The organism is Paenibacillus sp. XY044 (genome assembly GCF_002257645.1).
Lineage (GTDB): Bacteria > Bacillota > Bacilli > Paenibacillales > Paenibacillaceae > Paenibacillus_AQ.
Map to the genome: position 1 here is coordinate 1 of NZ_NQMO01000006.1, position 115,343 is coordinate 115,343.

Here is a 115,343-nt window from a genome sequence, read left to right on the forward strand (position 1 = left end):
TCTCTTTAGATATAAGAAAGTATAAGCTTCGGAGATGCCGGCTCCCTTATATCGCAAGAAAAGTTACCTATAAACGCGGTCTGTCTTCAATGAATTTACGTCGACGTACACTTTTCTTATAGTAGATTATGGCTTAGATGCCCCTTGCATCTTATGGTATACTATTCTGGATAGATTGAACTTAAAGTTTAGCGTATGCATTCCCTGATTCATGGGGTTCCGAACGTGGCTGCAGTTCGTTCTATCTAGCAATCAAGGAGGTGCCTTGCTTAGGAATGAACGATTATCATCTGCGGGCGGAGGACCTACACCAAAAAGTAATACCCATTCAAATGGATGCCAATTTCTTTTTTGAGCGAGCGGTTCGGTCGTTGGACCAGCACCGATACGATAAGGCATTAAAATATTTTCGCAAAGCTGTTGAATATGAGCCGGAAAATCCGGTGAATCATTGCAATATGGCGGGTATATTATCAGAGATGGGCGATTATGAAGGATCGAACGCCGTTCTTGAGCACATTTTGGAGCATGTGGATGCGACCATGACAGAGTGCTACTTCTATATGGCCAACAATTACGCCAATATGGAGAACTTTGAGGAAGCGGAACGCGCGCTGGTCACGTATTTGGAGGAGGACTCGGCCGGGCAATTTTTGGACGAAGCGGAAGAAATGATGGAGCTGCTTCAGTATGAGCTGAAGCGGCCGGCCAAGCTGAGCCGGATCAAGAGCCGCGGGGGCATCGTGGAGCACGAACGCGCGCGGTCCCTGATGGAAGAAGGGAAATTTGCCCAGGCGGCCGAGCTGCTGGAAGGCATCTTGAAGGAAGACCCTGACTTCCTGGCGGCGCGCAATAATTTATCCCTTGCTTATTATTACATGGGATTGTTCCGCAAAGCTCAGGATACTATCGGCGAAGTGCTGTCCCTGGAGCCGGGAAATTTGCATGGACTGTGCAACCTGGCGGTTTTTTACCAGCATGAAGGGGATACTGAAGCATTAGATGGCATGATGAGGATGCTGGAGGTTACGGTTCCTTTTCACCAGGAGCATGTATTCAAGCTTGCGACGACGATGGGGATTCTGGGCCGGCATGAAGCGGCCTACGGTCATTTCCGCCGCCTGCTGAAGGATGACGAGATCAACGGGGACCCGAGCCTGTACCATTACACGGCGGTCGCCGCTTATAACAGCGGCAGAAGCAAGGAAGCGGCCCGTTACTGGAGCACGGCAATGAAGATGGACCCGGAATCGGGAATTCCCCGGTTTTATCTGGACCAGCTGAAGGAAGACTTCGGCGGTAGCGTCAAGCTCAGTTATCAATATCATCTGCCCTTTGAAGAGCAGCTGAAGCGGTGGGAGAAGGACGGAGAGGGCATGTGCGAGGAAATCAAGCACAACCCGCTTATTCGCTCTTCCTTCTCCTGGGCGCTCCGGTACGGCGATTCCGGTACGAAGCTGCAGGTCATCCGGGCGTTGGCCTGGATCGCCGATGATGAAGTCAAGGAGACGCTGATGACTTTCCTGGAAGATCCCGACGTTCTAGCCGAGCTCAAAGCTGAGGCGCTGCGGGTGCTTCGGGATCTTGGGGTTGAGAGCTCCGAACTTCCCGGAGCCGTGGCTGAAGTAGCGGCTTACCGGGAAGTGGCTGCGGCTCTGCCCCAGTGGAACGGGATGCTGCAGTCCGTCGTGGACAAGGCATTGAAAAGCATGGAGACGGTGGCCGACCGTGCACAGCAAAACCATGTTCAGCAATTATGGCATCAGTTTATTAATAAGCTGTATCCGGAGACGCCTCTCATCAGGCAGGCGGAGGGCTGGTCGGCGGCGCTGGAATACTTGACGGCCAAGAAGCACGGACGTGCCCTGACTTACCAGGAGGTGGCCCAGCGCTACGGAGTTTCCGTCTCCACGGTGAGCCGCAACGTCAAGCGGATCGACAGCGTATGTTCGCTGGACGAAGAAAGCGATGATATTTTCCGGCCGTTTACGGAGAATATCTGATAGACCCATTCATATCCGTTCGAAAAGGAGGCAATTTCTATGTACAAATCCATCGTTATCGGAACAGGACCTGCCGGCCTGACGGCCGCGATTTATCTGGCACGCGCCAACATGAAGCCGCTGATCATCGAAGGCATGCAGCCAGGCGGACAGCTGACCACCACGACCGAGGTGGAGAACTTCCCGGGCTTCCCGGAAGGCATTATGGGTCCTGAGCTCATGGACAACATGCGCAAGCAGGCGGAACGCTTCGGTGCGGAGTTTAAAACCGGCTGGGTCAACAAAGTCGATTTCTCCAAGCGCCCGTTCAAGCTGTCCGTGGAAGGCATGGGGGAAATTGAGGCGGAATCCGTGATCATTTCCACAGGCGCCTCGGCCAAATACCTGGGCATTCCGGGCGAGCAGGAAAACGTCGGACGCGGAGTCAGCACATGCGCGACCTGCGACGGATTTTTCTTCCGCGGCAAAAAGATCGTCGTGATCGGCGGCGGGGACTCTGCGATGGAGGAAGCCAGCTTCCTGAGCCGTTTCGGCTCCAGCGTCACGCTGGTTCACCGGAGAGAAGAACTGAGAGCGTCCAAAATCATGCAGGACCGCGCCCGTGATAACGAAAAGATCCTATGGTCGCTTAACCGCACGCCGCTTGAAATTGTGGCTGGTGAGCACGGCGTGAAGGGTCTGAAGGTCCACAACAACGAAACGAACGAAGAAGAGCTGATCGAAGCGGACGGCGTCTTCGTAGCGATCGGCCATACGCCGAACACCAAGTTCCTGGACGGCCAGATTACGACCGACGAAATCGGCTACATCCAGGTGAAGCCGGGAACGACCGAAACGAACATTCCGGGCGTATTCGCCTGCGGCGACGTGCAGGACGTGCGTTACCGCCAAGCGATTTCCGCTGCCGGCACCGGATGCATGGCCGCCATGGACTGCGAGAAGTTCCTGGAAGGCAGCATGGTGCATGACTGGAGCGAAACGCTGTAAATCGGATAAATACGATCATAGACAAGGAGCCGGGGACGGCTCCTTTTTGCATAATATGCGGACGATTCGGAGGGAGCGGGCCGTAACCTGATCTTGCCGAGGGAAGGTACCCGCTTCATGCGTGCTAGTTTCTATGGATGATATGCAGGTAGTCGCTGTGCCGGCCCTCACGTTTATTCGACCAGGATGGAAACCGCACTGTATGCGAGAAGCAGGCCCATCGCGACGTTAAACGGGGTCTGGTACGCCGACAGCCATCGTTGAAATATGGAACCGAACATGCTCCAGCAGAAAGTGCTCAGAACGCTCAAGAGCGCCAGAAACAAGGAAAAGCTGATCAGGGCAAGATGGGAGGCATGATACGGGAGAATAAAGGTCGATACGGCCGTTATGGCGTACAAAATACCTTTGGGATTGATAAACTGCAGCAGCGCCGCTGTCAAAAAGCGGTTGTTTTTGTCCTCTCTGCTGCTCACGGCTTTCTTACGGTGGAACATCATTTTGATGGCCAGATACAGCATATAGGCTGCTCCCACAATCGTCATCCACCACCGGATGCCGGGAATGAGATGTTTAAGCAGCAGGTTGCAATAACTGCACAGCAGCGCAACGACAAAAAAGCCGGCGCCAACGCCCAAACAGAACCGGATCGTTCTGCGGAAGCCGAACTGGTGAGCAAACAGCATCGCCATGAAATTGTTGGGGCCTGGGGTAAAGGTGCTGACTACGATATAGACCAGAAACGAAAATACGGGCATCTTGGGTCTCCTTTGCTTGTATGTTATAATGTCCAAAAAATACGCTATAACGTATTTATGCACCATATTGTACATTATGATCGTTATATTGTACATAATCGATTGGAAGAGGTGTGCCATGGAAGAGATAAATCTGATCATCGCGAGGAATTTGAAGAACATCCGCGACAACAAAAAGCTCAGCCTGGAAAAGGTGGCCGAACTCACCGGGGTCAGCAAGACGATGATCGGCCAAATCGAAAGAGGCGAATCGAGCCCGACGATCACAACCATTTGGAAAATCGCCAACGGTCTGAAAATTTCGTTCACGTCCCTGATCAACCAGCCCCAGCCCGACACTAAAGTGATCCAGAAAAGCGAGGTTCAGCAGCTGTCCGAAGACAACGGCAAATACCGGGTCTATCCTTATTTCCCGTTTGATGAGAAACGGCGCTTTGAGATGTACGCGGTTGAGATCGATAAAGGGGGCTTTCTTGCTTCGGAATCGCATGGTGAAGGAACGGAGGAGTACATTACGGTGTACGAGGGGGAACTGACGATTCGTGTGAATAACAGCGAGCATACGATAGGGGGCGGCGATTCCATCCGGTTCAAGGCCGACCGGCCCCATACTTACCACAATTCCGGAAGCTCGCTGACGAGATTAAGCATGGTTATCTATTATCCGGCCTAAAGCTAAAGGAGCAACGCGGGACAAAGCACTCATATCCGAAAAAGGGGGACTGCGTTTACACCGACGGCAAAAAGACCGGCTGCAATGAGCCGGTCCCGAATGTGTTGTGAACGGTGGGTCTTAGGCACTTCTTAAAGCCAGCCGTTCTGTTCGGCGATTCCGATCGCTTCGATCCGGTTTTTGGCCGACAGTTTGTTGAGCGTTTCGGAAATATAGTTCCGAACGGTGCCGTGCGAGAGATGCAGGGTCGCGGCGATTTCATTCGCCGTCTTGCCTTCCGCAATCAGCCGCAGAATTTCCCGCTCCCGCGGGGTGAGCGGGTTTTCCTGCCGGAACGAGCCGAAGACGAGCTCTGGTGAGACCTCACGGTGGCCGGCCATGACCCGCCGGATGGCTTCCGCCAGCTTCTCGCTCGGCTCATCCTTCAGCAAGTATCCGCAGGCTCCTGCTTTGACAGCCCGCTCAAAATAACCGGGCCGCGCGAACGTCGTTAATATCATGATTTTACAAGTCGCCATCTGCACCTTCAGCCTTTCGGCGACCTCAAGCCCGGTAAGGACGGGCATTTCTATGTCCAGCAGACAGACGTCCGGCTTTAATGACAAGATCTGGTCCAAGGCCTCCTGGCCGTCACCGGCTTGGCCCACCACTTCCATATCTTCCTCCATATCGAGCAGCGAAGCGAGGGCGCCCCGCAGCAGACGCTGGTCTTCAGCGATCAGAATACGGATCATGCCGTAACACTCTCCTTCCCCTTGATGATAATCGGCACCGTAATGCTTAGCTCGGTCCCACCGGAAGAGGATAGTTCCAGCGTCCCGTCGATCAGCGCGAGCCGCTCGGACATGCCCTTCAGCCCGTTGCCATGGCTGGTGGACATCCCGCCTTCCTCCAGTCCGACCCCGTTGTCCCGGATCACCATCCGAACGTCGGAGGTCTCCTGCCGAATGGTAATTTTACATGCTGTGGCACGGCTGTGCTTGATGATGTTGGTGGTCGCTTCCTTCAGACACATGCTGAGGATATTTTGCGTCAGATCGGGAATTCCCGCCAGGCGCGTATCCCCTTCGCAGTCCAAGGCAATATCGGCGCTGTTTAAGACCGAGCGTACTTCTTCGATCTCTTCTGCCACGGTCAAGGTTCTCATATCGGAAACCAGCTCGCGCACCTGCCTTAAGGCTGCCCGGGAGGTCTCCTCCATTTCGCGCGCTTCCAGCCGCGCCTTCTCCGGGTCCTTGTCCGTCAGCCGCTGGACCAGCTGGCTTTTTAACGTGAGCAAGGACAGCGTATGACCCAGCGTATCATGAAGATCACGGGCAATACGCAGCCGCTCCTCTTTTTTAACCAAAATTTCGATCTGCTCCTTGGCTTCGTTCAGCTGCAGCTCCAGCTGCTTTCGCAGATTCATGGAACGCATGCCGAAGGGGGTCATCAACATAATCATAATAAAAGGAACGAGGGTTAAGTAATCCGACACGTCCAGATTTCGCACGTTCCCCAGGATCGGGAGCAAGATGGTCGCCGCGAAGGCAGCCAAGGCGATCCTGAATTTCCGGTTATCCTGATAATTGCCGATAAAGTTGGCGGTAAAAAAGCCCATAAACGTATAAAAAGGGAGGTAGAACAAGGACAGCGTCACAATAATCAGCATCTGAACGGCAAGCCAGAAGACCGTGGACCGTTCGGAGAAAAAGAGCTGGCGGTATGCCGCGATAAAGATCGCGATCATCACGTAACCGAGCACCATTTTGATTCCGCGCTCAAAAGCCATGTTAAACAGCGGGATGACGATATACACGAGCCAGATGTAAGGTGAAAAGCCGAGCGCCCTCGGAAAGATTTCTTTCTTTCGACGTGTCAATGATATTACACCGCTTCCTGTTTCTTTCGTATATAGGTGGATAATACCATAAACAAGATAAGATATCCCAGCAAAATCAATACCGGCTGCCAGCTGGGGGAATGACCCGCGGCAATATCCCAGGCACCGCTTCCGAAATTATAGGAAGGCAGCCACTTGCCGATGTTCTGAAGGAAGGCCGGGAAGCTGTCGATCGGAAACCACATGCCGCCAATGATCGCCAGAATCATATACACCATGTTGCTGACACCGCTGGCCGTGTCCACCCTTTTCATCGTCCCGACCAGGGTACCAAGAGCCAGGAAGGGGATGGAGGCGAGCCATATCCACAATCCGCTGCCCGCCCATTGGCCGGCAGACAAATGGACGCCGTTAATGAGAAAGCCTGCAATAAAAATAACAATGATGGAGAACATGTGCATGACCATCTGGCCAAACATTTTTCCAAAGAAATAAATGCTGGAAGGCAGCGGGGTAATTCGCATAAAGACCGACCAGCCGTGCGTGCGCTCCTGGACCATACGAATGCCCAGCGTCATAATCGCCGAGCCCATCACGCTGAAGGAAGTCATCGACATCAGGTAACGCGCCTGCCACTCGGAGGCGCCTTCAATGCCCGAATTGACGAGACGGGTAAAAATGAAATAGAACACGATCGGCATCAGCAAGGACCAAAAGACGTAATATGGATTGCGGATAATCCGCAGCATTTCGGCCCGGCACTGCATGAATAACATCTGCATTAGGAAACAGCCCCCTGTGTATCGTCATTTTGGATCATGATTTCAAAAGCGTCGTCGAGTCGGCCCTGCTGGGTTCGGATATCGTGGACCGGAAGATTGTATCTGAAAATCGCGGCCAGCACCGTATCGGTATTGTCCGCCGTGACGGTCCAGCGTCCGTCCTGATAGGAGCAGTCGTGGACGCCGGGAACCGGGAGCAGACGCTCGCGGATGTGCCGCTCGGTGTCGGCATGCATCAGCGCGTTCGCGTGGCCCTCGAGTGACCTTGTGTCGGTGGTAAAGGTCACGGAGCGGCTCGTCAGCTTGGCGGTAATCGCTTGCGGCGTGCCGTCGGCGGCAATTTTACCGTGATTGAACAGGATCACGCGATCGGCGGCGTCCTCGGCCTCCTGCAGGTAATGCGTGGAGAAGAGGATGGTCTTGCCTCGGTCCGAGAGCGCTCTGACCTGCTCCCAAAAGGAGCGGCGTGCCGGCGTATCCAGGCCGACCGTCGGCTCGTCGAAGAACAGCAGATCGGGATTGCCCGCCATCGCCAGCGCGAAGCCGAGCCTCCGTTTCTGGCCGCCGGACAGCTTCTCTGCCCGCTTGCCCAGGTCCTCCTCGGTGAACCCGGCCAGGGCAACCAGCTCCTCCAGCCTCATCGGCCGGGGGTAATAGCTCCGGATCAGGGCCAGCACCTCGCGGACCTTCAGGCCGTCGATTACGCTGACATCCTGGAGCATCGCCCCGATTCTCTGCTTGACCTGCGGCTGCTTCGGGGCTTGCCCGAACAGACGGACAGAGCCGCTCGTGGGCTCGAGAAGCCCCAGCATCATCGAGATCGTTGTCGTTTTTCCGGCGCCGTTAGGCCCCAGGACGGCCACAATTGATCCCTTACTAATATTGAAAGAAACGTCATCGACTGCGGTCTTGCTTCCAAAACGTTTCGTGACATGCTGCAGTTCGGCAATATGTTCCATTTCGGCATTTCCTCCTATTCATCCGGTGAATCCGTATTTGATGATCTACCGTAATCATAGACGAAGGGGCATTTCTTCGTTAGTGGACTCTGTCATGGAAACGAGGTGACAAATGTCATGCTTTTTTGAAGAGATCAGAAAGTATAAGTTTCGGAGCTTCTGCTTCCTGATCTCGCAAGAAAGACTTCCTTTAAACGCGGTCTGTCTTCTTTGAAGGTACGTCGATAGACGTTTTTCTTACAGGGTTTTCATAGGAGGGATAGGTCCGTCAAGCCTTCTGACAAAAGCGATGGACCCACTTTCAGGTGAGGCCCGCTTCTCTTGACCAGAGAGAGGGCTTCAATTATAGTTGGTACAGTAGGAGCAAACTATTATTGAGGAAAAAAGGTGGCTTGTAACATGTCTGAGCAAATCTACGTCGGTGTCGACTTGGGCGGAACGACCATTAAAGTGGGCATCTGCAATCAAGCGGGACAGCTGATTCAAACGTATGAAGGTCCCACGGAAACTGATAAAGGCGTCGATACGGTTATCAACAATATTGAGAAATATGTGCGCCATATCGTTGAGCAGTCCCCATACAGCTGGGATCAGCTGGCGGGTGTCGGGGCCGGGGTTGCCGGATTTACGAACGTCCGTGAAGGGATCATCATCCTCGCGCCGAACGTAGGTTTCCGGGATGTACCGATTCGTTCCATTCTGGAGCAGAAAATTGGCAAGCCGATCAAAATAGATAATGACGCGAACGTTGCTGCCCTCGGAGAGGCTTGGAGCGGTGCCGGACGCGGCATCGACAACTGCGTATGCTATACGCTCGGAACCGGCGTAGGCGGCGGTATCATTATTAACGGCCGAATCTATCAAGGCTTCTCCGGACTGGCCGGCGAGCTGGGACATATCTCCGTCGTCCCTGATCTGGAAGCCATCCAATGCGGATGCGGCAAAATGGGCTGTGTGGAGACCGTGTCTTCCGCAACAGGCATTATCCGTATGGCCCAAGATGCGGTGGAGCGCGGGGACCGCACTTCTCTGTCGATGGTTGAGAACATCGCGGCGAAGGAAGTCTTCGATGCGGCCAAAGCCGGCGACGAAGTGGCGCTGCGGATCGTGAACCGCGCCGCTTTCTACCTGGGCAAGTCCATGGCTGCGGTGGCGGCGATTCTGAATCCGGAAGTGTTCATTATCGGCGGCGGCGTATCCAAGGCCGGGGATATCTTGTTTAACGAAGTTCGTGAAGTGTATGCGAAGCTGACGCCGGAACCGCTGCAGCGAGGGGTGTCGATCCTTCCTGCCGAGCTCGGCAACGATGCGGGCATCGTCGGCGCGGCCGGTTTGCTGCTCCGTTCGTAAACAGATCCGGTGGGTCGCCCACAGGTTAAGATGATGGGTGACCTGGGTATACCTTAGTAATAACAGGCCCATATTCCACTAAGGGAGGGGAAAGCTGATGCTGGAAGAGAATAACACTGCGTCGGCCATGGCCACCCTGATCATTATTACAGGCATGTCGGGGGCGGGTAAATCCTTGGCCGTACGAAGCTTGGAGGATTTGGGATTTTTCTGCGTGGATAATTTACCGCCGGTGCTCATTCCCAAATTTGCGGAACTGATTGAACAATCGAAGGGGAAAATCGCCAAGGTGGCGCTGGTCATTGACCTGCGCGGCCGGGAATTCTTTACGGCCTTATCCGAATCATTGAATTATATTAAGGATCATTTCACGATTCATTGCGAAATTCTGTTTCTGGAGGCCACCGATTCGGTCCTCGTGCAGCGTTACAAGGAGACCCGCCGGCGGCATCCGCTTGCGCCGGAGGGCATGCCGCTGGACGGCATCCGGCTGGAGCGCAAAATGCTGGAGGAGCTCAAGAGCTCGGCTACGGTGGTGCTCGACACGAGCAGTATGAAGCCGGGACAATTGAAGGACAAAATTATCTCCAGATTTTCCCACTTGGAAAGCAATACCCTTTCGGTCAACGTAACCTCATTCGGATTTAAGTACGGTATTCCGATCGATGCCGATCTGATTTTTGACGTCCGCTTTCTTCCGAATCCCCACTATGTGGATAGCCTGCGTCCACACACCGGTCAGGACAGCGATGTGTATGACTATGTCATGAAGTGGCCCGAAACCCAGGCGTTTCTGACGAAACTGCTGGATATGCTGCATTTCTTGATTCCCCAATACCGTAAGGAAGGCAAGAGCCAGGTGATCATCGGCATCGGCTGTACCGGCGGAAAGCACCGCTCGGTGGCGATCGCCGAGTACCTGGGCAAAATGCTGGGAGCCAGCGAGACCGAGACGGTCTCCGTCAGCCATCGGGATTCCGAACGTGATCGGCATTAAAGAGAGTGGAAGTGATGACAGTGGCAGAACAAAGAAGTGAACGTCCGCGGATCGTCGTGATGGGCGGGGGCACCGGACTGTCGGTCATGCTCCGGGGACTGAAGGAAATGCCGCTAGACATCACGGCTGTCGTCACCGTAGCAGACGATGGAGGGAGTTCAGGCATCCTTCGCAGCGAGCTGCAGATGCCCCCGCCAGGGGACATCCGGAACGTCCTGACGGCATTGGCCGACGTGGAGCCGCTGCTGTCGGAAATGCTGAGATACCGGTTCTCCAGCGGTTCTGGCCTTGCCGGGCACAGCTTGGGGAACCTGATTTTGGCAGCCATGACCGACATCAGCGGCGATTTTGTGACGGCTGTGCGTGAGCTCAGCCGCGTTTTTGCCGTGCGGGGGCGGGTGCTTCCTGCGGCGGGCGAAGCCGTTATCCTGAAGGCGGAGATGGAGGACGGCACCGTCGTGACCGGCGAGTCGAAAATTCCGGAAGCCGGCGGGCGGATCAAGCGGGTGTTTCTGGAGCCGGCCCATGTCGAGCCGCTTCCGGAAGCGACCGAGGCCATCCGGGAGGCGGATGCCATCCTGATCGGCCCGGGAAGTCTATATACTAGCATTCTGCCGAACCTGCTCGTTCCGAAGCTGGCTGAAGCGGTCATGTCCTCGGATGCGATCAAGATTTTCGTGTGCAACGTCATGACGCAGCCCGGTGAGACGGACGGTTACAGCGTAAGCGACCATCTTCAGGCGGTATACGACCATGTCGGTAAGCATCTGTTCGATTATGTCATCGTGAACAGCGGCGAAATTCCGCCCCAGGTGCAGGACAAATACGCCGAGAAGGGCGCGAAACCAGTAGAGCTCGATTACGACGAGGTCACGAGTCTTGGCTATAAGGTCATTGCCGATACGCTGGTCCTGTTCCGGACTTATTTGCGCCATGACTCCGACAAGCTGAGCAGACATATTTACCAGTTGGTTCAAAATTGGATTAAACGAAAGAGGTGAGTCCCGTGTCGTTTGCGGCGCTGACTAAAAAAGAACTGACCATGATCGAAGCAGAGCCCTGCTGCGAAAAGGCTGAATTGTCGGCACTGATCCGGATGAACGGGGCTGTCCAGCTTTCCAATAAGAAGGTTATTCTGGATATATCGACAGAGAATGCTGCCATCGCCAGACGTATATACACATTGATCAAAAAGCATTTTCAAGCGCATACCGAGCTCCTTGTGCGTAAAAAGATGCGTTTGAAGAAAAATAATGTGTACATCGTACGTATTCCAGCACAGGTTCAGGAAATACTGAAGGAGCTGAAGATTGTCTCCGAGGGCTTCCTGTTCACCTCGCATATTCATCCGGATTTGGTCCGCAAACCATGCTGCAAAGGGGCGTATTTACGTGGTGCCTTTATGGCAGGAGGCTCCGTGAACAATCCGGAAGGATCGTCTTACCATCTTGAAATCGCCTCGATGTATGAGGAGCACTGCCAGGCCCTGGTAGATCTCGCCAATGAATTTCATTTGAACGCCCGTTGTATAGAGCGGAAGAAGGGGTTCATACTGTATATTAAGGAAGGCGAGAAGATCATTGAATTTTTGAGCCTGATTGGGGCCCATCAGGCCTTGTTCAAATTCGAGGACGTGCGGATTATGCGGGATATGCGGAATTCCGTTAACCGGATCGTGAACTGTGAAACCGCGAATTTGAACAAGACAATCGGCGCCGCCGTCCGGCAAATCGACAACATCAAGCTGCTCCAGAAGGAAGTGGGTCTTGATAACCTGCCAGACAAACTCCGGGAAGTGGCCGAAGTGAGACTGGCCCATCCCGATATGAACCTGAAGGAAGTCGGTGAACTGCTAAAGGGCACCGTCAGCAAATCCGGCGTGAACCACCGGTTGCGCAAGATCGACGAAATGGCTGAGAAGATTCGTGGGGTCTGAGCCTTTTTTCTTCTAGTTTCCTTCATGGTATAATGGTATAATGTTATAAAATGTGATGTGTGTGTGCTATACAGATTGATCTAATAGGGGGTAAGTTTCCATGACAAAGCACCCGGTAGTTGTCCGTTTGAAAACGGGTCTCCATGCCAGACCGGCAGCATTGTTCGTCCAAGAAGCGAATAAGTACTCGTCTGAAATTTTCGTGGAAAAAGATGATAAAAAGGTGAATGCCAAGAGTATCATGGGAATTATGAGCCTTGCCATTAGCTCGGGTACGGAAGTAAACATCAGTGCTGAAGGTGCGGACGCAGAGCAGGCTGTAACCGCTTTAGTCAACTTGGTGGGCAAAGAAGAGCTTGAAAACCAATAATAAACAATTATAGAATGGGCCCTGCGGCTGCGAGTGATGCGGCGCGGAGGCCATTTTCTGCACAAAGCAGTCCGTTTTCTCCTTCGGGAGAGCGGGCTGTTTTTTGCTGTATGGAGAAGTTTGGGACGATTTGGCTCTTATAAAAATAAATCCGGCATCCGATATCATAGCTATAGCCGTTCATATAGGTAACGGCAGCGGGGAAGCCCGGATTTCATTATAAAGAGGGGTCAACGTATGGGGAAATGGAACAGTACCAAAACCAACACCAACACAGATGATGCTGAAGGGTCGGGGAAAGGGCGCCGGCTGACGATTGCGGAGCGGGACGGGATGGGCAGAAACCGGATTCTGCTGATTGCGATTCTGATCTCGACGCTGATGGCCGTATCCACGGTCAAGCTGGGAAGCCTCGACGATTTCACGAGTCTAACCAACCTGAGTTTCTTGATTGACTTGACGGTTCTGCTGACCATGGCGTACAGCCAATTCCGGCGTAAGTTTATTCACCAGGCGGCGGTTATTGCGATAACGGGTGTAGCTCTGACGATTCTGATCCAGGCACTGGATTCCGCCAGTCCGAGCAGTTTGTTTTCCATATATTATTTGCTCGTTTTAGCGCTGATCACTTTGCGTCTCGTGTTAACTTCAATCACGATGCTGTACGGATTGGGGCTGATGCTCTATCTGTGCCTGCAAAAGGCCGATGCGGTTCAACTCGGAACCGGTTCCAAGGACGGACCGTCGGCGGTGATCATCATGTATGTACTTGTCTGCGTTATGGTGTTCCTGCTGCTGCGGGTGACCCGGTCCTTGATGAACAATATGAGAGCGGCCAGTGACCAGACCGAGCAGCTGCTGGCCGAGCAGAAGGAGCAAAAGGAGCATGTGCTTGGCAGCGTGGCCGCGGTTACCGGCAACATCGACGATCTTACACAGGCGGTTGAGGACAACACGGCCTCTTTCCAGCAGATGAACGTCGCGTTTCAGGAAATATCGGGCGGGGCATCATCCCAGGTGGATTCGACCTATGCCATTAACGAATCCATCAAGCAGATGAATGAGATGATCAAACAGATGTCGGGTTCGACGGAAACGCTGCTGAAGCAGACGGGTACGGCAAACCGGCTGTCGGAATCCGGCAAGGACAAGGTGGAGCAGCTGAACGAAGCGATTATTGAATTCAAAGATGAAATCGGGGCCATGGCGCAGGATATCCAAAGCCTGACGGGCAAGGTTCACGAAACGACGCAGTTCAGCCAGACCATTCAGGAGATTGCGAACCAGACCAACCTGCTGTCGCTGAATGCCAGCATTGAGGCGGCACGGGCAGGCGAGCAGGGCCAGGGCTTTGCCGTAGTCGCCCGGGAAATCCGCAAACTGGCGGAGGTCGCCTCGGATTCGGCGGAGAAAATTTCGGTCCAGCTTCACAGTTTCTCCGAATTGATGAACGATACCTTGATGCGGATGGATCAGGTTGCGCAGCGGATGCAAAAGAGCAGTGAGATGACGCATGAAACGTACGGGGCCTTTGAATCCATTAAAGAGTCGGTGGCCGGACTGCTGCAGATTTCCAACGGGTACCGCGGATTACTTCAAGAAGTGGAGACGTTCTCGGGTTCTATTGACGAGTCCACCTCGCATCTCGCGTCGGTGAACGAGCAAACTTCGGCAACGCTGCAGGAGCTGTCGGCCACATTGCAGTCCCTCCTCGGTAACAATGAGCAAAGCTTGGCGGGCATCAAGGAAGCACAGAGCCACTTGAAAGCCATCGTCAGCTGATTCGTTCCTGCGGGCAAGAGATTATTTTACTAATATGTGCAACATTTAACAGTCCCCTACGTCTAGTAGACAAATACAGTTGGAAGGTAAGGGAGGCCGCGGAATGGCTGGACCATCGGGCTAAAGCGGTGTGCTTGCACTTTCGGCTATATGGATACACTGGAAGTAAAAAAAGGGAGGCTGAAGGTAATGAAAACATGGCTGAAACCGGTAGGTTCCGTGCTGATCGCGGGAGCGCTGCTGGCCGGAGGCGCGGGCGTCACTGGACTGGGTGGTTCGACCACCGTCTATGCGGATCAGGATGTGCAGCGCAATGTCATTAATGTTGTGGGCAAGGGTGAGATTTCGGTCAAACCGGATATCGCATACCTGTCGATCGGAGTGGATTCGCAGGCGGCGACGGCACAAAGCGCGCAGAAGGCAACGGCAGACAAAATCCAGAAGATCACCGCACTGCTGAAAGCGACATGGAAAATCGAAGACAAGGACATCAAGAGCACAACTTTCTATGTGCAGCCTAACTACACTTACAACGAAAAAGATGGACAAAAGGTGACGGGCTACACCGCCCATCATACGCTGCAGGTTTCGTACCGCGACCTGTCCAAGGTTGGGCAGCTGCTTGACGCCGCTTCGAATGCGGGCGCCAACAACATTGAGAGCGTCCAGTTCTCCGTCGAGAACCGCGACCAATTTGAGGCACAAGTGATTGAGAAGGCGATGGCTAACGCCGACCTGAAAGCGGGCGCGATTGCCAAGGCCGCCAAGCGCCAGCTGGGAGCAGTTCTGGTCGTAAGCCAGGGCGATACGCAGAACCCGATCGTCTATGCCGAATCCTCCATGGCCAAGATGGATACGGCCAGCAGCGCCGGCAACGCCACGTCGGTGGAGCCTGGTGAAGTGAAGGTATCGACGCAGCTGAGCGTGCAGTACGAAATGAAATAAACACGGACCGATGTAGTCCGGGCCAAGCCGCCGTTTCGGGGAGAGATGTCCCTTGAAGCGGCGGTTTTTTGCGCAGATGTGGGTGCCTATCCCCCCTTTTCCAGCGGGAAACCACAGAAAAGTATTGTACCATGGGTCAAAAAACGTTATAGTGAATATGCGAAATTTTGTACATGCAGCATAGATTGAACTAAAGTTTTGCATTGAACTTCTTGTTATAATGGCCTTACAGAGCCCTATAACATTCATTTCTTTAGTTCATTCTATATAGCACGAACAATTAACTCCCGTTAAAAAAACGGGGTAGACAAAGAATAATATGTTACCGAAAAAGCCATACCCATGGATATGGCTTTTTTCTTAGTAATGGATAAGGGGTTGATGCATATGATTGAACTTGTTCAAATTGAGAAGCATTTTGAAGGACAAGTTGTCGTGCATCCGCTGTCACTGAACATTGAAGAAGGGGAATTCCTGACTCTGCTCGGGCCTAGCGGCTGCGGTAAGACGACCATACTACGTATGATTGCGGGATTCGAACAGCCGACTCACGGCGAGATTATTCTGGAAGGGCAGAACGTCACGAAGCTCGCGCCCAATCAGCGGGACCTGAACCTGGTGTTTCAGCACTACGCGCTGTTCCCGCATATGACCGTCGGAGATAATATCGCCTTCGGCCTCAAAATGAAAAAACTGCCTCAGGCAGAACAAAAAGCACGGGTTGCTGAAGCCGTCCAGATGACGCAGCTTACCGCGCTTACTTCGCGTTATCCGCACCAGCTGTCCGGCGGACAGCAGCAGCGGGTGGCAATCGCGAGGGCCATCGCGAACAAGCCCAAGGTGCTCCTGCTCGACGAGCCGCTGGGCGCGCTGGATCTGCAGCTGCGCAAAAGCCTGCAGTCCGAGCTGAAGCATTTGCAGCGTTCGCTGGGCATCACCTTTGTCTATGTCACGCATGACCAGGAAGAAGCGATGATGCTGTCCGACCGGATCGTGATCATGAACAACGGCAAGGTCGAACAGATTGGCACGCCGAAGGATATCTATGCCGCGCCGAAAACGCTTTTCGCCGCGACCTTCGTCGGAGAGAACAACATTTTCAGTTCCGGTTCCGAGTTGTTTGCCGTGCGGCCGGAGAAGCTGCACCCGAAACGGGAAACCGAAGGAGTCCGCAAGACCGGAGTAATTCAGGACGTATTGTATCTTGGCAACGTCCATAAGCTTACCGTCCAGCTCGATGGAGAACCGATGATGGTGACGATCGCACTGGACTTCGAAGATGAGACGGCCTGGAAGGTTGGGCAGCGGATCGGGGTGGACTGGAATCCGCGGGATGAGGTGGTTATCGGGGCATGAAACGATCAAAGCTGCTGATTACGCCGGTTCTGCTGTGGCTGGCGCTGTTTCTGCTCGTCCCGATGTTGATCGTGGTGGTCATGTCTTTGATGAGTCGCGACACACTGGGCAATGTTGTCTTTCATTTTTCGCTGAACGGGTATAAAACCTTTTTCGATTCCCTGTATCTCGGTATTTATTGGGATACGCTGGTGCTGTCGGTGGTGACGACCCTCGTATGCCTGTTGGTCAGCTACCCGCTCGCTTATTTTATTGCTAATGCGTCTCCGAAGGTTCAAACCTGGGGACTTGTGCTGATTACGATTCCGTTCTGGATCAACTTCCTGATCCGGACGTACGCCTGGGTGCTGCTGCTGCGCACGCAGGGTGTGGTGAACACGCTGCTGATCCATTTTGGATGGATTCAGGAGCCGCTGCAGATGCTGTATACCAAAGGCGCAGTGCTGCTGGGGATGGTCTACAACTTCATTCCCTTCATGGTGCTGCCGATTTACGTCGCGCTGGAGCAGATGGACAAGCGGCTGCTGGATGCGGCCAGCGACCTGGGGGCTACCCGCTGGAAGGCGTTCCGTCATATTACGCTGCCGCAGAGCAAGTCCGGCGTCATGACCGGATGCGTCCTGGTCTACGTATCCACGACAGGAATGTTCGTCGTCACGGACATTCTCGGCGGAGCCAAGTCGACGATGATCAGCAACATTATCCAGCAGCAGTACCTGGGGGCGCGCAACTGGCCATTCGGCTCGGCGCTGTCCGTGATTTTCGTGATCACGTCCCTCATTCTGATCCTGCTGTTTAACCGGGCGATGCAGTCCCGGGCGGACCGTGCGAAGGAGGGGAGAGCATGAAGAAGAAAAGTCACCCCCTGCTGGGGATTCATTCCTTGCTGATGATGATTTTTATTTATGTGCCGATCCTGCTGATCATTATCTATTCATTTAACAACACGAGGCTCAGCGGGGACTGGGAAGGATTTACGTTCGACTGGTACGTCTCGCTGATGACCGACGACCACGTGCTTGAAGCGCTCATGAACAGCTTGACCGTCGGGATCATTTCCACGATCGTGGCGACGCTGCTCGGAACGGTCGGCGCCTTGTCCCTGCGGGGGCTTGGGCGGCGATGGAAGGGCAGCATGAACGGACTCATGTACCTGCCCGTAATTATTCCCGACATCATCATGGGGCTGTCGCTGCTGGTGCTGTTCAACCAGATGCATGTTCCGCTGGGTAAAGCGACGGTCATCATCGCTCACATCACGTTCAGCATGTCGTACGTCTATGTCGTCGTGACAGCCCGCCTGGCGGGAATGGGCAAGCAGCTGGAGGAGGCGGCCGCCGACCTTGGCGCCACCCCTTGGCAGACGTTCCGCCATGTAACGTGGCCGCAAATTTTCCCGGGCGTCATCTCGGGAGCGCTAATCGCGTTTACGATGTCGCTGGACGACTTTATGGTCAGCTTCTTCGTAGCGGGGCCAAGCTCAACCACACTGCCGATCTACATCTACGGCCAGGTGAAACGGGGAATCTCTCCCGAAATTAACGCACTCTGTACGCTGCTGATCGTGGTGAGCGTCGTGCTGATTTTGTTGGCGCAGTTTTTCCTCAACCGGGGCAAAGGCCAGAAGAAGCATAAAATGCTGCCGATTTAACGCAGCTTGGACGGTAATCACCGCAGGTGATTGCAGGGTTTATCCGGGTATATGGAATAAGAGGTTGTTTTTTTAAATGACATGATATTGAGCTACATGATATGGACTACATGCTATTTGGAGAAAGAGAGGAGATATGTCACTGTGAAAAGAAAGGGTATCGCCGGTCTCGTACTGGCTGGGGCACTCGCCCTCGTGTCGGTTGCATCCCTGGGAGGATGCTCATCATCCAAGGAGACGCTTCATATATACAGCTGGGCTGACAATTTTGATGAGCAGGTGCTCAAGGACTTCGAGAGTAAATACAACGTCAAGGTTACGTATGATAACTATGCGAATAACGAGGATTTGCTGGCCAAGATCAAGGCGGGCGGCGGCGGATATGATCTGATCCAGCCTTCGGATTACATGGTCCGGACGATGATCGAGAACAATCTGCTGGAACCGCTGGACAAGAACAACATTCCGAACTTCGAGAACATTCAGGAATCGCTGAAGAATCCCGAGTTTGATCCAGGCAACAAATACTCGATCGTATACACTTCCGGCGTAACAGGCATCGCGTATAACAAAAAATACGTGAAGGACGAGATCGACAGCTGGGAGGACCTGTGGAACCCGAAATACAAAGGCAAGGTCCTTCTGCTGGACGACAACCGCGAAGTCATTGGCATGGCCTTGAAGAAACAGGGGCATTCGAACAGCTCCCAGGATGAAGGCGAGATTAAATCGGCTGTGGACGACCTGAAGAAGCTTCTGCCGAGCGTTCTTGCTTTTGATACGGATACCATTAAGCAGAAAATGATTCAAGAGGAAGGCTGGATCGGCACGGTATGGTCCGGTGACGCTGCTTTTATCGCGAAGGACAATCCGGATGTAGCTTTCGTGGTGCCGAAAGAGGGGGCAACGATCTTCTCGGACAACTACGCGATCCCGAAAGGGGCCGAGCATAAAGAGCTTGCCGAGAAGTTTATCGACTACATGCTCGATCCGCAGGTCAGCGCGAAGAATTACGAGTCGATCGGATACAGCGACCCGAACGCCAAAGCGATGGAGTTCCACAGCGAGGAATACCGGAACAACCATATGATCAACCTTTCCGAAGAAGAGCTGGGCCGGACGGAATGGCTCGGCGACGTAAAAGATACGCTGCAGCTCTATGACCGCTATTGGACGGAGCTGAAGAGCGGACGGTAGTCATATTGGCCAGTAAATAAATACAGCAGTCCATGAAAATCGCTCTGTTTCAAGACCTGAGTTTGTTGAGGTCTGGGACAGGGCGTTTTTTTTGCTGGGTGGCTTATCCGGCTTGCAAGCAGGCAGATCATGCGTGTGACATGATTCATTCTGACCTTGTACACAGGGAGGACACAAAGGTTACCAGAGTTATACTTTTGGCTGGCGTAAACGACAATACTGTAACCCCGGTTGTAAACAAATCGGCAGAGGTCTTTTTTATAATAAGGGAGTGGTGAATTTGGGTAATAGATGATATGACTAGCATAAGCAGCAATGTCTGGAGAGGAGATTTGATAAGGATGAACAAGCGAATGAAATGGGGAGCCGCGGTGCTGGCCGCAGGCGTATTGATCGGAAATGCCGGTGTGATCGGAGGTTCGCAGGTGTCAGCCGCCGCCAAGCCGGTCGTGAAGCCAGCTGCGCAGCCGGGAGTGACGCTGAAATATAACGGTAAGGTGCTGTCGCTGCAGGGGAAATTGGTGGATGGAGTTACCATGATTCCAGTATCCATTCTGCGCGATGCCGCCGGCCTGCCGCTGTCATATAATCCGGGCACCAAGACGTACACCGTTGGATCCGGGGTAACGAAGCTGAACCTGGAGGTTTCCGATTACGGAGTCAATGCCTACATCAACGGAAGCTATTTAGGGGACAATTCGAACAACTACGAGGGAAAATTGATCGACAGCAAGCTGTACGTTCCTTTCAAGCTGCTGAACGACTATATGGGCTTCCAGGGCGTGTATAACGCGTCCTCCAAGACATTGAGCCTGTCCCAGCGCCAGATGAACCAGGTAACGATTTCGACTGAGCTCATCAAGGCGAGCGACGCCAACGCGACGGTCCTTATCCGTTATCCGCAGCTGAGCGGGCTGGACAACGCGGACGCCCAGGAAGCGATCAACAAAGTATTTAAAGACAAAGCAGATGCATTCGCTGCAGAAGCCAAGGCTAAAGCGAAAAAGCGCGACGCGAAGGTGGAGCACCCGTATGAGTTCGACGGAACATTCCTGGTCACTTACAACCGCCAAGGCGTCCTGAGCATCGTGACGGATTCTTACGAATACACGGGCGGAGCACACGGCATGACGGCTCGTGTAGGTTATACGTTCTCGCTTAAGGACGGTAAGCAGCTGACGCTGGACAGCCTGCTGCACAATTCAGCCGACGCCAAGACCAAGCTGGACAAACTGCTGAAGCAAAAAGCGACCAAAGACGGCTTCACGGACGGTTTTAACGGGTTGAAAAAGGATGCAGACTTCTATGTGAAGGAAAGCGGCCTGACGATCTTCTTCCAGCAGTATGAAATCGGACCGTATGCCGCGGGTTTCCCGACGTACACGTTTAACTTCAGCGACCTGCTGCCGAAGGGAACGGATCCGTTCGAAGCGGCGAAATAAAGCCGTTGAAGCAGGCATGTTGATGTAAGTGAAATCAAATTACTTTTAAGTTATAGGCAGCCCTAATTCGGTGTTCAACCGGAGTAAGGCTGCCTTTTTTAAGTAGGACGTTTACCCATTGCGCATATAACGTGATTACGGCAAATCCCATAAAAAATCCCCTCCGAGCAAACGGCAATGTGCTTTCTTCGCACATATCTGCTCAAAGGGGACCTATCATGGAGCGGAGCTTCTATGGCATGACCGGATTTATACGTCAAACACGAAATCGTCGTCGGATAGAGGCTCTATGTTGATTGCACGCACGTACCCGTTACCTTTTTTCGAGAAGAAATCATGCTGCTTGGTGTGGGTGCTGATGCCGTTGAAGACGATCGGGTTGATCGGCTCTTCCGGGAAGTGCGGCTCGAAGCCAAGGTTCATCAGCGCTTTGTTGGCGTTATAGCGGACATAGGTTTTGACTTCCTCCTGCAATCCGATTGGGCTGTACAGATCATCCGTATATTTCACTTCGTTCTGATACAGCGTCTCAAGCAGCTCATACAGCTCGCGGCGCAGCTCTTCCTGCTCCTCGAAGGAGAACTCCTGGAACAGCTCCTGGGCCAGCGTGCCGACGTACAGGCCGTGAATGCTCTCGTCGCGGATGATCAGGTCGATGATTTCGCCGCTGCTGGTCATTTTGCCTTGACCGGCCAGGTAAAGCGGATAGAAGAAGCCGCTGTAGAACAAGTAGCTTTCCAGAAAGACGGAAGCTGCCATCGCCTTGTATAGATCGCGCTTCGTTTGGATGTTCGCGTACCAAGATTCGATGCTCTTCGCTTTGAACTGCAGCTGCTCGTTTTCTTCCACCCAGCGGAAAATCGCGTCGATCTCCTCCGTCGATGCGAGCGTGGTGAAAATGCTGCTGTACGATTTGGCGTGGATCTGCTCCATCATCGACATGAAGCCGAGTACGGCTTTGCGCTGCAAGCCTTCCACATGCTCCAAAATCTTCGGCATGCCGACGCCGCCCTGCAGCGTATCCAGCAGCGTCAGTCCGCCAAGGACATGCTTGTAGGCGGTGCGCTCTTCATCGGTCATTTTGATCCAGTCCATTTTATCGTCGGACAGGGGGATCTCGTCGTCGGTCCAAAACTGCATGATATTCTGCTGCCAGAACATGAGCGTAAAATCATCGTCGGGCCGGTTCCAGTTTACTGCTTTCATCAGACCATTGCTCCTTTTATAGAAGAAGGCGAGAGGGGTTGTTCAAGCCCCGCCATCGCCTTGCGTAATATTCGAATTTAGACGGCGCAGCTTGTGCACTCTTCGATGGACAACTTCTTCGTCCGGGTGTAGTACAGCGATTTCAGCCCCTTCTGGGCAGCGTAAATATAGAAACGGGACAATTCCCGGGTCGATACGGTGCTGTTGACGTGCAGCACGGTCGAGATGCCCTGGTCCACGTGCTGCTGGATTTCCGCGATCATGTCAATCAGGCGGAACTGGTCGATATTGTAGGCCGATTTATAGTACCACTGCGTCTCGGCGCTGAGGAACGGCATCGGGTAATACGTCGTCGAGTTGGCGTAGGTGCGCGTTTCGATATGCTCGACGATCGGCATGACGCTGGACGTCGCGTTCTGGATGTACGAGATGCTCTGCGTCGGCGCGATGGCCAGACGGTAGGCATGGTACAAGCCGTGCTTCTGCACGAGCGCTTTGAGCTGCGCCCAGTCCTCAGGGGACGGGATCTCGATGCCTTCAAACAACTGTTTCACGCGTTCCGATTGCGGACGGAAGTCCTTTTCGAGATAACGGTGGAAATAAGTGCCCTTCGCATACTCGGACTTGCCAAAATCCCGGAAGGTTTCGCCGCGTTCGCGTGCGATTTCCATGCTCTGCTCCAGCGAGTAGTAGTTCATCATCATGAAAAAGGTGCTCGCAAACTCGCGCGCTTCGGCGCTTTCATATGCGATTTTGTTCTTGGCCAGGTAACCGTTCAGATTCATGGCTCCGAGGCCTACGGAGTGAAGCTCCTTGTTGGCGCGGCTTACGCCCGGCGCATTCTCCACGCGGGAAAGGTCGCTGACGACGGTTAGCGCCTCGATGCCGACGCGGACCGATTCCTTGATTTTGCCCTGCTCCATCACATTCACGATATTCAGCGAGGCCAGGTTGCAGCTGATGTCCCGGCGGATGACGTCGTCGATGCCGTAGTCGTTAATTTCCGAGGTCTCCTGCAGCTGGAAAATTTCCGTGCACAGATTGGACATTTTGATCTGGCCGATGTCCTTCAGCGCATGCACCTTGTTTGCGTTCGATTTGTTCACGATGTACGGATAACCGGACTCGAGCTGGATCGAGGCGATTTTCGTCAGCATGTCGCGGGCGCTCATGACGGTTTTCTTCGTCACCTGGTCATTGGCGAGCAGCTCGTCGTACATTTCGTCCATGTCCAGGTCGTCCAGATGCTTGCCGTAGGCTTTGTACACCGAGTAAGGGCCAAAGGCCACAAGCGGCTTGTTCTGGGCGGCGAGCTCGTAGAATTTGTTCGGCACGATCAACCCGATCGACAGCGTCTTGATGCGCAGCTTCTCGTCGGCGTTGATTTTCTTCGAATCGAGGAACTCGATGACGTCCCAGCCGAAAATGTTGTAGTATCCGGCGCCAGAGCCTTTGCGCTGGCCCATTTGGTCGGCATAGGAGAATGCGTCCTCCATCAGCTTCAGCACCGGCATGATGCCTTTGGCCGCTCCGGCCACGCCTTTGATCGGTTCGCCGCGCCCACGCAGCTTGGACAAATTGACGGCGACGCCGCCGCCGATTTTGGACAGCTGCATGCAGGTGCCGAGCACGTAGTTGATCGAGTTCAGCGAATCGTCCATTTCCAGCAGGAAGCAGGAGACCAGCTCGCCGCGGCGGCTTTTGCCGGCATTGAGGAAGGTCGGGGTCGCAGGCTGCAGGCGCTGCTCGATCATGGCTTCGGCGATGCGGAGCGCTCTATCGATGTTCCCTTCGCCCAGATACAGCGCCACGATGGCAACGCGGTCCGGGTACTGCTCCAGGTACTGCTTCTTGTCATTGGTTCTCATCGCATAGTCCTTGTAGAACTTCGAGATCGCCATGTAGGACTGGAATTGGAAGTCGCTGCTTGCCGTGAGGTTAAACACGGACTCGACTTCGTCGTAGGTATAATGTTCAAACACGTTCTCGTAGTAATCGTTGCTGATGAGGTAATCCAGCTTCTCGCGCAGAGAGCCGAAATTCATCGTATCGCGCTCCACTTCCTCCATAAAGGCGGCAACCGCTTCTTGGTCCTTTGCCAGCAGGAAGTAACCGTCCGCCCCGCGCTGCATAATTTCGTTGTTCAGTTCAATATGCTTCAATGCTCCGCACCCTCTCCTTGAAAATTTCCGTATCCCGCATCGTTCCCGAAAGCTCGAACTTGGTGATGACCGGCACATGGTACATCTCCGAAATCGTATCCGCGCTTTTGGCAAAACGAGGCCCCCAGTTCCGGTTGCCGCTGGCCGATACGCCGCGAAGCATGCGATTGTTCTTCGACAGGAAGTTTGACACTTTCTCGGGCACCTGTCCGAAACCTGTTGTATACGTAACGAGCACGTAAGGCTCATTAACCTGTTCTTGTTCTTCGATCGGCATGGCTCTCATGTTCAGCTTGTTGATAAAGCGTCTGACGTTGCCGGTCTTGGAATCATAGACGATAAGCATGATCCATCACTCCTGAATATGTTCTCTGCCGCGGTCACGGGCGCAAAATAACACCGGATTTACCGGTGTTTTGAGGAAAATGCTGCAATATATACTATGCCGTTAAAATCAATATGTAGATGATATGTAGTGGGTATTAGAATAATACATCAATATATTGATGTGGTCAAGCCTATCAAGAATCATGATCTGTGAGAACGCTCGCACCCCGCGCAGCGCCTCGGAAAACAAAAAAACAGGGAGCCTCCCGGCGATCCGTAAGCGGATCGATTCGGGAAATTCCCTGTTTTTCTTTGGTACAAAAGCTATGTGTATTTACACGCCTTGGATCGAAGTGCTTTCCAGAACTTTATCGATCAGTCCATATTCCTGCGCTTCAGCTGCGCTCATGAAGTAGTCACGGTCGGTGTCTTTCTCGATGCGCTCCAGCGGCTGTCCGGTACGTTCGGACAGGATGCGGTTCAAGGTATCGCGCATTTTCAAAATGCGGCGGGCGCGGATTTCGATATCCGTTGCCTGGCCTTGCGCACCGCCGAGCGGCTGGTGGATCATGATCTCGCTGTTCGGCAGGCCGAAGCGTTTGCCCTTGGCGCCGGCGTTCAGCAGGAACGCGCCCATGGAAGCGGCCAGACCTACGCAGATCGTGGACACGTCCGGTTTGATGAACTGCATTGTATCGAAAATCGCCATGCCGGCCGTGATGGATCCGCCGGGGCTGTTAATGTACAAATGGATGTCTTTCTCCGGATCTTCGGCTGCGAGGAACAGCAGCTGGGCGATGATAGAATTGGCGACCACGTCATTGACTTCGGTGCCCAGAAAAATGATGCGGTCTTTCAGCAAACGGGAATAGATGTCGTAAGCCCGTTCACCGCGGTTGCTTTGTTCGACGACCATAGGAATATAACTCACGTGGAAAACCTCCCTTAATTGGCTCAAAATAGGTCATTCTATACATACTGTTACCGTATTAACCACATGATAAACAATTTCAAACAAAAAGTCAAAGAAAGTCAAACTCAGTGCAAAAAAAATAGCCATCTGATTGGCTGTGGTGTCTTTGGTTAAAGACATAACGTAGAACGCTTGCCGTTCTCCGTTCTTCTATTGAATAAAATGGCGCGCCCGCGAGGAATTGAACCTCGATCTCAGGCTTCGGAGGCCTACGTCATATCCATTGGACCACGGGCGCAAAATTCAATAGCAAAAGTTATTATATGATAGCTTGCCTCAAAATGCAAGTACTAAGCTATTTATTTTTTTTAAACCAGGTAAATGCTGTATAAGCGGAAAGGAGGAGGTGAATTATAGTCAGTGGACTACTTGCAACCAGCGCCATTATTGAGTAGAATAGTGGTGGGACTTAAAACGTTGACCCGGGACATTTTAGGGCCAGGGGAGAGAGGGAAGCGAAGTTGCAGGAGTGGAAAGAAATGCGGGATATATTAGAGATACAAAAGCAGCTTCTGCCTGATCTCGTGGACGTTCTCAAGACCAGATACACCATTCTTCACCAGATCATGCTGACGGAGCTGATCGGCCGGAGAACGCTCGCCGCATCCCTGCATATGACGGAACGGGTGCTGCGGGCCGAGACGGATCTTCTCAAATCCCAGGGCCTGATTGAGATCGAGAGCTCTGGGATGAGGGTCAGCGAGGCGGGAAGCAAGCTGCTCGAACAGATGGAGCCGATGGTGAAAGTGCTGTTCGGCCTCAATGATCTGGGCGAGAAGATCCGCCAGACGTACGGCCTACGCAAAGTCGTGGTCGTACCCGGGGATTGCGAATCGTCGCCGCTCACGAAGCGTGACTTGGGACGGGCGGGAGCCAAAGCGCTGCTTGGCGTCATGAACCAAGGGGACACCGTGGCGGTGACCGGGGGCTCGACGCTCGCCGAAGTGGCGGAGCAGCTGACGCCGCAAGCGGCCGTACCGATGAAGAACAGCTGGTTCGTGCCGGCAAGGGGCGGACTTGGCGAAAGCGTGGAGTTTCAGGCGAACACGATCGCATCCACTATGGCGAAGCGCGTCGGTGCGCAGTACCGGCTGCTGCATGTGCCGGACCTCTTGAGCGATGAAGCTTATCAATCGCTGGTGCAGGACCGCAATATCCAGGAGATCGTGCAGGCTATCAGGCACTGCCGCATCATTATGCACGGCATTGGGGACGCGATGGAGATGACCCGCCGCAGAAGGCTGGATCCCGCCGCCGTGGAGGAGATCCGGTCGGAAGGAGCCGTAGCTGAATCCTTTGGCTACTATTTCAATGAACAAGGCGTTGTCGTTCATAAAATGATGACCTTGGGGCTGCGGCTGGAAGATATTATGCGGACCGAGACCGTCATCGGAATTGCGGGTGGCCGAAGCAAGGCCCAAGCGATCCATGCGGTGCTTAAGTTCGGCCATGAGGACATTCTGGTGGTTGACGAGGCAGCCGCTATCGAGATCTGCCGGGAAATTGACGGCGAGTAAACAACATTCCTTTTGATGTCATGACAGGTATCTACCTGTTTTGAATAAATAAAATACGAACTTTTGGGAGGACTATTCTAATGAGTGTAAAAGTAGGCATTAACGGTTTTGGACGTATCGGACGACTCGCTTTCCGCCGTATTCAAAATGTGGAAGGCATCGAAGTTGTAGCCATCAACGACCTTACTGATGCTAAAATGTTGGCCCATTTGCTCAAATATGATACAACGCAAGGCACTTTCAACGGAGACATCGAAGTTCACGACGGCTTCTTCAAAGTGAACGGCAAAGAAGTTAAGGTTCTGGCGAACCGCAACCCTGAAGAGCTTCCTTGGGGCGACCTTGGCGTAGACATCGTTCTCGAGTGCACAGGCTTCTTCACAACGAAAGAAGCTGCCGAGAAACACCTGAAAGGTGGAGCTAAGAAAGTCGTGATCTCCGCTCCGGCTACAGGCGACATGAAGACGATCGTGTACAACGTGAACCATGAAACACTGGACGGAACAGAGACAGTGATCTCCGGCGCATCTTGCACAACGAACTGCCTGGCTCCTATGGCCAAAACGCTGAACGACAAGTTCGGTATCGCTCAAGGCTTGATGACAACGATCCACGCTTACACTGGCGACCAAAACACCCTGGACGCTCCGCATCCAAAAGGTGACTTCCGTCGTGCACGTGCAGCTGCAGAAAACATCATTCCAAACTCCACTGGCGCTGCAAAAGCGATTGGTCTGGTTCTTCCAGAACTGCAAGGCAAACTGGACGGTGCTGCTCAACGCGTACCTGTACCAACAGGTTCCCTGACTGAGCTCGTTACAGTGCTGAACACCAAAGTAACGGCTGACGAAGTTAACGCAGCGATGAAAGAAGCTTCCGATCCAGAAACTTACGGCTATACTGAAGACGAAATCGTATCTTCCGACATCAAAGGCATCACGTTCGGTTCGCTCTTCGACGCTACTCAAACTAAAGTGTTGACTGTTGGCGACCAACAGCTGGTTAAAACCGTTGCTTGGTACGACAACGAAATGTCTTACACTTCCCAATTGGTTCGCACATTGGCATACTTCGCTAAGATCGCTAAGTAATAACGGCTATCCCATAGCGAAAAACATCCCGAGCGGAAACAGGTATCTTGTGTTTCCGCTCTTTGTGAATTTAGTGAATTTCGCGGAAGAATCGCCCGAATTTCCAACATGCTGAACCACGGGGCCGAAGGTGTCCTGTAAAAATATATGGGTGCGGAGGGAAACAATACGATGAACAAGAAGTCTGTACGTGATGTAGAAGTTAACGGCAAACGCGTATTCGTGCGCGTTGATTTTAACGTGCCATTGGAAGACGGAAAAATTACCGACGATACGCGGATTCGCGAAACGCTTCCAACGATCAACTACCTGATCGAGCATGGCGCAAAAGTGATTCTGGCCAGCCACATGGGACGCCCGAAAGGCGAAGTGGTGGAATCCATGCGTCTGACGCCTGCGGCAGAGCGTCTGTCCCAGCTGCTCGGCAAACCGGTTGTTAAAGCCGACGAAGCGGTTGGCGACGCCGTCAAAGCGCAAGTGGAAAAGCTGAACAACGGCGACGTGCTGCTGCTTGAGAATGTTCGCTTCTACCCTGGCGAAGAGAAAAACGATCCGGAACTCGCAAAGCAGTTCGCTGAACTCGCTGATCTGTTTGTAAACGACGCGTTTGGCGCCGCTCACCGTGCGCACGCTTCGACCGAAGGTATCGCTCACTACCTGCCGGCTGTATCCGGCCTGCTGATGGAGAAAGAACTTTCCGTACTTGGCAAGGCACTGTCCAACCCAGAGCATCCCTTCACAGCGATCATCGGCGGTTCCAAAGTGAAGGATAAAATCGATGTCATCGACAACCTGCTCAATATCGCGGATAACGTCCTGATCGGCGGCGGCCTGTCCTATACGTTCATGAAGGCACAGGGCTATGAAATCGGTCTGTCTTTGTGCGATAATGAAAAGCTGGATGTCGCGCTCGGATTTATCCAAAAAGCGAAGGATCTCGGCAAAACCTTCCTGCTTCCGGTCGACATCGTCATCGCGGACGATTTCAGCGCCAATGCGAACGTGGACATCGTAGAAGTGGGCAACATCCCTGAGAAATGGGAAGGCGTGGACATCGGACCGAAAACCCGTGCCAAATACGCGGAGATCATCAAGAACTCCAAGCTCGTAGTATGGAACGGACCGATGGGCGTATTCGAAATCGATCCTTTCTCCAACGGTACGCGTGAAGTGGCTGAAGCCTGCGCCCAAACCGAAGGCTACACCATTATCGGCGGCGGCGACTCGGCGGCAGCGGCAGAGAAATTCCATCTGGCTGACAAAATGGATCATATCTCCACCGGCGGCGGCGCTTCCCTCGAATTCATGGAAGGCAAGGCGCTCCCTGGCGTCGTGGCACTGAACGACAAGTAAGCAAGAAGCGCCCTGAAGAGCGCGAAACGTACGGACCCGTAAGGACAAAAAAGGAGTGAAAAGTGTGAGAACACCTATCATCGCCGGCAACTGGAAAATGTTCAAAACCGTTCCGGAAGCCAAAACGTTTATCGAAGAAGTCAAAGGCAAAGCTGAAGTTGAAGGCGTAGAGAGCGTCATCTGCGCTCCGTTCACGAACCTTCCCGCTTTGGTGGAAGCTGTGAAAGGCACATCGATCAAAATCGGTGCGCAAAACCTGCATTTTGAAGACAACGGTGCGTTCACCGGGGAAATCAGCGGCGTGATGCTGAAAGACCTCGGCGTCGACTACGTCATTATCGGGCACTCCGAGCGCCGGCAATATTTTGCCGAAACCGACGAGACCGTGAACAAAAAGGTTCAGGCGGCATTCCGTCATGACCTGACTCCAATCGTGTGCGTCGGCGAAAAGCTGGAAGAGCGTGAAGCCGGCCAAACGAAGGATGTCTGCAAAGTGCAGACGGAAGCAGCGTTCCAAGGCTTGTCCGCAGAACAAGCGGCTCAAGTGGTTATCGCTTACGAGCCAATCTGGGCCATCGGAACAGGCAAGTCCTCGACTGCGCAAGACGCCAACGAAGTGATCTCTTATATCCGCAGCCTGGTTGAAGGCTTGTACGGCAAAGAGGTAGCGGCTCAAGTTCGTATTCAGTACGGCGGCAGCGTGAAGCCAGAGAACGTAAAAGAATATATGGGCCAAAGCGACATCGACGGCGCGCTCGTTGGCGGTGCCAGTCTGCAGCCGGCTTCGTTCATCCAGCTCGTTGAGGGGGCGAAGTAAGATGACCGCACCTAGACCCGTAGCACTGATCATCATGGACGGATTCGGGCTGCGCAGCACGGACGAAGGCAATGCGGTGGCGCAGGCCAAGAAACCGAACTACGACCGTTTGATGGCGAAGTATCCGAACACGACGCTGACCGCATCCGGCGAAGCGGTAGGTCTGCCGGAAGGGCAAATGGGCAACTCCGAAGTCGGCCATTTGAACATCGGCGCAGGCCGCATCGTGTACCAGGATTTGACCCGGATTTCGAAATCGATCCGCGAAGGGGAATTCTTCAACAACCCTACACTGGTTGAAGCAGTGCAAGCTGCAAAGAACAACAACAAAAAGCTCCATCTGTACGGCCTCTTGTCCGACGGCGGGGTACATAGCCATATCAACCATATGTTTGCTATGCTGGACCTTGCGAAAAAAGAAGGGCTGGATGAGGTTTACATCCATGCATTCCTGGACGGACGCGACGTATCTCCGGATTCCGGCAAGAAGTTCATCCAGGATCTGCAAGCCAAGATCAAGGAAGTCGGCATCGGCAAAATCGCCACGGTACAGGGCCGCTACTATGCGATGGACCGCGATAAGCGCTGGGAGCGTGTAGAGAAGTCCTATCGTGCGATTGTGTACGGGGATGGACCGAAATACACCGATCCGCTGGTTGCCGTAACGGAATCCTACAACAAATCGGTGTTCGACGAATTTGTGGAGCCGACGGTCATCGTTGACGAGCAGGGCAACCCGGTATCGCTGGTGGAAAGCGGAGACTCCGTTGTCTTCCTGAATTTCCGCCCGGACCGCGCCATCCAGCTGTCTCAAGTGTTCACGAACAAGGACTTCCGCGGATTCGACCGCGGGCCGAAGTTCCCAGAAAACCTCCATTTCGTCTGTCTGACGCTGTTCAGCGAAACGGTCGAGGGCTACGTAGCCTACGAGCCGAAGAACCTGGACAACACACTGGGCGAAGTGCTGGTGCAGAATAACAAGAAGCAGCTGCGCATTGCTGAAACGGAGAAGTATCCGCACGTCACCTTCTTCTTCAGCGGCGGACGCGACGTCGAGCTGCCTGGAGAAACGCGCATTCTGATCAACTCGCCGAAGGTCGCCACGTATGACCTGAAGCCGGAAATGAGCGCTTACGAAGTGGCGGACGCCTGCGTGAAGGAAATCGAAGCGGAGAATCATGATGCGATCATTCTGAACTTTGCCAACCCGGATATGGTCGGACATTCCGGTATGCTGGAACCGACGATCAAAGCGGTTGAAGTCACCGACGAGTGCATGGGCAAAGTAGTGGACGCCGTTATTGCCAAAGGCGGGGTAGCGATTATTATCGCCGACCACGGAAACGCCGATATGGTTTTTGATGAGCAGGGACGTCCATTTACCGCTCATACGACGAACCCGGTACCGTTTATTTTGACCAGTGAGAACGTGACGTTGCGCGAAGGCGGCATTCTGGCCGACGTGGCGCCGACGATTCTGGATCTGATGCAGCTGCCGAAGCCTGCGGAAATGACCGGCGAATCGATGATCGCAAGCCGCAAATAAGCGGAAAATTCGATTCCGGTTATCTGATGCGCTATAATGGCTGTAGAAGCTGACAAGCAATATAGAATGAACTCAAGAAGTTCGTGTTGTAGGGCTTGGATAAGGCCGTTACAACAGGGTTTTCCATTCGAGACTTGAGTTCAATCTATATAATGTGGTCTGAATAACCAATTACGAATGTGGAAAAGGAGATTAGCACACAATGACTATTATTTCTGATGTGTACGCACGCGAAGTCCTCGACTCCCGCGGTAACCCTACAGTTGAAGTTGAAGTATATCTGGAGTCCGGCGGCCATGGCCGCGCCATCGTTCCATCCGGAGCATCCACAGGCGCTCACGAAGCCGTAGAGCTTCGCGACGGCGACAAAGACCGTTACCTCGGCAAAGGCGTTCTGAACGCGGTGAAGAACGTGAACGAAATTATCGCTCCTGAAGTCATCGGCATGGACGCGCTCGACCAGCTCGGCATCGACAAGCTGATGATCAAACTGGACGGAACACCAAACAAAGGCAAGCTGGGCGCTAACGCCATCCTGGCCGTTTCCATGGCAGTAGCCCGCGCGGCTGCTGACGCACTGGACCTTCCGTTGTATGTATACCTCGGCGGATTCAATGCCAAACAACTGCCTGTACCGATGATGAACATCGTCAACGGCGGCGCTCATGCCGACAACAACGTCGACGTTCAAGAATTTATGGTACTGCCGGTTGGCGCTCCTACGTTCAAGGAAGCTCTCCGTACAGGTGCTGAAATCTTCCACAGCCTGAAATCCGTTCTGAAGGGCAAAGGCCTGAACACAGCGGTTGGCGACGAAGGTGGATTTGCTCCGAACTTCACTTCCAACGAGGACGCATTGTCCTCCATTATGGAAGCTATTGAAAAAGCCGGCTACAAGCCAGGCGTTGACGTATTCCTCGGTATGGACGTCGCTTCTACCGAATTCTTCAAAGATGGCAAGTACCATCTCGAAGGCGAAGGCAAATCCTTCACTTCCAGTGAATTCGTTGAGCTGCTTGCTTCCTGGGTCGACAAATACCCGATCATCACGATCGAAGACGGCTGCTCCGAAGACGACTGGGAAGGTTGGAAACTCCTTACCGCGAAACTCGGCGACAAGATCCAGCTCGTTGGCGACGACTTGTTCGTAACCAACACCGAGCGTCTTGAAAAAGGCATCGAAGAAGGCATCGGCAACTCCATCCTGATCAAAGTAAACCAAATCGGTACGCTGACTGAAACCTTTGATGCGATCGAAATGGCGAAACGCGCAGGATACACCGCGGTTATCTCTCACCGTTCCGGTGAGTCCGAAGACAGCACTATCGCTGACATTGCCGTGGCAACGAATGCCGGCCAAATCAAAACCGGTGCTCCGTCCCGTACGGACCGGATTGCGAAGTACAACCAATTGCTCCGCATCGAGGACGAATTGGGCGAACTGGCGCAGTACAACGGCCTGAAGTCGTTCTACAACTTGAAAAAATAAGGCTGTATAAGCCTTACGCGAAGAGCGTTCCGGGTAACTCCGGGGCGCTCTTTTTTTAAAAAGATCAGAAAGTATCGGAGTCAGCTTCCTTGTTTTGGGGACTCCGCAACGTTTTGGAATAGGCATCGAAGCATAAACTCCACGTTGTGGGGCTATTTTAGTTTGTCTATGGACCTGAAAAGGCGGTGCGGTGCGGGTTTAGCTTGTGTTCGCAAATGGGCTATGGTACAATAAAAATGCTGTTTGTGTACGCTGGACTGCGTCTAGGTTCGGCCATAACGGAATCGAAATTTTGACATTCATATAATTGAGATGTTAAGCCATTGGGAGGTGGAACAAATGGAAATCTTTTTGAAGGTGCTGCTCGTGATTTTCTCCATCGCGTTGATTGCGATTGTTCTTTTGCAAAAAGGAAAAAGCGCGGGTCTTTCCGGGGCCATCTCCGGTGGCGCGGAACATCTATTCGGTAAAACGAAAGCACGCGGCATGGATCTCGTGCTGCAGCGCGTAACGGTCGTTGTCGCCGCATGCTTTTTCATCCTGGCCATTGTGGTGGCCGTCGTCGTTAAATAAAGAATAGCAGCACACCAAAACCTCCGCTCTTTTTCGATTGGAAGATGAGCGGAGGTTTTTTAGGTTGTTTAAGGCGTACGGGCAGGGATGCAACCGATTAAATTCGTGTATACTAGGGTATGTGTATAATACTGGGCAAATACAGCAAACGAACGATTACATAGTCACTTGCGGAAGGCATTCCTGCAAGTCACCTGAGGTGATGAAACGATGATTACGGAACAGATGATACTTGATTTGATGCAGGATCCCGAATATAAACCGATGACGTATCAGGAACTGGAACAGCATTTCGCGATTGACGATGCGCTGGATTTCAAGGATTTTCTAAAAACGCTGAACACGATGGAAGAGGCAGGGACCATCGTGCGGGCGCGGTCGGAACGGTACGGCGTGCCGGAACGGCTGGACCTCCTGAGAGGCCGTCTGCAGGCCCATGCAAAGGGCTTTGCGTTCCTGATCCCGGAAGACCGGGAGCATCCGGATGTATATATTGGAGCGAACGATATGAAGAGCGCCATGAACGGGGATACCGTTCTGGTGCGGGTAACAGCCAAGAGCCCGGCCGGCGGCAAGCTGGAAGGGGAAGTAGTGCGGATTGTGAACCGGGCCATTACCCAGGTGGTCGGGGTGTTTCAGGGCCATGAGGCGTACGGCTTCGTGCTGCCTGACGATAAACGGATCAACCGGGATATTTTTATTCCGAAAGACAGCTTTAACGGGGCGGTCGACGGGGAGAAAGTTGTCGTTAAAATCGTGCATTATCCCGAGGGCCGTTCCGCCGCGGAAGGCGAAGTGGTCGAGGTTCTCGGACATAAGGACGATCCGGGCGTCGACATCCTCTCCATTATCCGCAAGCATCAGCTGCCGGAAGCTTTTCCGGAAGAGGTGATGGCGGAAGCGGAGCAAGCGCCGGACTCGATCACCGAGGAGGAAATCGTCCAGCAGGGACGGCGCGATCTTCGCGGCAAAACGATCGTGACGATCGACGGAGAAGATGCAAAAGACCTCGATGACGCGGTGAACGTCGAACGCCTGCCGAACGGCAACTTCCTTCTGGGCGTTCATATCGCGGACGTCAGCTACTACGTCCGCGAGAACTCGGAGCTCGATAAAGAGGCGTACAATCGCGGATGCAGCGTTTATTTGGTGGACCGGGTTATCCCGATGCTGCCGCACCGTCTGTCCAACGGCATCTGCTCGCTGAATCCGCAGGTGGACCGCTTGACGATGTCCTGCGAGATGGAATTCGACGAGCATATGAAGCTTGTGAGTCATGATATTTTTACCAGCGTGATCAAGACAAAGGAACGGATGACGTACAACAACGTCCGGAAGATCCTGAACGAAGAGGATCCGGAAGTGACGGAGCGGTACAGCTATCTGGTCGACACCTTCAAGCTGATGAAGGAGCTGGCGCTTCGCCTGCGGGCGAGACGGATCAACCGCGGTGCGGTGGACTTCGACTTCGTGGAGTCCAAGGTGATCGTGGATGAGAACGGCAAGCCGGTCGACATCGTGAAGCGTGAGCGCTCGATCGCCGAGCAGATCATCGAGGAGTTCATGCTGGCGGCCAATGAAACGGTGGCCGAGCATTTCTACTGGATGAAGGTGCCGTTCCTGTACCGGATCCACGAAAACCCGGACCCTGAGAAACTGCAGACGTTCATGGCCTTTGCAGCCAACTTCGGTTACCATGTGAAGGGCCGGGGCAATTCCGTGCATCCGCGGGCGCTGCAGGGCCTGCTGGAGGACATTCAGGGGACGAAGGAGCAGAAGGTCATCAGCACGGTGATGCTTCGCTCTATGAAGCAGGCGAAATACGACGCGGAAATGGCTGGACACTTCGGTCTGGCCGCGGAATATTATTCGCATTTCACGTCCCCGATCCGCCGGTATCCTGACCTTGTCATTCACCGGGTGATCCGGGAAGTGCTGGAGAATAAGGGCGTTCTGCCGGAGAACCGGATGGAATACTTGGCCTCCCGGATGCCGGAAATCGCTCAGCAGTCTTCCGAGCGTGAGCGCGTGGCGGTGGATGCGGAGCGCGACACGGACCAGCTGAAAAAGGCAGAATTCATGCTCGACAAAGTCGGCGAAGAATTCGAAGGCATCATCAGCAGCGTGACGAGCTTCGGTATGTTCATCGAGCTCGAGAACACGGTCGAGGGACTCATCCGGCTGAGCGCGCTGACGGACGATTACTACCATTTCGATGAGGCTTCCATGGCGCTCATCGGGGAGCGCACGTCACGCGTATTCCGGATCGGCGACGAAGTGAAGATCCGCGTCGAGCGCGTGAACATGGACGATCACACCATCGACTTCGAGATGGTGGACATGAAGCCGCGCAGCGAAGGCCGGCGCGGCGGAAGCTTTGGCGGCCGTGGCGGCGGCCGCGTGGGCAGAGGCGCCGCCATCCGTGAAGGCGGCGAGAAAGGCCGCGGCGGGCGCGGTGCGGCCCATGGCGGCGGTAAGGGCGCTCGGCCGGGCAAGAGCGCCCGTGAGGGCGGCGCCGGTGAAGCGAAGGGCGCCGCGCGGGAAGGCGGCCGCAGCGGCGAAGCCAAGCGGCCGGTGAGCTTCGGCTTCGGCTCCGGCAAGGGCGGCTACGGCACCCCGGCGCCAGGCGGAAGCCAGAGCGGCAGCAACTCCAGCGGCCGCAAGAAGAAAACGTCGCGCAGCGGCATTTTTGTCGGGGATGGTGCGGCTGCAACCCGCGAGGACAACGCCGGCAGCGAGAGCGTCACCCGGAAGCGCAAGAAAAAAGGCGCAGCCAAGAACGGTACAGCTGCCTTTGTGCGCAAGAAGAAAAAGTAGAAGGGTTCCTGGGCAGTTTCTTTTGAATCAGGCCTCGCCTGAAATGAGCGTCACCTGAGCGCCCTTTCGCCGAAATCTTGATTTTGCCCAGTCCAGTTGATACAATGGATTTCTGGTATACCGGCCGGGATTGGCGGTCTCTAGAACGCTCTTGTTAGGGCGTTTGAGCTGCTTACCCTTGTGCCTGTACACTGGAAGTCCATTGCTGTTATAGCAAGTGTGGGAGGAGTGATAACATGGGTGGTAAGAAGAGTGACGGGAAGGTCTTGGCCCAGAACAAAAAAGCTTCCCATGATTACTTCATCGAGGATACGTACGAAGCCGGCATGGTGCTGACCGGGACCGAGATCAAGTCGATCCGGAACGGACGGGCCAATATCGGGGATGCGTTTGCAACGATCCGCAATGGGGAAATCCATATTCATAACATGCATATCAGCCCGTTCGAGCAGGGCAACCGCTATAATCCGACGGATCCAACGCGGACCCGCAAGCTGCTGATGCACAAGGAACAAATTCACAAACTGCTGGGACAGACCAAGCAGGAAGGTTATACGATCGTTCCGCTCAAGGTTTATGTCCGCAACGGCTATGCGAAGCTGCTGCTCGGCCTCGGCCGCGGTAAGAAGCAGTACGACAAGCGGGAATCGGCCGCTAAACGCGACGCGCAGCGTGACATTCAGCGGGCACTTCGCGAGAAGCAGAAGATCGCGCGGTAATCTGGAGTTAGATGCAGGGAAAGGCAAGTTTCACCTGCGTTTCCTCTAACCTCTGTGTCATTTTGGCCGAAATGTGTGATATACTATGTATGTAAGAGGTTATGGCTTGATCGGCCTTTTACGTGACAAATGCTTCTGATCATCCTCTCTTCATGGAGGGAAAGGATGCTGGATAGATTGCTTCTTATGCTTCAACAGTTCTAATCTAATCCAATAGAAGCCCTTTTTAATAAGGGGGCGTTCTTGGATTCGACGGGGATAGTTCGAGCATGAGTAGCGGGTAGTGGGGACGCGTCCACTTCATCAACGCTAAAGCCAATAATAACTGGCAAACAACAAAACAACTACGCTCTCGCAGCTTAATAACCTGCAGACGTGCTCTCGCTCTGCATCGCCCATGTGCCGGGATGAGGGCTCAACTTTAGTGGGATACGCTGTCTAGTCTCCGCCTGAGGCTAGCTGAAGAAGACAAACAGGCTGACCCTATCGGGATCCGGTGACGGGGAGCCTGGTAGGGTGACATCAAAACTGTCACTACACCCGTAGAAGCTTATGTGGCGTTATCTTCGGACAGGGGTTCGACTCCCCTCGCCTCCATATGAAGTATCAGAGAAGCGACCCGTAATGGGTCGCTTTTCTGCATCTCCGTATTCATTAAGATGGCTACGCGATGTCTCTTAATCGATTATCTTTCTCCACTAGGGGCAATGAAATAGAAGCAAAAGCAAAGTGAACTTGTAAATCAACTCCAGTTGTGTTATAGTTAGTTTATTGGAATTTCGACCTGAGATCACATATTGTAGAAGGTTAGATTTTGATGATGTAGCCTTGTACAATATGTGATTTTTTTTTGAAACTCGAAGATCATGTAAAAATAAAAATATGGAGGTAATGGACTATGCAACAAGGAACAGTAAAGTGGTTTAATGCAGACAAAGGTTTTGGTTTTATCGAGGTTGAAGGCGGAGACGACGTATTTGTACACTTCAGTGCAATCGTTAGCGACGGCTTCAAATCTTTAGACGAAGGTCAAAAAGTTGAATTTAATGTAGTACAAGGCAATCGAGGCCCACAGGCCGAGAATGTTGTTAAGCTCTAAGGCTGTATTTAGAAGGGTCCCGCACATCGTGTCGGGGCTTTTTTTTCGCTCATGATTCCAGAAGAGAAAGCGGGATGCGGCTTGTACTATTCACGGAAAAGACTGATGATTGATCTTCCAGAGGAAATGACAACGATATGGTCATGCACCAATGAAAAGTGCAACGGATGGACGAGGGATAACTTCGTTTTTTTGATTCAACCGATCTGTGGCCAATGCAATTCCTTCATGGAGAAGAGTGAGAAAATGCTGCCTATTTTGGCAAATACAAGTCCGAATCAGACGAAGCATTAAATAAAGCGAGGACCAGTGACATCACAATGGTCACGATCTACATTCGTAGAATCTATGTATTGTTATGCTTGGACTGGGGTTCGACTCCCCTCGCCTCCATACGTAATCCACAACCTCAATGAGGTTGTGGATTTTGCTTTTTCCGGGATATGCCATCCATCCCTTAAGCAGATTATTTCAAATCAAATCCCTTGCACTTCACATACTCCGTATACCCGCCCAATGGCAAATCTTTATCCAGCATGGAGATGAATTTCCCCGACCAGCTGGCTTTCTGCTTGTTGTTCGTTCTCCCGCCGTAATACTCCTCCATTTCCCGGTCATACCTTTCGACCTGTGCTTTAAGATCGCGGTCATACCGGTTTTCGAAAAACACAGCGGACCGTGGCAGCCGCGGCTTTTGCTCAGGGAACTCATCGGGGACGCCTACCGCAAGACCGACCAATGGGATGACGAAGTCCGGCAGGCCAAGCCATTCGTCCAGTTCAGGCAGAGCTCCGTTAATTCCGCCGATAATTAAGGCACCGAGCCCCATGGATTGAGCCGCTAAATTGGCGTTTTGTAGGGCAAGCGAGGCACTCAGCACGGCCGTTTGATAAAAATATGAGTAGCTCAGGTTGCGGCTCATTTTTTCCTGTTGGTCCGGGCCGGCGGCCAGCATCATGCGGTGAAGATCGGCACAAAATACAAAAAAATACCCGCACTCCGCAATCGATGGATTTTCCGAGTGCTCCGCGATTTTCTTGCGCAGTTCCTGATCCGTGACGCCGATGATCGAGAACGGCTGCATATGCGCCGAGCTTGGCGCCATCTGGGCCGCGTCGACGATGGCTTCGATTTGCTCGCCGGTTAACGGCATATGTTTAAACTTGCGGATGGAGCGATGCTGGCGAATCACTTGGATAACCTCATTCATAAAGAGTCCCTCCATATCAATGTTATTTCTGCAGAAGCTGCACAAAGACCGTGTTCCAATTAAATGGTTTCCATGGAAACCACAATAGCAAGGAAATGGCGTTCTGTCAAATGGTTTCTGTGGAAACCATGATATAATGGAAAGAAAAAAGGTAGGCTTGCCTTATGTCTGATATGAATGATGATTTGCTCCAGCTCAAAAACCGCATCGAAAAGTCCATGTACCGGATCCTCGTTAGCGAAACTGAGGATGACAGTGATCGGCTCTGGCTCATGGAGCGTATCTCCGACGACCGGCTGAAAAGGCTGCTGCCCCGTCTATCGGTTTCAAGCCTGCACGTGTTAGATGTCATCAATACGCATGACGGCATTAAAGGGATCGATATCGCCCGCGAAATGGGCTTAACGAAAGGCGCCGTCTCCAAAATTACCCGCAAATTGCTGGAGCAGGGTCTGATTCGGAAAACCCAGCTCCCGGACAACCTGAAAGAAATTTATTTTTCCATGACTCCGCTTGGCGCCGAATTGGCTGAACTGCATCGGCTATTTCACCAGGAACAGGATCAAAAGGCAATGGAACTATTGGCAAGTTTCGACGCAGCGTCATTGGAAATCGTGGCAGACTTTCTGGAGAAGCTGGCCAGTCTACGGTAACTTGCGAAGTTCAAAGTCGGCAGGGGGTGGCTGTTGGTTGAATTTTTGGAGCAGTCTTTTTCCGCAGAGTATGATTTTGCACCGCCAGGTCTCGGTTCCATAACAAAAACCCAGCCTTTGGGGCTGGGTTTTTCTGTGTCAAAGTCTGTATGCAAAGAAGAATGAAATCCTATTTTGCATTCTGATCAGGCTGATGAATACCAAAAGTATTTCCTTCTGTGTCAATATAATATCCTTGCCATGCCATACCAGGCAGTGCATACTTTGGCAATGCGAGCTTGCCTCCGAGATTGAGAATTTTGGTTTCAGTTGAATCGTAGTCTTCCACTCCCATTGTACATGCGTAGCCGTTCAAAGGCTGGCCGGGTTCAGGGGCAGCGCCGTGACGCTGCATCAAAGCCCCGTTGACCCCAGGTTCATTGGCATCCCCCGTCACGGCTCCGAAATAAGGCATTCCGGCATAATCGCTCCAATCCTCAAATGTCCATCCAAAAACCTCTCCATAAAATTTCTTAGCACGCTCCATGTCATCCACATGAATTTCGAAATGAACTAATCTGCCCATAATTACCTCCTGTATTTTGAATTTCTTAAATCATTTATTATGGATTATTTTTGATTCTCCTTCTTCATTATTGAAAAAATTGCTCATTTTCATAACACAGACACTACAATAAGAAATCGCCGTCCCTCTTCCGTGGAAGGTACCAGACATGTACAACAAAACCGGGGAGGCATGGTATGATAGCTTTAGTTGGATTTAATTGGTAATAAATGGGAAGGAACATGCAGCTATGAAAAGGCAATTGTCAGGTCTGATCGCCATGGTGCTCGTTTTTACCGTCGCTACCTCGATCTTTATTTATGAATGGCTTCACCCAAATGTCAACTACCCGGAGGCGCGAGAAGGCGTGTTGGACGCCAGGGATTGGGATTTTTCGCAGCAGGGGATTATTCCGCTTCAAGGGGAGTGGGAATTTTACAAGGACCAATTACTGACACCCCAGGACTTCGCGGATCAGGGATCAGAGCTGCGAGCGGAGCGGAGCTTTCTCCCGGTCCCTGGAGGATGGAAGAAGAAGGTATCTGACGATGGGTACGGCGCGGGGACATACCGGCTGCGCCTGCTGGTAGGCGACCTTGGCGATTACGGTTTCCGGGCCAAAAAGATTCGGATGTCGAGCCACATCTACATGGGCGGGCAGGAGCTTGGCGGTACAGGACAAACCGCTTTGTCAGACGCCGGTTTTGTGCCCAGCAATCTTCCCTTCCTTGGAACGGTTGAGGTGAAGGACCGGACGATCGAAATTATCGTTCAGGTGGCGAGCTACAGAAATCTGCAAGGCGGGCTTGTGCAGGCTCCCGAGTTCGGGCCGACAGCCGATGTCATGAACCGCCGGGACAACGCCCGTATGGCCGACGTGATCGTCATTACGACGCTGCTGGTCTTCGGTATTTATTTTGCGGGCATGTTCAGACAGTGGCGTCAGGAGCCATACCTGATTTTCTTCAGCTTGTTCTGTTGGGCGCTGGGGCTTTTTTTCAGCATCGATAACGAAATCGTTGTGGCGAACCTGGTTCCTTCCCTGTCCTTTCTCTTGCTGCAGAAGCTGTTGTTCATTCTTCCGTACTTGGCCATTTTGTTCTTTATTCACTATGTACGCCTCTATCTGAGCGACAGGAGCGGGCACTGGTTCAAGGCATTTCGCTGGGTTTCCTACGTATATTTGGCTTTGCTCGTCTTGCTCCCGAATGATCGTCTGCTAATTCTATTGTGGCCCGGCATTTTGTTGCAGATTGTAGCTTTCGGCTTCATTTTTACCTCTGTTTTTCGCAATCGCCACCATGGGGTGCGGATTTATTATATTTTGCTCGGCGTGTTCTTTTTGATTATCAGTTGGATCTTTGCCCAGACCCGCTATCAGTTGGCGCTGGATAGCCCCTATTACATCATTGTCACGCTGCTGCTGGTCGTGCTGTCGCAGTCGTTCCTCATGGCGGATCGGATTCGCGGAGCTTTCCTGCGGAGTGAACGCTTGGCTCAGCAGCTGCTGGTCCATGACCGGCAAAAGGATGAATTTTTGGCAAAAACGTCGCATGAGCTGCGTACGCCTTTGCACGGGATCATCAATCTGTCGGAGACGCTGCTAGAAAACAAGAAGAAGCCGCTTGCAGCGGAGCACCGTGAGAACATCAGGCTGCTGCATCTGATCGGGCGGCGGCTTGCAGGATTGGTAAATGACATCCTTGATATGAACCGGATTCGGTACGGTCAGCTCGATGTACAGCCGAAGCCGGTCGATTTGTACGTATCGACCCGATTCGTCATGGAGACGTTGTCGATCGCGCCCATCAAGAGTGGCGTCCGGCTTGCGGACGAGCTGCCTCCCGCGCTTCCTCTTGTCCTGGCAGACGAGAACCGGCTGCGGCAAATTTTGCACAATCTGCTTGAGAACGGATTAAAGTACACTGACCGGGGAATGGTCTCGATCTCGGCCGAGAGGCGGGGGGAGCTGCTGGCTGTTTCGGTTAGCGATACGGGGAGGGGAATTCCGGCAGAAGTCATGGACGATTTGTTTCAGCCGTTCTTCCAACATGACGAGGAAGGTTCCCATTCGCGTGATGGCATCGGGTTGGGTCTTAGCATTTCGAAGCAGCTGGTCGAGCTGCAGGGCGGGCAAATGCACGTCGAGTCCGAGGTGGGCCGGGGCTCCCGGTTCACGTTCACACTGCCTATTGCCTGGAGCGGAGAGCATGAGGCAGCTGCGGTGACGGAAATCGCCGAAATTGACGAATATACAGGGGATAAGGAGTACGCAGAGTACAAGGAATTTACAGCATATCAGGAGAACTTGACACCGCTCTCCGCCCTCCCATCCGCGTCCGGTGGACAGGAGGAAAAGTTCCATATTTTGATCGTCGACGATGAACCCTCCAATCTGAAAGTAGCGATGGACGCGATCGCCTCCATGGGCCATACGTATACGACGGCGAGCGGCGGGACGGAGGCCCTGGAGGCACTCCGCGGAAAGCAGAAGCCCGACCTGGTGCTGCTTGACTTGATGATGCCCGGCGTATCGGGGCTCGACATTTGCCGGGAAGTCCGTTCTCTGCACGGGCTGGCCGAACTTCCGGTGCTGATGCTGACCGCCTCGGGACAGACGCGCGACATCCTGGCCGCCTTTGCGGCGGGGGCCAACGACATTTTGCATAAGCCTTTTGAATTGGCGGAACTCCGGGCCCGGGTGCAGTCGCTGCTCGCGATGAAAAGCTCGTCGGAGCGGGCAGTGCGCCGGGAAATGGACTTTTTGCAGGCACAGATTCCCCCACATTTTCTGTTCAACAGCCTGAATGCCTTGGTTGGGCTTAGCTACAATAATGTGGACAAGCTGCGGGAAACGATCCATCATTTGACCACCTACCTCCGCGCCAAATTTATGTTTGTTTTTCACGGGGATGAAGTCCCGCTGGATAGGGAATTGGAGCTGGTTCGCGCCTATCTGGCGATTGAGCAGCTTCGATTCGGTCAACGGCTGGCTGTCCGCTATACGATCGACGAAGACGCACACTGCTTGCTGCCCCCGCTCACCCTTCAGCCCATTGTCGAAAATGCCGTCCGCCACGGGATCGGGCAAAAGCCTGAGGGAGGGACCGTGGACATCATCATTCGCTCTGCCGACAGAGGTGTGGAGATCGTCGTCGAGGATGACGGGGCCGGGATGGACGAGGCCACCCTAAAACGGCTGGAACAGGGAAAGGCTGGTGGAATCGGTATCGGTAATGTAAACCGCCGGCTGCAAATGAGGTACGGGCGAAATTTAGAGATTCATAGCCGCCCAGGCAAGGGAACCAGAATAACGATTTATTTGACGGAGGAGCGTTATGTGGAGAGCCATTCTGATTGACGACGAAGAGATCGCGCTTGACGTCATGGATATTATGTTGAACGAGGTTGGCGGCGTGGAAGTGGCGGGCAGGTTTCAGTTGGTTGCCGAAGCGCTGGCACAATGCGGCGCCCTTCAGCCGGATTTAATCTTTTTGGATATCGAGATGCCTGGAGTGAGCGGGCTGGAGGCTGCAGGAGCGCTGGCTGCGAGCTGTCCAGACGCAGAAATTGTCTTTGTCACGGCCTATGATCAATATGCGATTGATGCGTACGACACCGACGCCATCGGATATTTGCTTAAACCCGTCGCGAAGGACAGGCTTGTTAGGGTACTGTCCCGTTATGCGAACCGGCAAGCCAAAAAGGAAAGCCGTAGCGGTGACTCTGTCGTAGGGAGCTCGCTGAGTGTTGCCGGTTTAGCGGCTGAACCGGAAAGTCGTGCGGAAGATAAGCCGGCATTGTCGCTTAAAGTGCTGGGCAGCATGGAGCTCTATGCCCCGGACGGCCGGCTGTTGACATGGCGTACTAAGAAAACGAAGGAGTTGTTCGCATTCCTCTGGCATCACCGGAGGCAGCCGGTTTACAAATACGCCATCCTGGAGCATTTATGGCCGGATGATCCGGCGGAGCGAGGGCAAAAGCTGCTGCATACCTCACTCTATTATTTGCGGAGCTTGTTTAAGTCGGTCGGATACGAAGCGGTTGTGAAGTACGGAGATGATCGTTACTGGATTGATGCGTCGTCTGTTCGCAGCGATTTGGAAGATCTGCTTGGGGGACTGGAGCAGGGAGGAGCTGGAGCTGACATCAAGGACATCCTTCAGCTATATGCCGGCGACTACTTGGAGATGGAGTATTACGATTGGGCAAGCGCCTACCGGATCGAGCTTCGCTCTACCTTGTTGTCAACGATGACTGCGGCTCTGGACCGGGCGAAGGATGAATCCCGCATGCTGCTCCTCTGGAAGCTGATCGAAGTGGAGCCAAGCCAAGGGCATTATTATGATTTGCTGGCGGATGTTTTAAGCAGGTCCGGGGATCAGGCTGGCGTCCGCCAGGTGCATTTCATGAAGGAGCAGATGCGTTTAGACGAAGGTTAGAACCGTAGAGTAATCGCTAAAAATGTCGAAAAATGGTCTTCAGACATGGGTCTGGAGGCCGTTTTTGTCGTTTTTTGGGAGTATTGTTGTGAAAATGTTGAGAGCTGCTTGTTACAATGAGACTCAAATGCAGGCGATCTCATGACCATGAGGTCCGTAATTTACCTATTCAGAAAGAGAGGGTCAGACATGAACGCACAGAAGAGGAACAACACCGCTTGCAGCGCGGTCATATCCGTCGTTATAAGCCTGGTCATGTTGTTCGGGGCGATTCTCCAACTGGTGGCGGTGCCAGGACAAGCTTCCGCCGCGAAAGGAGTCGTATGGAAGCCGATCGACGGGGGTGGGCTCAGCGCGGGTACAAGTGCGAACTCCGGCTCGAGGGACCCGAGCATCGCGATCTGGAACAACCAATTGTATGCTGCATGGTCAGAGCAAAAGGAATATATGAATAACCCGATGCAGCAGGGAACAGAAATAAGAGTAATGCAGTGGGACGGCAGTCAGTGGTCGGCAGCTGATGACGGGAGTGGCCTGAACTTTATGTCGAGCAGCAGTGCAAGCAGTCCTTCGCTTACAGTATTTCAGGGCTGTTTGTACGCCATCTGGTCGGAAGCTGAAACTTCATTCATGGGGGGGTATCCGTTCAACCAGATTATGGCCAAGAAAAATTGTGGGGACGGATGGGTCTCTACGACAAGTGGAAGCAATCCGGTAAGCGGCAGCGGCAGAGGTGAAATGCCGGTGCTCCTCGTTTATCACGACGAATTGTATGCGACTTGGATAGGTACTTCGGACGGGAGTACGGGCCGTAAAATTCAAGTGAAAAAATATGACGGCAGCGTCTGGACCAACGAAGCGGTGGATATGACGTTCGTTCCAAACGGAACGGCATTTGGGCCGCGGTTCGCAGTCTATCAAGACGAGCTTTATTTAACTTGGAGCGAGCAAATGGTCGACAGCCCATATTACTCTTATATTCCTGTCATGAAAAGAACGATCAACGGTGCAGGAAAGGTCAACTGGGGGAACGTATCGGGGAATTCGGGGATTACGAATACGACGACATCGGCAGGAAGCCCGGTTCTGCAAGCCTATAACGGGCTGTTATACGCGGTATGGAGGGATAACAATCCCGCTCAGTTGAAGGTAAGCAGCTTCGATGGAAGCATCTGGAGCCCTGTCGGCAGTGGGAATTTGGATAAACCGGAGGGGGCCCAATCACAAGCTCCGAATTTATTTGTATATAATGAGAAACTGGTTGCCGTTTGGAACGATGTGAATTCACAAGGGTTCCAGTGGGACCTCCGGGTCGTGGAATACGATGGCACGAATTGGAGCCCGGCGGACCAGGGACTGGCGGACACGAATCTCGGCAACGTTACTTCTTTTGCCATATTGAACAATGCCATGTATCTAGCCTGGTCCGACGTCTCAAAAATTCATGTGTCTGAGCGTCGGGAACCGCCTGCTGCCCCTACAGGATTACAAGCTGTTGCAGGAAATGGGGAAGCGGAGCTTAGCTGGAATTTGGGGAGCGGGGTTGCGAAGTACAAGATTTATCAAGGCACCGCCAGCGGGGTGTACGGCCCCGATCCGATTGCGACGGTAGATGGCACGACCGGCCATTATAAAGTTCAAGGGCTTGAGGGTGGAACGACCTACTACTTCGTCGTGACGGCCGTTAACGGTAATGGGGAGAGCTCCTTCTCGGTGGAAGCGAGCGCACAGCTTACAACGCAGATTGCGACGGTAAGCTACTTGCCTGGAGATCACGGCACGATTAGCGGAACGAGTGAACAGGTGACGATCGGCGAGCACCCGGCGGCGGTACCGACGGTCACGCCTGAAGAGGGGTACCATTTTGCGGGTTGGAGCAGCGATGGAGGCATTACAAAGCTTAGCAGTCAAGAGGTAGCGACATCTACGGTGACGGCTGATGTGACGTATACCGCGTATTACACGGCGTTTGTTATGGGGGACGCGGATGGTGACGGTAAGGTGACGGCTGCGGACGCGCTTCTGTTGAGCAAATATATCAAAGGCAAGATTACGCTGACGCCGGAGCAATTGCAGGCGCTCGACATGAACGGCGATGGGCAATGGGACGATGAGGATGTTAAAGCGATCCTTGCCATCTCCGTGGGAAAGGGTTGATTCAATGCGTTGGAAAAAAGTGATTTTGACAATGCTGGCGGCCGTTATGCTTTTGCCTTTCGGAACGATGGGCTATGCCGAGTCGGATATAGCGTCAAATTCGATGAAGGTAAGCAGCGATGAGGGGTATCCTGGGGAATCTGTGGATGTTTCGGTGTTTTTGACACCGGAGGACTTGATCAACCAGTACGACATTTCGATCGGTTTTGATGCTGCATCACTCGAATTGGTGTCTGGGAATGAAGTTACAGATGAATTGGATGTCCCTTCAAATGGGGGAAGCTTTGAAACGGATTTCTCCAGCAATGGGACGATCCAGGTAAAAGCCAATCCGGTAATAATCATGGAAGAAACTGAGGCATTCACCCTTCATTTCAAAATTAAGGATTCTGCAGAGCCTGGTGAATTGGACCTGACCGTTCTCAAGAGCGAACTTTACGAGGGTAATATTATTGCCTCCACAACGGTGGAAGCGGGCAAAATCACCGTAAAGGCAGCGAATGCTAAACACACCGTGACGTTCGATTCTCAGGGAGGTAGCACGGTAGAGCCCGCGACAGGCGTGGTCAGCGGCACGACGATCAGTGCTCCGCCATCGCCGACGAAAGCGGGATACACTTTCGAAGGCTGGTACAAGGAAGTAGAGGGAGCGAACGCGTGGAACTTTACAGAAGACGCGGTGACGTCCGATATGATACTGTACGCGAAGTGGGTAGCGACTGCGCAGGAGCAACACACCGTGACGTTCGACTCGCAGGGAGGTAGCACGGTAGAGCCTGCGACAGGTGTGACCAGCGGCACGACAATCTCGGAGCCGCCGACACCGACGAAGGCGGGCTACACGTTCGAAGGCTGGTACAAGGAAGCAGAGGGAACGAATGCGTGGATTTTCGCGGAAGATGCGGTAACGTCCGATGTAACGCTGTACGCGAAGTGGATGCGGCACGCGGCGCAGATTCAGATTAGCTCGGTGAGCGGAACGCCTGGGTCTACGGTGGACGTACCCGTCGCAGTGGCTGATTCCACCTACGGGATAGCAGCCTACGGTGTACAGATTGATTTTGACACGGAGGCCTTGGAAGTAACAGGCGTTACAGAAAATGCGGGTGATTACTTCGACTCCAATTACGATAATGACGCAGGCTGGCTCAAAACGGCATGGGTAGACAGCGATGCGGGCGATACGCCGATCAAGGCGGGAGATAAGTTGTTTACCGTAAGCTTCAAAATTAAGAGCGGGGCAGAACTAGGCGTTAAGAAACTGACGGTGCAGACGGAAGAGCCGACGCTTTTCTCAATCTTGGATGCATTCGGGGCTGAGATGGAAAAAACGTTGATCCCTGGCAAGGTAACGGTCAAAGAGGGACCAGTGCAGCACGCCGTGACGTTCGATTCACAGGGAGGCAGTGCAGTTTCCAGCATCACCAATGTGGACAGCGGCACGATAATCAGCGCTCCGCCAGCGCCGACGAGAGCGGGCTACACCTTCGCAGGCTGGTACAAAGAAGCAGCGGGAACCAACGCTTGGAACTTCGCGGCGGATACGGTCACGTCCGATATGACGTTGTATGCGAAGTGGACAAGCAATGGTTCAAACGGTTCAAACAACTCGAACAATTCGAATAACTCTGGCACGCCATCCATTCCAAGCACGACGACCCCTAGTAAGCCTGCTGGTCTTCAAGTCATTGTCGATGGCGTTGTGAAAGACCAAATTGCTGCTGGTTCGACCACTAAGGAGAACGGCAAGTCGGTGCTGACGGCAACGATTGATCCGTCCAAGCTGGCTGATCAGCTCAAGCAGTCGGCAGATAAGTCCACCGTGGTTATTCCCGTAACTACCAGTGTGGACAAGGTATCGGTGGTTTTGACGGGTGAAGCGGTGAAGAGTATGGAAAACAAGCAAGCGGTGTTGGAGGTACAGACGCCAAGCGGTACCTACAAGCTGCCTGCCGGACAAATTGCCATCGACGATATTTCCTCTAAACTGGGTGAACAGGTCAAACTTTCGGACATTATTGTTCATGTGGAGATTGCCAAGAGCGATGAGGCTGCGGCGGTTCTTGCAGAAACTGCGGCGGCCCAAGGAAATTTTGATGTTGCGGCTCCGCCTGTCACCTTTAATGTAACGGCTTCCTACAATGGTAAAACGGTAAGCGTCGAGCAGTTCAGCAGCTACGTGGAACGCGAAATTCCGCTTCCCGCCGGCGTTGATCCGAGCAAGGTGACAACGGCAGCTGTGCTGAACACGGACGGAAGCGTACGTCATGTCCCTACCTATATCACGACTCGTGATGGGAAGCACTATGCAGTAGTGAACAGCCTCACCAATAGCGATTACTTCCTGATCTGGAATCCGAAAACTTTCGCGGATGTGGAAGGACATTGGTCGAAGCAGGCCGTAAACGACATGGCTTCTCGTATGATTGTCAAAGGTACCGATGAGAACCATTACAATCCCGATGCGGTCATTACACGGGCGGAGCTCGCAGCCATCGTGGTCCGGGCGTTGGGATTGTCCGACAACGACAGCGGCAACGGCACCAGATTCAGCGATGTCAATTCTGCTGATTGGTATGCAGGCGCTGTCGCCAAGGCTGTGGAATACGGCTTGATCGAAGGCTACGAGAATCAGACGTTTGCTCCTAACCGGACGATTACCCGGCAGGAAGCGTTGGTGATCATGACCCGGGCGATGAAGCTGGCTGGTCTTGAAGCCGACGGTGCCGATGCGGAGTCCTTGCTGTCTTCGTTTGCGGACCGGGCAGCGATTGCTTCCTGGGCTAAGCCGGCCATGGCCGCAGCCGTGAAGAGCGGCCTCGTGGAAGGATCGGCTGAAGGCTTGGCGCCGACTGGAAACCTGACACGCGCCGAAACTGCGGCGATTGTACAGCGGTTTTTGATCAAGGCCAACCTTATCGATAACCGATACGTCAACTAGTTACGAGAACGTAAAGTTTTTAAAGCAGCATAAAACCAGCCTCCTATCCTTATCAAATGGAAGGGGAGGTTGGTTTTTTCTATATGTTCGTTTTCTTCAACAACAAGAGAATGTACCTCCAATTGCTAGTTGTGTCTAACAATTGGGGTACAGTTCATATCCTTGAGCGTCATTTTTAAATGATTTATATCATGCCTTAGGCATTTCGTTAAAGAAAGCGACATCCTCAATCGGCAATCTGACCGTCGGGTGTCCGGGTGTCGCCGCCTTACCGATGGCGATAAGCATAACAGGAGCGTATCTCTCCGGAATATCGAACGCTTCTACAAATTTAGCCTGGTCAAAGCCGCCCATCGGGACCGTATCATAGCCCTTAGCGCGGGCGACGAGCATAAGCTGCATGGATACCAATCCACTATCAATAAATACCTTTCGGAGAACATTCTCTGGAGGCATGCTCGCAAACATCCCTTGATAGCGTTCCACGAACGATTTTGCTGTCTCTTCAGGCATGTAACCCGCATCGACCGCCATTCCGTAAATTTTCTCGGCCAATGTGTAGCCTTCCAAATCTCCGAGTACCGCAATGACAGCCGAAGCCTCAACCACTTGCTGCTGATCGAAGGCGATCGGAAGCAGTTTTTGCTTCAGCTCCTGCGAATCGATGACGAGAAACCGCCAAGGCTGAAGGTTGGCGCCTGAAGGAGCCAACGTAGCTTGCTGCAAGATTTCTTTCATTTCCTCTCGTGAGATTTTTACATCGGAATCATAGTAGCGGACGGACCGCCGATCTTGAATAACGTTAAAAAACGGTTGCTGCTCCACCGTTTGGGACGATTGTGCAACGGACATGCTTCTCTCCTCCTCATCATTACTGTGCTCCATGTAGGCACAATATGTTAAATATAATGCAGTCGAACTATTAACTGAAGTTAAATAAATTACAGTTACAAGCTCACATTGCCTGCGGTCTTCGAATGCCAGACCTGATGGAACAATCTCATGCACTCTCTGTATGAAGCAATACCTCAAACGCTCCCTAAGCTTTATAAGACTGTTCATCCTTAAACTGAATCATAGCAGTTAAATAAGTCCTACTGTTACTATAAATTATTAAATGTATAATCTAAAGTAGACACATTATTTTTATATAGCTTCATAAAATAGACTACCTATATTTTAGTCAGGAGTGATTTCTGTGGACGTAAGCAAAGAGGACGAACAATGCCTCATCTCTATTCGTGAAGCCTTGGAGGTTGTTCGCGGTAAATGGTCTATTTTGGTGCTTACCTTACTTAGTCTGGGTCCGCAACGATTTAATCAAATGCGCAGAAATTTAGACAATATCAGCATCAAATCTTTAACGGATGTCCTGCGACACTTGGAGCGGTATGAAGTCATCAATCGCCAGGTTTTCCCCACTTCACCTGTAACCGTGGAGTACTCGCTAACGGATAAAGGAAAGGCGTACATTCCTGTGCTTCGCGAGTTGCGCATATGGGGTGAAAACTGGGGGGAACATCCGAAGCTCGTTGACGATAGTAAAACGTCGCTGCAGCATAAGCGTTAAGCCAGCACACCTGTAAATCCTAAGCCAGTCATGAGATCATAGGCATATCTTAAATCAAGAAGCACCCCGAATTTCTCTTCGAGGTGCTTTTAAGTTCCTGATGAAAGCTATGAATAAAGTCAATAATTTGATTAAAATACCCAGAGTCGTCTGACATTTTGTGTTAGGACAACTTTATTAGTTGGTTCAAACCCTATTGCAATACAGAAAAACTCTCCCTACTGGGCAAAACTGTTTCTCTAGACCCACTCAAATATCATTTTATATAATGGTCAGGAACTCTAAACCAGATAGGAGAGCTCGTGGTGGTGACAACCAAAAAGAAAAACAATGCCGAGTTTGGGGCCTGGCTGAGCATTATGGTGTACATTGCTTTATCTCTACTAAAATTGGTCATTGGCTATTTTTCGAATTCTAAAGCTCTAATGGCGGACGGTTTGAATAATACGACGGATATCATTGCTTCGATCGCTGTGCTCGTTGGCTTGAAAATATCGAAAAAGCCGGCTGATGCAGATCACAGATACGGGCACTCTCGTGCGGAAACCGTAGCTTCTATGGTGGCCTCCTTTATTATGGCTGCCGTTGGTATCGAGGTTCTGATCAGTTCTGTTACTAAATTCATTCAGGGGGACTTTCAATCCCCCAGTGTGATTGCGGCTTGGGTAGGCCTTTTCTCGGCGGGAGTGATGTTTTGGGTTTTTCTGTACAATTCGCGCCTGGCCAAAAGAACGGGGAGTCATGCACTAAAGGCGGCTGCGGCAGATAATAAATCGGATGCGCTCGTAAGTTTGGGAACGGTCGTCGGCATTCTGGGCAGCATCTGGGGGCTTCCTTGGTTTGACTCATTAACCGCTGTCATTGTCGGACTTCTGATTTGCAAGACCGCCTGGGATATTTTCTGGGAGGCCTCTCACATGTTAACGGATGGATTCGATGTAAAAGAGCTTGAAAAGTTTACGAACACAGTAAGCGTGATGGATGGTGTGGAAAAGGTTAAAGATATCAAGGCAAGGGTGCATGGAAACCAGATTTTCGTCGATCTTACGATCGTCGTGGATCAAGATATGAGTGTACTAGAGGGCCATGAAATTACGGAGACGATCGAGCAGGAACTCATGGAGAGACACCAGATTAATAACGTCCTGGTTCATATTGAACCTGACTAAGCCATGTACCTTGCCGATACATTTGCTGGATGTATATGTGGGACGGCCATTCAGACTCTTAAGATGAGCCTCCATTTTGGAGGTTTTTTGTTTTGTAAAAATGTTTTTCACCCGTACAACTATTTATGCCAAGTCATATTTTTTAGAAACGGTCAAAAACTGTTTCTCTAGACCCACACGGTATTTGTACGCTACTATTAAAACCTATCGTTTTTACCATGGATACAACTGAATGTGTAAGGAGTTAAAGACGCGTGAACCGTGAAGACAAACAATCGACAATTGCCATTTGGATCAGCTTCATCAGTAATATTGTGTTAACCGCCATTAAACTCGGTGTTGGATTCTTGTCCAATAGTCCAGTACTCATTGCCGACGGCGTTCATAATGCAGGAGACGTCGTCGCCACAGGTGCAGCCCTCAGTTCCATGCGAATTTCCAAACAGCCCCCGGATGAGGATCATCCATATGGTCATGGCAAGGCTGAGGTGGTCGGAGCAGGGGTCGTGGCCATCATTCTAGCGCTGGCGGCTCTATATATGGCCTATCATTCCGTTATGGTGCTGTTCGAACCCCCGCACAAAACAACCGTCGTCGCCTTGGCCGCAGCGGCTTTTTCTTTGGTATTGAAGCAAATTCTGTATGTTTATACGATGGCCATTGGAAAACGTCATCGAAGCAGCGGGCTCATTGCCACAGCTTATGACCATCTTGCGGATGTCTATGCTTCCATTGCAGCGGTCATCGGCATCGCATTGGGAATGATCGGCGATCATTATGATATCGCGATTCTCTCCTATGGAGATCCTATTGCCGGAATCGTTGTCGCTTATTTGGTTTTAAAGCTCGCTATTCATATGGGAAGATCCTCGGTAGATGTTCTGATGGAGAAAAACGTTGACTTGGAGAAAATGAACGAGCTTACGGAGTTAGTCAAAACGGTTCCGGAAGTAAAGCGTTTAGACCGCCTTCGTGCGCGGGACCACGGCCATTATATTATTGTTGATATTAGAGTCGGGGTGGCGGCTGAGCTTAGTGTTCAGGAAGGGCATGATATTTCCAGAAATATTAAACAAACGATTATGGAGCATCACTCGGATGTCGGAGAAGTCATGGTTCATTTAAACCCTTGGTATGAAGAGTAGCCCTCAAACTTGCGCATGATGCTGAGCCTTCATATTCTATTCATTCCGCCTGTTCAGTTTTCGAATCAGCAGCATGCTCACTTCGACCCATAGCCAGCTATAGAAGAGTGAAAAGACAAAAATTAAAGCGGCTGTCTTGAAATCAATGGCGGGCGACACGGCCGGCCCAAGCACAGGGAATCGAAAGACGCTGAGCAGCAGCAGGATGCCGGAACATAATACAACCGCTCCAACCAGAACGGCTGCCAAACGTGTTTTCAAATAGAAGAGGGACAGCCCAATTCCAAGGGCTAATAATCCTGTCGTTAGCGGGAAAACAACCAGTTCGCTGGGTTGGATGAAAAGGAGAAGCAACAGCGTGAGCACATAAGCGAGCAATCCGGAACCGGCGGATAAGAGAGAGGATATGACAATGGGCGCTGTAGCAAAGGGACTGAACAAAAAACCTATGCCTGGCAGAATTCCGCCCATGGCTTGAAGCAATGCGGCAATGGAAGATAGGAAGGCGACAGCAATCATTTTTCTTGTCGTAAATGTCCCTATACCTAACCGTGTGCGCGTTTCATCGATCCCTGTACGTGAAGCGGATCCGACCCAGTAAATTTTGATCTTGCCCATCATCTTTGATATCTCGCCACCTTTAGATGAAAATACGGATCAGAACCAGCGTGAGCGCAAATCCAACGAGGACCCCGTCCCGCCAACCCAAACGTAAGGAATCCGCCTGGCGTTCAACTCCGGGAAAGCAGCGTGCTTCCATAGCAAACGCCAGTTGGTCCGCACGGCGGAAAACGGAATAAAACAAAGCCAAGAAAATGTTAAGGCGACGCTGGAGGGTGATGCGGAGACTGGTGCTGCCAGAACGGGCATTTCTGATTTTGGCCAACTTAAACATCATGTCGATTTCTTCGATCAAAAGGGGCATAAATCGGAATGCCAACGAACACATGAGTACGAATTTTCGAACAGGAAACCGAAAGAAGCGGAGCGGTTGCAGGATCGCTGCTAACCCCTGCGTAAGCATTCTTGGAGAGGTCGTTAATGTGAACGTAGTTGTCGTCACGATCATTAATGCCAGTTGACAGGGAACGGCCATCGCTTGAGTTAAGCTAGGATTGATCAGCAGATGATACACAAATAACCCCAATAGCAGAGGCAGGAGTCCTTGAAGTCCAGCCCATAAATAGGCGATCGGAAGCCTGGAAAGCAAGAGGAGCACGAGGGAGGAAGCTGCAAGGATAAGGATATCTTGTAACCCCGCTGAATTGGCGACCAGGAAAAGATAGGTTGCAGAAAATATCAGTTTGGCGCGGGGATCAGCGCTATGAACAAAAGAGCGTGTATTCATGAATGAGCCGAAAGGCATCAGTCTAAGCCATTGCACTCGTCTTGACTCCCTCCCACGCCCATCTCCCTGATGTATGACACCAACTGGTCCTCCTTATAAATGCTTCGCGTTCGATGTCCGGCAAATCTTTTCTCGAATAGATCCAAGAAACGAAGCAGGGGAGTTTTCACAAAGCCGATTTGTTCAAGCTCCAGCCAGTGCGAACGAATTTCAGAAGGATGGAGGTCTGCGTATAATCGGCCATGTTCCACAACAAGAATTCGATCGGAGTACTCCAGCGCTTCTTCAAGCCGATGTGTGATGTAGCAAACGGTCATGCGCTGTTTCAAATGGATCTGCTTGATGCAGGTGAGGATGTTAAGGCGCTCCAGGCTATCCAGGCCGGCCGTCGGCTCGTCGAGGATTAAGATGTTCGGCTCAGCGGCCAAAACACCGGCGAGAGCTGCCCGGCGTAATTCACCACCGCTGACTTGAAAAGGTGATGCATTCTTATACCGTTCACTGCACAAGCCAGCGTCCTCTAGATATTGATGTACCCTCTCTTTAACATCCTCATCTGTAAGCCCTAAATGCTCCAATCCGGCAGCAATATGGTTAAATACGGTATCCTCCGTGACTTGGTGCTCGGGATATTGCGGCAAATAGCCAAGGACCCTCCAAGCCCGGCGGCGGTTGGACTTTTTATTCATATCGTAAGGTCCGACCTGGACGTGACCCGAGGCAGCGTGGAGCAAACCGCAAATCAATTGCACCAATGCGGTCTTTCCACTTCCGTTCGCCCCCATAACGGCTACAAACTGGCCCGATGGGATGCTTAATGAGATCCCCTCCAGAGCTGTCCTTGTATATGGAGTTTTCGGGGAATGAATGCCGGTTACATGTGCTAAATGAATATCCATCATCACTCCACCGATTCAAGCCATGACTCTATCCCCCAATTTGCCGCGATGTCGCGCATGCGAGTCCTAAAAGGAGGAAGAAGCCGGCAATCTTTAAAAATGGACGAATGCTTAACAGCCTCCAGCGGCGGGCCATCATAACGGATATCACCTTCATGCATCATGACAAGGCGATTACCATAAAACATGTCCTCCACCTCGTTCGTGACTACAATGATCGTGCAGCCTTTTTGATGGAGGTCGGTCATCAGCGCATACAGCTGTCGGGTGCTTATTGCATCAAGCATGGAGGCGGGTTCGTCGAACAGGATGATCCGGGGCCGCATGACAAGAACGCCGGCGATCGCCAACTTCTGCTTCTCTCCGCCGGACAGGAAATGGGGAGGAGAGTCCTGTTTATCAGGCAGCCCGAGTAAGCTCCACACTTCCCGGCACCGGGATGCGATTTCGTCACTAGGGAACCCTAAGTTATACAATCCAAATGACGTATCTTCCTCGACAGTGATCCCCACAATTTGGTTTTCGGCGTTTTGAAATACCATACCCACTTCTTTTCGAATATCGATGAATTTCTCGGGTTCACTTGCCGACATTCCGCAAACGATGACTTCTCCCTTAGTAGGCTGAAGGAGGCCGTTCATTAAACGAATGAATGACGATTTGCCCGAGCCGTTTGCACCGAGGATGGTCACCCAATCCCCTTCATCAATATGGATGTTAATTCCACGAAGTACCCAAGGCTGGTGTGAATCGTACCGCAGCCATACGTCCGTTAACGAAAGAACAGGCTTCATTTCTGAGCCCCCCATTTTTGAAGACCATCGTTCATCATGTATATTCCGTTCCCGTTTTCCATAGAAGGGGAATTCCGGCACGACCCACCGCCATATTCTTTTCGGCCGCTCTTGAACACAAAACCCCGCTCATTGAGCGGGGTCCAACGCTTCCTCATCCTTATTCGTAGCTTCTTCCACCACGCCGTACCGCTCCAGCGCCTTCACCGAAGCCTCCAGCATGCGTCTCTTCACATCGTCTCCTTCAAGCACCCGCACCCGTTGCCGGTTTACTTTGAATGGACTCAAGCGTGGGCGTTCCAAGTAATGATCACTTTACACCATACCATACGGTATGGTATGTTGAAATCGATGTAGAGATCATGGTTTTTAAGGGAGTCGATAGGATGTCAACAAAAATGAAACTGAAATGGCTGGAGGAGGGGTTTTCACTACTGGGAGAACAAGGTGCGGGCTTCTTAACGATTGATACACTCACAAGCCGCTTAGGAGTGACGAAAGGGTCATTCTACCATCACTTTAAGAACTGGCAAAACTATAAAGAAAACCTTCTCTCTTTATATGAAAATGAGAGAACGCTCAGGACCATAAATATTGCAGAACAACAACTTTCACCACTCGATAAGTTTGAACTCATCATGAAGACATCACTAGAACGAAGATACGAACTGGACGTGGCCATACGGGCTTGGGCCTTACTGGACCCGTTTGTTGCATCATACCAGCAGCGTATTGACGAAAAACGACTCGAATATCTCGAAGAGATTCTCTGGCAACACTGTCATGATCGTGAACGTTCTCGCGATATGGCTAGGCTATTTTACAGCCTCCATGTGGGAGGTCAACATCTCCTTCCGCCCGTCCAAGGTCAAGATCTAGAAAAACTCTACAGAGAGATACAGAAGCTCTTATGACACTCACTCGTTCTAAAAGCTGGGTTGCGTACGCGACCAGTATCTGGATGGTCGTTTTTGCAGCGGCTCATATTTACTCGGCTCTCGGAGGATACTATGCGATTTCGAGCGATCCAGGCACTAACAACATCGATTCAGTAGAAGTAGCTGCCGACATTATCGTATCCATCATGTGTTTGGCAGGTGTTTTCGTTTCTCTCGCGGCTGTCCGGTCATGGGGTATTTTGGTACCGCGGTGGATTGTGTTAATACCTGCTTGGGTTGGGTGTTTCCTGCTTGTCCTAAGAGGGGGAGCTGGGGGAATCGACCAGATGATGAGAGTATCCGGGATCCTTCCTTATGGTTTCTTCGGAAGTTCGGGATCGGTTTATGTCATTTGGGCAGGTAGGTTTTTTGATGCCTATGTGATGATCGGGGCGATTCTTCTAGTAACAACAACCCGGATTTACCTGCGTAGGACGCGGAAATGAAAGTAATAAATGAGGAGTTGTTTGTAAATATGGTTTACAGAAAGAGGGGCTGAAATGTCTACAGCGCAATCAAAAAGAACTGGCCAGGTTATGCGTCATTTGTTTGGGTTTCTGTATTTATATTATTCCATATTTATTGGGCTTTTGGTGGGCGCTTTGGCCTTGGTGACGCATCGAGTCCAATTCCTCCTCTTCCCACGAGTCTTTCGGAATGGATTTATTTTTACGTTGTCATCATTATGTTTGCTGCCGGCACTATCGTTCCCCTTGCAACGATTCGATCTTGGAGGCGGTATTTTACTCGCCTGATGATAGTAATTGCATGTTGGATTGGATGCGTAGTATTGATTCTGCGTGGAGGCGCAGGATTTGTCGACGATTTTTTTCGGTCAACGGGCCTTCTGCCAAATGGGATCACTGGACTGACGTATGAGCAAACATATGGAGATGAACATATATCAACGTATACGCTATGGTCAAGCCGGGCAATGGATGGGTACTTTATTCTTGGCGGCGTTCTCTATGGTTTGACTGCTTGGTTCTATCAGAGCAGAATAGCCTCGTTGTTGAAGTCGAAAAAAAACCGACCTCATCATACGAACTCAACAAATGACGCCGGATAAAATTCTAGACGTCACGGCGTCACAGAATACCATACTTCATCGTTAAATGTGCAAAGTTGAAAGGGGTGCATTTCGATGAAAGAAGTGAGATGTGTCGTCGTTGGGGGAGGCCATGTAGGCCTCCATGCGGCTAAAGAGTTGGGGAAATCGGCCAAGGAGCTCGGGCGGACGATTCGGGTTACCCTTATTGACAAGGAACCTAACCATATTCGTAAGGTGTTGTTATTCAGGCCGGCCGTCGGTAGAGAGAGGATCGACCTCCCATGGTCTAGTTTGTTGCCTAAGCATATTCAATTCGTTCATGGTACAGTAACAGCCATAGGAAGTGGAGAGAAACATGTTCAATATTTAGATTCGAGTGGAAACGAACACCATCTAGATTATGACATTCTCGTCCTCACAGCAGGCAGTGTCGTGAAACGGCCAAATCAAGACCTTGGCGGTATAGCTCTGACGGATATAAATTCAGGAATCGCCATCAGAGAGAAATGGCGGACGAATATTAGCAAAGCTGCCGTAGAATTCAACCCCCAGGAACGAATGAGGCTTCTGACCGCCGCCGTTGCAGGAGCAGGTATCAGCGGGATCGAGACCGCTGCTGAATTGGGGCTTGCCATGCGTTCTGAAGCTGCCGAGCATGGACTGGATCCGAATCAGGTTCGGATCTACTTGCTTAACGCGAATCATCGGTTATTCATGGAAGGGCCGGATAAAGTAGGTCGAAAGCTGCAAAGTCTCCTAACCGATTACGGGGTTACTGTCTTTCATAAACACGTCGCGTTGCGTGAGAAGGGCGGGGAATTAAGCTTGCAAGATGGGCGATCTTTGCCTGTTGGCTTGTGCATCTGGACACTTGGACTCGAACCGAACCCCATTCTGAGATCACTGGGAGTGCCGCTTACCGCTGATGGCCGGGTTCAAGTTGACGAATGTTACCGAATCGGGGGGGAGGCCGGGTTATATAGTATCGGCGATTGTGCAAGAATCGTCGACCCTGTAACGGGACACGAAGATCCGATGACTTGCAAAGAGGGGATTGTTCAAGCCCGAAGGCTGAGGAAGATCGTCATCGCCGACATAGAAGGTCGCCCTGCTCCCGCCCATAAAGAGCTGCTGAATTTTTTTTGCATCGGAATGGGAGCTGAACGCGGATTACTGTGGACGAGGAAGTGGGGGGTGGACTTCCTTATTACAGGAAAGCTAGCTTGGAGAATCAAAAACTACGGATGGGATGCTGCGAGTCTGTTGAGGTAGTGAAAAGCCATGGATGGGAATAGAGGTAATGAGGTGGAAGAACTTTATGTTCAATATAAAGGATTGATGTTTAAAATCGCGTACCAGATGACCGGCTCGGTAGCAGACGCTGAGGATATCGTGCAGGATGTGTTTATCAAACTTTATGACGTGGACCCCGATCGATTGGCGAAACCTAAAGCCTATCTTTGCAAGATGGTGACCCGCCGTAGTATCGACCTTCTCAAATCAGCACGTAAGCGGAGGGAGCAATACTTCGGTCCATGGTTGCCGGAGCCTGCTCCGACCCCGGAGATGGATGCGATGGAGGCGGTTGTCCGTAACGATTTGCTTTCTTATGCCATGATGGTACTCCTTGAACATTTATCTCCTGCAGAACGTGCCGTATTCGTCCTTCGTGAGGCTCTTGGTTTTGAATATCCGTTAATTGCCGAGTTGCTCGATAAAAATGAAGTAAGCTGCCGTAAAATGATGAGTAGAGCCAGAGGAAAGATGGGCATCTCGGAAAATATACCGGTATCAAACGAATCGAATAATGAAGAATGGGTTCGATTATTTTTAACTGAACTTGAGAAAGGCAATATCAATAAAGTAATGGAGCTGCTTTCGGAAGACGTGCTGATTGTCTCTGACAGTGGAGGTAGAGCGATTGCGGCTATGCGTCCGATCCAAACACGCGAACTTGCAGCTCGTTTCTTACTCGGAGCGTATAGGAAAGCTCCGAAGCTTATAGGAGGGCTTGATATTGGATTGGCGAATATCAATGGCCAGATTGGGATCGTTGCCCGTTCCGGAAGTAAAGTGGTAGCCGTTGCTTTCATGCACTTTGAAAGAGGAAAGTTAAGAAATCTGTACATCCAGAGAAATTCGGACAAGCTGAAGCATATCCTATGATCGAATCCGAGTTTGGGAAGGTGATTCCGTTTTTTTACTTTGACTCATGATAGAAATACTGATGGCCATGGTGTCACGCTACAACACGCCGTTATTTCCGTTGAACGCGATCAGCGAGGTTTTCGCTCACCCGCTCAAGCACCATGATCAGCGCGATACAGAGACCCTGACCCGCAAATCGAAGCCCGCGGTTTCTCGCGGGCTCCACAAGACCCTAGGTCACGACCTTTTCAAGATCGCCGCACCATTTGCTCAAACCATACTTAGCGCCCCATTGGATTCCGGTTTGCTCGAGATGAAGGTTCACTTCTCCTTTTCCTAAATCCTCCAGCGTCCAGGTGACGGTGTGCTGCTAAACTCATTCCTCTTCTTCCCTTAATAGTTGTTTCAAGCGCAGCATATTGGTATTCCAGAACTGGGTGTAGTAAGCCACCCAATCTTGAACTTCACTGAGCGGAGATGCGTTCAGCCTGAATCGCGTTTCTCGGCCGACTTTCCGGTCAAGTACCAGTCCCGCCTCTTTAAGGATGGTCAAATGCTTGGAAACTGCCGTCCGGCCCATTTGAAAATGTGGCGTAAGTTCATGCAGCGGCAGCTCCTCTGTCTCGGATAACAGACGAATCAGGTGGCGTCTGGTTGGATCTGCAATGGCGTCAAACACATCCCGGTTCTCGTTGTTCTCGCTCACAACATCCTCTCCTAAGCTTTTCTCGATTTCCTGATAGGACACTGTTTGGTGACGATTTGATTATATGGCACCATTTAGTGTCGTGTCAATAACGTTATTAAAATGACTTGAGTCGCCGAGATCCCACGCAAACGCGCATCCCCCGGTTCCCAATAACTTCTTGACCCCACTTTACGGTCCTTTAACAAACCGAGTGTATACTGGACGTACAACAGCATATAAACTATTTTACGAAAGGAAAGGGTGCAGCTATGGGAATTCATACGTATTTCCAATCATTAAACGACCTCGAACGCATTATTCGTTGTCCCGGCAAGTTCAAATTTGAAGAGCACAGCGTTTCCGCTCATTCTTGGAAAGTCGTCCAGTACGCCAAAACATTAGCCGATATTGAAGAAACCAACGGAGTCACGGTGGACTGGAAGAAGCTGTACGAAATTACGAGCAGTCATGATTACGGCGAGATTTTTATCGGGGATATCAAAACGCCCGTGAAGCACCACTCCCTCGAACTGCGGGCGATGCTGCAGCAAGTGGAAGAAGGCATGGTCGCCCATTTCATTGACGAGCATATCCCGGCCGAGTTTCAGCCTATATTCCGCAGACAATTGCGCGAAGGCAAGGACGATTCCGTAGAAGGAAGAATACTGGAAGTAGCCGATAAACTCGATCAGATCTACGAAGCTTTTACCGAGCTGCAGCGGGGAAACACGGAAAAAGAGTTTGTCGTCATGTATAGAGATGCCCTCATCAAAATTAAAGGAATCAAGCTTCATTGCGTCGACTACTTTTTGCAGCATATTCTCCCCGATTTAGTAAGCGAAGGATCCAGATCCCCGATCGATATTGAAAAAATTACGAAAGAAGCATTGGCCTCATAAGTTATGATTTGCATGATGATTTGAATTCTCCTGCTTTTCGATCTTACTGAACCTCAATTCGTCCTCTTGAGCTATCCAGCTTCAATAGATTTTTCCTCTTTTTTTTAAAAAATATTTCCCTACATATGCTTTCGAACTAAGATTCAACCATTCCGTTCTGCCACCTCACCGGCATCTCCGTTAGAACTCCACTTCTGCGGCATTTCATCAATTCCTCCTCCCATTTAAGTTCCATTTAAATAAACGGGTTTACTCTAGGGCTATCCCATACAAGCCACAAGGAGTAATCATCCATGAACAATAAGAAAAAGAAGTCCAAGCGAATTCTGCTCATCAGTCTCACGCTGTCCGTTGCTACGGTCGGCGGCATCCTGTACGGACTGGCCGACCGCTATTTGATCCCGCATGTGGAAGAGGTGGTTGCACAGCCCAGCACGGCAGCGGCCATATCGTCATCCGCTTCAGGTACGCAGTCGGCTGCTACAACGAAGACGGCTGCTACGAACTCAGCATCTACGACATCCACGGCCTCAGCGGCAAACGCCACTTCTGACGACTGGAACTACAAGAGCGATAACGTAGATATCTCGGTCAAACAAGTGGAGACCGGCTCGGGCGAGGATAAAATTACGTATTACGTCGCCGATGTTCAGCTGAAGAACGCATCCAATCTTCGGACGGCTTTCGCGGATCATACTTTCGGCCGTAACATTACCGAGCATACCTCGGAGATCGCCTCCGCCAACAATGCCATTTTTGCCATTAACGGGGACTATTACGGGTTTCGAAACGATGGCGTCGTCATCCGGAACGGCACCTTGTATCGCGATGAGCCTGCGCGTGACGGGCTAGCGCTGTTCGCCGACGGGACGATGAAACCGTATAACGAGGAGGAGGTTTCCGCCGAGGATTTACTTGCCCAGGGCGTAACGAATACCTTCTCGTTCGGACCGGTTCTGGTGAAGGACGGCGCGACGGTGCAGGATTTTGATCACGTCAAAATCGATACCAATTTTGGCAACCGGACCATTGACGAGGCCAATCCGCGCACGGGGATCGGCATCATTTCGCCGAATCACTACGTGTTTGTCGTGGTCGACGGGCGGCAGCAGAATTACAGCCGGGGCATGACGCTGAACGAGTTTGCGGAGCTGTTTGAGGACTTGGGGGCGACCGAGGCCTACAACCTCGACGGCGGCGGTTCATCGACCATGTACTTTATGGGCAGAGTCGTCAACAGTCCCGGAGGCAAAGGCCAGGAGCGCGGCGTCAGCGACATTATTTATGTTGGGGAATAAAGGACCGGCGAAGATGAAGGAGGCTACCGACATGACAACCGTATTGATTCCGGCCTATGAGCCTGATCAGAGACTGCTGCAGCTGATTGCCGACCTGAAGGCGGTTTGCCGCTGCAGGATCGTCGTGGTCGATGACGGCAGCGGGGAGGCCTACGGGGAGCTGTTTCATTCGGCGCGTGAGGCCGGCTGCATCGTGCTGACTCACGGCAAGAACCTTGGCAAGGGGCGGGCCTTAAAAACCGGCTTTACCTTCCTGAAGGAGGCGGGGGAGACGGGAGGGATCGTCTGCGCGGACAGTGACGGACAGCATCTTCCGTCCGATATCGTACGGATTGCCGCGGCGGTCGATGAGCATCCCGAGCATATCGTGCTGGGCTGCCGGCATTTTACCGGCAGGGTGCCGCTGCGAAGCCGGTTCGGCAACCTAGCGACCCGCCTGGTGTACACTCTGACGACCGGGCATGCCGTCACGGACACGCAGACCGGGCTTCGCGGCTTCTCTTCGGCGATGCTGGACTGGATGTGCAGCATTCCGGGCGACCGCTTTGAGTATGAAATGAACATGCTGCTGCAGGCACGCGGGGATGGCTATCCCATCCATGAGGTGCCCATCGATACCGTCTATTTGGAAAAAAACAAGTCGTCCCATTTTCGCCCGATCGCGGATTCCGCCCGGATCTATGCCCCTATACTGAAGTTCTGTTCTTCATCCGTACTGTCGGCCGGGCTGGATTTCCTGCTGCTCTTCGCGCTCCAGATGGTTACCGGCAGCTTGCTCGTTGCCGTGGTGGGCTCGCGGTTGTGCAGCGCCATCTTCAACTATGCCATGAACCGGCGTTATGTATTCGTGAAAAGGGACGCCCCCCGGCTGATCGAATCGGCTCCGAAATACTTTGCGCTGGTCGTGCTGATTCTCGTGTTGAATTACGGCCTGATGGTATTGTTTCACGAGATCCTGGGAATCCCGCTTTTCATCGCCAAGCTGCTCACGGAAGGCTTCTTGTTCGTGTTCAGCTACTGGTGCCAGCGCAAATTCGTGTTCCATTCGCGAGCTCGTTCCGGCGGCAGGCCGCCCAAGGCGCATTTTAAGAGATATAAAAAAGTATAAGCTTTGCGGGCTTGAAGTCCTTATATCGCAAGAAAAGCTTCCGCTGAATGCAGTCTGGCTCCCTATAAAAAAAGAGCGATCCAATATGGACCGCTCTTTTTCGTATATTCATAGCTTTTCAAACAGGTCTAGCTTCGATTAAATTCCTCGTTTAAACGGCTCACGTAATGTTCCAGCACGTAATCCCTAACAAATTTCTCCTTAGCCTCGTTGTCCTCTTTCCTTTGAAACAAAACGTTCCTTTTCGTTCGTTCCGGCGCAGGCTTGTTAAGCCAGAGCTCCAAGGCTTCGCTCTCCAGCTGACGCTTTACCCTTCGTTCCGTCAGGTGATCCGCCGTCTTCCGGCTCTGGGTTGGAACAGATGGAGACAAGGCCGCCGCCGCTTCGGTCTGCTTCATAAGAAGCTCGGTGAGACGTTCGATTTTTTCCTGCTCACGCTGCAGCAGTTCGATCAGATGCTGATTAAATTGTTCCTGACTGTTAAATCGATCGATCACGGATTTCTCCAGTTCTGACAAGGCTTCGGCAAGATTACCGCTCACGCGCTCATCCTTGTGGACGCTGGCGTCGTTCACGATCGTGATCGTGGATGATTGGCCGATCAGAAGGGCTTCCTCAACCTGCTCCCCGTTCAGTCCCTTGGAGTATTCGTCGCGGATCCGGGCCAGCGTGGGGATGGCGGTGGAAGATATCAGATAACTTTTATGCTGCTTTTTCGTATGCAAGTGATGTCCGTGCCGGTCCATGTATCGTCTGATTGTTGGCTGAGGAATTTCAAGCTGTCCCGCCAAATCGGAAACTTTCAGCCATTGCTCATCGCTCATGTGCGCTCACTCTCCCATCATCATACGCTCATAGGTGTTTATATTCTGGACGCGGGGGGCTTTTTCCTTCGAGTATGGAACATTTATGGTTCGCTCAATCGCTCACGGATGGATTAGCTGAATTCGAGCAGTTCCAGTAATAACGGAGAGGGATTTCTGATTCTAGCCGTTACTTTATTAGCGTAAGCAGCGTTTATATTTTAGATGCCGAATAGTTCCTATCATGCGTGGTTACGTTAATTTAAACAATAAAATACATTTTTTAAACTTATTGGATGAACGAGTAGATATAATGAATACATTACATATCAACTAGAGAAAGTGAGAGGATTATCATTAACAAAGTCGCGTTATTTTTAACATCAATATTAATATTAGGATCTCTTGTTGCTTGCAATAGTGAACAGACCCGTTCTTCGACAAGTACGGATAAAACAACAAGCACTCAGGTAACGACTCAGCCTGGACAGGAAAATAAGGTGGCCAATGAGGGAACGGCACAGGATACTCAATCTTGGTCTTCGGAAAATAAGGAAGTAAAGCTAACGCCGGGTAAGGAAGAGAATTCATCATATGCTTCGGTAACCGTTGAAGTGAATGGAATGAAGAAGGAATTTAACTGGAGTTTTCCAAAGCTTGAAGAACCCCGGGTTTTCTATGCCGACATTACAGGCGATGGGAAGGAAGAGGCTGTGATCATCTTCAATACGGGAAGAGGCACGGGTTTGAGCATTGATGAAATACATGTGCTGAACAGTAAGGATCTCTCCGAAATCAAAGTACAGAGCTATCAGGAGATTGTCGCCGACCAGATTGAAACAAAGGTTACCCGGAAAAATAATGAGACTTTAGCTATTAAGGTGAAATCGCAGGGAAAAGAATATCAATTTGATTATCATGTTCCCGATCTAAATTTCAAGCAAGACAAGCTCAGCTTCGGGGGTGTCATTAATTACGGGTTGGAAAATCAAAAAATCATCTCCAGGTTAGGGGCGAGTGTCGGAGTGTCTCCCCAATACGTAGGCGATTTCAATGTCACCTATAAATTCGATCCTGCTAAAAATGAATTGATTGCCGATCAAATTACATTTGTACCTTCTGCGGACAATAAATAAAGACAAGGCTGGCCTGGGGCCAGCCTTGTCTTTATTTGAATTCGTTACAGCGTGTAATTAAAAAACGTATGGGCCCCAAGTGCAACTTTGGAGGTAATAACGACGGTGCTTCCACCCGGAAAGTCGTAGTAGAGTTTTCCGTTATCCGTGTAACTCAGTTTATTGAATAACGTTGTTACCGTGTAGAACAACTTGTCGCCAATCGGGTTGGAAAAGCTGCTCAGGTTTTGTGCGACGCCTACGCAATTTTTCCATACGGCGCTGCTTGTATCGGGAGCAAGGCATTTAGCCAGGTTATCGTCCCAAAAACAAGAGAACGCATTCTTTTGCAGGACGACGGCTTCAATCGTGGTCAGGTTTTTAAATTCTCCTGATGTAGCATTTTTTCGGTTCGCCACGACGTAGGCAACGCCGACGCGGGACTCGGAGTCGTTCTCCGTCTCACCGTAAAGTGTTCTTGCCAACAGATCGACGCTGTCACGCCCGTAAAGCTGGTCTCTCGAAGTAAGTTTGTCACCAATTGCCATAAATATGACCTCCTATAAAGTGAAAGTGTAGTTCGCCTTAGCGGCGACTCACTATATAAAGAGGATTTGAGTCTATGATGTACAACCACTCTCGAAATTTAAATTCAGATCACTAATATCGAAACTTCGTATGACCTCGATCATCTTGATGTAGAGCTCCTGCTTCAGGTCCTCTCGGTGATCGGCCGGTACTTGGTACAGTGAAGCTTTAATTTTTGGGGTGAAGGCCGCCAGAATCTGTGCTGTTGCTTCTTTGTCGTTATGTAACTGGGCCCTAACCAATAATTCAGTCATCATAAAATATAGCCCCTTTATGTTACTTTTTCTGTAATTCATTTTTTAAGCTAATAATCGCTTCGCTTAATTCGATTATTTTTTTCTCGAAACGAAGAAGCAGATAAGCGGTGATGGCGATAGGAAAGCCTAAATTGGCAATTACGCCAACGAAGTCGATCTCATTCATAAAACTTCTCCTCCTTCCTCTTGCTCTTTTAGTAACTGGCTTAGCTTGGATAGAGCTTTTAAACGATGCTTGGAGATGTTCTGTTGGGATCCCCCCAGGAGCTTGGCAATTTCCCTGTCATTTAATTGATGGATGAAAGCAAGAGATAAGATCTTTTGCTGCTGCTCCGAGAGGGTTTCATAAGCTTGATAAAGTGTGGGATTCGCGATGTGATGCTTTAGGTCAGGAGATACAGGTTCCGGATCGTAAACCGTCATTAAAGTGGATTCCAGGTTTTCTTGATTGTCCAGGGTTAACGGGTATCGATTAGCCACAAGACGTCTCTTTTTGTCGTGATTAATAGAGTTGTAGTAAATAAGATTGGCCATGTATTTAATGAACCGCCTATTAACATGTTCGTCCGCTGATATAAAGACCACCCCTTTGAAGAGACCATTATATGTAATAAAGAGATGATGAGGGATTTTTTTACAACTACACATAAAAATGAACATATGTTCTGTTTTTGGGCCGTAAAAATAGATCAATTATATTGATCTATGAATAGTTACGGATATGGATTTAATTGTTATATGTTCATAATGCTAACGTACTAATACAGAACATTAATGGATGCACCTTAAGTAGGGATATGAAAACATGAGATCGAATCCCATCCATCTTATGCTTTCTACTTCGGTGTTACGTGAATTTTATGATAACATGATACGTAACAATACGCAATATTATTGGCGTCATCCCCGTTCTCCGTTCCTATCTGACACTGCATACAAAAAGCAGACGCCGGTTTTTACCGGTGTCTGCTAGTCCGACGTAAGAATCGGTCGTATTACAACTTCCAAATCCGATACAAAATCACCGAGCGGAGAATGAGGGTACAGCTCCAAAAGAGCATGATCGCAATGACCGGATGCAGCGCGGACAACACACCGATTCGGGATGACAGCACCGCAGTCAGAATGATGCCTATTGTCATGCCGAGCAGTCCTAGACTTCTCCGGATCAGCTTCCCGGGCAAACGGCCGATCCAGGCTAACACAACCATAATTAGAGGCAGCAAAGAGAAATACCTGGGGAAATTTTCATGGATGGGCCAGTTATCCGGACTGACGAAGAGGGCAAGCCCAGCGAGAAGTACCTGGAGTGCAACGGAGATGGTAAACAACCATGCGAGCGTCATAAAACAGATACGGGCTATCCGGGAGTAGGATCTGTTCACCATCATGCCTCACCGTCCGTTCGCGAATCCAGAACACTTGGGTCAGCGTGAATAAGAATATGGGAAATTTCAGCGGGGTCTGTCTCGTGAATCGCGTAGACATGCGGTTGTCTAGGCAGACGCAGTCGGGTATGGTCGTGAAAAAAGCGCGTAATCAGCGTGCCGATCGCTTTTCCGTTTTCTTGCTGGATCACGCTCCAAAATCGCCTTTCCCGGTTCTCCCATGGTCCCCAGTGCTCTTCCGATTGGGGGAAAGTCCCCGGCAGAACCGGCCGGGTGACTAAACCCGCTTCTACAATTTCCGCAGCCAAGGGCTGAAACAGTTTAAGGCAGTAAAAGCCATAGGCGGAATCACCGCCTTTTGCAAAAATTCGTTCCGTTTCCTCGAGATGGCGGTCCCAAACCGGCTTCCATTGGTCATCGATATATTGCTGGGCATGGGCAGCGAGCACATGCAGGGTCTTCTCTTTTAACGTTTCGGATAGATGCTTCACTTTTCGTCCTCCATTCATTTAGGGGTTATACGCGTTCCCAATCGGCTTTCCAAGCTTTAATAGACCGCTTGATACTTTCAGGAGTGAGATGATCTTTTACGGCCTTGTCGCACAAAGCCATCCATTCCTCATCCGGTGCGAATCGCAGTGCAAGGATTTGATTCGTTGTCAGACGGGGATCGAGCAGCTTGCCGGTAAGTGCAAAGCAGCGCAAGTTTTCTTCAGCCCGAATGGCGCGGTCCTGAGCCTTGCAGGCAAACCTCCGGGCGAAGATCATCGTCATGACCGCTATCAGGGAGACAGACACGAACAGCAGCGAGGAAAACAGCGATATCCCGCGCATTTCAGCGACAAACAGATGGATGAGGGAAGCGATCAGCGTAATAAAACCCAGGGGCACCAGGAAAAAATGAAACGCCGGGACCATCCTGACGTGATTTTTGTAATGTTGTGATTTCATTTTCAAAACCTCCTTTCTCGAGATTGTGAGTGAGTACACACTCATTCATGCAGACATGTAGCTGCTTCAGAAATAGCAAGCTCAACCTTTTCGATATTTGAGTGAGCGCACACTCATTTTGCCATTGATCTTACTGATCGCTGAGATGAACTCGCTTGACAATGAGTGAGTGCACACTCATAATGGAAGCATAACCAGTAATTACTGCCATGTCAATAGAGTGAGGGATACCATTGGACTTAAAAAATAAAATAGCCGATGCCGCAGAACAGGTGTTATTAAGGAACGGGCTGGCCAAGACCACAACCAAGGAAATCGCCAAGGCTGCCGGCTGCTCCGAAGGATCGTTGTATAACCACTTTTCCAGCAAAGAAGATTTATTTCTTCATGTGATTCGGGGACAATTGAAGCATTTGATGAGTACCTTAAAGTCGCTGCAAGCTCTCGGGGGTAAAGAAACCGTTCGGCGCAATCTGGAGCAGGTTGCTCTCGCAGCGTTGGAGGATTTTCACAGCTCCATGTCCCTGATCGGTTCCATTTTCTCTGAGCCGGGTCTGTTGCTTCGTCAGCGGGAAGGATTTCAGCTGCGGAATGAAGGTCCCCATCGGGCAAACGAAGCCGTAGAAGCCTATTTGAATCAAGAGAAGCAGCTGGGCAGAATCGGGGAAAACACGGATTCGAGAGCGATTGCCGATTTACTCCTGGGGAGCTGCTTCCAGCATGCGTTCCAGATTAACTTTTTGGGCAAAGAAGAGTCGTCCGAAGAACGGGCACAATTTGCGGGCCGCGTTTTGGATACTTTATCTGCCGTATTATAAATAAATCCAACCCAGCCTCCCTAGGCTGGTTTTTTTGTCTGTGAATTGCATGGCTAAACATCCTGATCTCGCAATAAAAATTTCCGCTAAACGCGGTCTGTCTACTTTGAATGTACGTCGATAGACATTTTTATTTAGAGATTAGAAAATATAAACTTCCGAGGCTAAACGTCCTGATCTCGCAATAAAAATTTCCGCTAAACGCGGTCTGTCTACTTTGAATGTACGTCGATAGACATTTTTATTATAATCATAGCTAATAGAACGGCTGGACCTCTTTTCCAGATCATCAGAACAGGGGAGTGATGGCATGCAGGATCAAATGCTCGACCGCTTGAAGGGCGGCCTGTACGGCGTGGCCGTGGGCGACGCGCTTGGCGGAACGACGGAGTTTATGAGTGTTCGAGAAGTAAAAGCCCAATACGGCTATTTGACGGAGATCATCGGCGGCGGGGTATGGCAGCTCGAACCGGGAGAAGTGACCGACGATACGATGATGACGCTCTGCGTGGCGGAAGGGATGCTGGAGAATCCCGCAGAGCCGCTGGAGGCGATCGGGCGTCATTTTATGGAATGGTATCAATCGCGGCCTAAGGACATCGGAAACATCATCCGGCACGTATTTGAAAAATATGAAGGGGATTGGTTCGAAGCCGCCTTTATCGCACATGCGGATATGGGTCAGAGCGGCGGGAACGGCTCCCTGATGCGCTGCCTGCCTGCGGCGCTGGCTTACAAAGACCCGGCGGAGATCGAGCGGGTGACGATCATGCAATCACGGATGACGCATTACGATCCAAGATGCGCGGAAGCCTGCATGATCTATAATCGCATTGCCGATCGTCTTTTGCAGAGTGAAGACTTAAAAGCAGCGATCTTGGCAGAGGTCGCAGGCAGCGAATACGAAGGGTTAATCGAAGACGAACCGGACTGCCCTCCCAGCGGATTTGTGGTTCATACGTTCCGGTGGGTGCTGCATATCCTGCTTCACGCGTCCGACTTCAGCGATGCGGTGCAGCGGGCGGCCAATCTGGGAGGCGATTCCGATACGATCGGAGCGATCGCCGGCGGATTGGCAGGCATATATTACGGCCATGAAGGGATTCCGGCCAAGTATGCGGAGGCCATCCTGATCAAGGAGCGGCTCGACCGGGTGGTCTCGCAGCTGCATGCGTTGAGAACTTCATCGTAAATGGGGCCCGGGCAGTAAAAGGGAAAAGGGCACCTCGCCAGGTGCCCATTCTTATTCTATTTTCATCCGTTACAACACTTTGCGGAAAAACTTGCGGATATCCTTGATCATCAGATCCGATGCGTCGATCGCGGCAAAATGCGTACCCCGCTCGAATTCGTTCCAATGCACGATGCGGTTGCCCTGCTCGGCAAAGCGGCGGATCGCTACGTCGGATAACTGGAATACCGCGACACCCACGGGGGTCGGCGACATATCCTTCGGAGCCCAGGCACCCGGATCGTGGGCACCTTCGTAATACATGCGAGTGGAAGAGTTCGCCGTTCCTGTCAGCCAGTACAGCATGAGGTTGGTGAGGAACGTATCGCGGTCTACGGCATCGACCGTATCCCCGAACCCGTTAAACAATTCGCAGGTCCACGCCAGCAGCAAGGCAGGAGAATCATGAAGCCCATAAGCGAGCGTCTGCGGTCTGGTGGACTGGATCATGTTAAACCCGAATCTTTCCTTCATAAAATGCCCCAACCGGCCGACCCGAACCTTCTCGGCATCGGTCAGCGACGCGAACACATCGTCTTCGATGGCCCCGAACGGCACAAAGCCCATGGTCGCTGCGTTCACATGCACCCCGATAACGCGGCCGGCGGCGATGCGGCCGATTTCAGGCGCTATCATGGCGCCCATATCCCCGCCCTGCACGCCGTACTGCTCATAGCCGAGCAGCATCATGAGCGCATCCAGCGCTTTGGCTGTCCGGGATGGGCTCCAGCCCGCCTCGGTCGTCGGACCCGACAGGCCGAAGCCCGGCAGCGAAGGGATGATCAGGTGAAATGCATCTGCGGCATCGCCGCCGTACGATGTCGGGTCTGTCAGCGGACCGACAAGCTTCAGGAACTCCACTGGAGAGCTGGGCCAACCGTGAATGAGCATGAGCGGCACCGCACCCGGCTCGGAGGATCGAATATGGAAGAAGTGGATGTTGGCGCCATCGATCGTCGTCGTGAATTGAGGATAGCTGTTGAGGAGCTGCTCCTGCTTGGTCCAGTCAAAAGAATGCTCCCAGTACCCCGCCATGTCTTTGACAAAAGAGAGCGGTGCTCCATAATTCCAGCCTGCGCCCGGAAGCTCATCCGGCCAGCGGGTCAAGCTTAAGCGCTGCTTCAGTTCCTGAAGCTCAGCCGGCGTCGTTTCCAAGCGGAAGGGGCGGATCGTGTCTGGTTTGGTTGGATCGTTGACGAACATTTTCATTTTTAGCATCCTCCTTGGGGGTTCTTATGTTTTTATTGTAGGCCCCTCACCTTGACAACATGATGTCAGTGAGAAATGCAGGGATTTAAAAAGTTATTTTTTGTGAATCGTCCATTTCATTGATAAAGGAGAGGGGTAGCTTGAAAGTAGAACGGCTGCTTGGCATTACCATGATCCTGCTAAGCCGGCGCAGGGTGAACGCCCAAACCTTGGCCGATAAGTACGAGGTGTCGCTCCGCACGATCTACCGCGATCTCGAGACGATCAACGCTGCGGGGATTCCCATCGTGTCGTACGCGGGTACGGATGGCGGGTATGAAATTATGGAGAAGTACCGGATCGAGAGGCAGATTGTCACCTTGGAAGACCTGAAATCGATCCTCGTCGCCCTAAAAGGCGTACAAGCTTCGCTGGATGACCGGGAAATGGATGATCTGCTGACCAAGATCAAGGCGCTCGTGGCCAAATCCGAGCAGGACCAAATGGAGGAAGAGGGCGAAACGCTCGTGTTTGACACCAACCTGTGGCATGGAGGGGGAATCAAGGATAAGTCCGTTCTCGTTTCGCTGCGGCAGGCGTCCAAGCACCGGTCGGTGGTATCCTTCCTGTACACCAATACGGAAGGCACAGCCGAGCAGCGCGAAGTCGAACCCATCGGCCTGGCTTGGAAGGGGTACGCCTGGTATTTATATGCCTACTGCCGTACCCGTCAGGATTACCGGACGTTTCGGGTTTCCCGATTGAGCGGCTTGAAGGTGCACTTGGAGCAATTCCCGCACCGCGGCGTGCATATGGAAGAACTGGATGCAAGGTGGGGGAACCAGGAGACCGGACCGGCGGTTTCCCTCCTGCTGCGTTTTAAGCCGCGGTTGAGAGTGCGGGTAGAAGAGGCTTTTGGCATAGGGAACGTCGAAACGGAAGAGGACGGATCGTTGCTGGTCCGGGCGAGTTACCCGGATAATCATTGGATGTACGGCATGCTGCTGAGTTATGGGCCTGATTTGCGGGTGCTCGAACCGGATGATGTAGCCGAGAGGATTAGGCATATGGCGGAACAAACGGCGGGGAATTACGAACACGCTTGATGCTGGGAATAATACGTCGACTTCTTCAAACATGACAACAAATCCACGGCCGAAAATCGGCTGTGGATTTTTGTTTGATGCGGAATGTATGTTCTTCCGAGTCAGCCTTGACGGCAGCAAAAATTAATTTTGAGATTTTTTTCACAAACCCCTTGCAATGGTAAAAGGGAAGGTGTATGATTAAGCCATAAAGAGGTTGTGATATAAATCACAAACAAATCAAGGCAGCTAAATCATCGGTGATTATTTTTTTGAAGTATATTGTGCATTATTTCACAATCAGGCAGCATCCTCCATTCCGCTGCTTATCCATTAAGTGTGGTCCATACCGTTAAACTTCATCCATTTCATTCCCTTGAAGGAGGAATTACCATGAAAGTCGCAGTCATTGGATGTACCCATGCCGGAACCGCCGCTGTGAAAAGTATTGCCGTGCAGCACCCGGAAGCCCAAATTACGGTTTACGAACGCAACGATAACATTTCGTTCCTGTCGTGCGGCATCGCCCTTCACGTCGGGGGCGTCGTCAAAGACGCAGGCGGATTGTTCTACAGCAATCCGGAAGAGCTGGCCGGGCTTGGCGCCGTGACCCGGATGCGGCACGAAGTGCTGGCCGTCGACACCAACGCCAAGACGCTGAACGTCCGCAACCTGGTGACCGGCGAGGAATTTACGGACAGCTATGATAAGCTGGTGGTCACCACAGGCTCGTGGCCGGTTATTCCGAAGATGGAAGGAATCGATTTGGACAATGTCCAGCTGTGCAAAAACTACGCTCACGCGCAGGAAATCATTGCCCGTGCTGCCGATGCAGAGCGCATCACAGTGATTGGCGCCGGGTATATCGGCATCGAGCTGGTGGAAGCATTCCGCGAGCTGGGCAAGCAGGTCACTCTGATCGATAACATGGACCGCGTCATGGCCAAGTACCTCGACCGCGATCTGACCGAATTGGCCGAGCAGACGCTGAAGGACCGCGGCGTGCGGCTGGCCCTGGGCCGGGCGGTGGAAGGCTTCCGCGGAAGCGATGGCAAGGTACGCGAGGTCGTTACCACGGACGGCACGTTTGAAGCCGATATGGTCGTGCTGTGCATCGGCTTCCGTCCCGGCACGGATTTGCTGAAAGGCCAGGTCGACATGCTGCCAAACGGCGCGATTATCGTCGACGACTATATGCGCACCAGCAATCCCGACGTACTGGCCGCTGGAGACAGCTGCGCCGTACGCTACAATCCGACGGGAACGGCGATGTACATTCCGCTGGCTACCAACGCGGTGCGGATGGGTACGCTGGCCGGCATGAACTTGGTGCAGCCGACCGTGCGCTATCAAGGTACCCAGGGAACGTCGGCCATCCGGCTGTTTGACTGGAACATCGCTTCGACGGGCATGACGGAGGCCGCTGCGTTTGCTGCAGGCTTGAATGTGAAAACTGTAACCATTCATGAGAACAACCGTCCGGAGTTCATGCCGACATACGATGACGTGATGCTGAAGCTGGTCTTCGAAGCGGACGGCGGCCGAATCGTTGGGGCCCAGGTGATGTCGAAGGCCGATATGACCCAGGCGGCCAATACGTTGTCGGTGTGCATCCAGAACCGGATGACGGTGCAGGAGCTGGCTTTCGTGGATTTCTTCTTCCAGCCGCATTACAACAAGCCATGGAACGTGCTGAATACGGCCGGGTTGGCCGCCATGGACGAAATGAAGAAGGAGCAGGCTGCTCCGGAAGCTGCTGTCCAAACGAAACTAGCTGTTTAATGTAACACCGAGTCATTTCCTGACTTATTCCAACCAGGAATTTCCATCCCGGCGGGAAGCGGGATTGCCAGCCTGTTTCTTGCCACCACCATAACCATGCTTTATTCCGGTCCGCAGCGGGCCGGAATTTTTTTGCCTTTTTCGCAAAGGCTGGCGCGGAATGGTCTCGATACTCAATAAAAAATGTTGGGATCTATTGACAAATCACATCAAACTGCATAATATCTTAATTAATCAAGATATTATATAAATCAAGATAATTAACCGGTCTAGATATATGGAGATGTTTGGGGATTGGATTACGGATTAAGGAACCGTGTCGTATTGATCACCGGCGGATCTCGGGGGATCGGCAAAGCTGCGGCCGTCCAAGACACCGCCAATCTCATCGTTTATCTGGGCTCGGCAGCCAACACGTTTGTGAACGGGGAAGAAATCCGTGTAACCGGCGGCAAATAATTCAAAGGAGATGGAAAACATGAACTTGAGTCAGGCACAGGACCGGAAAGAAATCGAACGGCTGTTTGAACAGCTGAAAGGGGCTTGGGGGAAAGGGGACGGCGAGGCATATGGGGCATGCTTTACCGATCAGGCGGACTATGTCACTTTCCAAGGAGAACATTTGCAGGGAAGAAAGGCGATCGCTGATGTGCATCAGGAGCTGTGGAACGGCGTATTAAGAGGGTCGACGCTGGATGGGGAGATCACGAAAATCAAGTTCATCACGCCGGAGCTGGCGATCTTTCACGGCGTGGGTGTCGTCAAATTGAGATGGCAGAAACAGGCGCCGAAGAAACGGGACTCGATCAACACCAATGTAGTCGTAAAGCAAAATGGCGAGTGGCGCATCGCGGCTTTTCAGAACAGCCGGATTTCGGGCCCCGGTTTGATGCAAAAAATATTCACAAAGCTGAGCTCACGGCGGGTTGTTCAGCAGTAACAAAATCAACCCCTCACGCTTTGCCGGCAATCGCTGCAGCAGGCCGGAAAAGACGAAAGGGGTCACCACGTGATCACCACCTCAAATCCTAAACCTCGCGGCTCGGGATTATGAAGTCATCGTATGAAGTTCGTATCAAGCTTTCTTTTTCCGCGACCAGACGACAACCGGGATCAGAAGCAGGGACAGGAATCCTCCGGCCAAAGAAAGCGCAGAATAGCTGGATTGGGCCACAACCATGCCGGATAACGCTCCTCCCGATGCCCCGGCTAATGCGATGAGCACATCCACCGTGCCTTGGGTTTTCGCCCGGACATGCGGAGGCGTCGCATCGATAATGGCTGCCGTTCCGCTAATTAAGCCAAAGTTCCAGCCCAGTCCGAGAAGCGCCAGTGCAAGCACGAGAAAGATCATGGAATCTCCGGGCGCGAATGCAGCCAGCAAGCCTGCCAAAAGCAAGGTTACTCCGGAGGCATAGGACATTAGGGTCCGTCCGTACTTATCGACGAGAATGCCGGTAATCAGGGAAGGCAGATACATCGCTGCCACATGGATGCCGATGACAATGCCGACCTCGCCCAGCCCGTGTCCGTGATGTTTCATGTGGACCGGTGTCATGGTCATAATCGCAACCATCACAATTTGGGTCAGCACCATCACCGTCGCACCGACTATGATGCCCGATTTATGAATACCCGCTTCTTGTACGCGGGCCTCCTTCGTGCTATCCAGGCCTTCATTTACGCGCTGTGCCTCCGCCATCGCCTTGGCCACGATCAGCGGATCCGGCCGCAGGAAGATGAGGAGGACCGCGCCGGCCAAAAGATATGCCGCAGCAGCCAGCATGAATGGACCAGAAAGCGCTGGGAAACCTATGGAAGTGGCTACCCCTCCCGTGATATTGACCAGATTCGGTCCGGCCACCGCGCCGAATGTGGTGAAGAGCATAGCGGCACTAATGGCTTTGGCCCGCTGCGTGGGCAGCGCCAAATCCGTGCCGGCATAACGAGCCTGCAAGTTTGTAGCTGAACCGGCACCGTACACCAACAAAGAAATAAAAAGAAGTACCAGACTGTTCATGAGGGCTGCCAAAACGACGCCTGCCGCACCAACACCGCCTGCCAAGAAGCCCGCAGCCAGCCCCGTCCGGCGGCCGAGTCGCTGGGAAAGGCGACCGACGACAAGGGCTGCCCCGGCCGACCCTAACGTAAATAATGCGGAAGGAACTCCAGCATAGCTGTCGGTTCCAAGCATGTCTTGGGCAAGCAGCGCTCCCACCGTGATCCCCGCAGCCAGGCCGGCCCCGCCAAATATTTGGGAAATGATGACGGTCATCATCGTCCTTTTATACAACTGCCGCTGCTTCTCGGGCGAATCAACGTATTGCATCAAAGGTTCCGGGAGGGTGTTTATCCTTTTTACAACCGTGGTCTCTGACATACAACGATCCTCCCTAATTATACAAATCAATTGAATTCATTATTTTTTGGCCCCACACTGCAGCCGGTCTTGGAATAAAGAAATGACGGACTTCACTTCTTCTTTGGTGGTGAATCGGCCCAAGCTGAACCGGATTGCGCCCAATCCCTCGTAATCGCTAAGGCCCATGGCCCGCAGCACCGGAGAAAGGGTTGTGCTTCCGGAGTGGCAGGCGGATCCCGTGGAAGCGGCGATTTCCGGAAAACGACTCAACATTTCCTGCCCGCTCAGCCCTAAGAAGCTTATGTTTAGCGTGTTGGGAAGATTCGTTTCTGGATCGCCGTTAAACCGGACCTGGTCTCCAAAAGCTGCCTTGAACCCTTCTTTCAAGGCCTCGCGAAGATTTCGGATTTCACGGGAATCGACCTTCTCCGCTGCAAGTTCTGCCGCTTTGCCCAATCCGACGATATAAGGCACATTTTCGGTGCCTGCCCGTCGGCCGGATTCATGACCGGCCCCGTGCACAAACGGGGCAAGCGCTGTGCCTTCGCGCACGTAAAGTGCGCCGATGCCCTTGGGCGCGTACAGCTTATGGCCGGCGATGGACAATAAATCGACGCCTAAAGCATCGACGTTCACCGGGATTTTGCCAAAAGACTGCGCAGCATCCGTGTGCAGCAGGATGCCGTAACGTTTGGCGATTTCAGCAATTTCTTCGATGGGCTGGATCGTGCCGACCTCGCTGTTGGCATGCATGACCGAAATGAGGATCGTATTGTCACGGATGGCGCGCTCGATATCCGCCGGGGACACCCGGCCCCAGTGATCGACGGGAACGTAGGTCACTTCAGCGCCCAACGTTTCGAGGAAAGAGCAGGGATTTAGAATCGCCGGATGCTCGATGGTTGTCGTAATGATGTGCCGGCTGCGCCGGTTGGATGCAAAATAAACCCCTTTTAAAGCGTGATTGTTGGCCTCGGTTCCTCCGCTGGTAAAAATCACTTCATTGGAGTTAGCTCCTATCGCCGCGGCGATCCGGCTTCTGGCCTGTTCGATCGTCTCTTTGAGCGATGCCGCCGCCCAGTGCGACGAAGAAGGATTGCCATAGTGCTGCTGAAAAAACGGCAGCATTTCCTGGAGCACTTCAGGATCTATCGGGGTGCTGGCGTTATAGTCCAGATAAATGGGTTTCGTTACCTCTGTATTTGATATTCCCGCCATTCGTAAACTCCTTCCTCCACCCGGTAAGCCGTGAATCCCTCACTCTGCATCTTCTCAACCGCCTCGGCCGAAGAAACGCAGTAAGGTCCGCGGCAATACGCGGCAATTTGGGTTCCCTTGGGCAGACTTTGTAAGTATTGATGAAGCTCCTGCATCGGAACGGATATCGCTCCGGGAATATGTCCTGCCTCAAATTCGTCCGCCGGGCGTACATCCAGCAAAATAATGCTGCCTTCGTTCATTTTGCTCAGCACTTCATCCAAAGACAGGGTCTGTACATCTTCACACTGATCCAGAAATTCGTTTTTCATTCGGGTAATGTCGGCCAGCTGCATTTCGCTCATTCGCCATAGAGAATTCAAAAAGCCTTCGATATGGGGACCAGCCAAGGAGTAAATGACATACGTTCCCCGCTTGCTGAATTTCACCAGGTTGGCGTCCAGTAAAATTTGGAGATGTCGTGAAACGTTAGCCACGCTCATTGCTGTGGCCTCGGCCAGTTTTTCAACGGATTTGGGTCCCTGGGATAACAAATGCATGAGTTCGAGCCTTTTATCGCTGGACAGACATTTCCCGATTCGGGCGAACTGCCGGTACAAGTCGTCTTTGAAAGCACGAATGGGAAGATCGTGGTCCATAGGTATCCCAACCTTTCTAAAATATTCAATTAATTAATTGAATTATAATTGCGGCTTTCTTTGATCGTCAAGGTGGAAATAAGTTCAAGGCTCGGCTATGTTTTTTTTCAAAATCCCGATAATGGTTAGGCAAACCCGACCTGAATGGGTAATGAATGGTAGCTAACTTGCTTCCTTTATCCGCGGACTGTGTTAGGCTTAGTAGTAAATTGCTATTTTTCTGTAGAGATCGAACTAATGTTTTGCACTGGATTTCCTGTTATAACGGCCTAATACGGCCTATATCATTCATTTCCTTAATTCATTCTATATGGTTGAAAATGTATTTTTAGGAATGATTGGTTTTTTGGTAAAATAGGATACCAGGTGGGAGAATACCTGCTACCAGAAAGAGAAAGTATGAAGGGAAACAACATTCGGCTTGACCGAGAAGGGGAGGACATATGAAATCCATAAAGGCATCATTATTTTCAATTGCGCTGCTGCTCCTCGTGGTAACCGGATGGTCCGGTTTGGCGGGAAGCGCCACAGCTGCGCCGGATTCCGGCAAAACCTATGTCATCGGTACCGATATTACGTTTGCTCCGTTTGAGTTTCAGGACGTCAGCGGCAAATTTGTCGGGATCGACATGGATCTGATGGAGGCCATCGCCAAGGATCAGAATTTTAAGTATGAAATCAAGCCGCTGGGCTTTAACGCAGCCGTCCAGGCGCTGGAAGCGAACCAGGTGGACGGCGTCATTGCAGGGATGAGCATTACCGACGAACGGAAGCAGAAATTCGACTTCTCGGAGCCCTATTTCCAATCCGGCGTGGTCATGGCCATCAGCAAAAACAATGATACCGTCAAGAGCTACGAGGATCTAAAAGGAAAGAAAGTAGCCGTAAAGACTGGTACAGAAGGCTACAGCTTCGCCGAATCCATCGCTCCGAAGTACGGGTTCACCATCGTACCGTTCGACGACTCTTCGCAGATGTACGATGACGTCAAAACCGGGAACTCCGTAGCCTGCTTTGACGATTATCCTGTGCTCGCCTATGGGGTGACCCAAAACAACGGGCTCAAGATCGTGACCGACAAGGAAGAAGGCGGCTCCTACGGCTTTGCGGTCAGCAAAGGCAAGAACCAGGAGCTGATGCAAAAGTTCAACGACGGTCTGACCAATCTCAAAGCCAGCGGGGAGTATGACCAGATTCTCGAGAAGTATCTGGGCGAAAATGCATCCGGACCGGCGAATCAAAGCCGCTGGGGACTGATTCAGGATTCGCTGCCGCCGCTGCTGACGGGTCTTGGCAAGACGCTGCTGTACACGATCGTGTCGCTGTTCTTTGCCTTTATCCTGGGGCTGATCTTCGGCTTTATGAAAGTGGGACGCAATAAATTTCTCCGCGGCCTAGCGACGGTATTCGTTGACGTATTCCGCGGCATTCCGCTGATCGTCCTTGCTTTCTTTATTTATTTCGGTATTCCGCAGGCTTTCGGCTTCACGATGCCGCTGTTCCTGGCGGCCATTCTGACGCTCAGTCTGAATGCCGGCGCTTACGTAACGGAAATTATCCGGGGCGGCATTCAGTCGATCGACCGCGGACAAATGGAAGCGGCCCGTTCGCTCGGTCTGCCTTACCGCAAATCGATGATGAAGATTATTATTCCGCAGGCGATCCGCGTCATGATTCCGGCATTCATCAATCAGCTGGTCATTACGTTGAAGGATACGTCGATTCTGTCGGCGATCGGTCTGGTCGAGCTTACGCAATCTGGCAAAATCATTATCGCCAGAACGTTCTCGTCATTTGATATTTGGCTGGTCGTAGCCATCATGTATCTGATCGTCATCACGATTTTAACGAAACTTTCAGGCTTCTTGGAAGGGAGGTTGCGCCGTGGGTAAGATTCGGGTTGAAGGATTACAGAAAAGCTTTGGTGCCAACCAGGTGCTGAAGGGAATCGATATGCAGGTCAAGGAAGGCGAGGTCGTGTGCGTGATCGGCCCTTCCGGCTCGGGCAAAAGTACGTTTCTGCGCTGCATTAACCAGCTCGATGACATTACCGCAGGCCGGGTCATCGTCGATGACCAGGATCTGAACGATTCGAAGACGGACATTAACAAGGCGCGTGAAAACATCGGCATGGTGTTCCAGCATTTTAACCTGTTTCCGCATTTCAACGTGCTGAAGAATATCATGTTCGCTCCGATGGAGCTGGGTAAAATGAACGCGAAGCAGGCACATGAGACGGCGATGCGCCTCTTGGAGCGGGTCGGACTCTCCGACAAGGCCGACGCGTTCCCGAGCCAGCTGTCGGGCGGGCAGAAGCAGCGCGTGGCGATCGCCCGCGCGCTCGCGATGAATCCCGACGTCATGCTGTTCGACGAGCCGACGTCCGCGCTGGACCCCGAGATGGTCGGCGAAGTGCTCGGCGTCATGAAGGATCTGGCCCGCGAAGGCATGACGATGATGATCGTCACGCACGAGATGGGCTTCGCCCGCGAGGTGGCGGACCGGGTCGTCTTCATGGACGGCGGCTATATCGTTGAGGAAGGACCGCCGGAGGAAGTGTTCGGCCAGCCGAAGAACGAGCGTACGATCAGCTTCTTGGATAAGGTGCTGTAGGCGTGCCTTTAGCGTGAGTTAAGCCCTGTGATAGACCGTTACCGGTAATCACAGCGGTTTGGATAAAAGTCCGGTCGGGCAGCATTGGCTGCCTGGCTGGGCTTTTTTATTGACCTCATCGTCATTTTGTCCCCATCTATTGCCAATCTGGATGTTGTTCTATATACTCAAATACATAGTATTACGATGTATTGTAAATCTAGGTATTAGGAGAATAAGTATGGCAATTAATAAAGAACTGCTCAAGGGCAGCACGGTGATTTTGCTGCTGACGGTGCTGAACAAGAAGGAAATGTACGGTTACGAATTGATCAAGGAAATTGAGAAGAGCTCAGAAGGCGTCTTTTCCATGAAGGAAGGAACGCTCTATCCGATTCTGCACACCCTGGAGTCGGAAGGCTGGCTGGAAGCTTACTGGAGCACGCATGACGGCCGCAAACGGAAGTATTACCGGATGACCGACCAGGGCCGGAATCAATTGAGAGAAAAGCAGCAGGAATGGGTCCGGTTCCGCACGGCGGTTGATACGGTGATCGGGGAGGGAATCTGATGCGGTCTATGGAACAGGATGCGGTGGTTCAGGAATTTCTCGGCCGGGTGTGCCGGCATATCCGCGTGAAATCCATGCATGCCGAAATCCGCGAGGAGTTGGGGAGTCATATTGCGGAACGGATGGACATGCTGGCATCCGAAGGGGTTGCTGAGGAACACCGTGCGCGGGAAGCGATTAAGTTGATGGGCGATCCGGACGACATTGGGCGAAGCCTTCACCAGGCGCATAAGCCCGTGTTCGACTGGAAGCTCGTTGTTCTTTTGGCTCTGCTGGCGATCGTGGGGTTGTTTGGATTACTGAATGTGCAGATGTCGGGTTTGAAGCTGTGGAGCTCCATCCAGCTGGTCGAGAAGAAGCTCTTCATTGTTGTGCTGGGGTTTGTTGCCCTGTTTATTTGTTATTTCCTGGACTACCGGAAGCTGAAAAGGTATTCTGGAGTGTTATTCTGGGGAACCATCGCCTTAATGGCTTTAACGTTGAAGGTAGGAATAACGACAAACGGGCAGAACGTGTTCTTGGCCTTCGGTCCCTTTGGCATGAACGTGATGGCCGCATCCATATTGCCATTGCTCATTGCGGCGTCGGGCCTGAACCATAAATTCAGTAGCAAGGATGCAGTCGGCTGGATCAAGTTCGCGGCCCAAATGGTCATTCCAGTCGTGCTGTATTGGCAAAGCGGGTCTTTGCTGTACGGCTGCATTTATTTGGCGGGGTTCGGGATTATCGCACTGCGGCACAACCGGGTTCCACTGCTTGCTGTCGGACTGCCAATCCTTTCGCTATACATATACAAACTGACGCAGACCCCTTACCTCGTGGAGCGGCTGCAGTCCTTTTTAAGCGCACAGGATAAAGATTACCAGACCATACAGACGATTGGGGCGATCCGTTCCGCAGGATGGACGGGCCACGGATTCGCGGCGGCTAACGAAACCCTCCCGTATATCTATGACGAATCGATGTACCCGTATCTCATTTACTGCTTTGGATGGGGGGCCGGGATCGTCATCGGGCTGCTGGTCATCGGATTCCTGATCCGAATTTGGAAGATGGGCGTGTCTATTCGGGATGAATATGCCACCTGTATATTTTCCGCGTTCATTGTCGTCTTTGGCATTCGGCTGTTGTGGCCGCTGCTTATGGCGTATGGGGTAGTACCCATCGTGGGGCAGAGCCTGCCTTTTGTCGGCTACGGCGGGTTTACGCAGGTGATTGATTTTTGCGCCATGGGGCTGCTGTTATCGATCTATCGGCGCAAGCAGATGCTTCCCGCAAGGATGGAGACCGTTTGAAAAACAAGGCCAAGCCCGATATTTCCGGGTTTTGGTCTTTTTGCTATTGCAATATACAGTGATACTGTATATAGTGTAAATATACAGTTGAACGATATAAAGTGTGACTGAGCAAATGGGAGGTACTTCATTGAGCAGAGATAAACATTTGCCGTTGACCGAAACGGTATATTATATTTTGTTGGCGCTGCTGGAACCGGCGCATGGCTATTTGATTATGCAAAAGGTGGAGGAGCTCAGCGCGGGGCAGGTCCGGATGGCGGCCGGCACGCTGTACGGGGCGGTGGACAATCTGCTGAAGCAGAAATTCATCCAGCCGGCCGCGAGCGAGGACAGCCGCCGAAAGGTGTATGTCATCACGGATCTGGGTCGGGAAATGCTGAGACAGGATTACGAGCGGATGCGCCACATGATCGAAGTGACCAATATGCAGTGGGGCAAGGAGGAGTTGCTGCATGAAAAAATATAAACTTTTTACGAATTTGGACCAGGAAGAACAGTGGCTGAACGACATGGCCCGGCAGGGCTATGTACTCGTCCGGAAATCCTTCGGCTATCAATTCGAGCGAAGCGTACCGGAGGAAGCCAACTACCGGATCGACTTCCGCACGTTTAAAAATCAGCGGGACTTTGAGGATTATGTTGCCCTGTTTGAGGACAGCGGCTGGACGCATGTCGCCGGCACGAAGGGATCGGGAGCTCAATATTTCAAGCAGAACGGTGACCAGGGGAACGAGGATATTTTCTCCGATGCCGACTCCAAGGCGGCCCGGTATAAACGGATTTCCGACATGTGGATGACGCTTTGCTGCTGCTTTATCCCGATTTTCGCGGTACTGATTTCGACCGATGCTATTGATGCGTCCGTTATCATGAAGCCCCAAGCGCTGTATTACACGCCGGGGTTGTGGGAAATGAGCGGCCCAAGATTTTGGCAGGCGTTCCTGTTCGAGACACCGTTTGCGCTGTTCCGCGGAGTCGTCTGGATGGTCATCCCGGTCATGATTATCGTATACTCGGTTTTCGCACACAAAGCTAAAAAGGAGTACGAGAAATCCCAGCGGCAGTAATGCCGAATGGGAACCAATAAGGGGGATGCTGCGCTTGTCGTCAGCGTCCTCTTTTTTTATGCGGAGAACGGCTGGCGTGGTTTGCGGCTTGGCTGAGCGGTCAGCGCCTCTTTAATCTTTCTTTAGATTTCCTTTAATATTAATTTCTGTTTGCTTAACATCCTCTCCCTATAATCAAAAGCATCTTAGGTTCACGCTCAGGCGCTCACGCGGAGTGGGCACCGGACCGGAAATGGGGAGAAACGAGATGCATAAGAAAACGATCGCCGTGCTGTTCGGCGGCTGCTCGACGGAATACGAAGTATCGCTGCAATCGGCGGCATCTGTCATAGATCATTTGGACAAGAACAAATATGAGCTGGTGCTCATCGGCATTACCCGGGAGGGAGCCTGGCGGAGGTACCCCGGAGATACGGAGGATATCCGGAGGGATTGCTGGCAGCAGCATCCGGGTTGCATCCCGGCTTTTCTGCCGCCGAGCCGGGAAACAGCTGGGATCGTGGAGCTGGTCGGGACGGAATACCGCCTTACACCGGTGGACGTGGTCTTCCCGGTTCTTCACGGCAAAAACGGGGAAGACGGCACGCTGCAGGGACTGCTGGAGCTGTCGGGCATTCCTTTTGTCGGCTGCGGCACGCTGTCTTCCGCCCTTTGTATGGACAAGGAGGTTGCCAGCAAGCTGGTTAAAGCGGCCGGGGTGGATGTGGCGGATTCGGTGACGGTCCAGGCAGGAGACGACTTGTATGCGGCAGCCAAATCGGCTGAGACGCTGGGCTATCCGGTCTACGTCAAGCCGGCCAAGTCCGGCTCTTCCTTCGGCATTACGAAGGCTTACGACAGGCTGGCGCTAATGGACGGCATCCGTGAGGCGCTGCAGCATGACGACAAGGCGGTGGTCGAGCAGAACATCGCCGGTTTTGAGGTGGGCTGCGCAGTTCTTGGACATCGGGAACCATTCATTGGGGAAATCGATGAGATCGAGCTGCAGGGCGAATTTTTTGACTATACGGAAAAATATCAGCTGATTTCGTCCACGATCCATCTGCCTGCGCGAATTTCGGAGGAGACGGCGAACCGGGTCAAAGAGACCGCGCGCCGCGTCTACCGGACGCTCGGCTGCCGCGGCCTGGCCCGGGTGGACATGTTCATTACCGAAGAGGAGCGGGTCGTATTCAATGAGGTGAACACGATGCCCGGATTCACGGCGGCAAGCCGTTATCCGAACATGATGCGCGCCAGCCATCTGCCGTACCCGGACCTGATGGACCGGCTGATCCAGCTGGCCGAAGCGAAGGAGGCGGTTCGATGATCGGGGTTGTAGGGACTGAAGGACGCGTGATTCATATCCAGCCGAACATGGTACACCGGGGCCACCTGATCCTCATTAACAACGAGCACCCGCTCCGCCAGACGCCTTATTCCAAGAGCCTCGCGCCTGTGGAATCACTCGCTCACGCCAGCACTCATGAGCGGGTGATGCGTCTGGAACGCAACTGCCTGCAGCGGCTGGAGGCGCTGCTGGACGCGTGTGGGGGCCGAAGCGGCATCGGAATTGTCAGCGGCTACCGCACCACCATGGAGCAGCAGCGCATTTACGATCGGTCGCTGGTGGAGAACGGAGAAATTTTTACCGCGAGCTACGTGGCTCGTCCCGGAGAAAGCGAACACCAGACCGGACTTGCGGCGGATGTGGGCGACAAGCATACCGGGGTCGACTATTTATGCCCGTCGTTTCCGGAGGACGGCGTGTATGCTTCCTTTCGGGAGCTTGCGGCGGAGTTTGGCTTCATCCAGCGTTACAAGCAGGGCAAAGAGCATCTGACGCATATTGCCTGCGAGCCCTGGCATTTTCGTTATGTAGGCGTGCCGCATGCCGTCATCATGGAGCAATACGGGATGTGTCTGGAGGAATATACGGATTACTTGAAGCAGTTCACCTTGAATGGTCCGCATCTGTTCAAGAAGGTGAAGGAACATCTTGTGGAGATATATTATGTTCCCGTTCGTGAGGAAGAGCAGGTACTGACGATCAAGGTCAGCCCTGAAACGAGGGTGGAGTGCTCAGGGAACAACGTGGACGGCTGCATCATCACTATCTTCCATGATTTGCGGAAGGGGCTGGTGAGTTGAGGGCACACCGTTCTCGGGCAGAAACATTCTCTGCGAGATGGGGATACACGCTTACTTCTCCAACCGAAAAGAGGGGGGCTCGGCCTGCCTTATCCCACCGGGCGTGGGCGGAGATTAGTCTGAGGCACTTGCGGCATAACGCTGCCGAGCTCCAGCGGCTTCTCCCGTCCGGGTGCCGCCTGATGGCGGTCGTCAAAGCCAATGCGTACGGACATGGCATTGTAGAGATTGCACGGCATCTGAACCGTTCGGGGATCCACAGCTTCGCCGTGGCGGAAATCGGGGAAGGGATCCTTTTGCGCGAACAGGGCATCCAAGGCGAGATTCTGGTCCTTGGCTACACCGATCCGGAGCGGGCCGCCGATTTGGCCCGGTACCATCTGACGCAGACGATGGTGAGCCTGGAATACGGACAAGCCTTGGAGGCGTGCGGCGTCGACCTGGAGGTTCATGTCAAAATCGATACTGGGATGAACCGGCTTGGCGTGCCCCATCAGAGTATGAAGTCGATTCTGCGGTGCTATGACTTTGTCAATCTTCGGGTGACGGGCATGTTCAGTCATTTGTCCATGTCAGATGGACTTGGAGCGGAGGAAACCGAATTTACGCGCCGGCAGATCGGACATTTCGACCGGGTGGTCGCTCAAATCAAGGCAGCGGGCATGGATCCGGGCCTCGTCCATCTCCAGGGCAGCTACGGCATGCTGAATTACCCGGAGCTGCGCTATGACCGGGCCCGACCGGGGATCGCGCTGTACGGCCTGCTCAGCCAGGAGGGCGACGCTGTGCGGTGCATGGCCGATTTGCGGCCTGTACTGGCGCTCAGGGCGACCGTGACGCAGGTGAAGGAGGTACAGGCTGGCCACCCGGTCGGTTACGGACGCCGCTTCGTACCGGAGCGCGATATCCGGATCGCCACGGTATCCATCGGCTATGCCGACGGCGTTCCGAGGATGCTGTCGGACGAGGGTGGACAAGTCCTGATCCGCGGGCAGCGGGCCCGTATCATCGGCAGCATCTGCATGGATCAGCTGACCGTCGACGTCACCGGCATCGACGGCGTGCGGCAGGGGGACACCGTCACGCTGATCGGCGAAGACGGCGCGGAGCGGATCACCGCCGGCGAGATCGCCGCGCGCTGCGGAACGGTCACCAACGAAATCGTAAGCCGGCTCGGCATTCGGGTGCAGCGTATATATGTTGAATAGCCGCTGGGTACAGCGGCTTTTTTGCGTTCAAGGCCACGTTGGAATTGCCGTCGCTACTTCGTTATATTTCGGCGTATGAACTTTTTCGTGATGTAGTTTTTTGCAGTGACGATAAGCATTTCCGGGATGAGAACGAAACCGGCAAATAGCAGCATAATGAACGGAAGAGAGGCCGTGAAAATAGCGAAGGTTTGTTCTTCCTGCGGCTCCATGATAACGAGCCATAAAGGGATCGCGACCACCCAGGTTAATAGGTTGGAGATCAGCAAATAGATCAGGTTTTCCCACAGCAAGCCGAATAGAATCAAAGCAGCAATAGGGATCGTCCACGAATCTAACTGTTGATCCAGATTTAAAAAGCAGAAGAAGGCCATGGGATAGATCAGGGTAAGAACGATTTGACTAGCTTTAACTTTAAGTCGTCTTCCTTTCAAACCTTCACTCCTCCTGTTCCGGTTTTCTATCGCTCTAGTGCTCGACGGCTTTCAGCCACTTATACCGGTTTACTTTGACAAGCGCGACAAAGCATTTAAGAATCTGATCACTCTTAAGAATAATAAATATGACGACCGGCGGGAAGCCAAAAACGAATGCACCCAGCAACGATGCCGGCAGGATCAACAACCACATAAAGATGAAGTCGTTATACATGACAAATTTGGTGTCCCCGTCGCTCTGGACAATCCCGGATAAGGCAGGCATTTCATAAGAAGTTCCGATAACGGTCACGGAAAGAACGGTCATAAACGCTAACGCAAGTTCTTTGGCTTCGTCCGAAACGGAATACAGGAAAAGAACATGGTCCTTGGTCAAGAATAAAACGATGCCGGTCAGTACGCCTATCAGAATGTACAGGACTTGAAGCGTTTTGCTGTAGGCTTTGATTTTTTCAAAAATGCCTTCTCCTACAGTTTTCCCCATAAGGACTGAAGAGGCGCTGGCGGAAGCGTAGGAAATCACGGTTACGAACTGGAATATCGTTGTTGCTACACTATTGGCAGCGATCGCTGACGTTCCCATATGGCCAAGAATCCCGGTTTGCACAGCCATGGCTCCTGCCCATGACAGACTGGCCAACAGGATCGGTAAGGAAATTTTGGTGTATTGCTTCAGAATCGAATGATCGAGCTTGAGGAAGTCACGCAGCTGTAGTCGCAGGTGATGGTTATGTTTAAAAAAGTAAACGGCGACGATGATGCATTCGATAATTCGCGAGATTAATGTAGCTGTGGCCGATCCTTCCAGCCCCAATTTTGGCAGCCCCCCGTAACCGTATACCAGTCCGTAATTGAGCGTAACGTTAATAGCAAGCGTACACAGGGAGACGATCAAGCCGATTTTCACAATCTCCATGCTGCGCAGGGCACCCAATAATATATTGGTAACGGCGAAAAAGACATACGAAAAGGAGACGATTCTTAGGAATTTAGCTCCTTCTTGAATGACCGCTCCGTCATTCGTCAATGCGGATAATAGTCCCGACGAAAAGAATAAGGCCACCAGCCACATCAGCAGTCCGATGACAAACGAAATGGCCATTCCCGCTCCGACGACACGGCGAATGGGATGAATCTTGCCCGCCCCCCACAGGCGCGAACCCATAATAATAACACTTTGGGAGCAGCCGATCATCAGAAACGTTGCGATGAACTGAATCTGATTCGCAAGCGATGACGCGGAGAGAGCCGTCTCATTATATCCCCCGAGGATGAGATTATCCGAAAGATTGACGCCGATGGTAATGACGTTCTGGAGGGCAGTGATCAATGTCAGCCTGAAGAAGGTCTTATAAAAATGTCGTTCTCTAACCAAGAGGCTCATTACGGGATGGGCTCCTTTGTACATGAATTCTAGAAAACTTTTTTAAAGAGGAACCCTTACTAGCAGAGGTCCCTATATGACGCTCGCGCCTTGCAGGCTTCATGATTCTACTTTTCGGTCCTTGTAATAATAGATCTTGTCCTCCTCATTGATTTCGCGAAGCACTCTGCAAGGATTGCCAACGGCGATAACACCGGGAGGCACATCTTTGGTGACGACGCTTCCTGCGCCAATGACACTGTTTCTGCCTATCGTCACGCCGGGGTTAATAATGGCCCCGCTCCCGATCCATACACCATCTTCAATCACAACGGGGAAGGCGTACATTTGCCCAGTAGCCCGCAAATCAGGATCGATGGGATGGCCAACCGTACAGATGGTGACATTGGGTCCTAAGAGGACGCCATTACCGATCGTAACCGTCGTATCATCCATGATGGTTAAGTTCGTATTGGCATAAAAACCGTCTCCAATAAACGTGTGGGCCCCATAGCACAAGTGCAGGGGAGGCTCGATCCAACAATGGGCGCCGTAGCTTCCGAAGAGCTCTTTGGCCAGTGCTGCCCGCTTTTCTTGTTCTGAAGGTCTCGTATGGTTAAAGTCATATACGAGTTCTTTACCTCGTAGCCGTTCCTCCGGCAAGCCTTCCCCCATATCCGTAAACAGCTTGCCGTTTTTTATATTGTCACGTTGCGACATGTTTGTGCCCCCTTGCATGGATTGATATCTTCGTCGTTTGCATTATAATAATAGTGCAATGAAGCGTTGGATTATATTGAATTCGGCCTTATTTATATAACAATCGTATTTATTGGAGGGGTGAAGATGATGCAGTTGAACGTTGCGGACAATATGTCGGAGATCGTTGAATACGATACGCCGTATCTTCCAATCCGTACAAGGCATGGCGTATTATCTTCCTTCTACAATCGCAGTGCGAGCTGCCACTGGCATCATGATTTGGAGTTCATTCTGATTCTGGAAGGCTCCATGAATTATTTTGTGGATGGGGATAACTATACCCTGCAGAAGGGAGAGGCCATTTTCGTCAATTCGAATCGGCTGCACTACGGTTACTCGAACCGGGATGATGATTGCAGCTTTCTTGTGCTATTGCTTAGCCCCAAACTGATTGTCCGCAATTCGCATATCGAAAATAAATATATCCGGCCGTTATTATATGACCAGCAGAGTAATGCGGTTGTGTTAAATGAAAAAACGGCATGGCACGAGGAAGCACTCCGGCTTATCCGCAAATTGTATGAAACATGCCATGAGCAAAAGGAAGGCTATGAACTGCTGGCCCTCAGTCAGTTTGAGTTGTTATTTTTGCTGCTGCATCAGAATACCGTCGCAAAACATGGTATCCGTAAGGAGCATTCCAAGGATATGGCGGCGGTCAAGCATATGCTGGGCTATATTCAGACCCATTTTGCCGAAAATATCGGGTTGCGAGATATTGCCGCCGCTGGATCGGTCTGCCGCAGCAAGTGCTGCGCTTTATTTAAGAACTCCGTCAAGAAAACGCCGATCGAGTACCTCACCAGCTACCGCATACAAAAGAGCCTGGAATTCATGACCAACGATAACCTCAACATGACAGAGATTTCCACGGCCTGCGGATTTAATAGCTCCAGCTATTTTGCCGAAACTTTCAAAAAAATTTGGGGGATTACGCCAACCGAGTATAGAAAAACGACAAACCCGGAATAGGTTGACTTCCCTTGTATATTTCAAAATTAAAAAACCACCGCCTCGGTGACCACGCCCCCAACAGTTAGTGGATTTCTAACCATTGGGGGCAATTCACTGCAGGGCGGTGGTTTTTTGCTTGTTCGACCGTTTTAAAGCATCGGCGTCGGCCTAGGATTGCTGATTGTCCATCAGGCGAAGCAGCATGACAAGGGCCTCGGCACGGGTCGTCGGGGCTGCGGCGGCAAAGTTCCGTCCGTCGCGGCCCACGGTCAGGCCATGCTCTTCCAAGGCCGCCGCCGCGGGCTTCACCCATGCCGGGATCAGGGCGTCATCGTTAAACGAGGTATGCCCCGCGGCTTCCTGTGCCAGGCCCAGCGCCTTGGCGGTCATGACCGCCATCTCCGCACGGGAGATGGGCGCCCAAGGCCGGAATTGTCCGTTCGGATATCCGGCGATCACTCCCGACTGGTACGCGGCGTTTACCGCGCCCACAGCCCAGAACCCGATCGAGCTCTGATCGGTAAACGGGTGCGACGGGTCATCCTGACCAGGCTGCAAATCCAGTGCATGCGCCAGCATGACGGTGAACTCCGCCCGCGACACCGGCATGTTCGGGCCGAACGTGCCGTCCGGGTAGCCGCGGACCAGCCCCAGCTTCACGGCGCGGAGGATATCCGCCCAGGCCCAGTGATTGGCGATATCGCTGAATGGGTCCGCTTCAGGCATCGGCGGCTCGGGCTCTGGATCCGGTTCAGCAGGAGGCTTCGGCTCCTGTGCCGGCGGGGCAGGCTGAGAGACCGGTGTGCTGGTAGAGCCGGATCCTCCGCCAGGACTGCTGGCGGTCACGGCGCTTCCCGTCAGCGGGAGGCTTTCGTTGCCCGCCGCATCCAGGGCGGTGACGCTGAACGTATAAGCGGTATCGGACGTCAGACCGGTGGCGTCGTACGCATAGACGCTGCCGCTGACCGTCACTGCGCTGCCCGTGCCTGACACGATACGGTACGATGCCACGCCGGTATCGTCCGTTGCCACCGGCCAGTTCAGTGTCAGGCTTCCGGCCGTGATGCCGGAAAAGGTTAAGCGGCTGTCGGCTGGCCACGCAGGAGCGGTGCAGTCCGGATAGGAGGCCTCAACCGTATATTGGCCTGTCGTCCCATCCTGTGCCGTTACAGTCAAGAAGATTTCCGTAATCCCAGAGTGTAGCACAACACTGGTTTCCACTCCACTGCTTGCAAGCGGTCCGTTAATGACGATCGTGGAAGTGGGATCCGCCACGGCAGCCTTTACTGTCACTTCTGAAACGCCGCAGGGGACCAGCAATTTGTAAGTCGAGACGGTTGGGTCAAATTCCGGACTCAGCTGTCCGGTGGAGAAACTTAAGCTGCCCAGATCGGCTTTGGGGTTCCGGATCGTAATGTTGACTTTGGCTTCCGTGGAATATTTGCCTTCATCGGTCTTGCCTCTCCAGGTGAATGAAGTCGAACCGGTGACATCGGGTGCAGGGACAAATTTCAAGTTTCCCAAGTCGGTTGCAACAATTTCATCTGACTCCGCCACGTCTTTAGTGGTTTCGCTTCCTATGAGCTGCAGCTTTCCCAACGCCGGATCAGGCAGCGAGGTAATTCGCACGTCGGTCAAAGCGTCTTCTCCACTCCCGCTAAAGTGACTTGCGAACATGCTTACCGCAAATGCCAGATCCGAATTTTTCGTGGTCGCCAGATCAAAATTGCTCGCCTCAAGAGAGAACCTAAGCACCAGATGGAGTGTGGATTCGTTCTGGATATCATAATCCGCGAGCGTCCGACCGTCTTCAAGCTGCTTCCCGGCAAAAATCAGGCGCTGCTGGTCTGGAGGAATTCCCTCCTTGTCCTGAATCTTCTGTTTGACCTGCTCAATGGAATCCGATGGTTCAACATAAAGCGTGATGGTTTTACCGGTTAGCGTTTTAACGAAAATCTGCATTTGACCGCCTTCCAGAAAAGCCCGCTGCGGAAAGGCCAGCGTGAGCAGCACGATCAGGGCAAGGCATACTGATAAGATGCCCGGCCTCAGTTTTCTTGCCATCGATGAATCCTCCATCCCTATTCGTTTCAAAACTCCACATGTATTCGCTGTGAACCCGCAAAATTCCTCTTAAACGGACCGGAATGATCCGTGTTTTCACGCCTTGAAAAATACTCAAAAATTAACCGTTGACAGGGGCCACCCCCGGTGATAACCTCAACCAGAGGAAAAAAGCCAACCTGCTATACGATATGTATGATTGATTAACGCGGCAGACCCTTGAGGGCCGTTTTTTCAAGACGTTATGTCCTTTGTGGACCCATAGATCCGCATACCTGGCAAGCCGACTCTTCTTTCCGAAGGGTTTTTTTCATTTATTATCCGCGGGCATGCTGCCAGATGCCTAATCCGACAAAAAGAAAGTGATCCCTTGTATCAGCTAAAGTTTAAGGCGAACACCGAGCGCCTGCTAGACAAACATCTTACCGGCGAATCGATCGATTACCGGCAGATCATCTCCCTGTTTATTCCGATCCTGATCGACCAGGCGTTTATTATATCGCTGAACATGGTCAACGCGGCTATGATCAGTTCAGCCGGCGTAGCCGCCATCAGTGCCGTCAATATGGTTGATTCGCTCAATATTTTTCTGGTCAGCGTCTTTATAGCCATGTCGACAGGCGGAACGGTCGTCGTCGCGCAGTATAAGGGCAACGGCAACGACCTGATGGTTTCCAAAGCGGCGTCAAGCACCGTCTCCGCCTGCGCGATCCTTGCGCTGGCCCTGAGCTTAATCCTGGTCTTGTTCCACCAACCGCTGCTAAGCGTGCTGTTCGGGGCGGCCTCGCCGGAAGTCATGGACAATGCCAAAGTATATTTGCTCGGAGGCGGCGTGTCTTTTGTGGGGATCGCCATTACTGAAGCGGTGTGCGGGGCGCTGCGCGGGATCGGCAAATCGCGGGCTTCGCTGATGCTGTCCTTGTTTATGAACCTGACTTACGTCGGGCTGAACTTGGTGTTTATCAACCTGCTGCACATGGGTGTGCTCGGCATGACGATCTCGATCAACATCGCCCGGTACCTGGCGGCCGCCTGCGCGCTGTACTTTCTGGTAAAAAGGGACACGGATCTGCATTTCCAGCTCCGGTCCATCGTTCAGGTAAACCTGACCATGCTCCGGAAAATTTTTAGCATCGGCATTCCGTTTGCCGCGGAGCAGATGTTCTTTAACGGTGGTAAAATGCTGACCCAAATCTTCATCGTCGGCCTCGGCACCTATGCTATCGCCACCAATGCGATCAGCGGGTCGCTGGCAGGCGTCTCCCAGATTCCGGCGAATGCTCTCTCGCTCACGCTGGTGACGGTGGTGGGGCAGTGCATCGGACGGAGAAATGTGGAGGACGCGCGCAAGTTCACCAAGACGTTCCTGTGGCTGGCGTCCTTTTCCTTTGTGCTGACGGGTGTGATCATGATGGCCTTGTTCCATCCGCTGGTCAGCCTGTTCCACCCGCCGAAGGAAATCGTCGGCGACATCTTCACGGTCCTGCTCATCAACTTGATCGCACAAGTGCCGCTGTGGGCCATCAGCTTCATTATGCCGTCGGCGCTGCGGGCCGCTGGGGACTCCAAGTTCACCTCGATGGTCTCCATGCTGTCGATGTGGCTGTTCCGGGTCATCCTGGGTTATGTGCTCGGTATTGTGCTGCATTGGGGAATCGTTGGCGTCTGGCTGGCGATGAACTGCGAGTGGGGCGTGCGCGGCACCGTCTTCCTGCTGCGCTTCCTGGGCAAGAAGTGGTATCAGCACCGCTTGATCGATTGAATATATACAATATCCATTCCGTATTTACGGTGACAAAAGGACTTTCCCCCAGGGAAAGTCCTTTTTTTGGTTAAGGCGGATACACCGCTATTCGTCCGCAATAATAAGCTTCGTTTGTGTCTTTTTAAACTTGGCGGCATAGCTGCGGTCCACCAGGTTGTCCGTCACGATCGCATCGATTTTGTCCAGCGGCGCGATCGCAATGGTGACGTCTTTGCCGAATTTGCTGCTGTCGGCGGCGACGAAAACTTCCTTGGACAGCTCGATCATTTTTTTACGCGTGGTCGCTTCCTCCAGGTTATAGTCGGAAATACCCCGCTCAGCCGTTATGCCGCTGCAGCAAATAAACGCCTTGAGGACGTTCAGCTCGTGAAAGTTGAAAATATACTCGAACGTTACGACCGACTGCTCGTCCTTACGGATTTTTCCCCCGATGATCATCAGCTCAATATCGGTGTTCATCAGCTCGGTAATGACCGGAATGGAGTTGGTAATCACCGTCAGCTTCTTTTTGTCCTTGATGTATTTGGCAATGTGGTACGTCGTCGAGCCGCTGTCGATGTATATGCAATCCCCGTCCTGAATGAATTCACAGCACTTCCGGGCGATTCTCTCCTTCTCTTCCAGCCGGTCGATCATCCGCTCATCCATGGAAGGCTCTCCATACTTGGGCTCGGCCAGCTTAATCCCGCCATAGATTTTGACGATTTTCCCCTGATTGGTCAGCACATTGATGTCCCTGCGCAGCGTATCCACAGAGATGTCCAGCTCTTCGGTCAATTCGTTGATCTTCAAAACCTCGCGGACAGTCAGAAGATCGATGATTTTCTTTTGTCGTTCTAATGGCAGCATGTTTTTCACCTGTAATCTATGACTTGAACAACTTTGGATCATTGCTGAATGTACCTCAAGTGTACCGACTGAGGCCCGGAACATCAATAGAAAAACTGCGGAATCAAAGCGTTGGGTTCCAAACATGATGCAGGATTAATTCATTACTTCCGCATAAATTGCTGTGCTATATCCCTGGTATTACTTCTAAAGTTAGTCATGATATATGAATAACATATGCATAATTTACGCCAACTTTACAAAACCCCCGATTTGGATTGACATTCGCTTTTTATACTGGGGTTGTGTTTATGGGAGGTGAGCCGTCTGCTCAAGCTGCAGCATATTCGTAAACAATTCGACGAAAAGATAGTTTTGGAAGACATCAGTCTCGAGATTGGCACGGGCGAAATCGTATCGCTCCTCGGTCCGAGCGGAAGCGGGAAGACGACCCTTCTCGGCATTATTCTTGGGTTAACCGATATGGATCAAGGAAAAATCCTGTTTCATGACACTGACATCAGCCGGGTGCCGATGAACAAGCGCGGTTTCAACATCGTGTTTCAGGATTACGCCCTGTTCCCGAATTTGAACGCTTACGACAATATCGTATACGGCCTTCGCAACAAGAAGGGGATGATCAGTAAGGAGGAGGTTCAGGAAACCATTGATTTTCTGGAGCTCGGACCCCATGTGAAGAAAAGAATCAGCGAGCTGTCCGGGGGGCAGAAGCAGCGGGTGGCTTTGGCCAGGACGCTGGTCACCAAGCCTAAAATCCTGCTGTTAGACGAGCCGCTCAGCGCCCTCGACGGGGTGATCAAGGAATCGATCAAGCAGCGGATCCAATCGATCGCAAGGGAGTTCAAGCTGACGACGATTATCGTGACCCATGATCCGGAAGAGGCACTGACCCTGTCGGATAAAATCCTGATCATCAACCAGGGCAAGATCGCCCAATACGGCACGCCGCAGGACATCATTCATCAGCCGGCGGATGCCTTCGTGGAACAGTTCATCATCCGGCAGCTGCGGATCAAACGGCAGAACATTTACCAGCTTTTTGGTGAAGCTCATGCATAAAGTCAAGCCTGAAATGCGGGTAATCTTCATCCTGATCGTGCTGCTGTTCGCCGTGTTTCTGTTCATCCCGTTGCTGGTGCTGCTGATTCGCTCCTTGGAAAATGATCAGGGCTTTACGCTCGCAAATTATATCGATATATGGAGCAACCGGGACCTGACCCGGTCCATTCTGAACAGCGTCAAAGTATCGGCGCTGACCGCGCTGATCTCGACGGCCCTTGGCTTTATTCTTGCGTATTCGATTCACTGTACCAACGTGTACAGGCCCATCAAGGGCACAATTAGAATCCTGGTCGCCCTCCCGATGCTTCTGCCCACGATAACCTACGGGTTCGCCATCATGTACTCCTTCGGCAACCAGGGGTTAATCACCCGGATCACGGGACGGAACTGGTTTGAAATATACGGATTCAACGGACTATTGCTCGGCTATGTCATTTACACCCTGCCGCCAGCCTTTCTGCTGATCCACAACGCGTTCCGCTACGTGGACCGGAAGTTCATCATCGTGTCCAGGTTAATGGGGGACGGCACGCTGCGCAGCTTCAAAAATACGGTGCTGCGGCCGCTGGCTGGAGCACTGGGCGGTGCGTTGATCCTGTCCTTTATTTTAAGCTTCACCGATTTCGGGATCCCGGCGTCGGTCGGCGGCACCTACGAGGTGGTGGCAGGGCAGCTGTATCAGGTGATGCTCGGCTCGATTCCGGATTTTAACCAGGGGGCGGTCGTTGCGGTCGTCATGCTGTTACCTGCGGTGTTCGGCATCTGGCTGCTTCAGGCGCTGGAGAAGCTCAATTTCCACGTCGACAAAATGGCTGATACCCCGCTGCCCAAACACCGCGTGCGGGATACGGGCTTCGGAATTCTCTCGATAGCTGTCGTACTCGGCATACTCTCCATATTTGCCGTCATGTTTATCGCGCCGTGGATGAACGGATACCCATACGATCTTACGTTTACCATCAAGCACGTGAAGAGCGTGCTGGGATCCGGCGATCTCACCGGTGTGTACAAGCATTCGCTGTGGGTTGCGCTGCTGACATCCGTCTTCGGCACGCTGGCTGCTTATGCAGCGGCGCTGCTCAATGTGCGCACGAAGCTGCGGTGGCGGGGAGTCACGGATACGATATCCATGGTCACCAACACGGTGCCGGGCATGGTGCTGGGCATTTCGTACCTGCTGTTTCTGAATGGCAGCAGCCTGAAGGGGACGTTTACGATTCTGGTCCTGTGCAACATCATTCATCTGTTCACGACACCGTATCTGATGGCGAAAAACGCCCTTTCCCGGATGAACCCCTCCTGGGAAACGACCGGGGAACTGCTCGGGGACAGCTGGCTGCGTACCGTCCGGCGGGTAGTCCTGCCGAATTCGGCCGCCACGGTGATCGAAATGTTCGGGTACTTCTTCGTCAACGCCATGGTGACGATCAGCGGCATCATCTTTCTGGTGTCGGCGCAGACGTCGGTGGTGGCGAGCAAAATCAAGGAACTGCAGCATTTCGCCAAGTTTAATGAGATTTTCGTGCTGTCCATGCTGATCTTCTTCACTAACCTGATCATCAAGGTGCTGTGCGAAATATTGCAGAGAAGAAGAACTGTGCAGCGGTGAGTCCGGGGTTTGCTCACCACCAGGGAGACTGCGACTTCGGTTAATGACACGATTTGAAATGTTTTCATCACATTTTCTCATGCGCCAAGCCCAGCGGAGCGGTCTCAGAAAGCACGCAAGCAAGCAAACAGCAAGCCAGCATTACCATCATTTCTTTTGAAGCGAGGGATTTAACCATGTCCAAGTCCAAAACGTTCAAAGGCCTTCTGCTCACCCTGCTCGCCATCAGCCTCGTCATCGCCATGGTCGGATGCAGCAGCAGCAAAGCGGAGGAATCCAAGAAGGTCGTCATCTATACCAACGGCGACGAAGAAGCGGTGACCGCGATGGAGGGCGCATTGAAAAATGCCGGCTACGACGGCAAATACGTGCTGCAGTCGCTCGGTACCTCGGAGCTCGGCGGGAAGCTGATGGCGGAGGGAAGCGATATCGAGGCCGATCTTATCACGATGAGCTCGTATTTTATCGACAGTTCGCAGAGCAAATACCACATGTACAAGGACCTGTCTTTTACCCCGAACGCCATGGATTCCTATCCGTCCTACTATACGCCGATCCTGGCCAATACCGGCTCGATCTTCGTCAATACCGAGGTGCTGAAGCAAAAAGGATTGGAGAAGCCGGTATCGATCAAGGATTTAACGAAGCCGGAATACAAAGGCCTGGTGTCGATCCCGAACATTATGGACTCCTCCACAGGCTGGCTGCTCGTGCAGGCCGTCATCACACAGTATGGGGAAGAGGAAGGCAAGCAGGTGCTGCACGACTTAATCGCGAACGTCGGCCCGCATCTGGAGAGCTCGGGCTCCGGCCCGATCAAGAAGGTCGAAGCAGGCGAAGTAGCCGCAGGCTTCGGGCTGCGCCACCAGGCGGTCAAAGCCAAGGCTTCGGGAGCACCGATCGATTATGTCGACCCGTCGGAAGGTAACTTCTCGTTGACCGAATCGATCGCGGTCGTCGATAAGAAGAACGCCACGACCGACCTCGCGATGAAAATGGCCGAGACGATCATCAAGGATGCACGCAAAGACCTGATCACGAACTATCCGGTCGCCCTCTACCAAGGCGAGACGGTGGAAGACGTCAACAAGCCGGCCAAATCGATGAAGTTCGCGAAGCCGCTGACGGTGGAGCTTCTCGAAGAGCACCAGATGTTTTTTAACGATGCCAAATAAAAAACGACGAAAACCCAAGAATGAACTCAATTTACGGCAGGGAGTGACTTATCTATGAATCATTACAAGCTGTTGACCCCGGGGCCATTGACTACGACCCATACGGTGAAGGAAGAAATGCTCCTGGACCGCTGCACCTGGGATGATGATTATAAATCAATCACACAGCGGATCCGGTCCCAATTGCTCGGCATCGCTGGCGCCGATCCCGCGAAATACACCGCTGTGCTGATGCAGGGCAGCGGCACGTTTGCGGTCGAATCGGTCATGACCTCGGCCATTTCCGACCAAGATAAGGTGCTGATCATCACGAACGGCGCCTACGGTGAGCGGATCGTCCAGATGGCACAGTATATCGGCTTGAACCATGCGGAATATCGCGTCGACTATGACCGGCATCCCGACGAATTGGAGCTTAGAGGCTTGCTTGAAGCCGATCCCGATATTACCCATATCGCGATGGTTCACTGCGAGACGACGACGGGCATATTGAACCCGCTCGAAACGGTAGCGGAGCTCTCCCAAGCCTATGGCAAAACACTGATCATCGACGCCATGAGCAGCTTCGGCGGCATCCCGATCGATGTCCCGTGCCTCGGAATCGACTATTTGATCAGCAGTGCCAATAAATGCATTCAGGGTGTCCCCGGCTTCGGGTTTGTCATTGCCAGGCTGGAGAAGCTGAAGGAATGCCAGGGCACGTCGCGCAGCCTGTCGCTTGATCTCTACGACCAGTGGAAGGGCATGGACAAAGAGGGCAAGTGGCGGTTTACCTCGCCTACCCATGTCGTAGCGGCCTTTGCCAAGGCGCTTGACGAGCTGGCGGAGGAAGGCGGCGTCCCGGTCCGGTTTGAACGCTACCGGCGGAACAACCAGCTGCTCCGCGACCGCCTGGCGGGCATCGGGCTGCGCGCCTATATCGATGATGCAAAGCAGTCGCCGATCATCACGACGTTTTTGTTCCCTGGCGGGCATTTCAGCTTTGCCGACTTTTACGCTTACGTGAAAGAAAGGGGCTTCGTGATCTACCCCGGCAAGTTAACGGACGTCGATACGTTCCGCATCGGCAACATCGGAGAGATTTATGAGGAGGACATCGAGCAGTTGTGCGGTATAATCGAGGAATATATGGGAGGGATGAAGCGATGAACCGGATCGAAGGCGTGATTTTGGATTGGGCCGGTACGGCCGTGGACTTTGGCTGCTTTGCGCCAGTCAACGTATTTGTCGATATTTTCAGCCAGGCCGGCATGGAAGTCACGATGGAGGAAGCTAGGGCCCCGATGGGAATGCTCAAGATCGATCACATCCGCGCCATGCTGTCCATGCCGAGAATTTCCGCGCTTTGGAAGGATAAGTATGGACGGGATTTCAGCGAAGAGGACGTGAACAGGCTGTACGCTGAGTTTGAGCCTGCGCTGATGGCCTCCCTGTCGGAATATACCGATCCGATTCCCGGCGTGATCGAGACGGTGGAAGCGCTGCGGGCGAACGGGCTGAAGATCGGCTCCACCACAGGGTATACGCGCTCCATGATGGACGTCGTCGCTAAGGGTGCACGGGAAAAGGGGTATTTTCCGGACCATCTCGTCACGCCGGACGAAACGGGATCTTATGGCAGACCGTACCCGTACATGATTTTTCGCAACATGGAGCACCTGAAGCTGTCCGCGTCCTGGAAGGTAGTCAAGGCCGGCGATACAGCCTCCGATATCCAGGAAGGCGTGCAGGCCGGCGTATGGTCGGTCGGCGTCGTCATCGGCAGCTCCGAGATGGGCTTGAGCCAGGAGGATTACGACCGCTTGTCCCCAGCCGAACGGGCCGAGGCGATGGAACGTACGAGACGGGCATTCCTGGCGAACGGGGCCGATTTTACGATCGATACGCTGGCCGAACTGCCGGCACTCATCGGAACGATCAACCATATGCTAGCTAAGGGCAAACGCCCGGGCCAAGCACAGCAGCTGCAGACCGCAGAGCTTTAATCGCATAGAATGCAGCCGTCATCCAACCGCGCTCCGGCGCGGTTTTTGTGTTGGCTTTGTTAAACCTCATGCAACTCTACAGTTGCTTATCATTGACATGCAACCCTGTGGTTGCTTATAATGGGTTTATGAATTGGGACAATGACGCTATATTCAAAGCTCTTGGCGACTCGACTCGGCGGCTTATGTTGGACGAACTGTCCGAGCGCAACGAGTTGACGTTGTATGAACTTACGGCACGCCTCATTATGAAGCATGAGCTCTCGATTTCGCGACAGGCGATCGCCAAACATCTTGCGGCATTGGAAGATGCAGGACTCGTTAAAACAGAAAAAAAGGGAAAATATCGCGTGATTATATTCAACAACGAGCCGCTAAAAAATTTGCTGAAAGGATGGGTAGAGTAATTTAAAGGTACCCGTTGTTACGAGAGCATCTACACCGCAAATTTCAAAGGAGGCAAAAAAGATGAAAATCGTTGTGACCAGTTTATTTGTACAAGACCAAGATCAGGCACTTAAGTTTTATTCGGAAAAGCTGGGGTTTGTTAAAAAGGAGGACGTTCCCGTCGGCGAATATAGGTGGATCACGGTTGTCTCTCCCGATGAGCAGGACGGTACCGAGCTCTTGCTCGAACCGAATGACCATCCTGCCGCCAAGGAGTATCAATCGAAAATATTTGCCGACGGCATCCCGGCGACCATGTTTGGCGTTGAGGATATTCATAAAGAGTATAAGCGGCTAATGGATAACGGTGTGAAGTTTACGATGGAGCCGACAACCATGGGCCATCTTACATTAGCCATCTTCGACGATACATGCGGCAACCTGATTCAGATTGTGCAAAAGTAACCTGCCTTATGGCGGGTACTGATCGCTTAACTTTGATGATAACCCTGTCCTATTGTAGGACGGGGTTATATTCGTTAACAGACCATTGAATTCGAACGTGATGGCTGCTGAATAAGCTCCCCTGCAATAATGTACTATCCGCTTACCGGCTCCGCACCCTATAATGCTAAAAAACGATGGTGTAAGGAGTATCCAACATGAACATTGCTTCTTTTTTGCTGTACTGTGTCATCGTTACTTTTACGCCGGGGCCATCGAATATCGTGATTTTGGCGGCGGTCCGGCAGGAGGGCTTCAGGCAGGCTGCCAAATATATTGCCGGGGCGTCTATCGCCTACTCTCTGCTGGTGGCTGCTTCGGTTGTCGTGAACCGCGAGCTGGTCACCGGGATGCCCGTCGTACTGACGGTGCTGCGGATCGCCGGAAGCCTGTTCATTCTGTACCTGGCTTACCAGATTTACCGCATGGACGTGTCCAAGGCGGCGGCAAAACAGACGGCGTCTTTTATGTCGGGGTTCTGGATGCAGTTATTAAACCCGAAGGTGGTGCTGTTCACCATTACCGTCATACCCATTTACGTCATGCCCTACTATTCATCAGGGTGGGTCTTGGCCCTGTTTGTGGGACTGGTTTCGCTGATCGGCGTTGCCGCCTATTTTTCCTGGGGGCTGTTCGGCACGCTGCTCAAGGGCATTCTGCAAAAATACCAAAAAATCTCGAATGCCGTTTTCGCTCTGCTTCTGGTATACTCGGCCATAATGGTATCCGGGATCACGGACATGGCAAGGGGGTGAGCATAGGATGGACCGGTTCGAATACAAGCAGTCGGCGGGCATTACGGCGCTCTCGGCGAGTTTTGCTGACTTTACGTACAAAAAACACTGCCACGAGGAGTATGCGCTCGGTGTCACCCTCCGCGGCGTTCAGCAGTACGACCTGGAAGGGAGCCTGCAGTCCTCCCACCGCAGCGGCGTGATGCTGTTTCATCCTGAGCAGACGCATGACGGCTGGTCGCAGGATCGTTCCGGCATCGATTATGTCATGCTCTACATTCATCCCGATCAGTTCCTGGAGGCACTGGGGAAAAAGGAGATACTTCGCTTCTCCGAGCCCATCGTGTACAATGCGGGGCTGCGGCGCAGCATTCTCGACCTGTCGGTTGCCGTCGCCGGCGGTAAATCCGAGGATATATGCAGCGAGCTGTTGTTTCGGGTTGCGGGCCACTTCTCGCAGGACATTTTGCGGCCGATGGACATCAAGGCGCCGTCGTTCACCCGCAAAGCCAAGGAGCGGATTCACGAGAACCTGGAGCATGTGCTTCGCCTGGACGAAATCAGCGGGGAGTTCGGGATGTCCAAATACCAGTTCATCCGGGCATTCAAAGCCAATACCGGGCTCTCGCCTTACCAGTACTTCCTGAACTGCCGCCTGGAGCGGGCCAGGCAGCTGATCGAAAAGCACCGGGATATTTACCTCGCGGTGAGCAGCTGCGGTTTTGTAGATTTGGCCCATTTGAACCGCCACTATAAGCATGTGTACGGCACGACGGCATTCGAATATTTGTCTTATTTGGAGGGGAAGCTCTGACTTCCGCACCAATCCGTTTCACAGCTCGTCATCCGAAAGGATGGCGGGTTTTTTTTCGTTACAGACGCTGGACCAATTGCGCCTGAACGACGCGACGGATCTTGTCCGCTCAGAGAGGCACCCTCCGTGACTTCCTCATGGAACCCACGATTCGAGCCGCGTCTTAAACGAAGAGGCTTCGGGAACAATGGATGGCATGAAGCGTTAAGAGGACAGTCATTCTGAAGACGAAGAGGAGTTCTGACATGATGAAAAAACAATGGCTTCTGCTCATTGGCGCGGCTATGCTGGTGCTGGGAGGGTGCCAAAACGATGACACCGCGTCGGAACCGGCATCCGTGAGCCCGTCGCATCACGAGCAGGCAGCGGATGATTCGGACTTGAGCACGGACCAGATGGACGAGATGCATCATTCCAGCTCCGGGGAAGTTCCCGAGGGGTTGAAAGAAGCAGCGAACCCGGCCTTCAAGGTGGGGAGCCAGGCGATCATCGAGGCTGGCCACATGAAAGGGATGAAGGGGGCCAAGGCCACCATCGTCGGTGCCTATGATACGACGGCCTATGCCGTCTCCTACACGCCGACGACCGGCGGTCCCACGGTGACGAACCACAAATGGGTCATCCACGAGGAGATCCAAAACGCCGGTGCCGAGCCGTTCAAGCCGGGGGACGAGGTTATTCTGGAAGCGGATCACATGCCGGGAATGAAGGGCGCCAAGGCGACCATTGATTCCGCCGAGAAAACGACGGTGTATATGGTGGATTATGTTCCAACGACGGGCGGCGATCCTGTCAAAAACCATCAATGGGTTACGGGAAGCGAGCTGTCGGCTGCCAAGTAAAAAGGGGATGTCCCATAAGTAAGTTTTATCTCACTCTGAGATCAGCTCACTTGCTAGAAAATGGCGGTGCAGGAGAGGCTACCCCTGTGCCGCTATCGCACATTTTTGGTTTATTGCTGCTTTCTTCAGCAGATTATGGGCAAGCGAAAGCCATCAGACCTTTAGAAAGCATTCACCAAGGTTAACATTTACGAGCATGTGTGGAATGAGGATGACTTTGGGGACGAGAGCACCGTCAGCGTGCACGTCAGCAACATCCGAGCCAAGCTGGCGAAGGAAAATCCCGACGAGGAATATATCCGTACCGTCTGGGGTATCGGCTTCAAAATGAGCGACGCGAACTTATGGTTTTCTTAAGACTTTCTTTACAGTCTGCTTAAGAGTTCCGTGACATAGTGGACAGATAAACCTATGTTAAGAGGAGAATCCGTCCATGACCATGAAAAAATCCGCTTTAATCTTTCTGCTCACTTTGGTTGTCGTTGCTCTGGCCTATATCGGGACGAACCGCTGGGTTCAATCCCATAAAACGATTCCGGTCACGCACGGCATCGCCACTGCATCCGGAGAAGCGGGCATTGATCCGGTATCCGTCGACGCATATATGACGGACAATTTAAAGAAGACTGGTTTGCCTGGGGCCGCCATCGGGATTGTCCAGGACGGGAAAGTCGTCTACACAGCCGCATACGGGAAAGGCTCGGACGGCCGAAAGCTAACCGGAGACACCCCGATGTATGTCGGGTCGGTGAGCAAATCATTTACCGCTCTGGCAGTCATGCAACTCGTCGACAAAGGGAAAATCGATCTGGATCGGCCGGTACAGGCGTATTTGCCTGATCTTGTCATGCGGGACGAGCGGTTTGAGCAAATTACCGTCAAGGAGCTGCTGAACCAGTCCTCCGGCCTTGCCGATAGCGGTTTCCCTGAGATGAGCCTGCCGCAGCCCCATACGTTAGACGATGAGATGCGGAGGCTGCAAAGCGCGGGTCTCGTCGCCGAGCCGGGGACTCAATGGAATTACCACAACCCCAACTACCATATTCTGGCCGAGCTTGTGGAGAAGACGAGCGGGAAGCCGTTCGATCAGTATTTGACTGAGCATATTTTCCGTCCGCTTGGCATGAACAACACGACGTCGATAGCATTTGCGGGAGAGTACGCCGATGTGCCCGACGGTCATACGATGGCGTACGGCGTTCCGGTACCGTTACCTGCGCTACCTAATTTTGTGGAGGGGAGCGGCGGTGTCATCAGTACCGCCAACGATATGGCCCGTTGGATCGCGTTCCAATTGAACGGGGACGGCGCCGCTGACGGAACGCCACTTGTGACATCGGCCAGCCTGGAGGCGATGCGGGTCCCTTCGGGCCCGGACCATGATTATGCCTTTGGTTGGGAACAGGATAAGCTGCCTGACGGGACGATACGGATCGAGCACGGCGGCACGTTATTCACGTACATGTCGGATGCGGCCTTCTATCCAGACGCGGGCGACGGCTTCGTCGTTTTGTTAAACAGCACGTCAGCGTTCGGAGTGGAGCAGCTATCGATCTTCAACGGATTGGACGCGATGGTGCGCCATCAGGCTCCGAAAACGGGGACTCCGATCGGTCTGTTAGCGGATACGGTGCTCGGCTGCTTGACGATCGCCGCTTTGTTTCTGAGTATACGTGGTGTTCGACGGGCAAAAGCTTGGGTGGAGCTGATGCGTACACGGCGGCTATTCGTCCCGATCGTGCGCAATTTGCCCTACATCCTGCTGATCCTGGTTGGCGTCTTCCTGCTCAAGCTGTTTGGCTTCCTCTTCGGAGGCCGGGACATTACATGGACGACGGCTCTTTACGGGTGGCCCGCCCTGGTATTTTGCTTCGAGACGGCGGCGCTTGGCAGCGTGGCTTTGCTGATCGCACGGACGTTGGCGGTCATCGGCGTTTTCAAGTCTTTGAGTATTCGGGAGCGAGCGTAACATGGATTATATATTACGAACGTTCGGCTTGACCAAGCGGTACGAAAACGCAAAGGCAGTTAGTGTTCGAAGAAAATAAAGTATTTACTTCATACAGTTAGCGGCTTCAACAAATCAGAAGATTCCGTTCTCTCTTTTCGGGAGGTGGATCGTTACTCCCCGGAATACAGGCCGATGCGGTTTCCTAGCGTTGACAGCCTCTTTGGCTTCTGGCCCAGCTGACCGGCCAAGGAGGTCAATGCATCTTTGAGTTGCTGCTCGTTCCAATACACGTAAGGACTTTTCCACTGGCCCTCTACGGTCTGCATTTGGATTTGGTCCGGCTTCATTTTTTTGTAATTGAGGAGCCAGCGCTCCAGATTTTTTGCGGGAATGTCCGTTTGGACCTGTTCCCCGATAATGTCAAGCACCTGCCCCCATTGGCTGATGCCTTTAAATGAAGTAAGCTTGTCCAGGACCTGGTTCAGCACCTGCTGCTGGCGCCGGTTTCGGTCGAAATCCGAGGACGGCGATGATCCGTCGTTGGACTTCCGGTAACGGACAAAGTCAAGCGTCTGCTTGCCGTCCAGATGCTGCATGCCCTTGCGCAAATTGATATCCGTGCCGTCCGCCGTATCCTTGTAGCGCATGTCCATGTCGACGTCGACATCGACGCCGCCGACGGCATCGATGATTTGCCGGAATCCTTCAAAGTTGATCATGACCATATAATCGACCGGGATATGAACCAAATCGCCGAAGAACTCCTTCGTATCGGCCATGGCCGCCGTTTTGTCCTTGATATAGTAATGGGCGTAAAAGTAGTTGGCTTTGTGCGTTCCCAGCTGGGGTTGGCTGATTTTTAAATCCCGGGGAATGGACAATAGGCTTGCCGACTTCTTTTCAGAATTCAGCGCCCCCAAAATCATCACATCGGTATTGATCGTGCCCCCGCTGCCTTCGCGGTTATCGATTCCGGCGAGCAAAAAGGTCATAGGCTTCATGTCCGACTCGGTTACGCTTTCAACCGGCGGCTCGCTGACGGTCCCGCCCTGTTCCTGCTGCTGGGACTGAGGTGCGTAATATTCGGCAGCAGCCGATATTTTATGTAAGGTTGATATCGCTTTATGGTGCAAAAATCCAAGGAATCCGCCCACTCCGATGATCAGCAGCCCGATTACGGCCGTGAGGCTGAGCATCCACTTGCGGAGCCGGCTCATTTTCTTCTTTTTTTTGGAACGCGGTGTCATAGCATCCTCCAATCCTTTTCTATCAAAAAAAGCACTATACATATGTATACTATAATTATTACAAGCGAGCAACTTTACATAGGTTTCATTATACAATGTACAAAAATAGGTGTTTAATAAAACCTTCGTTGTCCCCTCAATCGAATTGTGCATTTGTTTCCTTGACATCCGGCACATTCTGGAATAAGATGGATTCGTAAATGACAGTAAGTGCTGACAGACAATTATGCTCTTAAGTTCGTATTTTTGCCTAAGGAGGGAGAAGGCAGTGAGGGATGATAGAATGGCTGGCCAGCCGGTCGTGTGGGTCAACGCATTTCAGGTGAAGCCGGGCAAGCTGGACGAATTCATTCAGGTTCAAACGGAAGAGCTGCGTTCATTTGCACAACAGGGCATCGTCAAGGGAGTGCTTGGAAGCCGCCTCTTGCGCGCAACGAATCGTGACAGGGCTTTAGCCATTGCACTTTTTGAAAGCGTCGAGGCACACCAAACCTGGCTCAAACAGACGGATTTCTCCGCGCATTACGACAAGATCAAGGATCTGATCGAAGGGGCGGAAGGCGATTATTATACGGTCGAGGCCGCCTACGGAGCAACGATTGAATAAATAAGGCGGCAATGTTCGGATTGCATGATGGATGTCGGTGCGCATGAAATAATGAAGTGCACAATGAATGACAGTAAGCGCTTACTGTAATGATGCGTGCACAATGAACGATTTTGATCTATGAAGGGAGTTATGAAGTCATGATGAATATTGGAATTATCATTGGAAGCACCAGACCTGGACGCAACGGGGAATCGGTGGGCCGATGGGTGCATGAAATCGCAAGCGGGCGAAGCGACGCCAGATTTGAATTGGTCGATATTGCGGATTACCGGCTGCCGCTGTTCGATGAGCCGATGTCACCGATCATGGGGCAGTACTCCAAAGATCATACGGTGGCCTGGTCGAAGAAAATCGCCGAGTTTGACGGCTATGTGTTCGTGACTCCCGAATACAACAAATCCATTCCCGGAGCGCTGAAGAACGCCATCGATTTCCTGTATCATGAATGGAACAACAAGGCGGCAGGCATCGTGGCTTATGGCGGCGGCGGAGGCTCGCGTGCAGCGGAGGCGCTTCGTCTGATTCTTGGCGAGCTGATGGTAGCCGACGTTCGCGCTCAGGTAGGACTGTCATTGCACGCCGATTTTGAAAATTACACCGTCCTGAAACCGGGCGCCCATCAGGAAGCGGCGGTTCACGCCATGCTGGATCAGCTTGTGTCCTGGAGCGAGGCTCTGCATACCGTCCGGGAGAAGGAGAAAGCCCACGCCTAAAACGCTCTCAAACTTTACGCTTGAAGCCAATCCGGAGGAGGCTGCCGGGTTGGCTTTTCTCATGGGAGAGCGTTCTCTCCTGCGCTAAAGCGATATTTTTTCTACTATATATAATGTGGTTTTGGAAGCATGTGAGCCTGCCCTTCGATCGAGATTCCCTTGACAAGAGAGTCAGGGGCCGCTAAGATTAGAATGAACGTTCTATCGTATTCCAAAAATGAAAGCAGGCTGGAGGCTAAACCGATCATGTTTGAGAAATATAACAAAGTTCAGCGGGCAGTATTGGAAACGACGCTGCGCATTATTATCGAAAAAGAGCTGCAGGCCACGTCGATGGCGCTGATTGCCAAGGAATCGGGTGTGTCGACCGGAAGCATTTATCATTATTTTTCAAGTAAGGAAGAAATTATCAACGAGTTGTATCGAGCGATCGTTCTATACAACGGGGAGTATGTTACACGGGGGATGGACGCCAAGGAACCGATCCGAACCCGCTTTAATCGTGCTTGGGAGAAGGTGTTCCAAGTCAGCCTGACGCATCCGGAAGGTTTTCAGTTTATTGAACAGTATTCGTTCTCCCCGTATATTAACGATGCCGTCAAAAGGGAATCGTATGATGGCGGCTGGTGCAAGTCGATGGCAGCTCTGTACGCCAAAGCGATCGATTACGAGTTGTTCATCGAGCAGGAGCCGGCCATGATGGTGCAGATGCACTACGGCACGATGGCTTACCTGGTCAAAGGGCATTTACAGAATCACTTTACGCTGACGGATGACGTGATTCAGACGGTCATTAACTCCTGCTGGAAGTCGGTTGCCAAATAACGCCGCACCGTAGGTGTGGTTTTTCAGCCTGCTAGAATGAACGTTCAATATGGATGTGAAAAGGAGCGATCAAGATGAGCAAAACGATATTGATTACCGGAACCAGCTCGGGTCTGGGTAAATTAACGGCGATCCATTTTGCGAAAATGGGGTGGAATGTGGCGGCGACGATGCGCACGCCGGAAAAGGAAACGGAGCTGACGGCATACAGCAACATTCAACTGTTCAAGCTGGATGTAACCGATATCGAACAGGTTCGAAACGCCGCGAAGCAGGCGATCGAAGCCTTCGGCACCATCGACGTTGTCGTGAATAATGCCGGCATGGGCACTTACGGGGCGCTTGAGCTGGCGGAAGAAGAGGCGATTGACTGGCAGTTTGCCGTAAATACACGGGGGCCAATCAACGTGATCCGGGCCTTGCTGCCGCATTTTCGGGCGAATGGGAGAGGAATGTTCATCAATGTCAGCTCCTTCATGGGCGTGACGAGCGCGGTTCCGCTGGGATCTTTGTACAACATGTCCAAATTTGCCCTCGAGGGACTGACGGAAGGCCTCTATTACGAACTGAAACCGCTGAATATCGAGCTGAGGCTCGTGGAGCAGGGAGGATCGTCCGGCAATAACTTTATGAACAATATGATCTGGAATACAAATCCCGACATACACGACTACGATGAGCTGACGGCCGGGCTGAAGAAGCGGTTAGAACAACCGCAGGCCGCCGATGCGGACGATCCCCAGACGATCGTGGACGTCATTTCGGATCTGGCGACCGGAAAGAGCAAGAAATTCCGTACACTTGTGGGGGATGTGGCTCACGAATTAGTTCAGCTCAGACAGTCCGTGCCGATCGAGGAATACTTGGAGACGATGCGCAAGACATTCTTGTAATCATCCATCTTCCTGTTTAACGAATCCTGCATGAAGCATAAACAAACAGCCGTATGGCTCTGCTCTAATTCGATTAGAATGAACATTCTATCGAATGCGGTGGCAATCTAAAAAAAGATCAACTCCAATGGGGTTGATCTTTTCCTTTTTCGCAGATGATAAACATGATGATTCCGGTTAGAACCATTTCTCGGCCCATTCCTCAACGGCTTGAAGCGCTCTGCCGAGCTCGGTCCCTTTGCGTGTCAGGGAATACTCCGTACGGATCGGCCGCTCGGTAATGACATTGCGGATGATGATACCGTTATCCTCCAGCTCTTTAATGCGTTCGTTGAGCATGCGTTTGCTGAGATCAGGGATGTATGCATGAATTTCGCTAAAACGCTTTGGTTCCTCCATTAGGGTATGAACAATCAGGCTAACCCACTTCTTCCCTGTGATCTGGTGTGCGAGCTCTACCTTTTCGCATAAAAGCCTGGCGCGTTTCTCATCCATAGTGCTGACCCCCTTGTGTGCACTGGTTACTTAATATTAACAAGTTATGATCTCTGTCAGGATTCCAAATCCAGCCTTCAATGGTCATACATTGCCATTATAATATCATAGAAAGCGCTGTCATCAAAGGGGATTTATCTCCGTTCATAATTTGGACAAGAATCTGTTGACTAATCGCTTAAATGGGTTTATGATTGCCAATGTGAATTCAACAGGTTATTAAAAGTAACCTTGTTGCAACGGATTTAGCTGCCAGCATGCGCATGGTTTTTGGTGGGAATGGAATGGAGGAGTCATACGTGGACAACATGACATTTGTCTTGTTTGGAGGAACAGGGGACCTGGCAAAGAGAAAAATATACCCTGCACTCTACAATCTGTTTATAGATAAAAAGATGCCTGAAGCGTTCTCGATTATCGCCTTGGGCCGCAGAGAACAATCAAATGCAGATTTTCAGCAAAACGTAGCGAAATCGCTGCAAACTTTTTCAAGAAGAACCGTAAATGATCCGGCCGCTTTGGAGGCTTTTCTCCAAACGATCCGGTATACCGTCCTTGATGCCAATCAAGTGGAGGATTACCATAAGCTGCGGAGCCTAGTAGAGTCGCGTGAACAGGAACTGAACATTCCTCAGAATCGCATGTTTTATCTCTCGGTGGCGCCGGAGTTTTTTGACGTGATCGCCTTAAATATTAAAGATAGCGGGCTTGGCTCGACAAGCGGATGGAAACGTCTGATTATCGAGAAGCCGTTCGGGCACGACCTGAAGTCTGCCCGCCATCTGAACGAACAGCTCAGCAAAGCGTTTGACGAAAGCGAAGTTTACCGCATCGACCATTACCTCGGCAAGCCGATGGTGCAGAACCTTGAAATCCTTGAGTCTTCCAACCCGATTCTCAAAGCGCTGTGGTCCAACCATCACATTGCCAACGTGCAAATTACGGCAAGTGAGACCGTCGGCGTGGAAGAGAGAGCCGGATACTACGATAACTCGGGCGCGATTCGCGATATGGTGCAGAACCATTTGCTTCAAGTGCTGATGATGGTTAGTATGCGTCTTCCGGGCAAAGGCGATGCGAACGAAGTCCGCATGAAGAAGAAGAACGTCATGCAGTCCCTTCGTCCGCTGCAGAAGGAAGATGTACTAAAGAATGTGATCCGCGGCCAATATGCTGCCGGTCATATGCAAGGGAAGCCGGTTCCCGGTTATCTCGATGAGCCGGGCGTTCCTGCGGGCTCGAAGAACGATACCTTTATCGCTACGCGTCTCTGGATCGATAATTACTTCTGGAGCGACGTTCCGTTCTACAT

The 115,343-nt window shown here is 52.2% G+C and carries 113 protein-coding genes, 1 tRNA gene, 1 other RNA gene and 3 pseudogenes (1 of these 118 running past the window's edge); 79 read left to right on the forward strand and 39 right to left on the reverse strand.

Annotation, left to right across the window (positions count from 1 at the left end; genetic code table 11):
- The first annotated feature begins 275 nt into the window (after positions 1-275).
- Together CJP46_RS22440 and trxB are read left to right on the forward strand one after the other, a co-directional pair.
- The gene (locus CJP46_RS22440) at positions 276-2,003 is read left to right on the forward strand and encodes a tetratricopeptide repeat protein (RefSeq protein WP_094597877.1); all 1,728 of its coding nucleotides are present in this window, start codon (positions 276-278) and stop codon (positions 2,001-2,003) included.
- Positions 2,004-2,042: 39 nt separating this feature from the next.
- Complete coding sequence (trxB, locus tag CJP46_RS22445; RefSeq protein ID WP_094597878.1) at positions 2,043-2,990, forward strand: thioredoxin-disulfide reductase; 948 nt, start codon at positions 2,043-2,045, stop codon at positions 2,988-2,990.
- A gap of 173 nt (positions 2,991-3,163) precedes the next feature.
- Here trxB and CJP46_RS22450 read toward each other — a convergent pair whose 3' ends face one another.
- On the reverse strand, positions 3,164-3,748 hold the full coding sequence (locus CJP46_RS22450; protein WP_094597879.1) for a LysE family transporter: 585 nt from the start codon (positions 3,746-3,748) through the stop codon (positions 3,164-3,166).
- 118 nt (positions 3,749-3,866) lie between these two features.
- Here CJP46_RS22450 and CJP46_RS22455 point away from each other — a divergent pair, with 118 nt between their 5' ends.
- Positions 3,867-4,421 (forward strand): helix-turn-helix domain-containing protein, encoded by a 555-nt coding sequence (locus tag CJP46_RS22455; protein WP_094597880.1) that lies wholly within the window; start codon positions 3,867-3,869, stop codon positions 4,419-4,421.
- Positions 4,422-4,552: 131 nt separating this feature from the next.
- On the opposite strand, the gene CJP46_RS22460 is transcribed toward CJP46_RS22455, so the two are convergent.
- The 4 genes from CJP46_RS22460 to CJP46_RS22475 are packed head-to-tail and all read right to left on the reverse strand — an operon-like array spanning position 4,553 to position 7,984.
- Positions 4,553-5,155 carry a response regulator transcription factor gene (locus CJP46_RS22460; protein WP_094597881.1) on the reverse strand — a complete coding sequence of 201 codons (603 nt, stop codon included), beginning with the start codon at positions 5,153-5,155 and terminating at the stop codon, positions 4,553-4,555.
- The gene (locus CJP46_RS22465; RefSeq protein ID WP_256992471.1) at positions 5,152-6,282 is read right to left on the reverse strand and encodes a sensor histidine kinase; all 1,131 of its coding nucleotides are present in this window, start codon (positions 6,280-6,282) and stop codon (positions 5,152-5,154) included. The genes CJP46_RS22460 and CJP46_RS22465 overlap by 4 nt, the downstream gene beginning before the upstream one ends.
- Before the next feature lie 5 nt (positions 6,283-6,287).
- A complete protein-coding gene (locus CJP46_RS22470; RefSeq protein WP_094597882.1) occupies positions 6,288-7,025 on the reverse strand; it encodes an ABC transporter permease in 738 nt (245 codons plus the stop codon).
- Positions 7,025-7,984, reverse strand: a complete 960-nt coding sequence (locus tag CJP46_RS22475) for an ABC transporter ATP-binding protein (protein ID WP_094597883.1) — start codon at positions 7,982-7,984, stop codon at positions 7,025-7,027. Before CJP46_RS22475 ends, CJP46_RS22470 begins: the two co-directional genes overlap by 1 nt.
- 399 nt (positions 7,985-8,383) lie before the next feature.
- Here CJP46_RS22475 and CJP46_RS22480 point away from each other — a divergent pair, with 399 nt between their 5' ends.
- The 12 genes from CJP46_RS22480 to CJP46_RS22535 all read left to right on the forward strand — a co-directional run bounded on the left by CJP46_RS22480 (position 8,384) and on the right by CJP46_RS22535 (position 21,010).
- Positions 8,384-9,334 carry an ROK family glucokinase gene (locus CJP46_RS22480; protein ID WP_094597884.1) on the forward strand — a complete coding sequence of 317 codons (951 nt, stop codon included), beginning with the start codon at positions 8,384-8,386 and terminating at the stop codon, positions 9,332-9,334.
- Between the two features lie 97 nt (positions 9,335-9,431).
- Complete coding sequence (gene rapZ, locus CJP46_RS22485; RefSeq protein WP_094597885.1) at positions 9,432-10,331, forward strand: RNase adapter RapZ; 900 nt, start codon at positions 9,432-9,434, stop codon at positions 10,329-10,331.
- A gap of 14 nt (positions 10,332-10,345) precedes the next feature.
- The gene (locus tag CJP46_RS22490; protein ID WP_094597886.1) at positions 10,346-11,332 is read left to right on the forward strand and encodes a gluconeogenesis factor YvcK family protein; all 987 of its coding nucleotides are present in this window, start codon (positions 10,346-10,348) and stop codon (positions 11,330-11,332) included.
- Between the two features lie 5 nt (positions 11,333-11,337).
- Positions 11,338-12,267, forward strand: a complete 930-nt coding sequence (gene whiA / locus CJP46_RS22495) for a DNA-binding protein WhiA (RefSeq protein ID WP_094597887.1) — start codon at positions 11,338-11,340, stop codon at positions 12,265-12,267.
- 100 nt (positions 12,268-12,367) lie between these two features.
- A complete protein-coding gene (locus CJP46_RS22500) occupies positions 12,368-12,637 on the forward strand; it encodes an HPr family phosphocarrier protein (RefSeq protein ID WP_076173171.1) in 270 nt (89 codons plus the stop codon).
- 237 nt (positions 12,638-12,874) lie between these two features.
- Positions 12,875-14,419, forward strand: coding sequence for a methyl-accepting chemotaxis protein (locus CJP46_RS22505; protein WP_094597888.1), 1,545 nt, complete (start codon positions 12,875-12,877; stop codon positions 14,417-14,419).
- 189 nt (positions 14,420-14,608) lie between these two features.
- On the forward strand, positions 14,609-15,364 hold the full coding sequence (locus CJP46_RS22510) for an SIMPL domain-containing protein (protein WP_094597889.1): 756 nt from the start codon (positions 14,609-14,611) through the stop codon (positions 15,362-15,364).
- Between the two features lie 381 nt (positions 15,365-15,745).
- On the forward strand, positions 15,746-16,720 hold the full coding sequence (locus CJP46_RS22515; protein WP_306431070.1) for an ABC transporter ATP-binding protein: 975 nt from the start codon (positions 15,746-15,748) through the stop codon (positions 16,718-16,720).
- Positions 16,717-17,568, forward strand: coding sequence for an ABC transporter permease (locus CJP46_RS22520; RefSeq protein WP_094597891.1), 852 nt, complete (start codon positions 16,717-16,719; stop codon positions 17,566-17,568). The genes CJP46_RS22515 and CJP46_RS22520 overlap by 4 nt, the downstream gene beginning before the upstream one ends.
- Positions 17,565-18,371: an ABC transporter permease gene (locus tag CJP46_RS22525; RefSeq protein ID WP_094597892.1), complete on the forward strand. Its 807-nt coding sequence runs from the start codon at positions 17,565-17,567 to the stop codon at positions 18,369-18,371. The genes CJP46_RS22520 and CJP46_RS22525 overlap by 4 nt, the downstream gene beginning before the upstream one ends.
- 144 nt (positions 18,372-18,515) lie before the next feature.
- Positions 18,516-19,568 (forward strand): ABC transporter substrate-binding protein, encoded by a 1,053-nt coding sequence (locus tag CJP46_RS22530; protein ID WP_256992472.1) that lies wholly within the window; start codon positions 18,516-18,518, stop codon positions 19,566-19,568.
- Positions 19,569-19,909: 341 nt separating this feature from the next.
- Positions 19,910-21,010: a PdaC/SigV domain-containing protein gene (locus CJP46_RS22535; protein WP_179281275.1), complete on the forward strand. Its 1,101-nt coding sequence runs from the start codon at positions 19,910-19,912 to the stop codon at positions 21,008-21,010.
- A 249-nt stretch (positions 21,011-21,259) separates the two neighbouring features.
- Here the strand turns inward: CJP46_RS22535 and nrdF are convergent, their stop codons facing one another.
- The 5 genes from nrdF to CJP46_RS22560 form a co-directional block, all read right to left on the reverse strand.
- Complete coding sequence (gene nrdF / locus CJP46_RS22540) at positions 21,260-22,216, reverse strand: class 1b ribonucleoside-diphosphate reductase subunit beta (RefSeq protein ID WP_094597894.1); 957 nt, start codon at positions 22,214-22,216, stop codon at positions 21,260-21,262.
- A 77-nt stretch (positions 22,217-22,293) separates the two neighbouring features.
- Positions 22,294-24,378, reverse strand: a complete 2,085-nt coding sequence (gene nrdE, locus CJP46_RS22545; protein ID WP_094597895.1) for a class 1b ribonucleoside-diphosphate reductase subunit alpha — start codon at positions 24,376-24,378, stop codon at positions 22,294-22,296.
- Entirely contained in the window at positions 24,365-24,724 is a 360-nt protein-coding gene (nrdI, locus tag CJP46_RS22550) for a class Ib ribonucleoside-diphosphate reductase assembly flavoprotein NrdI (protein WP_094597896.1), read from the reverse strand. Before nrdI ends, nrdE begins: the two co-directional genes overlap by 14 nt.
- Positions 24,725-25,039: 315 nt before the next feature.
- The gene (gene clpP / locus CJP46_RS22555; RefSeq protein WP_094597897.1) at positions 25,040-25,636 is read right to left on the reverse strand and encodes an ATP-dependent Clp endopeptidase proteolytic subunit ClpP; all 597 of its coding nucleotides are present in this window, start codon (positions 25,634-25,636) and stop codon (positions 25,040-25,042) included.
- Between the two features lie 205 nt (positions 25,637-25,841).
- Positions 25,842-25,916: transfer RNA gene (locus CJP46_RS22560), tRNA-Arg, on the reverse strand.
- Positions 25,917-26,157: 241 nt separating this feature from the next.
- Between CJP46_RS22560 and CJP46_RS22565 the strand changes: the two genes are divergently transcribed.
- From CJP46_RS22565 to CJP46_RS22620, 12 genes are all read left to right on the forward strand, one after another.
- Positions 26,158-27,195, forward strand: a complete 1,038-nt coding sequence (locus CJP46_RS22565; protein ID WP_094597898.1) for a sugar-binding transcriptional regulator — start codon at positions 26,158-26,160, stop codon at positions 27,193-27,195.
- Positions 27,196-27,275: 80 nt separating this feature from the next.
- Complete coding sequence (gene gap / locus CJP46_RS22570; protein WP_094597899.1) at positions 27,276-28,286, forward strand: type I glyceraldehyde-3-phosphate dehydrogenase; 1,011 nt, start codon at positions 27,276-27,278, stop codon at positions 28,284-28,286.
- A 171-nt stretch (positions 28,287-28,457) separates the two neighbouring features.
- The gene (locus tag CJP46_RS22575) at positions 28,458-29,639 is read left to right on the forward strand and encodes a phosphoglycerate kinase (RefSeq protein ID WP_094598228.1); all 1,182 of its coding nucleotides are present in this window, start codon (positions 28,458-28,460) and stop codon (positions 29,637-29,639) included.
- 64 nt (positions 29,640-29,703) lie between these two features.
- Positions 29,704-30,456: a triose-phosphate isomerase gene (gene tpiA, locus CJP46_RS22580; protein WP_094597900.1), complete on the forward strand. Its 753-nt coding sequence runs from the start codon at positions 29,704-29,706 to the stop codon at positions 30,454-30,456.
- 1 nt (position 30,457) lies between these two features.
- The gene (gene gpmI, locus CJP46_RS22585; protein WP_094597901.1) at positions 30,458-32,002 is read left to right on the forward strand and encodes a 2,3-bisphosphoglycerate-independent phosphoglycerate mutase; all 1,545 of its coding nucleotides are present in this window, start codon (positions 30,458-30,460) and stop codon (positions 32,000-32,002) included.
- A 202-nt stretch (positions 32,003-32,204) separates the two neighbouring features.
- The gene (eno, locus tag CJP46_RS22590; protein ID WP_094597902.1) at positions 32,205-33,491 is read left to right on the forward strand and encodes a phosphopyruvate hydratase; all 1,287 of its coding nucleotides are present in this window, start codon (positions 32,205-32,207) and stop codon (positions 33,489-33,491) included.
- Positions 33,492-33,830: 339 nt separating this feature from the next.
- Positions 33,831-34,064: a preprotein translocase subunit SecG gene (gene secG, locus CJP46_RS22595; protein WP_094597903.1), complete on the forward strand. Its 234-nt coding sequence runs from the start codon at positions 33,831-33,833 to the stop codon at positions 34,062-34,064.
- Between the two features lie 210 nt (positions 34,065-34,274).
- On the forward strand, positions 34,275-36,881 hold the full coding sequence (gene rnr, locus CJP46_RS22600) for a ribonuclease R (protein ID WP_094597904.1): 2,607 nt from the start codon (positions 34,275-34,277) through the stop codon (positions 36,879-36,881).
- A gap of 236 nt (positions 36,882-37,117) precedes the next feature.
- Positions 37,118-37,600 (forward strand): SsrA-binding protein SmpB, encoded by a 483-nt coding sequence (gene smpB, locus CJP46_RS22605; protein WP_094597905.1) that lies wholly within the window; start codon positions 37,118-37,120, stop codon positions 37,598-37,600.
- A gap of 233 nt (positions 37,601-37,833) precedes the next feature.
- Positions 37,834-38,200, forward strand: a transfer-messenger RNA (tmRNA) gene (gene ssrA / locus CJP46_RS22610).
- A 298-nt stretch (positions 38,201-38,498) separates the two neighbouring features.
- The gene (locus CJP46_RS22615) at positions 38,499-38,699 is read left to right on the forward strand and encodes a cold-shock protein (RefSeq protein WP_076173149.1); all 201 of its coding nucleotides are present in this window, start codon (positions 38,499-38,501) and stop codon (positions 38,697-38,699) included.
- 51 nt (positions 38,700-38,750) lie between these two features.
- On the forward strand, positions 38,751-38,993 hold the full coding sequence (locus CJP46_RS22620; RefSeq protein WP_306431071.1) for a cold-shock protein: 243 nt from the start codon (positions 38,751-38,753) through the stop codon (positions 38,991-38,993).
- Between the two features lie 172 nt (positions 38,994-39,165).
- Here CJP46_RS22620 and CJP46_RS22625 read toward each other — a convergent pair whose 3' ends face one another.
- Positions 39,166-39,909 (reverse strand): NADPH-dependent oxidoreductase, encoded by a 744-nt coding sequence (locus CJP46_RS22625; RefSeq protein ID WP_256992473.1) that lies wholly within the window; start codon positions 39,907-39,909, stop codon positions 39,166-39,168.
- 164 nt (positions 39,910-40,073) lie between these two features.
- Between CJP46_RS22625 and CJP46_RS22630 the strand changes: the two genes are divergently transcribed.
- A complete protein-coding gene (locus CJP46_RS22630) occupies positions 40,074-40,562 on the forward strand; it encodes a MarR family transcriptional regulator (RefSeq protein WP_094597907.1) in 489 nt (162 codons plus the stop codon).
- A gap of 169 nt (positions 40,563-40,731) precedes the next feature.
- Here the strand turns inward: CJP46_RS22630 and CJP46_RS22635 are convergent, their stop codons facing one another.
- Entirely contained in the window at positions 40,732-41,127 is a 396-nt protein-coding gene (locus tag CJP46_RS22635) for a VOC family protein (RefSeq protein WP_094597908.1), read from the reverse strand.
- Between the two features lie 229 nt (positions 41,128-41,356).
- Here CJP46_RS22635 and CJP46_RS22640 point away from each other — a divergent pair, with 229 nt between their 5' ends.
- The 4 genes from CJP46_RS22640 to CJP46_RS22655 all read left to right on the forward strand — a co-directional run bounded on the left by CJP46_RS22640 (position 41,357) and on the right by CJP46_RS22655 (position 50,646).
- Positions 41,357-44,467, forward strand: coding sequence for a hybrid sensor histidine kinase/response regulator (locus CJP46_RS22640; protein ID WP_094597909.1), 3,111 nt, complete (start codon positions 41,357-41,359; stop codon positions 44,465-44,467).
- The gene (locus tag CJP46_RS22645) at positions 44,445-45,548 is read left to right on the forward strand and encodes a response regulator (protein WP_094597910.1); all 1,104 of its coding nucleotides are present in this window, start codon (positions 44,445-44,447) and stop codon (positions 45,546-45,548) included. The genes CJP46_RS22640 and CJP46_RS22645 overlap by 23 nt, the downstream gene beginning before the upstream one ends.
- A gap of 189 nt (positions 45,549-45,737) precedes the next feature.
- Positions 45,738-47,705: a dockerin type I domain-containing protein gene (locus tag CJP46_RS37170; protein ID WP_256992474.1), complete on the forward strand. Its 1,968-nt coding sequence runs from the start codon at positions 45,738-45,740 to the stop codon at positions 47,703-47,705.
- A 4-nt stretch (positions 47,706-47,709) separates the two neighbouring features.
- Positions 47,710-50,646 carry an InlB B-repeat-containing protein gene (locus tag CJP46_RS22655; RefSeq protein ID WP_179281277.1) on the forward strand — a complete coding sequence of 979 codons (2,937 nt, stop codon included), beginning with the start codon at positions 47,710-47,712 and terminating at the stop codon, positions 50,644-50,646.
- Between the two features lie 189 nt (positions 50,647-50,835).
- Here the strand turns inward: CJP46_RS22655 and CJP46_RS22660 are convergent, their stop codons facing one another.
- Positions 50,836-51,498, reverse strand: a complete 663-nt coding sequence (locus tag CJP46_RS22660; RefSeq protein ID WP_094597913.1) for a nitroreductase family protein — start codon at positions 51,496-51,498, stop codon at positions 50,836-50,838.
- Positions 51,499-51,844: 346 nt separating this feature from the next.
- On the opposite strand from CJP46_RS22660, the gene CJP46_RS22665 reads away from it, so the two are divergent.
- The 3 genes from CJP46_RS22665 to CJP46_RS22675 all read left to right on the forward strand — a co-directional run bounded on the left by CJP46_RS22665 (position 51,845) and on the right by CJP46_RS22675 (position 54,530).
- Positions 51,845-52,216, forward strand: a complete 372-nt coding sequence (locus CJP46_RS22665) for a winged helix-turn-helix transcriptional regulator (protein ID WP_179281278.1) — start codon at positions 51,845-51,847, stop codon at positions 52,214-52,216.
- 305 nt (positions 52,217-52,521) lie between these two features.
- Positions 52,522-53,385 (forward strand): cation diffusion facilitator family transporter, encoded by an 864-nt coding sequence (locus CJP46_RS22670; protein ID WP_306431072.1) that lies wholly within the window; start codon positions 52,522-52,524, stop codon positions 53,383-53,385.
- 254 nt (positions 53,386-53,639) lie between these two features.
- On the forward strand, positions 53,640-54,530 hold the full coding sequence (locus CJP46_RS22675) for a cation diffusion facilitator family transporter (protein ID WP_094597915.1): 891 nt from the start codon (positions 53,640-53,642) through the stop codon (positions 54,528-54,530).
- 36 nt (positions 54,531-54,566) lie between these two features.
- Here the strand turns inward: CJP46_RS22675 and CJP46_RS22680 are convergent, their stop codons facing one another.
- The 5 genes from CJP46_RS22680 to CJP46_RS36230 form a co-directional block, all read right to left on the reverse strand.
- Complete coding sequence (locus CJP46_RS22680) at positions 54,567-55,151, reverse strand: hypothetical protein (RefSeq protein ID WP_094597916.1); 585 nt, start codon at positions 55,149-55,151, stop codon at positions 54,567-54,569.
- Positions 55,152-55,170: 19 nt separating this feature from the next.
- The gene (locus CJP46_RS22685; protein ID WP_094597917.1) at positions 55,171-55,914 is read right to left on the reverse strand and encodes an energy-coupling factor transporter transmembrane component T family protein; all 744 of its coding nucleotides are present in this window, start codon (positions 55,912-55,914) and stop codon (positions 55,171-55,173) included.
- Complete coding sequence (locus CJP46_RS22690; protein ID WP_256992475.1) at positions 55,896-56,780, reverse strand: ATP-binding cassette domain-containing protein; 885 nt, start codon at positions 56,778-56,780, stop codon at positions 55,896-55,898. Before CJP46_RS22690 ends, CJP46_RS22685 begins: the two co-directional genes overlap by 19 nt.
- A complete protein-coding gene (locus CJP46_RS22695; RefSeq protein WP_256992476.1) occupies positions 56,780-57,571 on the reverse strand; it encodes an energy-coupling factor ABC transporter ATP-binding protein in 792 nt (263 codons plus the stop codon). Before CJP46_RS22695 ends, CJP46_RS22690 begins: the two co-directional genes overlap by 1 nt.
- A gap of 129 nt (positions 57,572-57,700) precedes the next feature.
- On the reverse strand, positions 57,701-57,859 hold the full coding sequence (locus tag CJP46_RS36230) for a hypothetical protein (RefSeq protein WP_256992477.1): 159 nt from the start codon (positions 57,857-57,859) through the stop codon (positions 57,701-57,703).
- A 110-nt stretch (positions 57,860-57,969) separates the two neighbouring features.
- Between CJP46_RS36230 and CJP46_RS22700 the strand changes: the two genes are divergently transcribed.
- The 6 genes and pseudogenes from CJP46_RS22700 to CJP46_RS37605 form a co-directional block, all read left to right on the forward strand.
- Entirely contained in the window at positions 57,970-58,485 is a 516-nt protein-coding gene (locus CJP46_RS22700) for a TetR/AcrR family transcriptional regulator (RefSeq protein ID WP_218831048.1), read from the forward strand.
- A gap of 47 nt (positions 58,486-58,532) precedes the next feature.
- On the forward strand, positions 58,533-58,955 hold the full coding sequence (locus CJP46_RS37595; protein ID WP_373558029.1) for a DUF3995 domain-containing protein: 423 nt from the start codon (positions 58,533-58,535) through the stop codon (positions 58,953-58,955).
- A gap of 119 nt (positions 58,956-59,074) precedes the next feature.
- Entirely contained in the window at positions 59,075-59,578 is a 504-nt protein-coding gene (locus CJP46_RS37600; RefSeq protein ID WP_373558030.1) for a DUF3995 domain-containing protein, read from the forward strand.
- 75 nt (positions 59,579-59,653) lie between these two features.
- The gene (locus CJP46_RS22715) at positions 59,654-60,832 is read left to right on the forward strand and encodes an NAD(P)/FAD-dependent oxidoreductase (RefSeq protein WP_094597923.1); all 1,179 of its coding nucleotides are present in this window, start codon (positions 59,654-59,656) and stop codon (positions 60,830-60,832) included.
- Positions 60,833-60,865: 33 nt separating this feature from the next.
- A complete protein-coding gene (sigJ, locus tag CJP46_RS22720; protein WP_094598231.1) occupies positions 60,866-61,726 on the forward strand; it encodes an RNA polymerase sigma factor SigJ in 861 nt (286 codons plus the stop codon).
- Positions 61,727-61,796: 70 nt separating this feature from the next.
- Positions 61,797-61,889: pseudogene (locus tag CJP46_RS37605) on the forward strand (hypothetical protein); the annotation flags it as partial.
- A 51-nt stretch (positions 61,890-61,940) separates the two neighbouring features.
- Here CJP46_RS37605 and CJP46_RS37175 read toward each other — a convergent pair.
- Both CJP46_RS37175 and CJP46_RS22730 read right to left on the reverse strand, forming a co-directional pair.
- Positions 61,941-62,078 (reverse strand): annotated as a pseudogene (locus CJP46_RS37175) (SRPBCC family protein); the annotation flags it as partial.
- Positions 62,079-62,084: 6 nt separating this feature from the next.
- Positions 62,085-62,414, reverse strand: a complete 330-nt coding sequence (locus CJP46_RS22730; RefSeq protein WP_094597924.1) for an ArsR/SmtB family transcription factor — start codon at positions 62,412-62,414, stop codon at positions 62,085-62,087.
- A gap of 251 nt (positions 62,415-62,665) precedes the next feature.
- Between CJP46_RS22730 and CJP46_RS22735 the strand changes: the two genes are divergently transcribed.
- The 3 genes from CJP46_RS22735 to CJP46_RS22745 all read left to right on the forward strand — a co-directional run bounded on the left by CJP46_RS22735 (position 62,666) and on the right by CJP46_RS22745 (position 65,701).
- On the forward strand, positions 62,666-63,295 hold the full coding sequence (locus tag CJP46_RS22735; protein WP_094597925.1) for an HD domain-containing protein: 630 nt from the start codon (positions 62,666-62,668) through the stop codon (positions 63,293-63,295).
- A 293-nt stretch (positions 63,296-63,588) separates the two neighbouring features.
- On the forward strand, positions 63,589-64,593 hold the full coding sequence (locus CJP46_RS22740) for a phosphodiester glycosidase family protein (RefSeq protein ID WP_094597926.1): 1,005 nt from the start codon (positions 63,589-63,591) through the stop codon (positions 64,591-64,593).
- A 31-nt stretch (positions 64,594-64,624) separates the two neighbouring features.
- Positions 64,625-65,701, forward strand: a complete 1,077-nt coding sequence (locus CJP46_RS22745) for a bifunctional glycosyltransferase family 2/GtrA family protein (protein WP_094597927.1) — start codon at positions 64,625-64,627, stop codon at positions 65,699-65,701.
- A 128-nt stretch (positions 65,702-65,829) separates the two neighbouring features.
- Here CJP46_RS22745 and CJP46_RS22750 read toward each other — a convergent pair whose 3' ends face one another.
- Complete coding sequence (locus tag CJP46_RS22750) at positions 65,830-66,525, reverse strand: hypothetical protein (RefSeq protein WP_094597928.1); 696 nt, start codon at positions 66,523-66,525, stop codon at positions 65,830-65,832.
- 479 nt (positions 66,526-67,004) lie between these two features.
- Between CJP46_RS22750 and CJP46_RS22755 the strand changes: the two genes are divergently transcribed.
- Positions 67,005-67,640, forward strand: coding sequence for a hypothetical protein (locus CJP46_RS22755; RefSeq protein ID WP_256992479.1), 636 nt, complete (start codon positions 67,005-67,007; stop codon positions 67,638-67,640).
- 44 nt (positions 67,641-67,684) lie between these two features.
- Here the strand turns inward: CJP46_RS22755 and CJP46_RS22760 are convergent, their stop codons facing one another.
- The 7 genes from CJP46_RS22760 to CJP46_RS22790 form a co-directional block, all read right to left on the reverse strand.
- On the reverse strand, positions 67,685-68,167 hold the full coding sequence (locus CJP46_RS22760; RefSeq protein ID WP_094597930.1) for a cell wall hydrolase: 483 nt from the start codon (positions 68,165-68,167) through the stop codon (positions 67,685-67,687).
- A 72-nt stretch (positions 68,168-68,239) separates the two neighbouring features.
- Positions 68,240-68,464: a helix-turn-helix domain-containing protein gene (locus tag CJP46_RS22765; protein ID WP_179281279.1), complete on the reverse strand. Its 225-nt coding sequence runs from the start codon at positions 68,462-68,464 to the stop codon at positions 68,240-68,242.
- Positions 68,465-68,483: 19 nt separating this feature from the next.
- Positions 68,484-68,630 (reverse strand): YvrJ family protein, encoded by a 147-nt coding sequence (locus CJP46_RS22770; RefSeq protein WP_094597932.1) that lies wholly within the window; start codon positions 68,628-68,630, stop codon positions 68,484-68,486.
- A complete protein-coding gene (locus CJP46_RS22775; protein ID WP_094597933.1) occupies positions 68,627-69,124 on the reverse strand; it encodes a sigma-70 family RNA polymerase sigma factor in 498 nt (165 codons plus the stop codon). The genes CJP46_RS22770 and CJP46_RS22775 overlap by 4 nt, the downstream gene beginning before the upstream one ends.
- A 335-nt stretch (positions 69,125-69,459) precedes the next feature.
- Positions 69,460-69,855: a DUF6220 domain-containing protein gene (locus tag CJP46_RS22780; protein ID WP_179281281.1), complete on the reverse strand. Its 396-nt coding sequence runs from the start codon at positions 69,853-69,855 to the stop codon at positions 69,460-69,462.
- Entirely contained in the window at positions 69,852-70,343 is a 492-nt protein-coding gene (locus CJP46_RS22785; protein ID WP_094597935.1) for a DUF6022 family protein, read from the reverse strand. The genes CJP46_RS22780 and CJP46_RS22785 overlap by 4 nt, the downstream gene beginning before the upstream one ends.
- A 25-nt stretch (positions 70,344-70,368) precedes the next feature.
- A complete protein-coding gene (locus CJP46_RS22790; RefSeq protein WP_094597936.1) occupies positions 70,369-70,803 on the reverse strand; it encodes a DUF6526 family protein in 435 nt (144 codons plus the stop codon).
- 233 nt (positions 70,804-71,036) lie between these two features.
- Between CJP46_RS22790 and CJP46_RS22795 the strand changes: the two genes are divergently transcribed.
- Both CJP46_RS22795 and CJP46_RS22800 read left to right on the forward strand, forming a co-directional pair.
- Positions 71,037-71,621 (forward strand): TetR/AcrR family transcriptional regulator, encoded by a 585-nt coding sequence (locus CJP46_RS22795; RefSeq protein ID WP_094597937.1) that lies wholly within the window; start codon positions 71,037-71,039, stop codon positions 71,619-71,621.
- A 310-nt stretch (positions 71,622-71,931) separates the two neighbouring features.
- A complete protein-coding gene (locus tag CJP46_RS22800; protein ID WP_094597938.1) occupies positions 71,932-72,813 on the forward strand; it encodes an ADP-ribosylglycohydrolase family protein in 882 nt (293 codons plus the stop codon).
- A gap of 69 nt (positions 72,814-72,882) precedes the next feature.
- Here CJP46_RS22800 and CJP46_RS22805 read toward each other — a convergent pair whose 3' ends face one another.
- Positions 72,883-74,061 carry an epoxide hydrolase family protein gene (locus CJP46_RS22805; RefSeq protein WP_218831049.1) on the reverse strand — a complete coding sequence of 393 codons (1,179 nt, stop codon included), beginning with the start codon at positions 74,059-74,061 and terminating at the stop codon, positions 72,883-72,885.
- Between the two features lie 140 nt (positions 74,062-74,201).
- Here CJP46_RS22805 and CJP46_RS22810 point away from each other — a divergent pair, with 140 nt between their 5' ends.
- From CJP46_RS22810 to CJP46_RS22820, 4 genes are all read left to right on the forward strand, one after another.
- Complete coding sequence (locus CJP46_RS22810; RefSeq protein WP_094597939.1) at positions 74,202-75,146, forward strand: helix-turn-helix transcriptional regulator; 945 nt, start codon at positions 74,202-74,204, stop codon at positions 75,144-75,146.
- 372 nt (positions 75,147-75,518) lie between these two features.
- Entirely contained in the window at positions 75,519-76,907 is a 1,389-nt protein-coding gene (locus CJP46_RS22815; protein ID WP_179281282.1) for an FAD-dependent oxidoreductase, read from the forward strand.
- Between the two features lie 294 nt (positions 76,908-77,201).
- On the forward strand, positions 77,202-77,366 hold the full coding sequence (locus CJP46_RS36635) for a hypothetical protein (RefSeq protein WP_179281283.1): 165 nt from the start codon (positions 77,202-77,204) through the stop codon (positions 77,364-77,366).
- Positions 77,367-77,385: 19 nt separating this feature from the next.
- A complete protein-coding gene (locus CJP46_RS22820) occupies positions 77,386-77,847 on the forward strand; it encodes an SgcJ/EcaC family oxidoreductase (protein ID WP_094597940.1) in 462 nt (153 codons plus the stop codon).
- 135 nt (positions 77,848-77,982) lie between these two features.
- On the opposite strand, the gene CJP46_RS22825 is transcribed toward CJP46_RS22820, so the two are convergent.
- From CJP46_RS22825 to CJP46_RS22835, 3 genes are read right to left on the reverse strand one after another with little or no spacing between them, the layout of a single operon-like run.
- Positions 77,983-79,287: an MFS transporter gene (locus tag CJP46_RS22825; protein WP_094597941.1), complete on the reverse strand. Its 1,305-nt coding sequence runs from the start codon at positions 79,285-79,287 to the stop codon at positions 77,983-77,985.
- A 39-nt stretch (positions 79,288-79,326) separates the two neighbouring features.
- Positions 79,327-80,487: a cysteine desulfurase family protein gene (locus CJP46_RS22830; RefSeq protein ID WP_094597942.1), complete on the reverse strand. Its 1,161-nt coding sequence runs from the start codon at positions 80,485-80,487 to the stop codon at positions 79,327-79,329.
- Positions 80,460-81,125 (reverse strand): ArsR/SmtB family transcription factor, encoded by a 666-nt coding sequence (locus tag CJP46_RS22835; RefSeq protein WP_094597943.1) that lies wholly within the window; start codon positions 81,123-81,125, stop codon positions 80,460-80,462. Before CJP46_RS22835 ends, CJP46_RS22830 begins: the two co-directional genes overlap by 28 nt.
- Before the next feature lie 443 nt (positions 81,126-81,568).
- Here CJP46_RS22835 and CJP46_RS22840 point away from each other — a divergent pair, with 443 nt between their 5' ends.
- The 9 genes from CJP46_RS22840 (at position 81,569) to vanT (ending at position 89,991) form a co-directional block, all read left to right on the forward strand.
- A complete protein-coding gene (locus CJP46_RS22840) occupies positions 81,569-83,017 on the forward strand; it encodes an amino acid ABC transporter substrate-binding protein/permease (RefSeq protein ID WP_094597944.1) in 1,449 nt (482 codons plus the stop codon).
- Positions 83,010-83,738 (forward strand): amino acid ABC transporter ATP-binding protein, encoded by a 729-nt coding sequence (locus tag CJP46_RS22845; protein ID WP_094597945.1) that lies wholly within the window; start codon positions 83,010-83,012, stop codon positions 83,736-83,738. Before CJP46_RS22840 ends, CJP46_RS22845 begins: the two co-directional genes overlap by 8 nt.
- Before the next feature lie 220 nt (positions 83,739-83,958).
- Positions 83,959-84,288 (forward strand): PadR family transcriptional regulator, encoded by a 330-nt coding sequence (locus CJP46_RS22850; RefSeq protein WP_094597946.1) that lies wholly within the window; start codon positions 83,959-83,961, stop codon positions 84,286-84,288.
- Complete coding sequence (locus CJP46_RS22855) at positions 84,288-85,583, forward strand: FtsW/RodA/SpoVE family cell cycle protein (RefSeq protein ID WP_094597947.1); 1,296 nt, start codon at positions 84,288-84,290, stop codon at positions 85,581-85,583. The genes CJP46_RS22850 and CJP46_RS22855 overlap by 1 nt, the downstream gene beginning before the upstream one ends.
- Before the next feature lie 130 nt (positions 85,584-85,713).
- A complete protein-coding gene (locus CJP46_RS22860) occupies positions 85,714-86,052 on the forward strand; it encodes a PadR family transcriptional regulator (RefSeq protein ID WP_076173109.1) in 339 nt (112 codons plus the stop codon).
- Positions 86,039-86,653 (forward strand): DUF2812 domain-containing protein, encoded by a 615-nt coding sequence (locus CJP46_RS22865; protein WP_094597948.1) that lies wholly within the window; start codon positions 86,039-86,041, stop codon positions 86,651-86,653. The genes CJP46_RS22860 and CJP46_RS22865 overlap by 14 nt, the downstream gene beginning before the upstream one ends.
- 247 nt (positions 86,654-86,900) lie before the next feature.
- A complete protein-coding gene (gene vanG, locus CJP46_RS22870; protein WP_094597949.1) occupies positions 86,901-87,962 on the forward strand; it encodes a D-alanine--D-serine ligase VanG in 1,062 nt (353 codons plus the stop codon).
- Positions 87,959-88,783: a D-alanyl-D-alanine carboxypeptidase family protein gene (locus CJP46_RS22875; protein WP_179281284.1), complete on the forward strand. Its 825-nt coding sequence runs from the start codon at positions 87,959-87,961 to the stop codon at positions 88,781-88,783. The genes vanG and CJP46_RS22875 overlap by 4 nt, the downstream gene beginning before the upstream one ends.
- Positions 88,780-89,991, forward strand: a complete 1,212-nt coding sequence (vanT, locus tag CJP46_RS22880; protein ID WP_094597950.1) for a serine racemase VanT catalytic subunit — start codon at positions 88,780-88,782, stop codon at positions 89,989-89,991. Before CJP46_RS22875 ends, vanT begins: the two co-directional genes overlap by 4 nt.
- A 53-nt stretch (positions 89,992-90,044) precedes the next feature.
- Here the strand turns inward: vanT and CJP46_RS22885 are convergent, their stop codons facing one another.
- The 3 genes from CJP46_RS22885 to CJP46_RS22895 form a co-directional block, all read right to left on the reverse strand.
- Positions 90,045-90,425 (reverse strand): hypothetical protein, encoded by a 381-nt coding sequence (locus CJP46_RS22885; protein WP_094597951.1) that lies wholly within the window; start codon positions 90,423-90,425, stop codon positions 90,045-90,047.
- A gap of 34 nt (positions 90,426-90,459) precedes the next feature.
- Positions 90,460-91,812 carry an MATE family efflux transporter gene (locus CJP46_RS22890; protein ID WP_094597952.1) on the reverse strand — a complete coding sequence of 451 codons (1,353 nt, stop codon included), beginning with the start codon at positions 91,810-91,812 and terminating at the stop codon, positions 90,460-90,462.
- A 99-nt stretch (positions 91,813-91,911) separates the two neighbouring features.
- The gene (locus CJP46_RS22895) at positions 91,912-92,511 is read right to left on the reverse strand and encodes a maltose acetyltransferase domain-containing protein (protein WP_218831050.1); all 600 of its coding nucleotides are present in this window, start codon (positions 92,509-92,511) and stop codon (positions 91,912-91,914) included.
- Positions 92,512-92,637: 126 nt separating this feature from the next.
- On the opposite strand from CJP46_RS22895, the gene CJP46_RS22900 reads away from it, so the two are divergent.
- Positions 92,638-93,525 (forward strand): helix-turn-helix transcriptional regulator, encoded by an 888-nt coding sequence (locus CJP46_RS22900; RefSeq protein WP_094597954.1) that lies wholly within the window; start codon positions 92,638-92,640, stop codon positions 93,523-93,525.
- Between the two features lie 150 nt (positions 93,526-93,675).
- Here CJP46_RS22900 and CJP46_RS22905 read toward each other — a convergent pair whose 3' ends face one another.
- Positions 93,676-95,571 carry an S-layer homology domain-containing protein gene (locus tag CJP46_RS22905; RefSeq protein ID WP_094597955.1) on the reverse strand — a complete coding sequence of 632 codons (1,896 nt, stop codon included), beginning with the start codon at positions 95,569-95,571 and terminating at the stop codon, positions 93,676-93,678.
- Between the two features lie 370 nt (positions 95,572-95,941).
- Here CJP46_RS22905 and CJP46_RS22910 point away from each other — a divergent pair, with 370 nt between their 5' ends.
- Entirely contained in the window at positions 95,942-97,333 is a 1,392-nt protein-coding gene (locus CJP46_RS22910) for an MATE family efflux transporter (protein ID WP_094597956.1), read from the forward strand.
- An 87-nt stretch (positions 97,334-97,420) separates the two neighbouring features.
- On the opposite strand, the gene CJP46_RS22915 is transcribed toward CJP46_RS22910, so the two are convergent.
- Positions 97,421-98,185, reverse strand: a complete 765-nt coding sequence (locus CJP46_RS22915; RefSeq protein WP_094597957.1) for a DeoR/GlpR family DNA-binding transcription regulator — start codon at positions 98,183-98,185, stop codon at positions 97,421-97,423.
- A gap of 306 nt (positions 98,186-98,491) precedes the next feature.
- Here CJP46_RS22915 and CJP46_RS22920 point away from each other — a divergent pair, with 306 nt between their 5' ends.
- From CJP46_RS22920 to CJP46_RS22975, 12 genes and pseudogenes are all read left to right on the forward strand, one after another.
- Positions 98,492-99,244, forward strand: coding sequence for an ABC transporter ATP-binding protein (locus CJP46_RS22920; RefSeq protein WP_094598235.1), 753 nt, complete (start codon positions 98,492-98,494; stop codon positions 99,242-99,244).
- On the forward strand, positions 99,237-100,856 hold the full coding sequence (locus CJP46_RS22925; protein ID WP_094597958.1) for an ABC transporter permease: 1,620 nt from the start codon (positions 99,237-99,239) through the stop codon (positions 100,854-100,856). Before CJP46_RS22920 ends, CJP46_RS22925 begins: the two co-directional genes overlap by 8 nt.
- Positions 100,857-101,032: 176 nt before the next feature.
- Entirely contained in the window at positions 101,033-102,031 is a 999-nt protein-coding gene (locus CJP46_RS22930; protein ID WP_094598236.1) for an extracellular solute-binding protein, read from the forward strand.
- Positions 102,032-102,085: 54 nt separating this feature from the next.
- Positions 102,086-103,180 carry a 2-aminoethylphosphonate--pyruvate transaminase gene (gene phnW / locus CJP46_RS22935; RefSeq protein ID WP_094597959.1) on the forward strand — a complete coding sequence of 365 codons (1,095 nt, stop codon included), beginning with the start codon at positions 102,086-102,088 and terminating at the stop codon, positions 103,178-103,180.
- Entirely contained in the window at positions 103,177-104,016 is an 840-nt protein-coding gene (gene phnX, locus CJP46_RS22940) for a phosphonoacetaldehyde hydrolase (RefSeq protein ID WP_094597960.1), read from the forward strand. Before phnW ends, phnX begins: the two co-directional genes overlap by 4 nt.
- Positions 104,017-104,144: 128 nt before the next feature.
- Positions 104,145-104,423 (forward strand): ArsR/SmtB family transcription factor, encoded by a 279-nt coding sequence (locus CJP46_RS22945; RefSeq protein ID WP_094597961.1) that lies wholly within the window; start codon positions 104,145-104,147, stop codon positions 104,421-104,423.
- A gap of 61 nt (positions 104,424-104,484) precedes the next feature.
- On the forward strand, positions 104,485-104,868 hold the full coding sequence (locus tag CJP46_RS22950) for a VOC family protein (protein ID WP_094597962.1): 384 nt from the start codon (positions 104,485-104,487) through the stop codon (positions 104,866-104,868).
- A gap of 197 nt (positions 104,869-105,065) precedes the next feature.
- Positions 105,066-105,662, forward strand: coding sequence for a LysE family translocator (locus CJP46_RS22955; RefSeq protein WP_094597963.1), 597 nt, complete (start codon positions 105,066-105,068; stop codon positions 105,660-105,662).
- A 7-nt stretch (positions 105,663-105,669) separates the two neighbouring features.
- Positions 105,670-106,455 carry an AraC family transcriptional regulator gene (locus CJP46_RS22960; RefSeq protein WP_094597964.1) on the forward strand — a complete coding sequence of 262 codons (786 nt, stop codon included), beginning with the start codon at positions 105,670-105,672 and terminating at the stop codon, positions 106,453-106,455.
- A 248-nt stretch (positions 106,456-106,703) separates the two neighbouring features.
- Entirely contained in the window at positions 106,704-107,297 is a 594-nt protein-coding gene (locus CJP46_RS22965; RefSeq protein WP_094598237.1) for a YdhK family protein, read from the forward strand.
- Positions 107,298-107,477: 180 nt separating this feature from the next.
- Positions 107,478-107,654: pseudogene (locus tag CJP46_RS22970) on the forward strand (winged helix-turn-helix domain-containing protein); the annotation flags it as partial.
- A 76-nt stretch (positions 107,655-107,730) separates the two neighbouring features.
- Positions 107,731-109,266 (forward strand): serine hydrolase domain-containing protein, encoded by a 1,536-nt coding sequence (locus tag CJP46_RS22975; protein WP_094597966.1) that lies wholly within the window; start codon positions 107,731-107,733, stop codon positions 109,264-109,266.
- Between the two features lie 152 nt (positions 109,267-109,418).
- Here CJP46_RS22975 and CJP46_RS22980 read toward each other — a convergent pair whose 3' ends face one another.
- A complete protein-coding gene (locus CJP46_RS22980) occupies positions 109,419-110,495 on the reverse strand; it encodes an LCP family protein (protein WP_256992480.1) in 1,077 nt (358 codons plus the stop codon).
- Between the two features lie 268 nt (positions 110,496-110,763).
- Here CJP46_RS22980 and CJP46_RS22985 point away from each other — a divergent pair, with 268 nt between their 5' ends.
- The 4 genes from CJP46_RS22985 (at position 110,764) to CJP46_RS23000 (ending at position 113,536) form a co-directional block, all read left to right on the forward strand.
- The gene (locus CJP46_RS22985) at positions 110,764-111,102 is read left to right on the forward strand and encodes an antibiotic biosynthesis monooxygenase family protein (RefSeq protein ID WP_179281285.1); all 339 of its coding nucleotides are present in this window, start codon (positions 110,764-110,766) and stop codon (positions 111,100-111,102) included.
- 140 nt (positions 111,103-111,242) lie between these two features.
- Positions 111,243-111,818 carry an NADPH-dependent FMN reductase gene (locus CJP46_RS22990; protein WP_094597968.1) on the forward strand — a complete coding sequence of 192 codons (576 nt, stop codon included), beginning with the start codon at positions 111,243-111,245 and terminating at the stop codon, positions 111,816-111,818.
- Positions 111,819-112,064: 246 nt separating this feature from the next.
- Complete coding sequence (locus CJP46_RS22995) at positions 112,065-112,643, forward strand: TetR/AcrR family transcriptional regulator (protein ID WP_094598239.1); 579 nt, start codon at positions 112,065-112,067, stop codon at positions 112,641-112,643.
- Positions 112,644-112,717: 74 nt separating this feature from the next.
- Entirely contained in the window at positions 112,718-113,536 is an 819-nt protein-coding gene (locus CJP46_RS23000) for an SDR family oxidoreductase (RefSeq protein ID WP_094597969.1), read from the forward strand.
- A 177-nt stretch (positions 113,537-113,713) separates the two neighbouring features.
- Here the strand turns inward: CJP46_RS23000 and CJP46_RS23005 are convergent, their stop codons facing one another.
- Complete coding sequence (locus tag CJP46_RS23005; protein WP_076173085.1) at positions 113,714-114,031, reverse strand: winged helix-turn-helix transcriptional regulator; 318 nt, start codon at positions 114,029-114,031, stop codon at positions 113,714-113,716.
- A gap of 299 nt (positions 114,032-114,330) precedes the next feature.
- Between CJP46_RS23005 and zwf the strand changes: the two genes are divergently transcribed.
- A protein-coding gene (gene zwf / locus CJP46_RS23010) for a glucose-6-phosphate dehydrogenase (protein ID WP_094598240.1) crosses the window boundary here: on the forward strand, positions 114,331-115,343 show its 5' portion. 490 nt of this gene lie beyond the right edge of the window; 1,013 of the gene's 1,503 nt are visible here — the first part of the coding sequence; its start codon is at positions 114,331-114,333; its stop codon lies beyond the right edge, outside the window.

Bases quoted from the DNA above. Each gene is read 5' to 3' on its own strand.
- CJP46_RS22440 (WP_094597877.1), top strand. From the start codon at position 276: ATGAACGATTATCATCTGCGGGCGGAGGACCTACACCAAAAAGTAATA.
- trxB (WP_094597878.1), top strand. From the start codon at position 2,043: ATGTACAAATCCATCGTTATCGGAACAGGACCTGCCGGCCTGACGGCC.
- CJP46_RS22450 (WP_094597879.1), bottom strand. From the start codon at position 3,748: ATGCCCGTATTTTCGTTTCTGGTCTATATCGTAGTCAGCACCTTTACC.
- CJP46_RS22455 (WP_094597880.1), top strand. From the start codon at position 3,867: ATGGAAGAGATAAATCTGATCATCGCGAGGAATTTGAAGAACATCCGC.
- CJP46_RS22460 (WP_094597881.1), bottom strand. From the start codon at position 5,155: ATGATCCGTATTCTGATCGCTGAAGACCAGCGTCTGCTGCGGGGCGCC.
- CJP46_RS22470 (WP_094597882.1), bottom strand. From the start codon at position 7,025: ATGCAGATGTTATTCATGCAGTGCCGGGCCGAAATGCTGCGGATTATC.
- CJP46_RS22475 (WP_094597883.1), bottom strand. From the start codon at position 7,984: ATGGAACATATTGCCGAACTGCAGCATGTCACGAAACGTTTTGGAAGC.
- CJP46_RS22480 (WP_094597884.1), top strand. From the start codon at position 8,384: ATGTCTGAGCAAATCTACGTCGGTGTCGACTTGGGCGGAACGACCATT.
- rapZ (WP_094597885.1), top strand. From the start codon at position 9,432: ATGCTGGAAGAGAATAACACTGCGTCGGCCATGGCCACCCTGATCATT.
- CJP46_RS22490 (WP_094597886.1), top strand. From the start codon at position 10,346: ATGACAGTGGCAGAACAAAGAAGTGAACGTCCGCGGATCGTCGTGATG.
- CJP46_RS22500 (WP_076173171.1), top strand. From the start codon at position 12,368: ATGACAAAGCACCCGGTAGTTGTCCGTTTGAAAACGGGTCTCCATGCC.
- CJP46_RS22505 (WP_094597888.1), top strand. From the start codon at position 12,875: ATGGGGAAATGGAACAGTACCAAAACCAACACCAACACAGATGATGCT.
- CJP46_RS22510 (WP_094597889.1), top strand. From the start codon at position 14,609: ATGAAAACATGGCTGAAACCGGTAGGTTCCGTGCTGATCGCGGGAGCG.
- CJP46_RS22515 (WP_306431070.1), top strand. From the start codon at position 15,746: ATGCATATGATTGAACTTGTTCAAATTGAGAAGCATTTTGAAGGACAA.
- CJP46_RS22520 (WP_094597891.1), top strand. From the start codon at position 16,717: ATGAAACGATCAAAGCTGCTGATTACGCCGGTTCTGCTGTGGCTGGCG.
- CJP46_RS22525 (WP_094597892.1), top strand. From the start codon at position 17,565: ATGAAGAAGAAAAGTCACCCCCTGCTGGGGATTCATTCCTTGCTGATG.
- CJP46_RS22535 (WP_179281275.1), top strand. From the start codon at position 19,910: ATGAACAAGCGAATGAAATGGGGAGCCGCGGTGCTGGCCGCAGGCGTA.
- nrdF (WP_094597894.1), bottom strand. From the start codon at position 22,216: ATGAAAGCAGTAAACTGGAACCGGCCCGACGATGATTTTACGCTCATG.
- nrdI (WP_094597896.1), bottom strand. From the start codon at position 24,724: ATGCTTATCGTCTATGATTCCAAGACCGGCAACGTCAGACGCTTTATC.
- CJP46_RS22565 (WP_094597898.1), top strand. From the start codon at position 26,158: ATGCGGGATATATTAGAGATACAAAAGCAGCTTCTGCCTGATCTCGTG.
- gap (WP_094597899.1), top strand. From the start codon at position 27,276: ATGAGTGTAAAAGTAGGCATTAACGGTTTTGGACGTATCGGACGACTC.
- CJP46_RS22575 (WP_094598228.1), top strand. From the start codon at position 28,458: ATGAACAAGAAGTCTGTACGTGATGTAGAAGTTAACGGCAAACGCGTA.
- gpmI (WP_094597901.1), top strand. From the start codon at position 30,458: ATGACCGCACCTAGACCCGTAGCACTGATCATCATGGACGGATTCGGG.
- eno (WP_094597902.1), top strand. From the start codon at position 32,205: ATGACTATTATTTCTGATGTGTACGCACGCGAAGTCCTCGACTCCCGC.
- secG (WP_094597903.1), top strand. From the start codon at position 33,831: ATGGAAATCTTTTTGAAGGTGCTGCTCGTGATTTTCTCCATCGCGTTG.
- rnr (WP_094597904.1), top strand. From the start codon at position 34,275: ATGATTACGGAACAGATGATACTTGATTTGATGCAGGATCCCGAATAT.
- smpB (WP_094597905.1), top strand. From the start codon at position 37,118: ATGGGTGGTAAGAAGAGTGACGGGAAGGTCTTGGCCCAGAACAAAAAA.
- CJP46_RS22615 (WP_076173149.1), top strand. From the start codon at position 38,499: ATGCAACAAGGAACAGTAAAGTGGTTTAATGCAGACAAAGGTTTTGGT.
- CJP46_RS22620 (WP_306431071.1), top strand. From the start codon at position 38,751: ATGATTCCAGAAGAGAAAGCGGGATGCGGCTTGTACTATTCACGGAAA.
- CJP46_RS22625 (WP_256992473.1), bottom strand. From the start codon at position 39,909: ATGAATGAGGTTATCCAAGTGATTCGCCAGCATCGCTCCATCCGCAAG.
- CJP46_RS22630 (WP_094597907.1), top strand. From the start codon at position 40,074: ATGTCTGATATGAATGATGATTTGCTCCAGCTCAAAAACCGCATCGAA.
- CJP46_RS22635 (WP_094597908.1), bottom strand. From the start codon at position 41,127: ATGGGCAGATTAGTTCATTTCGAAATTCATGTGGATGACATGGAGCGT.
- CJP46_RS22640 (WP_094597909.1), top strand. From the start codon at position 41,357: ATGAAAAGGCAATTGTCAGGTCTGATCGCCATGGTGCTCGTTTTTACC.
- CJP46_RS22645 (WP_094597910.1), top strand. From the start codon at position 44,445: ATGTGGAGAGCCATTCTGATTGACGACGAAGAGATCGCGCTTGACGTC.
- CJP46_RS37170 (WP_256992474.1), top strand. From the start codon at position 45,738: ATGAACGCACAGAAGAGGAACAACACCGCTTGCAGCGCGGTCATATCC.
- CJP46_RS22655 (WP_179281277.1), top strand. From the start codon at position 47,710: ATGCGTTGGAAAAAAGTGATTTTGACAATGCTGGCGGCCGTTATGCTT.
- CJP46_RS22660 (WP_094597913.1), bottom strand. From the start codon at position 51,498: ATGTCCGTTGCACAATCGTCCCAAACGGTGGAGCAGCAACCGTTTTTT.
- CJP46_RS22680 (WP_094597916.1), bottom strand. From the start codon at position 55,151: ATGATGGGCAAGATCAAAATTTACTGGGTCGGATCCGCTTCACGTACA.
- CJP46_RS22690 (WP_256992475.1), bottom strand. From the start codon at position 56,780: ATGATGGATATTCATTTAGCACATGTAACCGGCATTCATTCCCCGAAA.
- CJP46_RS22695 (WP_256992476.1), bottom strand. From the start codon at position 57,571: ATGAAGCCTGTTCTTTCGTTAACGGACGTATGGCTGCGGTACGATTCA.
- CJP46_RS22700 (WP_218831048.1), top strand. From the start codon at position 57,970: ATGAAACTGAAATGGCTGGAGGAGGGGTTTTCACTACTGGGAGAACAA.
- CJP46_RS37595 (WP_373558029.1), top strand. From the start codon at position 58,533: ATGGTCGTTTTTGCAGCGGCTCATATTTACTCGGCTCTCGGAGGATAC.
- CJP46_RS22715 (WP_094597923.1), top strand. From the start codon at position 59,654: ATGAAAGAAGTGAGATGTGTCGTCGTTGGGGGAGGCCATGTAGGCCTC.
- CJP46_RS22735 (WP_094597925.1), top strand. From the start codon at position 62,666: ATGGGAATTCATACGTATTTCCAATCATTAAACGACCTCGAACGCATT.
- CJP46_RS22740 (WP_094597926.1), top strand. From the start codon at position 63,589: ATGAACAATAAGAAAAAGAAGTCCAAGCGAATTCTGCTCATCAGTCTC.
- CJP46_RS22745 (WP_094597927.1), top strand. From the start codon at position 64,625: ATGACAACCGTATTGATTCCGGCCTATGAGCCTGATCAGAGACTGCTG.
- CJP46_RS22750 (WP_094597928.1), bottom strand. From the start codon at position 66,525: ATGAGCGATGAGCAATGGCTGAAAGTTTCCGATTTGGCGGGACAGCTT.
- CJP46_RS22760 (WP_094597930.1), bottom strand. From the start codon at position 68,167: ATGGCAATTGGTGACAAACTTACTTCGAGAGACCAGCTTTACGGGCGT.
- CJP46_RS22765 (WP_179281279.1), bottom strand. From the start codon at position 68,464: ATGATGACTGAATTATTGGTTAGGGCCCAGTTACATAACGACAAAGAA.
- CJP46_RS22770 (WP_094597932.1), bottom strand. From the start codon at position 68,630: ATGAATGAGATCGACTTCGTTGGCGTAATTGCCAATTTAGGCTTTCCT.
- CJP46_RS22775 (WP_094597933.1), bottom strand. From the start codon at position 69,124: ATGTTCATTTTTATGTGTAGTTGTAAAAAAATCCCTCATCATCTCTTT.
- CJP46_RS22780 (WP_179281281.1), bottom strand. From the start codon at position 69,855: ATGATGGTGAACAGATCCTACTCCCGGATAGCCCGTATCTGTTTTATG.
- CJP46_RS22790 (WP_094597936.1), bottom strand. From the start codon at position 70,803: ATGAAATCACAACATTACAAAAATCACGTCAGGATGGTCCCGGCGTTT.
- CJP46_RS22800 (WP_094597938.1), top strand. From the start codon at position 71,932: ATGCAGGATCAAATGCTCGACCGCTTGAAGGGCGGCCTGTACGGCGTG.
- CJP46_RS22805 (WP_218831049.1), bottom strand. From the start codon at position 74,061: ATGAAAATGTTCGTCAACGATCCAACCAAACCAGACACGATCCGCCCC.
- CJP46_RS22815 (WP_179281282.1), top strand. From the start codon at position 75,519: ATGAAAGTCGCAGTCATTGGATGTACCCATGCCGGAACCGCCGCTGTG.
- CJP46_RS22820 (WP_094597940.1), top strand. From the start codon at position 77,386: ATGAACTTGAGTCAGGCACAGGACCGGAAAGAAATCGAACGGCTGTTT.
- CJP46_RS22825 (WP_094597941.1), bottom strand. From the start codon at position 79,287: ATGTCAGAGACCACGGTTGTAAAAAGGATAAACACCCTCCCGGAACCT.
- CJP46_RS22830 (WP_094597942.1), bottom strand. From the start codon at position 80,487: ATGGCGGGAATATCAAATACAGAGGTAACGAAACCCATTTATCTGGAC.
- CJP46_RS22835 (WP_094597943.1), bottom strand. From the start codon at position 81,125: ATGGACCACGATCTTCCCATTCGTGCTTTCAAAGACGACTTGTACCGG.
- CJP46_RS22840 (WP_094597944.1), top strand. From the start codon at position 81,569: ATGAAATCCATAAAGGCATCATTATTTTCAATTGCGCTGCTGCTCCTC.
- CJP46_RS22850 (WP_094597946.1), top strand. From the start codon at position 83,959: ATGGCAATTAATAAAGAACTGCTCAAGGGCAGCACGGTGATTTTGCTG.
- CJP46_RS22855 (WP_094597947.1), top strand. From the start codon at position 84,288: ATGCGGTCTATGGAACAGGATGCGGTGGTTCAGGAATTTCTCGGCCGG.
- CJP46_RS22865 (WP_094597948.1), top strand. From the start codon at position 86,039: ATGAAAAAATATAAACTTTTTACGAATTTGGACCAGGAAGAACAGTGG.
- vanG (WP_094597949.1), top strand. From the start codon at position 86,901: ATGCATAAGAAAACGATCGCCGTGCTGTTCGGCGGCTGCTCGACGGAA.
- CJP46_RS22875 (WP_179281284.1), top strand. From the start codon at position 87,959: ATGATCGGGGTTGTAGGGACTGAAGGACGCGTGATTCATATCCAGCCG.
- CJP46_RS22890 (WP_094597952.1), bottom strand. From the start codon at position 91,812: ATGAGCCTCTTGGTTAGAGAACGACATTTTTATAAGACCTTCTTCAGG.
- CJP46_RS22895 (WP_218831050.1), bottom strand. From the start codon at position 92,511: ATGTCGCAACGTGACAATATAAAAAACGGCAAGCTGTTTACGGATATG.
- CJP46_RS22900 (WP_094597954.1), top strand. From the start codon at position 92,638: ATGATGCAGTTGAACGTTGCGGACAATATGTCGGAGATCGTTGAATAC.
- CJP46_RS22905 (WP_094597955.1), bottom strand. From the start codon at position 95,571: ATGGCAAGAAAACTGAGGCCGGGCATCTTATCAGTATGCCTTGCCCTG.
- CJP46_RS22915 (WP_094597957.1), bottom strand. From the start codon at position 98,185: ATGCTGCCATTAGAACGACAAAAGAAAATCATCGATCTTCTGACTGTC.
- CJP46_RS22925 (WP_094597958.1), top strand. From the start codon at position 99,237: ATGCATAAAGTCAAGCCTGAAATGCGGGTAATCTTCATCCTGATCGTG.
- CJP46_RS22930 (WP_094598236.1), top strand. From the start codon at position 101,033: ATGTCCAAGTCCAAAACGTTCAAAGGCCTTCTGCTCACCCTGCTCGCC.
- phnW (WP_094597959.1), top strand. From the start codon at position 102,086: ATGAATCATTACAAGCTGTTGACCCCGGGGCCATTGACTACGACCCAT.
- phnX (WP_094597960.1), top strand. From the start codon at position 103,177: ATGAACCGGATCGAAGGCGTGATTTTGGATTGGGCCGGTACGGCCGTG.
- CJP46_RS22945 (WP_094597961.1), top strand. From the start codon at position 104,145: ATGAATTGGGACAATGACGCTATATTCAAAGCTCTTGGCGACTCGACT.
- CJP46_RS22950 (WP_094597962.1), top strand. From the start codon at position 104,485: ATGAAAATCGTTGTGACCAGTTTATTTGTACAAGACCAAGATCAGGCA.
- CJP46_RS22955 (WP_094597963.1), top strand. From the start codon at position 105,066: ATGAACATTGCTTCTTTTTTGCTGTACTGTGTCATCGTTACTTTTACG.
- CJP46_RS22960 (WP_094597964.1), top strand. From the start codon at position 105,670: ATGGACCGGTTCGAATACAAGCAGTCGGCGGGCATTACGGCGCTCTCG.
- CJP46_RS22965 (WP_094598237.1), top strand. From the start codon at position 106,704: ATGAAAAAACAATGGCTTCTGCTCATTGGCGCGGCTATGCTGGTGCTG.
- CJP46_RS22975 (WP_094597966.1), top strand. From the start codon at position 107,731: ATGACCATGAAAAAATCCGCTTTAATCTTTCTGCTCACTTTGGTTGTC.
- CJP46_RS22980 (WP_256992480.1), bottom strand. From the start codon at position 110,495: ATGACACCGCGTTCCAAAAAAAAGAAGAAAATGAGCCGGCTCCGCAAG.
- CJP46_RS22990 (WP_094597968.1), top strand. From the start codon at position 111,243: ATGATGAATATTGGAATTATCATTGGAAGCACCAGACCTGGACGCAAC.
- CJP46_RS22995 (WP_094598239.1), top strand. From the start codon at position 112,065: ATGTTTGAGAAATATAACAAAGTTCAGCGGGCAGTATTGGAAACGACG.
- CJP46_RS23000 (WP_094597969.1), top strand. From the start codon at position 112,718: ATGAGCAAAACGATATTGATTACCGGAACCAGCTCGGGTCTGGGTAAA.
- CJP46_RS23005 (WP_076173085.1), bottom strand. From the start codon at position 114,031: ATGGATGAGAAACGCGCCAGGCTTTTATGCGAAAAGGTAGAGCTCGCA.